Source organism: Zunongwangia pacifica (genome assembly GCF_023499215.1).
In the GTDB taxonomy this organism is placed as follows: Bacteria; Bacteroidota; Bacteroidia; order Flavobacteriales; family Flavobacteriaceae; genus Zunongwangia; species Zunongwangia pacifica.
Genome location: NZ_JAKHSK010000003.1, coordinates 115,344 through 230,686 on the forward strand (window position 1 = coordinate 115,344; position 115,343 = coordinate 230,686).

A 115,343-nucleotide genomic window follows, 5' to 3' on the forward strand; every position below is an offset into this window, starting at 1 on the left:
AAATCTTGTGGAGCCATCAATTCTCATCGTTGCAGTAAATAAGTATTTTCCTGCCAGTTCATAGTTCAATCTGGTGAAAAAAGATTGTAGTTCATCTTTAGTATTAAATGTTCCTTCAGCCACACTTTTTATTGGTAATTCAGCCTGAAAATCTACAAAATGTTCTGTTAGAGGGAACAATCGCTGAACATATAAACCATTAGTATCATACATGTAATTTTGATATGAGCCTAAAACATTACTGCTTAATAAGTTTCTGGCGTACTTAAGTGTTTCTATCATTCCGTCTAAATCGGTTGTTGGAAATCCAAATCCTGAAGTGTTATAGCCTTTTCTTTTAAAGTCTTGAAATGAATACCCTAGTAACGCTTCAAACTTTGAGTTTTCAAACTGTTTTTGGTAATTCAGGGTTAATTCTAATAATCTATTTGTAGTCTCTATTTGATTTAAACTACCCCGACCATTATTAGGAACACCAGATTGAATACCGGTTAATGCACCAGATACAGCGGCTTCTCTGTTGGATTCTGACGTATCGTAACCCAAGTTTAATTTTGCATTTAAACCTTCAAGAAGCTCATAATCAGCAGAGAAATTTAATAAAGCTCTATTTGTTTCTGATTCATCTGAAGTATACTTTAAAAGCGCCAATGGATTAATAATACTACCCTGCGGTTGAAAGTCTGGATCTGCCGGGAAAGTAGGGTTGGCCTGATAAGCAGAACCTAATAAATCTCCTTGAAAACCTGCGTTATTAGATATAGGAGCTCTGGTATCGTTTACTTGAGAAAAAGTAGACTGTAAGTTTAGTTTTAATTTGTCTTCAAATAAACGTTGTGTGATATTAAATCTCCCTGAAATTCTTTCTAAGGAAGAGTTCTCAATTATACCTTCCTGATCTGCATAACTTAAGGATGCTCTGTAATTACCAGTCTTATAAGAATCAGAATATGATAGATTGTGCACTTGCGAAAAAGCAGTCCGAGTGATTTCATCTTGAAAATCGGTATCAGCACCCTGATCTAATATTGCTAAGTCACCACCTAATGAAGTAACGGCATCTAAATATTCCTCTCTTCCTAAGAGATCATATTTATTTGCTGAATTTGCAATACTTAATGTAGAGCCATACTCTAGTTTACCATCGCTACCTCTACCAGATTTAGTAGTAATTATTACTACCCCGTTAGCACCCCTAGAACCATAAATGGCCGTTGCCGAAGCATCTTTTAAAACGCTCATGCTCTCGATATCTGAAGGGTTTAAGAAGTTAAGCGGGTTTTTAGCCGAACTTGACCCAAAACCAACATCACCTCCTCCGGCAGAAGTATCATTACCCGCAAGAGGTACACCATCAATAACGAATAATGGATTGTTACCACCTCTTACAGAAGAGGTACCACGAATTCTAATGTTTACACCTCCACCAGGTTCACCACTGGTCGTTGTAATTTGTAAACCGGCAGTTTTACCCTGAATTAATTCTTCAGGTGAAGATATAACCCCTTGATTAAAATCTTCTGCAGAAACAGTTGCTACAGCGCCTGTCGCATCTTTAACGGTGGTAGAACCATATCCAATAACAACAACTTCACTTAGCGCAGCTGCATCTTCAGACATAGTCACATTAATGGTAGATCTACCATTAACTTTAACTTCTTGCTGGGCAAAACCCACAAAACTAAAAACGAGCGTTGCATTACTCGCAACGTCATTTAAAGTAAAGTTACCATCAAAATCTGTTGTTGTACCATTAGAGGTACCTTTTACCAGAATGTTCACTCCTGGGATCGGCATAGAGCCATCTGTCACTGTTCCCGAAACCGTTTGAGCTTTTGCAAATGAAAAGCTTAATACAGCTATAAGGAACAAACTGATCCTTAATAATCCTTGTTTCATAAAAATAATTTTACAGTTTGATTAACTAAACCTTATAATTTCCAGTTGTAAATCTAATAAATTTTTACACTAAAAAATCAAGAATCATCAATCCGTAAAGCTTATCGTTTAAGGAAAAATTAAATATTAGCACCCTTTTTTTATAATATGATAATCGTGTATTTTTAACACTTATTTGGTGAATGCTAATAATAATGCGGTTTAAGCAGATTTTAACAGAAAATAAGCGTAATTGTAACGTTTATGATTAAAATTGTTGAAAACTCAGAAAAAAAAATATCAGTAACGTTATTTTACAGCTATTTTTAAGCTCTTTTTGGCAATTCTAACCTTAATCTTCTGAGTATTTTCGATAAATTCCCCATCAATTTGAAAGGCGATTGGCTTTTTACATTTAATTATTGCTTGATCTGTAGCAATAGTTTCGGCGAAATCTGGGTTAAATTTTACATCTTCTCTTAACGTGCCTAAAATTTCAGTAATATCTAGGTTTTTAAAGATTATAATTTCAAATTTTCCATCATCGTGTTGCCCTTCAGGATTAATTTTGGCACCTGTACCATATTTTGTGCAATTGGCGATGGCCAGCATTATACCTTTATGGTGATAAACTTTACCAGCAACTTCAACTTCATATTCGTATGGATATTTACTTTTAATCAATGTAGGAATCGATTGCATTAAATAACCAAACTTACCACGGATGGAGGCCGCTTCATAATTTTTAATCAACTCGGCATTTAAACCAATATCACTTAAATGAAGGCATAATTCATCATTAATTTGTAAAACATCTAAACTGGTAAAATGATCGCCCAGAGCAACTTCAATTTGTTGTTTTCTTTTTTCAGGAATACCAAGGTTTAAAGCCAGTCCATTTGCAGATCCTCCAGGGAAAATAGCTATTGGCAGGTCTTTATGGAGTAAGGCTTCAGCAACAATTTTTACCGTACCATCACCGCCAACCACTAAAACGCGTTCTGGTTGAATTTGGTCGACTTCCTCTTTAATCTTTTTAATATCGTTTTTACCGGTAGTTTTAAAGAGATGAAACTCGCAGTTAATCTGTTCTACCGCAAGTTGCACTTCTGTAATAAGACCGTCTTTCTCTTCTCCTCCCGAAATTGGGTTTACGACCATTAAAATATTCCTAAAGTCTGCCATATCTGTATTATTGCGATTAAAATTAACTAATTTGAGCTAGTCTATTCTTTATAAAAAACTAAAAAATTTGAAACTTGACTTAAAACTTTATCGGGGCTATGCAAATGATCAGGAATTAGTGGTTTTTGGACATCTTTTTAAAAGCTGGGCACCCGATAAATATCGTTTAGATCGCAAGGGTATAAAACATACTTCGGCTATTATTCACAAGTTTAGGATTAAACCTTTATCTAATTACGAGATACATTTAGGCTTTAACGGAAAAGAATGGAAAACCAAAACCATGGAAGATGGTTATTTTAGATTTACAGTTCCGTTTGAAGAAAAATTAGAAAGCGGTTGGCATCCATACGAGGTGTTTGCAAAAATGGAAGGTAAATTTGGGATTATCGAAAAAGGAGAGCTATTAAAACCATACGATAGTCAGCTTGGTATTATTTCAGATATCGACGATACTTTTTTAATCTCTCACAGTAACAGCTTTTTTAAAAAGCTATATGTCATGCTATCCAAAAATGTTAATCGAAGAAAGGTCTTCGAAGATGTGGTAGATCATTACAAAGCATTAAGCAAGGCAGGACAGGATAGTGAGCACGCTTCAAATTCTTTTTTTTATGTTTCAAGTAGCGAATGGAATTTATATGACTTTATTGTAGAATTCGCCGATATGCACGATTTACCCAAAGCGGTAATTAAGCTGAAGAAAATAAAAACCGGAATTTCAGATTTTGTAAAAACGGGTAGGGGAAATCATGATCATAAATTCCAAAAGGTAAAAGATATCATTTCATTTTATCCAAATTTAGAATATGTTTTATTAGGGGACGATTCGCAGCAGGATGTGCACATTTATGAGCGTATTTGTAAAACCTATCCTGCCAATGTAAAATCGATTTATATTCGGCAAACCGGAAAAAAACAGAAAGAAGAAGTGCACCAGGTTTTAAGTAATATCGAAAGTTTAAATGTAAGTACCTGTTATTTTAAAGATAGCCAGCAGGCCATTACACATTCTAAAAAGCTGGAAATTATTTAAGCCGAAATAAGGAATTTCGATACACATTTTTTAAAGTGGAATCTTATCTTCGCATTCCGCTAAAATTTTTATTGTGAATTTAGATCAGTTTGTCATTAAAAAGCTTGGCCTTTCGGCTAAAAACGTTCAAAATACTATCAAATTACTTCAGGAAGATGCTACCGTGCCCTTTATTGCGCGTTATCGAAAGGAGCAAACCGGTAATTTAGATGAAACTCAAATTCAGCAAATTTTAGAAGAGCTTCAATATTTTAAAAATCTTGAAAAACGGAAGCAATCGATTCTGGAAGCTATAGAAAGTCAGGATGCGCTTACCAATCAATTAAAATCGAAGATCGAAAATGCTGAAAATCTTACTATTCTCGAAGATTTATACCTGCCATTTAAGAAAAAACGTAAAACCAAGGCCGATACCGCCAGAGAAAATGGATTAGAACCACTGGCCAAAATGATCATGGCGCAAAACTCGCCAGATATTTATGCTGCAGCATCAAAATTCGTTAAAAATGAGATCAATTCTGAAGCTGAAGCGCTGGAAGGGGCCAAGCATATTATTGCGGAATGGATTAACGAAAATCAGTTTGTGCGGAATCGTATTCGGCAGTTATATTCCAGAAAAGCTGAAATATCTTCAAAAGTGATAAAAGCAAAATCGACTGAAGAAGAAGCGCAAAAATTTCAGCAATATTTTGATTGGCAAGAATTTTTAAAGAGAATTCCGTCACATCGATTTTTAGCGATTTATAGAGGTGATAAAGAAGGAATTTTGAAGTTGAAGATTGAAGTCGATAAAGCCGAAGCACTAAAAATAATTACCGATTCAATTATCAAAAATCGACATTCAGCATCCGCCACTTTAATCGAAGAAGCTGCAACCGATGCCTTTTCGCGCTTATTAAAACCATCATTCTTCACCGAATTTTTAAATGAAACCAAGCTAAAAGCCGATGAAGAAGCGATAAAAGTTTTCTCACTGAATTTAGAACAGTTACTCATGGCACCACCTTTGGGTGAAAAACGAATTTTGGCGATTGATCCGGGATTTAAATCGGGTTGTAAAGTGGTGTGCCTGGATGAAAATGGGAAGTTAGAGCATAACGAAAATATTTATCCGCATCCACCACAAAAAGAGCATAGTCTTGCGGCTAAAAAAATCAAGTCATTAGTAAATGCTCATAAAATTGAAGCGATTTCCATCGGTAATGGAACCGCAAGCCGGGAAACCGACCAGTTTATAAAAGCAATTCCTTTTGATCGTGATGTCGAAGTGTATGTGGTGAACGAAGCCGGAGCTTCGGTATATTCCGCTTCAAAAGTGGCTCGGGAAGAATTTCCTAATTACGATATTACGGTTCGTGGCGCAGTTTCTATTGGTCGAAGGTTAAGTGATCCATTGGCAGAATTGGTGAAAATCGATCCAAAATCTATAGGAGTAGGGCAGTACCAACACGAAGTAGATCAAAATTTATTAAAACAACGCCTGGATACCACGGTGATGAGCACTGTTAATAAAATAGGCATCAACCTGAATACAGCGAGTAAAGAATTATTGTCTTATGTGAGTGGTTTAGGACCATCTTTAGCTGAAAATATTATAAAAACCAGAACTGAAAAAGGTGCTTTTCAATCTAGAAAAGAGTTATTGAAAGTTCCGCGTTTGGGGGCTAAGGCTTTTGAGCAGTCGGCCGGATTTTTAAGAATTAAGAATGCTAAAAATCCTTTGGATAATTCAGCCGTACATCCTGAAAGTTATACGATTGTCGAAAAAATGGCGAAAGATCTATCAGTAGAAATTTCAGATTTGATAGGTAATAAAAAAAGACTTCAGCAAATAAAATTAGAGCACTATATTACTGAAAATACAGGATTACCAACGTTAAAAGATATTTTAGCAGAATTGGAAAAACCTGGGGTAGATCCAAGAGAGAAAATTAGCATATTCTCTTTCGAAGAAAGCATACGCGAAATAACCGATTTGAAACCGGGAATGAAATTACCGGGATTAGTGAATAATATTACCAATTTTGGTTGTTTTGTGAATATTGGTTTAAAACAAAGCGGATTGGTACATATCTCGAAATTATCCAATACGTATGTTAGTGATGTCACTCAGATTGTCCGATTGAATCAGGAAGTTGAGGTTACTGTTTTAGAAGTTGATCTGGCTAGAAAAAGGATTCAGCTTTCGATGGTAGATTAAAACCAAAAAGACACTGCGATATGTTGGGTCTTTTTGGTTTGGATTTTTTTAATATCGTTTTATAGATTTAAATTATTCCTGATTTATCGAAATGTTCCCGATGGAAAGACCACAACGCTTTCGTGACCATTTTTTCCAACTGCAGAGACACCAAAGAAAAAATTATCTATTACGATTCCGTCCAAAGTAAATTCTGTAAGGTTCTTATCTATAAATCTAGAATGCTGCCATTGTGGAGCAGTGGTATCGCGCCAGTAGATCTTATAACCAGCAGCATCTTTTACTGCTTCCCATCTTAGTTTAGTATTAGCTTCTACAATTCCCCCAATTTCTACTTTTTTAGGAGCTGGTGGCGCCCAGGCAAGACTTGCCAGATTAATAGCATTTACGGCAGTCAGTTTTTTGGCATAATCAAAATTAACACCTTCGATCACGTCTCCATATTCGATTCCATTTTCAGTTCTTATATCCTGGTGTTGGCGATTATAATTTTCGTGAGCTTCCATAATACGTACACCGGCAAAACCAAGATCGTTGAAGGGGCGATGATGCCCGCCACGACCAAATCGGTCTAGACGATAAATCATCATAGGGTTCATTTCAGGCATATAAATTTGAGTGGTTTTATGAATATACCGTGCCAATTGCCGGGAAATACCATCTACCTCACCACCATAAAACCGTCGCATATTTCTTTCGTTTTCTGTTTCAATTGGAGGTACGGGTTCAGAAAAAATCCTGAAATCTCGATTACTAATTACACCGTCTACGCCTTCTATATTACCAATCATGTCATTGTTTAAAATGCCAATAATATCCCAGTTATTCTTTTTGGCATATTCAGCTAAACCTTTACCACCAAAAAGTCCCTGTTCTTCACCACTTAAACCTACATAAACAATGCTGTTTTCAAATTCATATTGCGAAAGGACCCGGGCAGCTTCCATAGTGCCTGCCATACCACTCGCATTATCATTGGCGCCGGGAGCATCAATTTTAAAGTCCATTGTATTACTGGCTCTGGAATCGATATCGCCACTCATTATAATATAGCGGTTTGGATATTTTGTTCCCTTCTGAATGGCAACTACATTAACGACCCAGGCATCTTTGGGAATTCTACTACCATCTTCCTTTGTTACAAAATCCTTTTGATAAAAAACGTCCATACAGTTGCAATCTGAAGCGATATTATCGAATTCAGATTTTATCCAGCGCCTGGCAGCACCAATTCCGCGTGTATCCGAAAGAGTATCGCTAAAAGTATTTCGAGTGCCAAAGCTTATTAGTTTTCTAATATCAGCTTCGATACTATCGGCTGATATTTTTGAAATGATATCATATATTTTGGCATCTGTTTCCTGTGCTACAATAGTTTTTCCAGAAAATGATAGTGCAGCAAACATTAATAAGCTAAGAGGTAATTTTTTCAACATAAATAAGATGGTTTTTGGATAGGTAATTTACATAAACTTTAAGTGTTTTTGCAAGTAGGTTAATAAGAACAGAAAAGCCCCGGTATAAACCGAGGCTTTTCGTATGCAATGAATCCTTTGTTTAGCTAGCTTTCATCTCGTGAATTTCAGCCTTAGCTTCATTTATTTTTTCTTCAGTTTTTGAATTAGAAAAACTTGCTTTGGTTTTAGCTTTTAGAGCATCGATTTTATGACCTACAGAATCTGAAAAATCTGTAACTCTACCTTTTGCTCCTTTATAATAGTTATCGCTGGTATCTGCAATTGCTTTTCTGGTATCTTTTCCTTTTTTAGGTGCAAATAATAATCCTGCAACAACACCTGCAGCAGCTCCTGATACTAGTCCTATTAAAATTTTTCCTCCTGATCTCATAGTTTAGTTTTTATAGTTCGTAAATTATTGTATCGTAAAATTACTTATATACAGGTTTATAGCCTTATTTATCGAGTTAATCTTGATATAAACTTTGTTGAGATTTCTCAATATTTTTAACAATTATAGCTTTTACAAACTCATTTACCTTATTAAAACCTTATTAAACTTTAATCTAAAAATGATCTAAGTATTTCTCGCACTCGTTTGGTGTCGTTAACATAGTAATTGGCGCTGGTTTTCTTTATACCTACTTTAACGGTGTAGGATTTGCTAGGTAATTCTTCAAACATATATTCATCTGTCCAATCGTCGCCAATAGCAAATATGAAATCATAGTTTTGACCTACCAGTTTTTTAGAGGAGGCTTTACCTTTATTTACACCACTACTTTTTATCTCTAAAACTTTATTTCCTGCTAAAACACTTAAACCACGATTAGAGACCAATCCTTTTAAGGTGTTAGAAAGTTCATTAGCTCTAATTTCTCCAAGTTCCGGGTCGGCTTTACGATAGTGCCAGGCCAGAGAATAATTTTTTTCTTCTAAAAATGTACCCGGGGTGCGATCTACAAAACTTTCGATTACCGGTCTTACGGCATCCATCCATTCATTTTTTACATTTTCAGATAATTCCCATTCGCAATTTTTTTGTCGCATCCATGCACCATGTTCAGAAATTAACTCGATAGAGGTTCCTTTCCACCATTCTCCAAGGGTTTCTTTATCACGACCACTAATAATTACCACATCTGTATTCTCCTGATTGTTAAGTTTTGTCACTAAATCAATAAGTTCTGGATCTGGTTTGGCATCCTCGGGTTTATCTACAAAATCGACCAACGTACCGTCATAGTCAAGAAATAGCACTCGTTTTTCAGAACTTTTATAATCTTCCACTAATTGCTCTGCTACTTTTGGAGATATTCTGATAGATTCAAATGCACGTCGATTGTCTTCTGTATTAATTAGCGCACTCATAAAATCTTTAGCCCATTTTTCAACATCATAGCGTTTTAAACGCTTCTGAAGAATTTTATTTCTTTCAATCTGCTCTTCCTTTGGCATATTGATGGCTTCTTTTAAAGTCAGTGCGATTTGCTCAAAATTATTCGGGTTAATAATTAGTGCTTCGTTCATTTCGTGAGCAGCCCCGGCCATTTCACTTAAAATTAATACTCCGGTATGATCTGTTCTTGTTGCGATGTATTCTTTAGCCACAAGATTCATCCCATCTCTAATAGGAGTAAGTAAGGCAATATCACAAGAAGTATAAAGGTCAATAAGATTATCAAAAGGCATAGAACGATAAAAGTACCAGATTGGCGTCCAGCTTACGGTAGAAAATTTACCATTAATGCGGCCTACTAATTCGTCGATCTCTCGTTTTAAACGTTGATATTGTGGTACATTAGATCGTGAGGGTACTGCCAGCATTACCAGGCGAACCTTTTCGATGAATTCCGGGAATTTTTCCAGAAAATATTCAAAGGCTCTAATTCTATTGGCAATACCTTTAGTATAGTCTAATCGATCAATACTAAGGATTAATTTAGCATCTGGTGTGGCCTCTAAGTGAAGGTCTAATCTTCGTTGTAATTCTGATTGTTCGTCTTCGCTTCCGCGGAAATGATTTAACGCAGCCTCTTCAAATTTTTTGTAATCGATTCCCATTGGGAATGAATCTACCTTCACGATTCTTTCAGGTAGGGTAATTTCATTGAAATCTACCTGATGTCTTAAAATACGACTCACCGAACTTAAAAAGTGACGTTCGTAATCGTAGGTGTGAAATCCAATAAGATCTGCGCCTAACATTCCTTCTAAAACAGATTCGCGCCATGGTAGTGTTCTAAAAACTTCGTAAGAAGGAAAAGGAATATGATTAAAAAAGCCAATAATAGCTTCTGGTTCTTCGTCCCTAATTAATTTAGGTACTAGTAATAACTGGTAATCATGCACCCAAACCCGATCTCCTTCTTCATAATATTTCAGGACTTCTTTTGCGTATTTTATATTTACCTGTTTATAGGTTTCCCAAAAATTATATTCAGCTTCAGTATATTCCATAAAATAATGGAATAAAGGCCAAATAGTACGATTACTAAAGCCATAATAAAAGCCGTCAACTTCTTCTTCAGTTAAATTAACGGCTACACAATCTTCAGCTTTCGCTTTTTCTTTTACTTCATCCTCAAGATGATCTGGAATTTCTTCTTCGGTTAAACCACTCCACCCAATCCAAATACTGTCTCCATCCTTATGGAAAGATTTGAGTCCTGTGGCCAATCCACCAACACTTGGGGTGACTCGAAGTTTATCGTCTTCTAGAGCTATTTTAAGGGGTAGACGGTTAGAAATAATGATAGTTTTACTCATAATTATATGCTAATGCTGTTGTTGCCAATTTGAATTTTACTAAATTTCGGGAATTCATTTTAGAATACCATTCTTTTAAAAGAAATTTAAGATATATGGACAATTTAGATTACGGAATAATCGGGAATTGTAGGAGTTGTGCGCTTGTATCCAAAACAGGATCTTTAGATTGGTGCTGTTTACCAGCATTTGATTCGGCTGCTGTATTCGCAAAAATTCTGGACGAGGAACAAGGCGGTAGCTTTGAGTTTAAAGTTAGTGATGATTACAATATTTCGCAAGAATACCTTTGGGAAACCAATATATTATCTACGGTTTTCGATAATGGTGAAGATGCATTTCAGCTTATCGATTTTATGCCCAGATACCCAAGAGACGACGGTTCTTATTACTCACCACCAGATATTATTCGGTTTTTAAGACTTTTAAAGGGGAAACCTAAATTTAAGGTAATTTATAACCCAAGACTAGACTTTGCAAGGGAAGAAACACATAACGAGAATAAAGGGAATTATATTAAAAGTTATACAATAGAAGGTAAATACGATTCGCTTTTTTTCTATTCTAATCTCGATCTGGATGATATTCTTCAGCAAAGAGAAATTACGCTTACCGGTAACGCATATTGTTTGGTAGGCTATCATGAAAAATTGATCACACAGTCTTTAGACCGTTCTTATTTAAAATTCCAGAGAACAAAAACCTATTGGATGAACTGGAGCGAGAAAACTACACGATATTCTCATTACAGTAATGAGATTATGCGTAGTGCCCTGGTTTTAAAACTGCTTAGTTATAAAAAATCTGGGGCCGTACTTGCTGCGGCCACAACCTCTTTGCCAGAAACTATAGGTGAGGAGCGAAACTGGGATTATCGTTTCTGCTGGATTCGTGATGCCTCAATGGTAATAAAAGTAATGGCAGGTCTTGGTCATGTAAAATCTGCCCGCGAATTTTTACAGTTCATTATCGATATTATTCCAGATAAGGATGAGAAAATTCAAATTATGTATGGTATTGATGGGCAAAAGGAGCTTACCGAACATATTTTAGATCATTTAAGTGGCTATAAAGGATCTTACCCGGTTAGAACAGGAAATGCTGCTTATATCCAAAAACAAAATGATATCTACGGAATTTTGATGGAAGTAATTTATCAGCAATTCCTTCAATTTGAAACTTCACTGGAAAATAGTGAAGAACTCTGGACGGTGGTTCGTGGTATCGTTATGATTGTTGAAGAAAACTGGCAAAAACCAGATAAAGGTATTTGGGAATTAAGAACTGAAGACCGCCATTTTGTATTTTCTAAATTATTATGTTGGGTAGCGGTAGATCGTGCTATAAAAATAGGTGAGGTGCTAAGAATGGGAATTAATGATACCCACTGGAAAACTCTTAGAGCCGAAATCTATGATGATATTTATAACAATGGCTGGAACGAGGAGAAACAAGCTTATACGCAGTCTTATGGTTCGCCAGATCTTGATGCCAGTACTTTGTTAATGGAATCTTATGGATTTATAGATGCTAAAGATCCACGTTTTGTAAGTACGGTGAAAGCGACCGAGGAAGAATTATGTAACGACGGATTAATGTATCGTTATAAGAATAAAGATGATTTTGGATTACCTTCTTCTTCCTTTACCATCTGTACATTTTGGTTAATTAACAGTCTTTATAAAATTGGGGAAGAAGAAAAATCTAAAGCCCTTTTTGAACAATTATTGTCTTACAGTAATCACCTGGGATTATTTAGTGAAGATATCGATTTTAAAACCAAACGATTATTAGGGAATTTTCCACAGGCTTATTCGCATTTAGCCTTGATAGAAACGGCTGCAAACTTTAGTAAAGGACATGCTTCTGAAGAAAATGCTTTTAGTGGTTTTTAAATAGAATTATTTATTAAACAGAAAATCCCTAGGCCAAGCTTAGGGATTTTTTGTTTCTTTTTTTCTGATATTTTTTATTCAGTTTATTTATTTTTTGTTGATGGATCTTTTTCAGGTGAAATTGTTTCTGAAGGATTTTGATCTTGTTGTGGTAATACAAGTCTGGTTTTAGGTAAACTTTGCGGATAATTTTCCCGAATAAAATCAATAATTTTTTCCCGAATATACACCCGAAGATCCCAGGCAGTAGGAGAATCTTTAGCACTTACCAAAATTCTTATTTGTACAGATTTTTCAGTCGCATCGGTCACCTGAAGCACATTTACCTGCTTATCCCAAAGAGGAGAACCTTCTAAAAGCCGAGTTAATTCTGCTCTAATTGCATCAAAAGAAACCTCATAATCGGTATACAAAAAAACAGTTCCCATAATGTCAGCCGATTTTCTCGTCCAGTTCTGAAAGGTATTTTCAATAAAATAAGTAGAAGGAACAACCAATCGTCGTTTATCCCATATTTTTACCACTACGTAGGTTAAGGTAATTTCTTCAATCCAACCCCATTCGCCTTCAACAATGACGGCGTCCTGTAAACGGATGGGTTGTGTGATCGCAATCTGTATACCTGCCAAAAGCGTTCCTATAGCTTTTTGTGCCGCTAAACCAACGATAATTCCCGCAATTCCGGCTGAGGTAAGTAAGCTTAAGCCAATTTGCCGAATACTTTCAAAGCTCATTAAGCAAATTCCTATGGCTAAGAGAATTAAAATAAAGATGATAATATTTTCCAGAATGGTGAATTGTGTATAAACTTTTCTGGCTTTAAGGTTATTATCCGTATTTACGTCATATTTCTTCAAAAGCCGTTCTTTAAATACCTTTAGAAATACGATTAAAAACCAGGTGAAACTTATAATAATTCCAATGGTACTGGAATGCTTTACCAAATTGATTAATTCTTGATTAGAAAACACTTTTTGAAAAAGACAAACCTTAAGAAATAATGAAACCAGGAATATTAGTAAAGGAATTCGTAGTCGGCCTGCAAGATTAACCGGAAGGATATTTTTAGGATCTTTTCCTATTTTTTTGATAATAAAAAAAGCTATTGCAAATACAATTACGACGGCTAGAATTCCTATAATTAAATATGAAGTGTTTAATGCCTCATCTGTTAGTACGCTTTGGGCCATTTTGTTTGGTTTTGTTCTTAATTTATATAAAGTGAATGAAACCAGGCTTCTAGTTAATTTTATTTTAACTGAAAAGGTTTTCGTACTATACAGGTGATTTTATTGTTTATTAGGAGCGGCCATTAGAGGGAAACTCTTGAACTCTCACTCTTGAAGTGGCTAAATAAAGTCCATCCTCCAAATTACTAATGTAACTTACCATTTCTTCGCGAAGTTCACAGTGCAGATCCCAGGTAGTCGAAGCATCTGTAGAACTGCAAAGAAACCTAATTTCAATAGCTTTTTCTGTACTTTCTACAACTTGTACTACAGGAGGTTTATTTTTGTCCCAGCTTTCTTTAGTTTCTAAAATTTCTTCGAATTTTTTTCTAAGCTTTTTTACATCAATCCTATAATCGGCGTAGATACTAATTGGCCGTATTTGATGTGCAGAGGTCATCGACCAGTTTTCAAAAGTATTCGAGATAACATACTTAAGTGGCACAACCAGACGGCGCCAATCCCAGGTTCTTACCACCATATAAGTAAAGCGAATATCTTCTACATATCCCCAGTCATCATCAATGATTACAGTGTCTCCAATTCTTGCTGGTTTGGTAATTGCAATTTGTATTCCCGCTATGATATTTCCTAAGGTGCTTTGAGCGGCAATCCCTAATATTACCGTTGCTACTCCGGCAGAAGCTAACAAAGAAATTCCTAGTTTTTCTAAAGATCGAAATTGAGATAAAATTACCGACGCACCAATAATAATCACTAAAAAAGTTACAATTCTTCTAGCAACAGAAACGTAGGTAAGCATTTTTCGAGCTTCAGAATTTTCTTCAGCACTGGTATCACCTATTTTATTCTCTGCAACATAGAGCATAAAATAATCTACCATCCTCATAAAAAACCAGGTAATCGATCCTATAACAACTATTAACAAAATAGCATATAATGTAGTCGCAAATGGTCCCGCAAAAGAAATTAAATTATTGAGTAGAAGATAAAAAGATAAAACACCAATAGTAACACCGGCCGGAGTGGTTAATTTTCCAGCTATGTTTTTGATCCATCTTTTTTCAGACTTCATTAAAAATTTTCTAAGGTAGAAAGAAAAAAGTTTTCCGATATAATAACAAAGCAATATAAGAAGGAGCGCACCTGCAAACTTCCAGACTGGCATACTCCAAAGTTTTATCCTTGCCCAATCGGGCATCATTCGATCTAATTTTCTTGGGCCATAAACTTTGTATAGTTCATCTATATTTTCAACCGTATTTGGAGATATTAGCCAAAATGCGCCGTAATCTTTATATTTCACCCGTTGTAGTCTAAACACATAATCTATACCATCTAGATCCACTTCACCAAAAACTATACTTCTACGCGGATTTCCAGCTACAGCCTGATTGGTATTGGTCTGAATGTCAATTTGTCCATCGGGTCTATCAGGAAGATCATCCCAGTTTAATTTAACCCGTTGATTAATTACGAAATAGAGTTTTTCAGCTAATAACGCAGCATCTTCATGAGATAAATTAGATGGTAAAAGGTTTAAATTTAAAGCGTATGCAGCACTTTTGTAATCATTTTGCCGTGCGTTTAGTATAAAGTGTTCTAGAGTGGCCTGTGGCGTTTGAAAATTAACGTTATTTGGAGGTAAACCTATACTTTCATTTAACCTATTGATGATATAATAAGCTTCGTTATATTCTTCGATAGCATTAGGCCTAAACTTACCTTTATTCTTTATAATAGCTTCTTTAGAAGGAAGTTTTCTGTTTTGTTCATTACCAGAACTATCTGCTACAGGACTCTGTGCTAAAGAAATATTCCACGAAAGCACACAAATAATAAAAAGGGAAAAATATTTATATGACATAAAGCCAATGTACCCTAATTAGTATTAGAAAAATACTAGTGATTAGTTAATGTGATGAAAATAAATGTGAATTTTTAAATAGATTTCGTTAAATTTTTAAAATATACCTATATTTCAACTTATTACATACAAATGAAACACCTTCTTTGCCTTCAATTTTTTCTTATACTTTCTAGTTTTGCTAATTCACAGCAGCATTCACCCGTAAGGGAAGGAGCAACACCTCTATTAATTTCAGATCAATTTGAATTTACCGAAGGCCCGGCTTCAGACAAACAGGGAAATGTTTATTTTACAGATCAGCCTAATAACCGAATCTTAAAATGGAATGCATCCACAGATTCCATTAGCGTATTTATGGAAAATTCGGGGCGTGCTAACGGATTGTTTTTTGATAATGATGAAAATCTCTGGGCCTGTGCCGATGAAAATTTTCAGCTATGGAAGATAAGTCCAGATAAAGAAGTTAGCGTTGTCTTAGACGGTTACGAAAACAAGGCATTTAATGGTCCTAATGATTTATGGATGGATGAAAAGGGCGGTTTTTACTTTACAGATCCTTACTATCAAAGAGAATACTGGGAAAGGAAATCTCCTGAGATGGAGAAAAGAAAAGTGTATTACCTGAGTCCTGATCATAAAGCCGTAACCCCCGTGGCAGAAGGTTTTGTACTTCCAAATGGAATTATAGGTTCTTCTAAAGATCAGGTTTTATATGTTTCAGATGTTTCAAAAGAAAAAGTGTATAAGTATCAAATACAGGATAACGGTACCCTAACCGATAAAGAGCTTTTTGCTGATATGGGATCTGATGGAATGACCTTAGATAATGAAGGGAATGTCTACCTCACCGGAGACGGCGTAACGATATTTGATAAAAACGGGAATAAAATCGATCATATTCAAATTGATAAAGATTGGACCGCTAATGTTACTTTTGGTGGAGCCAATGAAGATATTTTGTTTATTACCGCTTCCGATGCGGTTTATAAGCTTCCAATGAGAACACACGGGATTCGATGGAATCATTAAATAAAAGAGGCTGTCTAAAAACGTCATTCTGAATCTGCCTATCGGCAGACAGGTTCATTTCAGAATCTCATCATATTGATATTCAATCTTTATGAGAACCTGAAACAATTCCGATAGCTATCGGAACAGGTTGACGAAAATTTACTTTTAGACATTTAATCTCGATTATCAATAAAAAAAGAGGCTACCTTGCTTAACGGTAGCCTCCAACTTCACTTAAACCAGAAAATACTCAAAAACAATACTTATTTTCAGCGATTAACTTATCGGCAATTTCAGTTCTTAATTTTACTACATTCGGGAAGTTATCGTATTTGGTGAAACGCTTTAATCCCATTAACATCATTCGTAGCTCGTCTCCTTCAGCGAAAGAAATAATTCCTTCTTTGGCTTTGGCGTTGATTTTTTCAACGGCATTATAAAGGTAAAGCTGAGACATTGCTATTTGTTCTTTTTGGGTATCTTCCCCAAAACGTTTCGCGTTTTTTTCGGTTCTTAAAATAGCCGATTCTGCCATATATACTTCAATTAGAATATCTGAAGCAGCCAATAATAATTGCTGATGTTCTTCTAGCTGTGGTCCAAATTTCTGAACAGCACTACCGGCAACCATTAAGAATACTTTTTTCAGCTTTTTGATCATTTCTTTTTCTTCTGCGAATAATTCAGAATAATCGGGTTTGTCAAAAGACGGAATTCCCATTAATTCTTCTCCTACCGCTTGTGCAGGCCCTAAAAGATCTACGTGACCTTTCATCGCTTTTTTTACGAGCATACCTACCGAAAGCATTCGGTTAATTTCGTTGGTTCCTTCATAAATTCTGGAAATACGAGCGTCTCTCCAAGCAGCTTCCATCGGCGTATCGGCAGAGAAGCCCATTCCACCAAAAACCTGAATTCCTTCGTCAGAGCAATTCTGAATATCTTCTGAACAAGCAACTTTCAAAATTGAACATTCTATCGCATATTCTTCCACACCTTTTAATTCGGCTTCAGAATGCGAGTTTCCACTTTCCAGACGAATATTGATTCGGTCTTCAATATTTTTAGCCGCACGGTACGAAGCAGATTCACCCACATAAGCAGAAGTGGCCATTTCGGCTAACTTTTGCTTAATTGCTCCAAATTGTGCGATTGGCGTTTTAAACTGCACTCTTTCGTTGGCATACTTTACCGCATTTTCAGTCACACGACGTTGTGCGTCTAAACAGGCTGCAGCCAGTTTAATTCGCCCAATATTTAACGCGTTCATTGCAATTTTAAAACCTTCGCCACGACCAGCCAACATATTTTCTACCGGAACTTTGGTTTCGTTAAAGAATACCTGACGGGTAGAGGAGGAGTGGATCCCTAATTTCTTTTCTTCTTCCCCAAAAGAGATTCCGTTTTCTTTATCGTTTTCTACGATAAACCCGGTGATGTTTTTATCATCTTCTACACGAGCAAAAACGATAAATACATTCGCAAAACCAGCGTTTGAGATCCACATTTTCTGTCCGCTAATGCTGTAGTATTTTCCGTCTTCAGAAAGTACGGCTTTGGTTTTTCCTGAATTGGCATCACTACCTGCGCCCGGTTCAGTTAAACAATACGCGCCAAACCATTCGCCGGTGGCTAATTTAGGCACGTATTTTTTCTTTTGCTCTTCGGTTCCGTAAAGCGTGATGGGCATTGTTCCAATCCCGGTATGCGCTCCAAAAGCGGTAGCGATAGATCCGGTAGCTCCAGAAATGTAGTCACAAACTAGCATTGTAGAAACAAATCCCATCCCAAGTCCGTCATACTCTTCGGGTATGGCAACGCCAAGAAAACCAAGTTCCCCGGCTTTTTGCATAATTTCTTCGGTAAGTGCGTAATCTTTTTTCTCGAATCGTTCTTTGTGCGGAACGATCTCACGATCTACAAATTCTTTTACAGAATCACGCATCATCTTTTGCTCCTCGTTAAAATCTTCAGGAGTAAAAACGTCGTCGCAGCTGGTTTCTTTTACTAAGAATTGACCACCTCTTAATATTTCTTTATCTGTTTTAGCTTCCATTTTTATTATTTTGAATTTTGAATTATAAATTTTGAATGCTTATAATTCAATAGTGTTAGACATTGTTTTTTGCTGTAATTATGATTTTTGTAATGATATTGATAATATGATTTACTTCCTTTATCTCATCTAAAACATTGAGAGTTGTTAGCTCAGAATTATTCAGTAATCGTAACCAATATTTAGTTTCTCTAGCTTCTTTTGAAGCGATAGACATTTTATTTATAAAATCTCTTTTGGATTGAGCAGCCGTGGCTTCTTCAACATTGGTTCCAATACTTGTTCCTGATTTTACAAGCTGTTTTGAAATAATGAACTCTTTATCTTCCTGAAGTTTTTTGAATAGGGAAATAATACTTAGAGAGAAATTGAAAGTTTTATCGATAATTATATTTTCTGTTTTCAAATTTCTCCCAATTCTAATTCAACATTTAGCATTCAAAATTCATAATCAAAATACCTCATAAACCCCTGCGGCACCTTGTCCCGTTCCTACGCACATTGTTACCATCGCGTATTTGTTGTTCAGGTTTCGTTTGCGCATTTCATCAAATATCTGAACGGATAGTTTGGCTCCGGTACAACCCAGCGGGTGACCCATTGAAATCGCACCACCGTTTACATTCACGATATCTTTGTTTAATCCTAATTCACGAATCACGGCTAAAGACTGAGAAGCAAAGGCTTCATTCAATTCGATTAATGAAATATCGTCTTGTTTTAATCCGGCTTGTTTTATTGCTTTTGGAATGGCTTTTACCGGTCCAATTCCCATAATTCTTGGTTCTACACCAACAGCGGTGTAACTTACCATTCGGGCAATGGGTTCAAGGTTGAGTTCTTTTACCATTTCTTCGCTCATCACCATTACAAAAGCAGCACCGTCACTCATTTGCGAAGAGTTTCCGGCAGTGACACTTCCGCCTTCGGCAAAAACAGGTCGGAGTTTGTTCAAAACGGCTTCCGAAGTATCTTTTCGTGGTCCCTCATCTTTATTAACCGTATAGCTTTTGGTTTTCTTTTTTCCGTCTGCATCTACATAAGTCTCATCTATCGTGATCGGAACGATCTGATCCTGAAAACGATCTTCCGCCTGAGCTTTAATGGCTTTTTGATGCGAATTGTAAGCAAATTCATCCTGATCTTCCCGAGAAACTTTATACTGATTGGCCACCGCTTCGGCAGTTAATCCCATTCCCCAGTAATAATCTTCGTGACCTTCTTTCGCGAGTTTATAATCGGGAACCGGTTTGTAACCACCCATCGGGATGTAGCTCATACTTTCCGCGCCACCAGCGATAATACAGTCGGCCATTCCACTCTGAATTTTAGCGGAAGCAATGGCAATGGTTTCCAATCCGGAAGCGCAATAGCGGTTTACCGTCATTCCCGGTACGTCTTCGGTTTTTAATCCCATTAAAGAAATTAACCGACCTACGTTTAAACCTTGCTCAGCTTCGGGCATTGCATTCCCAACGATCACATCGTCGATACGATTTTTATCAAAATCCGGAAGTTTATCCATCATATATTCGATGGTTTCGGCTGCCAGTTCATCTGGTCTTTTAAATCTGAACACGCCTCGGGGTGCTTTCCCCACCGCGGTTCTATATGCTTTTACTATGTATGCTGTTTTCATTTTTTCTAGTATTTAGTATTTAGATGTGAGATTTGAGACGTGAGATTATTTAGATGAAAATTTTTGGATGAGTGTATAATTCATTTTTTGTATTTCCATCAAATCATCAATTATTGGCTGAATTTTAAACTCTGTTATTAGATCTAATTCGTAGGCAAGGATTAATTGCGTACAAAGCTCATTAGAAGAGCCATTAGCGATACCTAGAAAATTTCTAAACTCTCCATTTGTATTTCGTCCCGCTCCTTCGGCAATATTAGAAGCGATTGAAATAGCGCTGCGACGAATCTGACTTGTAAGTCCGAATTTTTCTTCAGAAGGAAATTCTGAAGAAATTAGATATACTTTTTTAGCAATTCTCATTGCTTTTTGCCAAATCTTCAAATTTTGAAAGTTATGCATAGCGAATTCTTAAATCTAATATCTCAATTCTCAAATCTAATTACGTAGAGGTTTCCCCTTCTGTAACATATGCTGAAGGCGTTCTAATGTTTTTCGTTCTCCGCAAAGGCTTAAGAAAGCTTCACGTTCCAGGTCTAATAAGTATTGTTCACTTACATACGATGCTTCAGAAAGGTCTCCACCGGCCATTACGTAAGCCAGTTTGTTAGCGATTTTCTTATCGTGGTCGCTAATATATTTTCCGGCGTTCATCTGGTCGGTTCCTACATAAAAAGCTCCTAAAGCCTGTTTTCCCAACACTTTGATGTCGTTACGTTTAATAGGTTGTGTATATCCATTATCTGCCATTAACATCGCGTGTTTTTTCGCGATGGCTAATTGGTTGTCACGGTTCACCACCACAATATCTTTTCCTTTTTGTAGAATATTGGTATCGTAAGCTTCGTATGCCGAAGTGGATACTTTCGCCATCCCGATGGTGAGGAAATTTTCGCGTAATCGGTTTAACTCAACATCATCTTTTTGGTAAGTGTCAGCCGCTCTCAGTGTCATTTCTTTAGAACCGCCACCGCCGGGAATTACCCCAACACCAAATTCTACTAAACCAATATATGTTTCGGCGTGTGCTACCACTTTATCGGCGTGTAAGGAAAGTTCGCAACCGCCACCCAAGGTCATATTATGCGGAGCAGATACGGTTGGAATAGCCGAGTAGCGCATACGCATCATCGTATCCTGGAAGTATTTAATGGCCATATTCAACTCATCATATTCCTGCTCGACCGCCATCATAAAGATCATTCCGATATTGGCGCCTACTGAGAAGTTTTTTCCGTCGTTGGAAACTACCAATCCACGGTATTCCTTTTCAGCTAAATCAATCGCTTTATTGATTCCGTCTAAAACATCACCACCGATGGAATTCATTTTACTGCGGAATTCTAAATTGAGGATGCCGTCGCCTAAATCTTCAACGACAACTCCACTGTTTTGGAATACAGCCTTAGATTCACGAATATTATCTAAAATGATATGGGAATCTTTTCCAGGAACTTTTACGTGTTTCTTCTCAGAAATTTCATAATAATAGGTGTTTCCTTCTTTTACTGAATAGAAGGAAGTCACCCCGGCGTCAACCATTTCTGAAACCCAGGCTGCAGGCTCGTAACCTTCAGCTTTCATCATCTCAATTCCCTTTTCTACACCAATGGCATCCCAAACCTGAAATGGCCCGTGTTCCCATCCAAAACCGGCCTGCATTGCATCATCGATTTTGTAAAGTTCATCGGTAATTTCTGGAATTCTGTTTGACGCGTAAGCGAAAAGTGCCGAGAAGTTTTTGCGGTAAAATTTACCTGCTTTTCCTTCATCTTTAATTAAAACTTTATAACGATCGCTAAGTTTATCGATAGTTTTTGTTTGGTCTAAAACTCCGAATTTTGCGCTTTTACGATCCCGAAATTCCATTTTATCAAGATCCAGAGATTTAATTTCGCTGGAACCGTCGTCTTTTTTTACTTTTTTATAAAATCCGGTATTATCAGTTTTGCTTCCCAGCCATTTGTTATCCATCATTGTCTGGATAAAATCGGGCAGTTTAAAAAGCTCGTGTGCTTCATCTTCGGGAACGTTTTCGTACAATCCGTTAGCAACGTGCACCAACGTATCTAAACCCACCACATCTACGGTACGAAAGGTAGCCGATTTTTGGCGGCCAATTACCGGACCGGTTAACTTGTCGACCTCTTCAATGGTCATATCCATATCTTTTACCATATGGAATAAACTCATAATGCTGAAAATCCCTACGCGGTTTCCGATAAATGCCGGAGTGTCTTTGGCGATTACCGATTTTTTCCCGAGGAATTTTTTTCCGTAGTCATTCAAGAAATTCAATACCTCTTCTGAAGTATCGGGTCCCGGAATAATTTCGAATAAACGTAAATATCTTGGTGGATTGAAAAAGTGCGTTCCGCAGAAATGTTTCTGGAAATCTTCACTTCTACCTTCGTTCATAAATTTAATGGGAATTCCGGAAGTGTTGGAAGTAATTAAAGTTCCCGGTTTTCTATGTTTTTCAAGTTTTTCAAAAACCTGTTTTTTAATGTCTAATCGTTCTACAACCACTTCGATAATCCAATCTACTTCAGAAACTTTAGCGATATCATCTTCTAAATTTCCGGTGGTTATGCGATTGGCAAAATCTTTATGGTAAATAGGGGAGGGCTTGGATTTTAAAGAATTTTGAAGGGAATCGTTAACGATACGATTACGCACTTCTTTGTCTTCTAAAGTAAGTCCCTTTTTTTGTTCTTTTTCATTGAGTTCTCGCGGAACGATGTCGAGCAGTAACACCTCGACGCCAATATTGGCGAAGTGGCAGGCGATACCGCTACCCATAATTCCTGATCCAATGACAGCAACTTTATTGATTATTCGCTTCATAATTATTTCGCTGAGGTTTCAGGTTTATAAATTTTTTTATTGTTGATTAATTCCATTATCGTATTGGCTACTTCGATAAATGTTTTAAGATCTTCTTCACTAACATTTTCTTTTACCGCTTCATCAAATCTTAATACTACCCCTTTAGAGAAATTACGCATTTCCAAACCAAATTTTGTAAGATTTATAAGAACGCTACGGCCATCTTCTGGATTTCTTTTACGAACTATTAAGCCTTTATCTTCCATGGTTCTTAGAATGCGACTAAGGCTGGTGGCTTCCATCCCCATTTTTGGACCTAAAGAGGTGGACGGAGTTCCTTTTTCGGGATCTATGCTAAGTAAAGCAAATCCAGTTGCCATGGTACTGCCAGCTTTACCGGCTTCTTCATTATACAATTTAGAAACGGCCATCCAGGTAGCTCTTAAAACATAATCTATCGTTTTTTCTTTCATATTCTTCCCTTTCACAGGGGGTTAGTCGGTTAGGATGATAATTTTTTGGGGAGCTCCTTTTTAAGGAGCCTCCCAAATGTAATAAAAATATACTATGCGTGCATAATAAATAAATGTAAATTTTGTTAATATTATATTATTTATGCTGTAATTTTTAGACTAAACAAAAAAATCCCCTGGTTTGGGGACTTTTATGCAATAAATTAAATGTTATTTTGAATTATTGATGATCATATATAAGGTTGTAAAGATCAATATATTTTTCTTTTACATTCTTTCTTTTCACCTTCATGGTAGGGGTAAGGTGACCATCTTCAACAGTCCATATATCTGGTGTTAATTTGAATGTTTTTACTTTTTCCCACTTACCAAAACTTTTGTTGTAAAAGTCTATATCCTGTTGAATACGATCGATCACTAATTGATTGTTCGCAATTTCTTTTTCGCTTTTATCTCCAAGATCAATGTTTTTACGTGAAGCCCATTCCCTCACAAAATCAAAGTTGGGTTGAATTAAAGCAGCAGGCATTTTTTCTCCTTCTCCCACGACCATTATCTGTTCAATAAATTGTGATTGCTTCATTGTATTTTCCAGGATTTGTGGTGCTACATATTTACCTCCTGAAGTTTTGAACATTTCTTTTTTTCTATCGGTAATTTTTAAGAAACCATCGGCATCAATTTCCCCAATATCTCCGGTATGAAAATAATGATCTTCGGTAAGGGCTAATTTCGTTTTTTCTTCGTCCTTATAATAGCCCATCATTACACTTGGCCCCTTGGCTAAAATTTCACCATCTTCTGCGATCTTGACCTCACAATTTTTAATAGGTTTTCCAACCGTTCCAATCTTAAAATTATGATCCCTTTCATCATTCACGGCAATTACGGGAGATGTTTCGGTAAGTCCGTATCCTTCCATAACAGGAATTCCCGCTGCCGCAAAAACTCTTGCCAGTCGTGGTTGTAACGCAGCACTACCAGAAACAATTAGTTCTATATTACCACCTAGACCTTCTTTCCACTTCGAAAATACAATTTTACGAGCTAAACTTAATTTAAATTCATACCATGACCCGTTAGCTCCATAAGGTTCATATTGATGTCCTAAACTTAAGGCCCAATTAAATAAAGCCGTTTTTATCCCACCGGCAGAAGTTCCTTTAGCTATAATTTTGTCATATACCTTTTCCAGTAGTCTGGGAACTGCCGTAATCACATTTGGTTTTACCTCTTTTAGATTTTCACTAAGCATATCTATCGATTCTGCAAAGTAGATCGAAACCGCATAATATTGATATAGATAGAGGATCATCCGTTCAAAAACATGGCATATCGGTAAGAAACTTAATGCCGTATATGTCCCGAAATCGAAAGGAACACGAGGAGCACTTCCTATAACATTGCTAACAATATTTTCGTGAGAAAGCATTACCCCTTTAGGTCTTCCTGTGGTTCCCGAGGTATAAATTAAGGTTGCAAGATCCTTACTCGTTACGGCATCCATACGTTGTTGAACCTCGCCCTGATTGCTAAGATCTTCACCAATGTCAAGCACTTCTTTCCAGTTTTTACAACCTTCAATTTCATCAAAACTGTACACTTCTTTAAGATGTGTATTTGCTTTTATGGCATTTACTTTATCCAATACTTCTTTATCTGAGACAAAGCAATAGATCGATTCGCTATGATTTATAACGTATTCGTATTCCTGTTCAGAAATTGTGGGATAAACGGGTACGTTTTGGGCTCCAACCTGTAATATGCCAATATCCAGAATATTCCATTCATTCCTATTATTAGAAGAAATTACGGCGATTTTGTCATTAGGTTTTATCCCAAGTCTTAAAAGTCCTCTACTAATTTTATTTGCCTGATCTAAATATTCGTTGGTAGATAATTTAACCCAATTGCCATTTACTTTTGTAGCAAGTGAAGTTTCTAGCGGAAAGTTTTTCTGCTGATAATATGGAAAATCAAAAAGACGTTTTATCTCGTTCATCTATGTATACATTAGAGTACCTTGCAAAATAGCAAAATAGTGGAGTATTTCAAATGAAATTAATAAAAAAGAAACTAAAAATTAGAATCAATTTATGAGTTTTTTAATTTTGTTGGAAATATGAAGATATTAATTCATAATATGTACTAATTATTTAAACTATTAGTTAAAATAGAATTAAATGTATAAGTATTTTTCTTTCCCTCTTTGCAGTTCATTAGATTGCTTATAAAAACTATGAAAACCAACCAATTTTTAGGATTTATCATTTGTAGCTTATTATTTATTTCTTGCGGGAGTCAGGTAAAAACCACTAATCCCAAAGGAAAAGATCTGGATAATTATAAAACTTATGCTTATTTGCCTAATACTGGCTTTAATACAGCTAAGATGGAAAGTGATCAGGATATTAATAAAATAGTGCTGGAAACAGTTAATATGAATATGAAGAATGCAGGATATTCTTTAGATACTGACAATCCAGACTTACTTGTTCTTATTAATTCGACCACAAATATTGAAGAAAATCAAGAAACGGAAGCAGAATATGCCTCTTATCCCTACGATCTAGGTGTAACAGCCGTAAGTCCGTTATACAGTAATTATTTTTATTCTGGTTTTGCCAATTTTGGACCAATCACGGGATATGATGTAAATACGTACCAATATCATGAAGGAGCGGTAGATATTCATCTGGTAGATAGCAAAACAAAAGAATTAGTATGGAGCGGTAAAACTTCAGGAGCAATAGTAAATGCGGCGAATCTTGAAGCGCAGGAAGAATTAATAAATCAGATTTTTAGCAAGTTTCCTGCATTTCAGGATAAGTCAAAAAAATAAGGTCTAATATTGCATAAAAAAGGAGCTGATTTTTTCCGCTCCTTTTTTAATAATTAACAATGCTAAGATTATTTATTTTCTAACCATTTTCTCGCATTTTCAAATGCGCTAAGCCATGGTGTTACTTTATCATCTTTACGATCTTTTGGATAGTATGCCCAGTTCCAGGAAAATGTAGAACGCTCTAAGTGTGGCATCATTACCAGGTGACGACCAGTATCATCGGTTAACATCGCCGTATTAAAGTCAGATCCATTAGGATTGGCAGGATAGCCTTCAAATCCGTATTTCCCTACAATATTATATTGATCTTCAGCATAAGGGAAGCTAAACTTACCTTCCCCGTGTGCGGCCCAAATTCCTAATTTGCTACCCGCCAGATTGCCGAGCATTACTGAATTATTTTCAGCGATTTCTACGGAAGTAAAATTACATTCGAACTTATGCGAGTCGTTATGAAGCATTTTAGGTTTTTCCTCGTGTGTAGGGTTTATTAAGCCTAATTCGATAAATAACTGGCAACCATTACAAACACCAAGCGATAAAGTATCTTCTCTTTTGAAGAAATTATCTAAGGCAGCTTTTGCCTTCTCATTATAAAGGAAAGCTCCGGCCCAACCTTTTGCACTTCCCAAAACGTCTGAATTAGAGAACCCGCCAACGGCTGCAATAAACTGAATATCTTCTAAAGTTTCACGACCGCTAATTAAATCGGTCATATGTACATCTTTTACCTCAAAACCGGCAAGGTGCATTGCACGGGCCATTTCACGTTCTGAATTTGATCCTTTTTCACGAATAATCGCTGCCTTGATTCCTCCCCTGGCCCCTCCTAAGGAGGGTAGCTCTCCCGTAAATCCAATCGGGAACTTATAAGAAAGAGGCTGATTTTTATAGTTTTCGTAACGCTCGGCTGCTTTTTCTTTTCCGCTTTGCTTCTGGTCTAATAAAAAGGAAGATTTATACCAGATGTCACGTAATTCGGCAATATCGAAATTCAGCGTTTCTTCAGCATTTTTTATAGTTAGCGTAGCAGTTTCAGAAACTTCACCAATTTTAAAAAATTCAATGCCGTTATCTACTAAAACTTTTTCAGCATTATCATCGGTCGCCTGGAAAACAACCGAACTATTTTCGTTGAATAATAATTTTACAAGATCGCTTTCTCCCAATGCTGAAAGATCGATGTTCGCACCAAGATTTTGATCGCCAAAACACATTTCTAACAATGTAGTGATCAATCCACCGGAAGCCACATCATGACCAGCAGTGATCATATCATTTTTAATTAATCCCTGAAGATTATAAAAAGCGTCTGCGAATTTTTTATCGTCTTTAATTGTAGGTACTTCATCACCAATCTTATTAAGGATTTGCGCGAAAGAAGAACCACCTAATTTTAACGAATCCTGCGATAGGTTAATATAATAAATTGCACCGGCATTTTTTTGTAAAACCGGCTCTACAATTTTAGAAATATCATCACAATGCCCGGCTGCCGAGATAATCACCGTTCCCGGAGAAAGTACGTCGCCATCTTTATATTTTTGTTTCATCGAAAGCGAATCTTTACCAGTAGGAACGTTAATCCCCAGGCTAATCGCAAAATCTGAAACGCCCTTTACCGCTTCGTAAAGTCTGGCATCTTCACCTTCATTATTACAAGGCCACATCCAGTTTGCTGATAAAGAAACCGATTTTAAGCCTTTTTCAAGCGGAGCCCAAACAATATTGGTAAGTGCTTCAGCAATAGAATTTTTAGAACCCGCAACGGGATCTACTAAGGCCGAGATAGGGGAGTGGCCAATTGAAGTGGCTACACCATCTTTACCTTTGTAATCTAAAGCCATAACCCCAACATTGTTTAATGGTAATTGTAACGGCCCGGCAGTTTGTTGTTTTGCCACACGACCAGAAACGCAACGATCTACCTTATTGGTTAACCAGTCTTTACAGGCAACGGCTTCTAATTGTAAAACCTGCTTTAAATATTCCTGAATATGAGTAGAAGAGTATACCAGTTTATCATAGTTTCTGGCAACCGTTTTGTCGTTCATAATGGTTTTTGGAGAGCTTCCAAACATATCTGAAAGATCCAAGTCCATTGGTTTTTTACCACTTTTTTTACCTTCAAAAGTAAAACGATGAGAACCAGTAACATTACCTACATCGTACATTGGAGAACGTTCTCTATCGGCAACACGTCTAAGTGTCTCGATATCTTTTTCACCAATGACCAATCCCATACGTTCCTGGGATTCGTTACCTATCACTTCTTTTGCAGAAAGAGTAGGATCACCTACAGGAAGTTTATCAAGATCGATGTTTCCACCGGTATCTTCTACTAATTCACTTAAACAGTTTAAGTGTCCGCCCGCTCCATGATCGTGAATAGATACAATTGGATTTTCTTCTGCTTCAACCATGCCACGTACCGCATTGGCCGCACGCTTTTGCATTTCAGGGTTGGAACGTTGAATCGCATTTAGTTCGATACCGCTACTAAATTCTCCGGTATCGGCAGAAGAGACGGCAGCACCGCCCATCCCGATTCTATAATTTTCACCTCCCAGAATAACGATTTTGTCGCCCTTCTGCGGAATATCTTTTTTTGCCTGATTAGCCTTGCCATAACCAACACCACCGGCCTGCATAATCACTTTATCATACCCTAATTTTCGACCATGCTCTTCATGCTCAAACGTAAGTACCGATCCTACGATTAATGGCTGGCCAAACTTATTTCCAAAATCTGATGCTCCATTTGAAGCTTTTATCAGAATATCCATCGGGGTTTGGTATAACCAGTCACGTTCGTTCATGGCTTTTTCCCAGGGGCGGTCTTCTGCTAAACGACTATAAGAAGTCATATATACCGCTGTTCCCGCTAAAGGTAAAGAACCTTTACCACCGGCAAGACGATCTCTAATTTCACCACCACTACCTGTGGCAGCTCCGTTAAAAGGCTCAACCGTTGTTGGGAAATTGTGCGTTTCTGCTTTTAAAGAGATTACCGAATCGAATGCTGTATTTTGATAATAATCTGGTTTATCGGCAGATTTTGGTGCAAATTGCTCCAATTTTGGACCCTTTATAAAGGCAACATTATCTTTATAAGCTGAAACAATTTCATTAGGATTTTCTTCGGAAGTTTTTCGTATCATTTTAAAAAGGGAAGAAGGTTTTTCTTCACCATCAATAACAAAAGTTCCGTTGAAAATTTTATGTCTACAATGTTCAGAATTTACCTGAGAGAAACCAAAAACTTCAGAATCGGTTAATTTTCGACCTATTTTTTCGGCTAAGCCTTGTAAATACGCAACTTCCTCAGTATTTAAAGCTAAACCTTCCTGTTGGTTGTACGCTTCAATATCCTCAATTTCTTTAATCGCTTCAGGCTCGATATTGATCGTAAAAATATCCTGATTTAGTTCGGTATATTTTTGAGAAAGCATAGGATCAAAATCGGTAAAATGCTCATCGATTTTGTAGAATTCTTCAATTCTAATAATACCTTCGATGCCCATGTTTTGGGTAATTTCTACCGCATTGGTACTCCAAGGAGTAATCATTGCAGCACGTGGCCCAACAAAAAAATCTGCCAAAGCAGATTCGTTATATTTTTGTGCACCCCCAAAAAGCCAGTTTAATTTAGAAATATCTTCAGCCAAAAGCTGTGTGTGCGTTTGCACGGCATAAACCTTATTGGTTTGAGTTCCGAAGAATAGGATCATCCTAAGAAGTTTTGTGTTGTTGTTGAAAGCGCAAATTTACTTTTTTAAACCGAATATTGAAAGTTATTGATATCGTCAAAATTAATAATACCCCAGGCTGGTCTCGAAATAGTAAATATTTTTAAGGTTACTATCTGTTTTTTTTTGATTGTATAGTGTTTATTACTAATTATTTACAGAATAATTTTAGAGGATAATTTAGGTTTGTATCCTGTTGATCTTTTAGCTTTAAGTAATATGTTTAACGAAAAAACGCGCCATTTTAGGCGCGTTTTTAGTCTGTGGGAAACTAAACTTAATAAGTTCCTATATTATCTACCGTATTTTTATCAAACGATTCCCATTCGTCACTATTATAAGTTGCTGAAGGAGCGGTAACCGAAGATTTTCTTCGTAGTGTTATATCTTTTGCAAAGTCGTCACCACCGGCTGTTCCAATCATGTCGATAAGCGTTCCGTCTTTAAATAAACCTACCGGATCGTTTCCATTATAGTCGATTGGAGCACCACTCTGACTAATATCTGCTTCATCGAGTAGTTTTTGTAAATCGGATTGTGAGTTGATAATAACTAAAACTTCACCGGCAGCTAAGGTTCCAGATAGTGAAAGTTCATTACTCCATTCTCCATTGCCATTTACTTGTTTTTGAATGCTATATCCTGAAAGATCTGCCGTTTCTTCAGAAATGTTTACTATTTCGAGCGCTTTATTGTTTCCGCTACCTTCAACATATTCAGAAAACATTAAAACAGCATTTTCACTTCCTCCATTTTCTCCGCCGTTGTTGTCCTCTTCACCTTCACCGTCATTTCCATTATCTTCTGTCGGGTTTTCAGTATATTCTTCTGAAATTGGACCGCTATAATCGGTGGTCCATGTATTTACAGCTTCATCATCGCCACCCCAAAGCACTGTTGCCAAATATGGGTTATCTATAAATGGGTTACGATTTCCCTGAGCTTCAGCAACGACATTGTTTTTTTGTACTTCTAAAACAGATACAGGATCTGCTGCATTCCATTCTAAAAATAAATCCAGGTTTCCTACTGTTTCGAAGCTTTGGTCATAGCGAATGCTCATATACATTACAATTCTGGCTACATCACCTCGCCAATCGTCACCGGGATACCAACCGCTACCTGTAGAGGTAAATGATCCTTCTCCCGCAACGAATGGATCGTTGCCTCTGTTAGAGTTGATAGTGATATCTGCAGGATAAAAATTGTGAAGATCTGCTTTACCAACTTCAACTTTAATTTTAGATTTTGGATAAATATGCTCGGTATTAAATGTTTGGTTTGGATTTGTATTATCTGCCGATTGATATTGATTTTTTGGTCTGCTTTCTCCGGAATATACTAATATAACGTTCTCAGGATTGTTAGGATCTTCAGTAGCATCATATAAATAATCGTGACGTTGCCAGTATTCTAATAAAGTGGTGTGCTTTTCTGACGTAAGGCTTACTAATTCTTTCTTTAATTCTTCTACGGTTACATCAAAAGAAACTTCACTGTAATAACCGGCAATTTCTTCTGGAATGATAAAATTAAGATCTAAGACGTCACTTTGTTCTTCATTAGTTTCCTCGGGATTTTCTGTATCCCCGCTACTTTGCTCTGGACTTTCTGTGTTCTCTGTATCTTCCTCGGGGTTTAATGTAAGAGTATCGTCGTCGTTACTACATGAGGTTACAGAAATCAAAAGAAAACAAAATAAGAATGTACTGAATTTAAACTTCATTTTTATATCAATTTTTGGTTTATATAGAATTTAAATGTTTTGAAAATGGGGTACGAATGTAGTTTTTTAAGTTTGATGTTCACTTTAAGATATCATTATCTTTAAAAACATTGATCGGTAATATTTAATCTTAAATAGATATTAAGATTCATAATTATTCTTATAGTATTATAAAATTGAATTGGCTAATTACGAAGCGTAAACCTATCTTTTTGTGATTCTGGGAATTGGTATGATTAACAGTATAAATATTTCTATTTATTTAACGCAACCTTTTTATGATCGAATGATCTTATGAATAAGCAATTAAATTTTAAGTATTATGAAGAGAATTAACTTTTTTGTGATATTTGTTTTAATTTTTGTATCCTGTTCTGACGATGATAAACCTATAGTGGAATATTTGGATATTACAGTAAACCATTATCTGGTAACCGAATATATTCCTGCTGAGCATTTAGAATATCTAATAAAAATAGGGGATGAGGAAAATTTTAACCGGCAGATTTCTGAAATTGAAAACTTCGATTTTGAAGATGGTTATGTTTATGAGCTAAGCGTTTTGAAAGAGTATCCAGATCCAGAATTGGTTGGTTCAAAGCCTGGTTATAGCCTTTTAGAAGAAAAAAGCAAATCTAAGGTCGCCGAGGATACACAATTTAAAATAACATTGAAAAATAGCGAAGGTGCTAGTTTTGTAAAAGGCAATGTCACTACCGGATTTACAATTTTAGATTTAATTACTGTTACTTGCGAAACCGAGGATGTTTGTACTAAACTTCAGGAAAGTTTAGAAAATGATAATAAAGTTATAGGAACCTTTACGCATGCCGAAAACGGAGCTTATAATTTAATAGGAATTGATGTAGACTAGGCTTATTCAGCTTTTTCCAATGATGCCATATAGAATCCGTCATAACCAGTTTCTGAAGAAAGAATCTTACGATCTTCTATTAAAGTGAAACTTTTTCCTTCTTCTGAAGCTAAAAAATCTTTCACCTGCATTTGGTTTTCTGAAGGTAACACAGAACAGGTAGCATACACCATTTTACCACCTTTTTTTACGATTTTGGAATACTGTCGTATAATTTCCTGTTGTGTTTTTCGAATTCGGTCTAAAAATTCGGGTTCCAGTTTCCATTTCGCATCTGGATTTCGGCTTAAAACCCCAAGTCCGCTACAAGGCGCATCGATTAAAACTTTATCTGCTTTACCATAAAGTTTTTTGATTACCTTATTATTATCGATGGCACGGGTTTCGATATTATGCGCACCGGCACGTTTAGCGCGACGTTTTAATTCTTTTAATTTATTAGCGTAGATATCTAGAGCGATAACCTGCCCTTTATTTTCCATTAAAGCGGCAAGGTGTAAAGATTTCCCTCCGGCACCTGCACAGGTATCCACTACGCGATCACCGGGTTGAACGCCAAGAAAATTGGCTACCAGCTGCGAAGATGCGTCCTGAACTTCAAATAAACCATTCTGAAAACTTTGTGTCTTAAAAATATTAGCACGTTCTACTAATTGTAATGCGTCTGGATAATCTTTAAGGTTGATGGTTTCAAAACCTTCGTCTGCCAGTTTTTGTTTTAGCGAGCTAACATCTGTTTTTAATCTATTCGCACGAATAATTACAGGAGCTTGTTTATTAAGTGCACCAATTTCTTTTTCCCAGGTTTCCTCACCAAGTTCAGCCACGCCAAGTTCATCTAACCAGTCTGGAACAGATTCTCTAAACTTTCTAATTTTACTAAGCGCATCAAAACGCCCCTTAATACGTCGAGTAGGAGTATCTTCAATTTGTTTCCAATCGGGTAAGGTAATCCCTCGTAAGGTCGCCCAAACTGCGAATAATCTAAAGGCATTTTCCCTGGAAAAAGGTTCTTTAACTTCAGCAATTTCAGCATAAAGACGTTTCCATCTTACAATATCATACGTAGTTTCGGCAATAAAACTACGATCGCGAGCTCCCCAACGCTTATCACGTTTTAAGGTTTTTTCGATCACTTTATCGGCATATTGTCCTTCATTGAAAATCTCTAAAAGGGCATCAACTGTTGCAAAAACTAAATTTCTATGTAAACGCATTGTTAAAATTTAAGGGCACAAAGGTAATCTTTTTTATTGCTGAAACATTTATATTTGAAGGAAATCCACCAAAAACGAATGAAATGAAAAAAGTCTGGATCATAGCCTTGCTGGCTTTTGCGGCCTGCAAAAATGATACAAAATCTACAGATAAGTCTGCTACAGAGGAAACGAAGCTTACTGCACATCGAACTTTTGAAAAAGTAGACATCGAACCCATTCTGGAAAACGATTCTTTAAGTATACGAGCGATTGAAGTTATTGGGAATAATCTGGCTTTTGCAGCAAATCGCGGTACTTATGGCTTATATAATTCAGCTAACAATAAATGGAAATTATCACAGCAAAAATTTGATAGTTTGAGTCCTGAATTTAGAGCGGTAGGAAGTACAGCTAATGATTTTTTTATGCTAAGCGTAGGGAATCCTGCCTTATTGTATAAAACAGGAGACGATGGTAAAATGAAACTGGTCTATAAAGAGGAAAACGGCAAGGTTTTTTATGATGCCATTGCTTTTTGGAATGATAAGGAAGGAATTGCCATGGGTGATCCTACAGCAGACTGCCTATCCATAATTATTACGAGAGATGGTGGGAATAGCTGGGAAAAAATAGACTGTTCAAAATTACCAAAAGCGGCAGAAGGTGAAGCCGCTTTTGCCGCGAGTAACTCTAATATCGCGATTGAAGATGATCATGTTTGGATCTTAAGTGGCGGAATGAAATCGAGAGTATTCCATTCTGCCGACAAAGGGGGGACCTGGGAAGTAGTAGAGACGCCATTAAAGCAGGGAAAGCCAACATTGGGCGGTTATAGTATGGATTTTTATGATGAACAAAACGGAATTATAATAGGGGGGAACTACGAAGATCCTGAAGGTAATACTGGGAATAAAGCCATTACAACAGATGGTGGTAAAACATGGAAGTTGATAGCCGATGGCCAGGAACCGAATTATAAAAGTAGTGTACGATACGTTCCTAACGGAAATGGTGAGGAAATTGTGGCTGTAGGATTTACCGGAATTTCTTATACTAAAGATGCGGGTAAAACCTGGGAGAAACTGAGTGACGAAGGATTTTTTACGCTAAGGTTTTTAAATGATTCTACTGCTTATGCCGCAGGTTCTAAAAGAATTGCAAAGCTTCGTTTTAAATGATTTAGTTTCATTTAAAATTATAGTTATAAAAAAGAATTCCGGAGGACAAATTAATGCCAACCGGAATTCTTACTACTAACTAACCAAAAAACTAAACGTTATTTACTCGATAATCGAGATTAAATGTTTCAGGATCCGATAACCATCGGAATTACTCGAAATAAAAAATAATTTCTAATAAATGCCTAATTGGCTTTCCCTTATTTAAATATTATTCTTCTTTTTCATTATTTCTTTCGCGCTCTTTGTGTTGTCTAGCACGGTATTCTCTAATCAATTTTCTATGGAAATCTTCTTCCAGTTTATGAAGTTTTATAATTTCCTGGGCTGAAAAAATGGTTTTTAAATCGGTAAAATATTTCTTTTTAAGTTCGTAATCTTCTTTTTCGATTTCTACAAATTCTAGTAAAAGATCATTGGCCTTACTTTCAGAAATACATTCTACATCGTTAATTTCTCTGTGCTCCCTACGATAAAGTTCCCGGCGTTTTTCTTCGTATTTATCGTAAATAGGCCAAAATTTTTGTGCTACTTTATTACTAAGCTTAAGTTCCTGAGTAATAAAAGCTGTTTTTAGTGATTTTATACGCTCTCTTTCTTTATCGTCCTGCGCACGCGCTGTTGAAAATCCTAAAATTAACACTAATAGTATTACAATCTTTTTCATAGCAATTATTCTAAAATAAAAGAGGGATCTTCAACATTCTCGTCTAGATACTCAAAAACCGCATCACTATTCATTGTAGCAAAATCTGATTCTTCTACAATGTAACCGTCTTCAATGATCATACTAGAAAATTCTGTATCTGAAAGATCAATATAACCGTCGTCGATATACTGTTCTATAGCAGAAAGTTCTACATCATCCCAACTAGCAGATTGTTCGTTACCCAAGGTAAAAACAGTGGTATATAATCCCACAAAAATAGCGGCCACTGCGGCTGCGTAATAAAAAGTTTTTCTGAAATCTATTTTTATTGATCTTGGTTGTTTATGCTCTATTTTTGCAACCAGTGCATCTTCAAGATCGTCAAAATAATGTCCAGGAACTTTAAATCCAGCCTTTTTAGGGAGTGCTATTTTCTCTAACTGCTTTTCTTCATTACAAACCTTATCACATAAGTTATCCTCCAGATTTTCGAAATATCCGGAAGGCACTTTAAAGCCAGAGGCGCCATGATATGGTATTTTCTCTTCCTTCATTTGAATATTTGACTTGTATAATTTAGAAAGGTTTAATTTGTTTTTAAAAATTCCTCAATTTTTTTTACAGCAATGTGATAAGAGGCTTTTAAAGCACCTTCACTGGTTTCTAAAATATCTGCAATTTCCCGATATTTTAATTCCTCAAAATATTTCATATTAAAAACCTGTTGTTGCTTTTTAGGCAAACTGGCAATGGCCTTTTGTAGTTTAAGCTGAATTTCGGAGCCTTCAAAATAAACATCACTTTCAAGATTATTGATAATGGCACTCTGAAGATCATTTGAGGAAATTTGTAAACGTTTCGATTTTTTATTTAGGAAAGTGATCGACTCATTGGTTGCGATTCTATACATCCAGGAAAATAATTTGCTATCTCCTTTGAACTGATCGATATTTCTAAAAATTTTCATGAACGTATTTTGTAAAACATCATGCGCATCGTCATGATTTTTTACAATATTTCGGATATGCCAATACAAACGTTCCTTGTATAAGGATACAAGTTCTCTAAAGGCTTTCTGTGAAGTTTTACTATCCTTTAATTGTTGTACAAGTAAATTTTCGGTTTTTTCCAAGGGAAAAAATTTAGATTAACTATCCCTTTAAGATGGTTCGGCTAAAATATAGAAAACTTTAAAGCTGAGTAATGTTGTGCTATAAATTTATTAGAATAATAATCCTTACGGCTAAAATATAATTTAGCCTAAAAGCTTAAAAAGCTGTTAAATAGGTACTTCAATTAGCTGTTTATTATTTATCTTTTCGTTTTAAGATTCTTAAATAGTGAAAGTCTTTTTTGCCCAAAATCAAACGTGAGAAAAATGAATACCTAATTAGTATTCATTTTTTTATGCGAAAGATTGCATTTCAACTAACTTTTGATATGTGCCTTTTTTGGCGAGTAACTCGTCGTGTTTTCCCTGTTCTACAATCTCACCGCGTTGCATCACGATAATATTGTCGGCATTTTGAATAGTACTTAAACGATGCGCTATTACTATTGAAGTTCTATTACGCATCATATTTTCTAAGGCTTTTTGCACCAGTTTTTCACTTTCGGTATCTAAAGCTGAGGTAGCTTCATCTAAAATCATGATCGGCGGATTTTTGAGTACAGCCCTGGCAATCGAAAGTCGTTGTTTTTGCCCTCCACTTAATTTGTTTCCAGAATCACCAATATTGGTGTCCAGACCTAGTGGCATCTGCGAAATGAATTCCCAGGCATTGGCAATTTTTAATGCTTCGATAATTTCCTCTTCAGTAGCATTATCTTTTCCTAAAGCAACATTATTCCTAATCGTGTCATTAAACAAAATAGAATCCTGGGTTACCAGCCCCATTAGATTTCGTAAAGATTGCTTCGAAATTTCACGAATATCGATACCATCGATTTTTATGTCTCCTTTAGATACGTCGTAAAAACGGGTAATAAGGTTTGCGATGGTCGATTTTCCGCTTCCAGATTGCCCTACAAGTGCAATGGTACGACCTTTAGGAACATCCATGCTAAAATTCTTTAAAACCAGCTCTTTTTCGTATTTAAAATCGATATTTTTGACTTCAATTTTTGTATCGAAACTTTCTTTGTTGATGGCGTTAGGGGCGTCTTTCAGAGTAGTTTCAGTTTCTATGATTTCTAAAATACGCTCGGCACTGGCATTTCCTTTTTGAACGCTATAGGTCGCTTTTGAAATTGCTTTTGCCGGCGTAAGAATATTATAAGTTAAGACCAAAAAACCTATAAAGGTAGCAGCATCCATGGTTTGATCTATTAAAACCATATTTCCGCCAAACCAAAGGACGATCGTGATCACCAAAACTCCTAAAAATTCACTCATGGGAGAAGCAAGGTTTTGGCGATGTAATAAGGTATTCAACGTAGTATTTAATCTACTTGTACTTGCCTGAAATTTATTTCTGAATTTTCCTTCAGCATTAAAACCCTTAATGATCTTTAAACTGGAAAGCGTTTCTTCCACCACTGATAAAAAATAGGCATTTTCCTGCTGAGCAATGGTCGATTTTGCTTTCAATTTTTTTCCGATAGAAGAAATGATTAATCCTGAAATTGGTAAAAAAATGAGGACAAATATCGTGAGTTTCCAGCTTAGGGCTACCATTCCCACTAAAGTAAATAGTAGTGTTAATGGCTCTTTTACAAACATTTCTAACATACTAAGAAATGAAGATTGAATTTCCTGTACATCGCTGGTAATCCTTGAAATGATATCCCCTTTTCTTTTTTCAGAAAAATAAGAAACAGGAAGTTCTGTGATCTTTTCGTATATTTTATCGCGTATGTCTTTAAGCATGCCGTTTCTTAAAGTTGCAATAAAATACATTGCCATATAATTAAACATGTTTTTGATAAAAAACAAGATAATGATCACGATGCAGATAGTAATAAGGGCAGAGATCTGCCCATATTCTTCTATCCGTTGGTTTAAAAAAAAGTTTGCATATTCCTCAGCAAAATCTTTAAAATGTTTCCAATTACCGTCCCAGATGGGTTCTGTGGTAATAGGTTTATTTACCTGAAATAGCACTTGTAGCATTGGTATAAATGCCAAAAATGATAAGGTGCTAAATAAGGCGTAAAAAACATTGCTAATAATATTCAATATTGCATAGCGCTTGTATGGCTTCGCAAATTGAAGAACTTTTTTTAAGTAACTCATATAAAACTAAGGACTTAACCTAATTGCAATTCAGCTTTAATTCGGCTGATTTTCTCTTTTAATTCTTTATTCTTGTCTTCAAAATCACTCACACTTTCTAAAGAAGTATTTACGCTGAAATAGAATTTGATCTTCGGCTCGGTTCCACTTGGTCGTGCTGCGATCTTGGTTCCGTCTTCAGTATAATAAATAAGTACGTTAGATTTTGGTATAGTGATCTGGGTTTCGGTATGGTCATTTTGGTTTTTAGCGATAGAAGATTGATAATCTTCTACTAAAACTACTTTTTCACCATCGATAGTTTCCCATGGTTTTTCCCTAAGGTCGATAAGCATTTGTTTGATTTCCTGTTCCCCTTCAATTCCTTTTTTAACCAAAGAAATTAATTCTTCTTTATATAAGCCGTAAGTAGTATAAAGTTCCAATAGTTTTTTATAGAACGAGCTTCCCTGAGCTTTTAAGAATGCTGAAATTTCACAGGCTAATAGGGTAGAGGTCACGGCATCTTTATCGCGAACAAAATCGCCAACCATATAACCAAAACTTTCTTCACCACCACCAATAAAATCAAGTTCTGGGTGATCTTTTATTAATTTGGCGATCCATTTAAAACCGGTTAACACCTCTTTATATTCTACTCCGTAGGCTTCAGAAAGGTTTTTAAGCATTGGTGTAGAAACGATGGTAGAGGCAATAAATTCGTTGCCATCCATCTTATCAGCTTTTTTCCATTGCTCTAACAGGAACCAGGTCATAACGATCATGGTTTGGTTTCCGTTCAAGAGTTCAAGTTTATTGTCACTGTTTCTAACGGCAATTCCTAGTCGGTCACAATCAGGATCTGTACCTATTACGATATCTGCACCTTTTTCTTCAGCAATATCCAGGGCCATTTTTAAGGCTTCTGGCTCTTCTGGATTTGGTGATTTTACGGTTGGAAAATTACCGTCTGGTTCACGTTGCTCTTCCACAATGGTTACATTGGTAAATCCAGCTTTTTCTAATACCGGCGGAACCATGGTGATTGAAGTTCCGTGTAAAGAAGTAAAAACAATCCCTAAATTTGCCTTTGCTTCTGCTGAAGTATCAAAGCTTCCATTTTTTACCGATTCATCGATAAATTTTTCATCAACATCTTTATCTATTTTGTGAATTAAATCGGTATTCGCATCAAAATTAATTGCTTCGTATGCTAATCCGTTAATTTCTTCAACCAAAGCTTTGTCCTGTGGCGGTACCAATTGGCCACCATCCTGCCAGTACACTTTGTACCCGTTGTATTCTGGTGGATTATGGCTGGCGGTCAAAACAATTCCGCAGTGACAATCAAGATCTTTTACCGCAAAAGAAAGCTCTGGAGTAGGCCTAAGATCTGAAAATAAAAATACTTCGATGTCATTTGCTGAAAAAACATTCGCCACTACCTGTGCCAGTTCTTTACTATTATTTCTACAATCGTAAGCGATGGCAACCTTTAAAGATGCTCCTGAAAATTCTCTTTTTAAGAAGTTAGAAAGTCCCTGAGTATTTTTACCTAAGGTATATTTGTTGATTCGGTTGGTACCAACACCCATCACTCCGCGCATTCCACCCGTACCAAATTCTGCATTTTTATAAAAGCTATCCTCTAATTCTTTAGGGTTATTTTCTATAAGATTATTGATTTCCTTTTTAGTTTCTTCATCAAAAACATCGGTAAGCCAGGTTTTGGCTTTCGCTAAAATTTCAGGTTTAGGTTGTGACATAATTTTGGTTTTAGTTTTAGTAGTGAACACAAAATAGAGTTCAAAAATAATATTTTCTATATTGAAACTTAATAATTCTCTGTAGTTTTAGTAATAAGATAACGTTCTTTATCCCTTTTACTTCGCAATATCAGTTCTCCAACAAATCCTGCAAGAAACAATTGGGAACCTATAATCATCACGGTAAGTGCAATGTAGAACCAAGGATTTAGCGCTACTAAAATATTAGGTTCGTTATGATACATTTTATAAAGCTTGGAAAATCCTACAAATCCGGCCGTAAAAAATCCGATGATAAACATTAAAACACCCAAAGATCCAAATAAATGCATGGGGCGGCGACCAAATTTAGATAAAAACCAGATAGTTAATAAATCCAGAAAGCCAAAAATAAAACGTTCAGCCCCAAATTTAGTTTTTCCATATTTTCTGGCCTGGTGTTGTACTTCTTTTTCTGTAATTCTATAAAATCCTGCATTTTTTGCTAAAACAGGGATGTAGCGATGCATTTCACCATACACATCGATATTTTTTACCACCGCTTTGTTGTAGGCCTTTAAACCACAGTTAAAATCGTGTAATTTTAATCCAGAAGTCTTTCTTGCCGCGGCATTAAATAGTTTTGAAGGTAAATTTTTGGCTAAAACAGAATCATATCGCTTTTTTTTCCATCCAGAAACTAATTGATATTGTTCTTCAGCAATCATTTTATAAAGTTCCGGGATCTCATCAGGATTGTCCTGAAGGTCGGCATCCATGGTAATCACTACATCGCCTTCTGCTTTTAAAAAGCCAGCATGTAACGCCTGAGATTTACCATAATTACGATTAAATTTTATGCCTTTAACCGCTTTATCTTTATCGGCAATAGCAGCGATTGTTTTCCAGGAACCATCGGTGCTGCCATCATCAATAAAAATGATCTCGTAAGAAAAGGAATTGGATCGCATAACTTTGGCGATCCAATTGTATAATTCTGCTAAAGATTGCTCTTCATTAAGAAGAGGTATAATTACGGAAATCTGCATTAAATTTTATTTTCTAATAAGCTTGCGGATCTTTTTTTCTGAAAATTAACGCCAGAATAAGTCCAATTACAGCCCAAAATGCCAATTGGTATACATATGATTTAAGTTGATTTAATAACGAAAATTGATTGTTTTCCATTATTTCCTGAACAGCTTTATTAATATCTGCTTCTGGAACACCAAAATTGTCCATCATATTTCTGGTCATTTCAGCCGTATATTCCATTACGGTTTGTGCTGCTTCTGAATCTACAAAATTAAAAATAATTATAGTTGTAATAGTACTAATAAGTAATCCAATTGCAATTGGAATAAAAGCAGCAATAAATGCATTTTTAAAGGAGAAAGCAGGATTCGCTAAAACTTTTCTTGTTTTTATCTCGGCCGCAACTAAGAATGCGATAATGATAAGGAAATTAAGAACACCTAACCACCATTTTGTAAATAGTTCTAAATTGAAAGCATAAGCAAGTACAGTGACTAAACTTAGAAATATACCAATGTAAATTCCAAAAGGAGCTGCAACCGATTTAACTGAAGTAGAGTTTTCCATTTTTTTGATTAATTTTGTTATTTATCGGTTAGTAAGCAAATATAGTAAAACGTTACATAGGGGATAAATAAAAAAATATTTTTAATTGGTATTGTATTAATGAATAAAATGTTTAAATTTGCACCCTGAAAATTAAAAGATCAAAGCGATGAAGCAAGGAATCCATCCGGAAAATTATAGATTGGTAGCATTTAAAGATATGTCTAACGACGATGTATTCATTACAAAATCTACCGCAAAGACAAAAGAAACTATTGAAGTAGAAGGTACTGAATATCCATTAATCAAATTAGAGATTTCCAGAACTTCTCATCCATACTATACCGGGCAGACTAAGCTTGTGGATAGTGCTGGTAGAATTGACAAATTCAAGAATAAATACGCTAAATTCAAGAAGAATAAGTAATTTTTCTGGATTAAAGAATATATAGTAAGGCTGCTTTTTGCAGCCTTTTTTTGTTTTTATGCCTATTTTTTACATTGATTTTAACTTGATTTTCTTTAAACTTACCTAATTCGCTTTAACTTTATAAAAATTTTGTGCGGAAATGAATTATATACTTTTTGATGGTTCGGTAAGAAACCAGTTACTCCCTTTTACCTTTACCCGCCCGGTAGCCGATATTAGATTCGGTATATTAACCATGCGCGAGCGCTGGGAATATATTCTTGGTAGTACTACATCAACGATTACCGAAGATTACCTGAGCGAAAAGTGGCCATTAGTTGAATTTGAGGAAAATGTGATGATTAATGCCGCTTATTTTCCTTCTTCAGCATTTATCGATCAGGTGAAGAATCTGCAAAAAAACGAAGCAATTTTTGATGGAGAAGAAATCGTTGCTTTTTATGCCGAAGAAGATCAGGAGGTCGATTTTACAGCATTTAAACAATTGGAAATTGCAGGAGAGGTTCTTAAATTAGCCTATACCTGGGATATATTTTCAAAAAATGGGATTGCGATTCAATTCGATTTTAAATTAATTACTGAAGATCGTGAATCTCAGCCTATAGATTCCTCGAATTACGTAAAAAATCCGGAAAATATTTTTATTGAAGAAGGTGCTGTTGTTGAAAATTGCTCATTAAACGCCAGTAATGGTCCAATTTATATTGGGAAAGATTCTTTGGTGATGGAAGGTTGCTTTTTTCGTGGCCCTATTGCGATTGGTGAAGAAGCTATCGTGAAAATGGGTGCTAAAATATACGGAGCCACAACGATAGGTCCCGGGAGTAGGGCAGGAGGAGAGATTAATAATTCGGTATTATTCCAAAACTCCAATAAAGGTCATGAGGGATATTTAGGAAATTCGGTATTGGGTGAATGGTGTAATTTAGGTGCCGATACCAATAACTCTAATCTTAAAAACAATTACGCTGAAGTCCGTCTTTGGGATTATGAAACAGAAGGTTTTGCAAAAACCGGACTCCAATTTTGTGGTTTAATGATGGGCGATCATAGTAAATGCGGAATCAATTCGATGTTTAATACCGGCACAGTGGTTGGCGTGAGTTGTAATATCTTTGGAACGGGATATCCACGAAATTTTATACCCAGTTTTAGCTGGGGTGGAAGCTCGGGAATGACCACCTACCAAACCAAAAAAGTTTTTGAAGTCGCCAGGCTTGTTTTAGAACGTCGTAAAATGGAATTTACCGAGCAGGATGAAGCGATTTTAGAACATGTATTTGAAGAAACATCTAAGTATCGTAGATATTAAAATTAGATGTTAGATCCCTTCGCTTTTAGATATTAGAAGCTAGATATTTTAAATATGAAAGAAATCTTCTCTAAAACATTAAATACCAGAAGATAGAAAGAACAATAATCATAATTACAGCGGTAAAGGCGATAACTCTTTGCCGCTTTTTGTTATTTTCAGCTTTGATTTTTTGACCTAACTTGCTGAGTTCTTCTTTAGAAAGCTTGTCGTAATCACTAAGTTTCCCAAGTTTAGACCCTGTTTTTTCGGCATAGCGTTCTAGCTGAGAAGTCCTTTTTCTCCTATTGTTACGCTGACTAACAATTGCCGCTATGGCGCTTCCAAAACTCATATTATAAATTTAGAAAAAAGAATATAGATCTTAGAAATTAGACTCATAATTTTTGATCGTTAAAATTATCAGACATCTTAAGTCTCTTGTCTCTTGTCTCTTGTCTCTTGTCTCTTGTCTCTTGTCTCTTGTCTCTTGTCTCTTGTCTCTTGTCTCTTGTCTCTTGTCTCAATTCTACAAAACCAATTCCTCAAAAAGGCAATCTAAAGTTTTCTCCAGATCCTTGCTAAATCCGGGGTGGGTCTGGGAGGTTTGTATTACTGAACTACGGGTTGCAGTTAGCCATCGAAACCTAGAAGCGGCGTCCATTTGCCCAATGGGTCCGGAATCTTTTTCGCCTATACAAATTCGTTTAAAAGATTCTAAATTCTTTTGGATTTCTTCAGGATCACAATCGGGGCAAATCGTTTTTAGTTTTTTGTTATCCAAATGATAGCGCATGTTGATATAGCGGGTGCTTTTGGAAAAAATCCCAACGCCCACATTTATAAATTCTTCTCGTTCTACTTTAGGGACGATTCTTATGACGGCGTACTCATATAAGTGATTCTCTTGCATCTTGCGCTTGTTTTGTGAAAATTTCAGAATGAGTTAATCGTACTGTTAAGAAATTCAGGTAAACTTCTCGAATTTCAGCAGGCGTTTCATCGGCGCCTTCCCAAAGTAACCAATCTTCAGGAATTAAATTCACGATATTTTGTAAAACTTCCGGAGTCAATTGCTGCTTAAACTCGTGGTCAGCCTCTTTAATTTTACTGGCTTGTGGTAGTAACACATGATCTTTGATAAAAGCAAAAGGTGTTTTCGCGGTTTTTTCCCAATTGGTCCACGAATGATGAAAATACAACGAAGCACCATGATCGATAAGCCAGAGTTCTTTATGCCAGCTTAGCATATTGGTATTTTTAAATGTACGATCGATATTGGTTAAATAGGCATCCAGCCAGACAATTTTCGAGGCGGTTTCGGGATCAATTTCAGTAACTACGGGATCATAATTAATGGCTCCAGATAAAAAATGAAGTCCCAAATTTAAACCCTGACTTCCTTTTAAAAGATCCTGAATTTCTTCGTCTCCTTCGGTTCTTCCAAACGCTTCATCCAGATGAGCAAAAACAATTTCAGGAACATTAAAACCTAAAAAGCGTGCAATTTCACCCCCAATCAAGTCGGCAATTAAAGCTTTACTGCCATGCCCGGCACCTCGAAATTTTATGACATATTTAAAATCATCGTCGGCATCGGCAAGCGCGGGTAAAGAACCACCTTCTCGTAATGGTGTGATGTAACGCATCACATTCACCGTTCGTAATTCAAAAGCCTTATTGCTCATCCCTTTTAATTTTCAGCAAATATAAATTTTTCTGAATGCTCTTAAACCTATGATTGTGGAAAATAGCAGTAGTTTTTATATTTCAGTTTTAGAAATATCTATACTGAAATTGGAGATTTTAGCGTCTGCTTTCTTCGGAAATATCTAATTTTTAAACCCTCTCAATTATGATATTATTATAAATATAATGGAATCCTTATATTTATAATAATAATGATTTTTGTCATTCCGTTCCGATAGCTATCGGAATTGATCCGGAATCTAATACAGATTTAAAAAAAACAAGATTTTGAGTATGGGACCCTGAATCAAGTCCGCCTGCCGGACGGGCAGGTTCAGGGTGACAGTATTGTCAAAATTCATTACATCTATTTAAAAAATATATAAATGTTTTAAACGATTGATTTACAAACTTTAAAACAATCCTTCCAATTTTAGTAAACCAATTTTAGATAGTATATTTGCAGCCCGAATAAGGTAAAACGTGTTTTTGCTAAAAAGAGCAGGAAAATGATAGATAAAAAAGTTGCTTTTTATACACTAGGTTGCAAATTAAATTTCTCTGAAACTTCAACAATTGCAAGGTCTTTCCAGGAGGAAGGATTTCAGAAGGTCGAATTTAACGAGTATGCAGATATTTATGTAATCAATACATGTTCTGTGACCGAGAATGCCGATAAGCGTTTTAAAACCATCGTAAAACAGGCTCAAAAAACTAATGAAGATGCTTTTATCGTTGGGGTGGGGTGTTATGCCCAGTTGAAGCCCGAAGAGCTTGCTGCGGTAGATGGTGTGGATCTTGTTTTGGGAGCTACCGAGAAATTTAAAATCACCGATTATCTTAATGACCTTTCTAAAAACGATTTTGGAGAAGTACATAGTTGCGAAATTCAGGAAGCCGATTTTTACGTGGGGTCATACTCTATAGGGGATCGTACCAGGGCTTTTCTAAAGGTTCAGGATGGTTGTGATTATAAATGTACGTATTGTACCATTCCTTTAGCACGCGGAATTTCACGAAGTGATAAACTAGAAAATGTTTTACAAAATGCGGCCGAAATTTCTGAACAGGGCATTAAAGAAATCGTGCTTACCGGGGTGAATATTGGGGATTACGGGAAAGGCGAGTTTGGAAATAAAAAGCATGAGCATACTTTTTTAGATTTGGTAAAAGCTTTAGATGAAGTTGATGGGATCGAAAGACTTCGAATTTCTTCTATCGAACCGAATTTGCTGAAGAATGAAACCATCGATTTTGTATCCCAAAGCAATACGTTTGTGCCACACTTTCATATTCCATTGCAAAGTGGTAGCAATGATATCCTTAAATTGATGCGTCGTCGTTATTTACGTGAATTATATGTAGATCGTGTTGCGCAAATTAAAAAAGTGATGCCCAACGCCTGTATTGGGGTAGATGTAATTGTTGGTTTCCCAGGGGAGACCGATGAGCATTTTCTGGAAACCTATACCTTTTTAACCGAACTTGATATTTCTTATTTACACGTTTTTACTTATTCTGAACGTGATAACACTCCTGCTGCTGAAATGAGCGGAGTAGTTTCCACCAAGGTCCGTAAAAAACGGAGCAAAATGTTGCGTGGTCTTTCAGCTAAAAAACGTAGAGCATTTTACGAAAGTCAGTTAGGAACCACTCATATTGTTCTTTTTGAAGGCGAAAACAAAGAAGGGTATATACATGGGTTTACCGAGAATTATGTAAAAGTGAAAGCCCCGTGGAATCCGGAGCTTGTAAATACACTTCATCAAATTCAGCTTACTGAAATCGACGAAGATGGTCTTGTACGGTTTGAATACGTAAAGGAAGCGGTAAGCGCTTAAATATTAATTCCTACCGGTAAAAGATCCTTATACTTTCTGCGGTTACGCCGCATAAATTTGGCGATATCGGGATGCGTTGGCATCACCCGAAAATTGGTATTCTCTTTAATTTCAGCTAAAACAGCCTCGATGAATTTGTTGGTGGTTTCCTCATCATCAAAACCCTTAGGCATTTTAAGTTTGGTGAGGAAAATTTTACGTTCCTGGTCGGCATACTCGATAATGGCCAACTCGCCATTTAAAGTAGTTTCGAATTGTCTTAAAAATTCATTGTTGGTAATTTTAAAATCCTCTTCATTCATCATATAATTGTTTAACTCTGAATTCGGTATATTCATTTTTACCGAATTCAGAAAGTTTTTACTATTTCATTGGGACTTCAATAAGCAGTATTTTACTATCCTTACTGAAAGATACTTCGAAATTTTCGGTTTCAGAAATTCCCATAGCATCTCTTTTATTCAGCTTTTCACCGTCGATGCTGGCTTCTCCTTCAATCAAAAATACATAAACACCACTATTTTTCCCTTTTATAGTATAAGCAAAATCTGTGCCTTGTTCAAAATTCCCAAGTGACAGGTAAGCTTGCTGATGGATCCAAAGGGCATTTTCAAAATCATTTCCTTTAGGTCCTACCACGGTTACCAGTTTATTTGGACTCAATAATCCAGAAAAGTTTTTCTGGTCGTATCTAGGTTCTACATTTTCTTTTTCAGGAAATATCCAGATTTGTAAAAGGTTTAATGTTTCTGAAGAATTTGGGTTAAACTCACTATGTTCTACACCGGTGCCGGCACTCATTACCTGTACCTCTCCTGCATTAATAGTCGATGCATTTCCCATAGAATCTTTATGGGCAATAGCGCCCTGTAAAGGTATGCTTATTATTTCCATATTTTGGTGAGGATGCGTTCCAAAACCCATTCCGCCTTTTACTAAATCATCATTTAACACCCGTAAAAGTCCGAAATGAACATTATTAGGATTAAAATAATTAGCGAAGCTGAAAGAGTAGCGGGCATTAAGCCATCCAAAATCTGCTTTTCCTCTTAAATCTGCTGGATAAATTGTCTTTTTCATTTTTCTTTTTCTTTTATGTAAGCCAATAATTAAGTCTTATTTTTGAAAGTAAAATTTCTCTGGGCAATCCAGGGAGACGTTTACCAAAAAAATCATTTCGAGATATCTTGATCCCGTTCCGGTAGCCATTTGGATTGGAATGGGGCCGAAAAATTTAACCTCGATTATTGAGTAAAATTACAATTTTTAAGCCTGTAATGGCGGTTTACTAACATGAGTGATAGCGCTAACAACCTGATTCACGTATACTTTATGCCAGGGATGGCAGCCAATCCATCCATTTTTGAATTTATCGAGTTACCCGAAGATCAATTTAAAATTCACTGGTTAACATGGCTTATTCCGGCTAAAAACGAGAGTATGCAAGATTATGCCAAACGATTGATTGAAAATATTCATCATGAAAATATAGTGTTGATTGGCGTGTCTTTTGGCGGAGTTATTGTACAGGAAATAGCAAAATACATTAAAGTTAGGCGATTAATAATTATTTCGAGTGTGAAGTGTAGAGATGAGCTGCCTAAAAAGATGAAGTTTGCCAGCAAAACCGGTGTGTATAAAATACTCCCTATTGGTTTGTTGGACTATATAGACCACTTAGAAAAGATTGCTGTAAACGATTATCTTAAAAAAAGAGCAAAATTATACCGTCAGTACTTGTCGATTCGCGATAAATATTATCTTTCGTGGGCAATTCAGAATATGGTAAACTGGGATTGTAGTACCATAAACCCAGAGATTATTCATATACATGGAGATAAAGATATCGTCTTTCCTATTAAATACATTAATGATGCCATCGTGGTAAAAGGAGGGACGCATGTGATGATAATTAACCGGTTCAGGTGGTTTAATACCCACCTGCCCGAATTGATTCTGAAAGGAAAAGAAGCAGTAGAGAATAATCCGAAAATTGTTAAAATATAACATGAAAATATTAAAAACAGGGCTAATAGTTGTTGGAGCCGCAACCGTCTTTTTTGCAATAACAGAGGCTGTACAGCGTCCCGATATTCAGGAAGAACACAAAGAAGTTTATCAGGAAACTTTCGACAAGAATGTTGCTAAGGTGTATACGATTAAAGCATTAAGTGTTCCAGAAAATATCAATTTCGCAGGAGAATCGGTGCCCTTAACAGATCCAGATGTTTATGAACGCTTAGATCGTGAGTTGCTGGTAAATACCTATTGGCAGTCTAACGCATTACTTTTAATGAAACGTGCCAATAAATACTTTCCTGTTATTGAACCTATTTTAAAAGAAGAAGGAGTCCCCAATGATTTTAAATATTTAGCGGTTATAGAAAGCGGATTAACGCAGGCCGTAAGTCCGGCAAATGCCGTTGGTTTTTGGCAGTTGTTAAAGGGAACAGGGCGTGATTTAGGGCTGGAAATTAATAGCAATGTAGATGAACGTTATCATATTGAAAAAGCAACCAGAGCGGCATGCCAGTATTTAAAGGAGTCTAAAAGAGATTTTGGAAGCTGGACGTTGGCAGCAGCGGCTTATAATGCCGGTAGGGCAGGAATAGCCAGACAACAGGAACGACAAAAAGTAACAGATTATTACGATTTGTTGTTAGGGGAGGAGACTGGTCGTTATATGTTCAGGATTTTAGCTTTAAAAGAAATTATGTCTAATCCTTACGAATATGGATTTAAATTTGAAGAATCAGATCTTTACAAACATATTCCTACCAAAAAGGTAAAAGTAGATACCGCTGTAAATGATTTTCCAGATTTTGCTGCCAAATACGGAATTAACTATAAGATTTTAAAAATCCATAATCCTTGGTTGCGCGAAGCACATTTAAATAATACTTCAGGGAAAGCGTATTACATAGATATACCCGAAGAAGGTTATTACAAATAGTCCACCGATTTATCATTCTAACTATTATGATTTCAAAAATAAATTCCTCAATTGTGCTTGTTTTTCTATTTATTATAACTCCGGTTGGTTCTATTTTTTCTCAAGAAGAAATTACGAAACAGGAATTGGAAGAGCATATTCAGTTTTTAGCAAATGATTCATTAAAAGGCAGATTTCCTGGAACTGTAGAAAATAAAATGGTAGTAGATTATATAAAAAAGGATTTTACTTCTAATGGAATTTTTTCCCAATTTCAGGAATTTACGGCACGCTTAAAAGCTGATAATTCTGAAGTGAAAACCTGCAATGTTATAGGATTTATTGAAGGTAATGATCCTATATTGAAAAATGAAATTATTATTTTAGGAGCTCATTATGATCATTTAGGAGTACGTGAAGGATCAATTTACAATGGAGCAGATGATAATGCTAGCGGTACTGCTGCTTTATTAGAAATAGCAGAAAAGGTTAAAGCCAACCAAAAATTATTAAAAAGGAGCATCTTATTTATCGCTTTTGGAGCTGAAGAACAGGGGTTACTTGGTAGTTCCTATTTTGTAAATCATCCAACCGTAGCTTTGGATAGTGTTAAGTTGATGATAAATATGGATATGGTTGGACATTTAAATGAGCAAAATCATGTTTACATGGGGGGTGCCGGTACTTTTCCCGGTGGTATGCAATTAATGGATAGTTTAGGTATGCCCAATCATGTTAAGCCAATAGTTCATGCAGGATCTGTGGCAGGATCAGATCATGTTTCCTTCTATGATAAAGGCATATCTGTATTGGGAATACATACCGGTGGGCATGATCATTATCATAAACCTACAGACGATATTGAAAATTTAAATCTGGCTGGAGAAGTAAAAGTAGCGAATTATATTTATAATGCTTTAATGGCAATTGCGAACTCTAAGCGAGAAATGAAATTTATACCTCAAGATGATTAAAACGGGTATTATTAAGGCTCGTTTTTAGTTTATAATACGATCCTATTTTAGGACAATTTTTTCAGGATATTATTCCTTTTTATCTTTTCTGGAAGCTAGTCGTGATTTCATTAATTCAGTATCCTCATAATTTATAAGGTAACTGGTGATCCCTTCATCAATCTGGTTGAAGTTTTTCTTCAAAGCATTTTCGATAGGGGTTCCATAAGCTACAGCTGTATATCTGGTAATATCTTCTATTCTTTTATCTTTATTGATAAGAAAACAAGTAGGAAGCCCAAGTGAATGCTTTAATTGTTTCACGACATAAGGCGATTTGTTCTGTGTTTCGTCTACGTAAACAATTTTGACATCACCATTAAATTCTTTCGAGACCTTTTTTACTTTATCCCGTGTATCCCAAAATAAAACAACAATCTGAATTTGATCTTTGTATTTTTTTGCAATCTCGTTTATGGCAGGAATAGCACCTTTGCCAGGAATACACCAGGAAGCATAAGTAATCAAATAAATTGATTTATCGAAATCGTAAAGATGAACTTCTTTACCTTTTAAGGTGTTAAACTTAAAATTGTTAATGTAAGATCCTGCTAGATGGTTTACCGTTACAGAATCAAATAAACGTTGCGCTTCCTTAAAATCTCTCTTTCTGTAAGCAAAGTTAGCTTTATCGTTATAATCGGCTAAATGTAATGCTAAAGCCTCGCTAAAAAACACTTTGTCTTTATCTTTAATACTGTCGGTTTTCGTTTCCTGAGCAGAAAGGAAATAGGTATTAAATAACAGAGAAATCAATATGGCACATAGTGATTGCTTCATTGGTGGTTAAGACGAATAGTTAGGTCTTTTCAAAAATAAGCAATACTTACTGCAATATGAAATATTATCGACCAAGAGCAAAATTATTGGCCGATAAGTAATACTGGAAATTTAATAAGAATTTATATTTTTTTCATTTGTTGCTTCATCATCCTTATCTGGTCGGTAAGCATACCATGTTTATCTAGCTTTTTAGCTTCAGCCAATAGGTTGGTGGCTTCACGCTTTCTTCTTTTGGTCATCGCTATACCAGCAAGGTTTAGTTTGGCCATAGCAAGATCGTGATCCATTGATAATCCCAATTTTATAGCTTTTTTGAAGTGTTTTTCGGCCTGGGTGATGTTGGTTTGAGAAACCATTAACCCGTGTAAATACCAATAATAGCCCTGTTGCTTTTTAGTAAGTGCAGCTTCTGGATTTTTAATTTTATCTAACCATTTCTTAGCACCGGGGAAGTCTTGCTTCCGAAGTCTTAAAAATGCTAAAAGGATGATCTCATTTTTAAAATATAAAAATATAAAGATACCTGCTAATAGAATAAGCATAATCCCATTCCCAATATATCCTTCGATAAATTGCCAAACGGCTGCAGCTAAAACTAATCCTGCTAATACTAACTTTATATTTTTATTGAACATAATGCATTGATTTTTGAGCCGCCAAAGGTAATAAAAAGATTTAAAAATAATTTAATTTTCTATTTGGAAGAGTTAAAAAGCTTTGTATATTTGCACGCAGTTTTAAAAAGAGCAATAAAAAGATTTCACAGAAGATTAAAGATACAGTAAAATGAAAAGAACGTTTCAACCATCTAAGAGAAAAAGAAAAAATAAGCACGGATTTAGAGAGCGTATGGCTAGTGTGAACGGTAGAAAAGTCCTTGCTAGAAGAAGAGCAAAAGGTAGAAAGAAATTATCTGTATCTTCTGAAAACAGACATAAACACTAATGATAGTTAGTGATTTAAAATATTAAAGGTGTTACTTTTTTAGTAACGCCTTTTTTTATATCTAATAGCTTCTTACATTTATACCACCACAACACAATTTAAAATGCCCAAAAACAACAATCTTAAAAGTATTTTGATTATTGGTTCTGGACCGATTGTGATCGGACAGGCCTGTGAATTTGATTATTCAGGAACACAGTCACTTAGATCTTTGCGTGAAGACGGTATAGAGACGATTCTAATCAACTCTAACCCGGCTACGATTATGACAGATCCTTCTATGGCAGATCATGTGTATCTTAAGCCGCTTACCACCAAATCTATTATAGAAATTCTAGAGGCGCATCCTAATATTGATGCTGTACTGCCAACAATGGGAGGGCAAACCGCATTAAACCTATGTATTGAAGCTGATGATAAAGGAATCTGGAAGGATTACAATGTAAAACTTATTGGTGTAGATATCGACGCCATTAATATTACGGAAGATAGGGAAAAGTTTAAACAATTAATGGAGCGTATAAATATTCCTGTAGCTCCTGCAAAAACAGTAACTTCTTATCTTCAGGGCAAAGAGGTTGCCCAGGAATTTGGTTTTCCGTTAGTGATTAGAGCTTCCTTTACGTTGGGAGGTAGTGGAGCAGGTTTTGTTCATAAAGCCGAAGATTTCGACGAAATGCTTACTCGTGGTCTGGAGGCTTCTCCAATTCACGAGGTTCTTATCGATAAAGCCCTTCTTGGTTGGAAAGAATACGAATTAGAATTACTTCGCGATAAAAACGATAATGTGGTAATTATCTGTACTATCGAGAATATGGATCCTATGGGAATTCATACGGGAGACTCTATCACTGTGGCTCCTGCTATGACACTTAGCGATAGTGCTTTCCAGAGAATGCGTGATCTTGCTATAAAAATGATGCGTAGTATTGGTGACTTTGCCGGTGGATGTAACGTACAGTTTGCGGTAAGCCCAGATGAGAAAGAAGAAATTTATGCCATCGAAATTAACCCTCGTGTATCCAGATCTTCGGCATTGGCATCTAAAGCAACAGGATATCCAATTGCAAAAATTGCAACCAAGTTAGCACTAGGTTATACTTTAGACGAATTGGATAACCAGATTACACAATCTACTTCAGCTTTATTTGAGCCGTCTTTAGATTATGTGATCGTAAAAATTCCTCGCTGGAATTTTGATAAGTTTGAAGGTTCAGACAGAACTTTAGGACTGCAAATGAAAGCAGTAGGAGAAGTTATGGGGATTGGCCGTTCTTTCCAGGAAGCGTTGCATAAAGCAACACAATCTCTGGAGATTAAGAGAAATGGTCTTGGAGCCGATGGTAAAGGATATACCAAATACGATGAGATTATCGAGAAGCTTACGCATGCCAGCTGGGATCGTGTATTTGTAATTTATGACGCCATCCAGGCAGGAATTCCTTTAAGCCGAATCCATGAAATTACCAAAATCGATATGTGGTTCCTTAAGCAATATGAGGAACTTTATATGCTGGAAAAAGAAATAAGTACCTACGATATCAATTCACTTCCAAAAGATTTAATGTTAGAAGCAAAACAAAAAGGTTTTGCAGACCGGCAAATTGCTTATATGGTTAAATGCCTGGAAAGTGAAGTTTATAATAAACGTAGTGAATTAAATATTAACCGTGTTTATAAGCTGGTAGATACCTGTGCGGCAGAATTTAAGGCAGAAACACCTTATTATTACTCTACTTTTGAAGCAGATATTGAAACTACCGATGGTAAGCGGTACACTGCTAACGAAAGTGTAGTTACCGATCGTAAAAAGATTGTGGTATTAGGATCTGGACCCAATAGAATTGGACAGGGAATCGAATTTGATTACAGTTGTGTACACGGAGTTTTAGCCGCAGCAGAATGTGGTTACGAAACCATTATGATTAACTGTAACCCAGAAACGGTTTCTACAGATTTTGATGTAGCAGATAAATTATATTTTGAGCCGGTATTCTGGGAACATATTTACGATATCATCAGGCATGAAAAGCCAGAAGGCGTAATTGTGCAGCTTGGTGGGCAAACCGCTTTAAAACTTGCTGAAAAATTAGAGCGCTACGGAATTAAGATTATAGGAACCAGCTATGAAGCACTGGATCTTGCCGAAGACCGTGGTAGTTTCTCTACCTTACTTCAGAGAAATGATATTCCTTATCCTGAATTTGGAACCGCAGAGAATGCTGAAGAAGCTCTTAAATTAGCAGATCAGTTAGATTTCCCTATTTTGGTTCGTCCTTCTTATGTGCTTGGAGGACAAGGAATGAAAATCGTAATCAATAAGCAGGAATTAGAAGAAACCGTAGTCGATCTTCTTCGTAAAATTCCAAATAACAAATTATTGCTGGATCATTATTTAGACGGAGCGATTGAGGCTGAGGCCGATGCGATTTGCGATGGTGAAGATGTGTACATTATTGGTATTATGGAGCATATCGAGCCTTGTGGAATCCATTCAGGAGATTCAAATGCGCTATTGCCTCCTTTTACACTTGGCGATTTGGTGATTCAGCAAATAAAAGATCATACTAAGAAAATTGCACTGGCATTAAATACCGTTGGCTTAATCAATATTCAGTTTGCGATAAAAGAAGATAAAGTTTACATTATCGAAGCAAATCCAAGGGCTTCCAGAACAGTACCATTTATTGCCAAAGCCTATAAAGAGCCTTACGTAAATTACGCGACTAAGGTAATGTTAGGGGATAAGAAGGTTAAAGATTTTAATTTTAACCCTAAACTAGATGGCTACGCGATTAAACAACCGGTGTTCTCTTTTGAAAAGTTCCATAAAGTGAATAAGCAATTGGGGCCAGAGATGAAGAGTACTGGAGAAAGCATTCTGTTTATCAAAGATCTAAAAGACGATGATTTCTACAATCTTTATACGCGCCGAAAAATGTATCTGAGCAAATAATATAGTTTAGTTCATAGTTTTAATTATCCTCTGTAATTTTAAGTTTTATTTAAACTGAATTTTACAGAGGATTTTTTATTTTGAAGAATATTTAATACTGAATTTATCCTGAAATTCGATAAAAACGGAATCAATTTTATAAAGAATGAAAGAGCTTTTTTTAATAATTGGAGGAGTGTATGGAACTTTAGCAGTGATCTTTGGCGCTTTTGGAGCCCACGCCTTAAAAAAGAAATTATCTGAAGAGCAACAAAAAAGTTTTGAGACTGGCGTAAGATACCAAATGTATCACGCTTTGATCCTTATTGTGACAGCTATTGCATTTCCGTTTAGGGAAGTGTCCCAGCAAATTACAGGCTGGTGCTTCGTCATTGGGGTGTTATTATTTTCTTTTAGTATTTATGGGCTGGTGTTAAGTGATGCTAACGGCAAAAAAATGCGAATTCTAGGTCCCATAACTCCTTTGGGCGGACTTTTCCTGATAATCGGATGGATATTATTTACAATCAATATTGCTGAAATTGCTACCTATTTAAATCCGGCGCAATAAGAGCCGTGTCTCAGCTTAATTTACGCCACAATTGGTTCTGGTAAGTGCAAAGTCTTCATTAAATGTATAGGCTGAGGTATCTTCTGAAGTGAAACCTTCAATGAATTGATTATCTCTTTTTAGAAACATTACGGGTCTAACCGAATTTTCACCTTCACTCATATACTCGTAATCAGCAAAAAGAGTATCACCTTTCATTGTTCCTGAAATTTCACCCCTATTTATATCTTTTTCATGTAGCATGTAAACAAGACTTCCAGAAATATCCTCCTCTAATTTTTCGATATTAAGACTAATGGTATCATTTTCTGAAGCATATAAATAACACATTTTCACCGGAATTTCTTCTTTATCTTCGGGTTGTTGCGACTCTACAACCGATTGATTTTTTGTTGTATCTTCCTCTTTATTGTTTTTACAGGAAACAATTAAAATTCCACTTAAGCCAAGGATAAGTAGTCTGGTTTTCATGTCTTAATTTTTTATAAAGGTAAAGGGTCTTTCCATAAACGCCAATGGCTTAACAAAATTTTATTGGCACCGCCAAAAGGTTTTATACCCCGTCCCGATAGCAATCAGGATGCCTCCGGAATTGAAATTTTTTTTCTATCTAATTCCTCGTGGGCTTACATCTAGGTAGTTATTCAGTTTTATAATTCGTCAATTTGCATCTCTATTTCTATATTTTTCAGCAAAATAGGCGATTAAAATAAGCTGTGAAGAGTGAAAAAGCATAATTGGCAGCAATAATAAGCCGGTATTGGCGGCATTTCCGAAGATAACTTTTACCATAACCGAACCGTGAACCAATGATTTTTTGGTGCCGCAAAATTGAGCGGTGATTTTATCTTCTGTAGATAAATTTAAAAGTTTACTCACAAATGCAGTTAGATAATAAACAGCAAAAAACAACACCAAAACCCCCAATATTAATAGTAGGAATCCCATTAAATCTATGGTTTCAAATAAGTTAGAAGTAAAGGAGTGGCTAAAACTGCTATACACGATAATTAAGATAATCCCTTTGTCAAAAAGGGCAAGTTTTTTACTGTTTTTCCTGGCCCAATCACCAAAGAAACGTTGCAAAAGCAAGCCCAAAATTAATGGTGCCAATATTTGCCAGCCTAATTTAACCAGGACATCAATAAACTGGAAATCGGCGCTTTTGCCTAAAATAAGGCTCAGCCAGATAGGGGTAGCAAAAATGCCAATAATTCCAGATAAACTGGCATTAAATATGGCGGTAGGTAAATTCCCTTTGGCTAAAGCAACCATTACAATCGAGGAACTTACGGTAGACGGTAACGTGGCTAAAAAGAAAATAGCCGTCCATAATTCAGAATCTTTGCCCTGTTCAAATAAAGGTAAATAAGCGATGGCTAGTAGCGGAAAAACTACAAAAGTGGTAAGTTGTACAATAATGTGTACTTTGTAGTTTAAAAGGCCTAATTTGAGCTCTTGTGGAGCTAATTTTAATCCGTAGAAAAAAAATATTAAACCAATACCAATATCTGTGATGGTTTTTAATGGTAATAAATCATTTCCCTGCGGAAGTAAATAAGCCAGTAAGATAACGCCAAAAAGCGAAACTATAAATCCGTTTATTTTCATAATTATCGCTCAATAATCACCTTATAATCTTCTAATAAATGCAGATAATTTTCTGAAACAAAATCGGTTTCATCAAACTGACTGGTGCGTTTTTTCTTGTAGTTTATCCTTTTGATGCTCTTTGTAAATCTACGAATGTCGTGATCGTTATCTAAAATTAAGCCAGGAACTTCTACCGATTTACCGCTGTCGTCTTTTGCGACCATGGTGAAATAAGACGAATTACAGTGCTTTTTTTCTCCGGTTTGGATATTCTCGGTTTCCACCCGAATTCCTATCACCATAGAACTTCTGCCAACATAATTTACAGATGCCTTCATGGTAAGTAATTCACCAATTTCTATAGGGGCCAAAAAATCTACCGTATCTACACTTGCAGTCACACAATAGGCGGCTGAATGTTTAGAAGCACATGCAAAAGCGATTTGGTCTAAAAGTGACAAGATATAGCCACCGTGTATTTTGCCATTAAAGTTGGATCGGTTAGGTAACATTAATTCAGATATGGTTACCTGGGATTCTTCTACTCGTTTAAATTTTTTTTGTTCTGTCATCTATCTCTAAAATGTGGGGATTTTGCTTCTTCTACTTTGGTGACAAAATATTTACTGTCACCCCAAAAAAGGAAGGTGGCATAACGTTCTACGTAATAAAGTTTTACATAGTTACCTTCGTTTTCCTGTAAGGCTGTTACAACGTCTTTATCTTCTTTTAATACTGAAAAACTAAAAATTTGGGCACCGCTAATTCCCTGGCTAATTTCACCTTCCCAGGTTTTAAAAACGACGCCTTTTTTACTGAATTTAATAAGTTCACCCGTTCGGGTTCCTTCACTGTAGGTTGCAAAATAAGCAAAGGCATAATACAGTAAAAATAAAACAAAAATTCCGCCAAGGATATAAAAAAGTATCTTCTTCATTCAAAAAAAATAAACGCTGTTTAGCAATAAAAAGTGTTGTCTGTAATCAAAATTACTCGATAATCGAGATTAAATGCTCCGAGGCTTGCCCAGAGGTAGTTTACTTAAAGTGTGAATTTAGCTAAATTATGCCGTATCGCCAGATTTATCAAAATTATTAGTGTTTTCTTCAATCATAATTTGCGATTTTTTAACAAGATCGGCATCAACCTGTTTGCTAGCTTTAGCACCTAATCTTTTTAGTTTCTCTACTTTAGCGATCAAATTCCCTTTGCCGGTAAGTTTCTTCATCGCGCCATCATAACTATTTTGTACCGTACCTAATTGTTTTCCCACTTTTAATAGTTCATCGGTTAGATTGGTAAACTGGTCATATAATTTTCCGGCTTGTGTAGCAATTTCAATAGCATTTTGTTTTTGCTTTTCGTTTTGCCACATACTATCAATCGTTCTAAGTACCGCTAAAAGCGTTGTGGGGGTCACTAAAATGATATTCTTATCAAAAGCGTCGCTGTACAAATTAGGGTAATTGTTTGAAGCTACCGCAAAAGCAGCCTCAATCGGGATAAAGAGCAGTACAAAATCAGGGCTTCCTACATCATATAATTGATGGTAGTTTTTATGGCTGAGTTCATTGATTCGATTTCGAAGGGCGATAAGGTGATTTTTAAGATGCACCGGTTTTTCATTTTCTTCGGTTTCGTTCACATAGCGTTCGTAAGCGTTTAGAGAAACTTTAGAATCAATGATCATTTTTTTATCGCCAGGAAGGTGAATAATCACATCGGGTAAAACACGTTTTCCATCTTCAGTAGTAAAAGATTGTTGTATGCTATATTCACGGTCTTTTTGCAAACCGCTTTTTTCCAAAACCCGTTCTAAAACCATCTCTCCCCAGTTTCCTTGCATTTTTGTATCTCCCTTTAAAGCTTTGGTAAGATTACTAGCTTCTTTGCTCATTTGTAAGTTCAGGTCTTTTAAGCCTATAATTTGTTCCCGAAGCATCGCATGCCGGTCGATACTTTCTTTTTGACCTTCCTCTATTTTCTTTTCGAAAAGCTGGATTTTTTCCTGAAGGGGTGAGAGGATATTCTGAATATTTTCTTTGTTTAAATTGGTGAATTTTTCGGACTTATTTTCGAGAATTTTATTGGCTAGATTTTCAAACTGAATGCTGAATTTTTCCTGTAAGTTTTCAAGCTCTTTTTTCTGCTCATTTTGGCGTTCTAAAAGGTGTTCATAATCGGCATTTTTTCGGGTAAGTTCGTTTTTAAAGAACTCTTTTTCCTTTCGAAGCTCTTCACGTTCGTTTTTTACCTCTGCTAATTTTATTAGCAGGTCGTTTTTAATGTTTTCTGTGGTTGCTTTGTATTCATTTAAATTTCTGTTTTCCAGATTTTTAAGTTTTTCTATTTCAAGTAATAGTTGATTTTTTTTCTCTTCCTGAATCGTCAGTTCATTCTTCGATTTTAATCCTGAAATAAGGCTGCCAAGAAAGAATCCTAAGGCTAAAGCGATGATAAAAACAACTAAAAACGGCAAAATTTGATCCATGTACTAAGTGGGTTTGTTTCAAATATAATCATAAGTTTTTTAAACCCTGAAAACGTTAAGAAACAGAGCTGATTTTTGCTGACATCATATTGCTATTTTATGGGTATTTTTAATCCAGAATTAATGCAAATTTATATTGAAATTTTACCACAAAAAGACGTTAATCTAAACCTGCCCGTCCGGGAGGCGAGCTTGATTCAGGGTCTCATCAAGGTAGTTTAAAATATGAGATTCCGGATCAAGTCCGGAATGACGTAATCATTTATAACCATAAAAATAAGCTCCTTTTTTTACCGGATTTTATTCCTTGTTTTTGATACGAAAAGCTCCTGAAATTTCATCAAAATGGATTAGATCTTTTGGGAATAAATCCTGAAAAGCACCAGTAGAAATTAGATGATTTGGTGTATTAATTTGCGTTTCTTCAGGATGCATCAAAATGATTTTGTCGCAAATCTGGATTGCTAAATTAACCTCGTGAGAAGCAAAAATAATTGTTTTTCCAGTCTGCTTTGCGAGTTTCTGGAGTAGTTTTACCACATAAGCTTTGTGGTACATATCCAGATGTGTGGTAGGCTCATCCAAGATGATTATAGGCGTATCCTGGGCGATTGCTCTGGCAATTAAAACACGTTGCAACTGTCCGTCGCTAAGTTCATAACATTTGCGGTCTTTTAGCGGTTGAATGGAAGTCAGTGCAATAGCATTTTCAATTTTTTCAATATCAATTTTAGAGAGTTTTCCCAGCCAATTGGTATAAGGCTGGCGACCAAGTGCGATTAATTCAAAAACGCTAAGGTTCTTGGAGATTGGCTGATTGGTAAGCACTAGGCTAATTTGCGAGGCTCGTTGCAAATCATTCATTTCGCGCAGGTTTTGACCTTCAATTTCAATAGTTCCTGAAATGGGCTGCTGAATACCCGAAATGCTGCGTAATAAAGTTGATTTTCCGATGCCATTTACACCAATCACCGCTATTAATTCTGAAGTATGGGCTTCAATATTAATATTTTTAGCAATCGATTTTATACCTCTTTTATCCTGATAACCAATCTCAAGATTCGATGTTTTTAGGTTGATATTTTGAAAATTTGGCTTCATTTTAAAACAGAAATTTTTGTTTTCTAATCAATAACCAAATCACCACGGGAGCACCGATTATCGATGTTATTGCATTTATGGGTAAGGTAAATTCCATTCCCGGTAATTGCGATACAATATCACAGATAAGCATTAAAATCGCTCCGCCTAAAATGACTGCCGGTAATAAAATAAGATGATTGTTTACCGGTAAAACCTGCCGAATTAAATGTGGTACTGCCAAACCTATAAAAGCGATAGGCCCGCAAAAAGCGGTAATACTTCCTGCCAGTAAGCTGGTAGCAAGGATAATGAGCATTCGGTTTCTGCCAATATTAACCCCCAAACTACGTGCATATTCTTCGCCAAGCAATAAGCTGTTTAAATTTTTTATGCTAAAAACCGCCAAACTGATTCCTAAAAACCAAAAAATACCAAGAATACCAACTTCTGTCCACGAAAGGTCACCAAGACTTCCAAACGACCAGAAGATATATTGTTGTAGCTGTGCTGCCGGGCTAAAATAGCTTAGTATGCTTACCACTGCTCCGGTTAAACTGGCAAACATTAACCCCACAATTAAAATAGCCATGGTATCGCGTAAACGTACCGAGGCCAAAACCACCGCAAAAAGCACTATTAAACTGCCTAAACTCGATGCAATCACCAACGTCCATTTAGATAGTGCCAAAGCAACAAAAGGGCCACCAATTAAAGTAGCACCCATAATTACGATAGCAACCCCCAAACTCGCCCCGCTGCTTAAGCCCAGAACATAAGGCCCGGCAAGTGGATTTCTAAACATGGTTTGCATTAATAAACCGCTAATGGCCAGTCCAGATCCGGCTATTATTGCGGTAAATGCCTTGGGAAGTCGGTAATCTAAAATGATGTAGCTATAGGTTTCTTTGGAAACTTCAGCGTTAAAAAGGGAGGAAAAAATATCCTTGAAAGGAATATGTACAGATCCCAGACTAATATTAAGTAATGTTAGGGCGAGTAATACCAGACCCAAAATCACCAATATCGAGGCATATTTTCCTGTTTGCTGCATTAATCGTTTAAGGCTTTAAAAAATGTAGGGTTATAGTTTTCTAAAAGCTGTGGATGAAATATCGAAATAAGATCTTTAAGAATAAGATCGGGACGATTTGGGCCCAATTCGTAAAAAATCACGCCCCCTGTTGCTCCTTTGCTCATACTTACCGAATATACTTTTTTATCCTGTACGGCTTTAAATTGTGAATAATGCTGTGATTGTTCTAAGATTCCTGAATACGAGGTGAACTGCCCGGTACTGATCCAAAAATCGGCATTTTGGGCTTTATCCAAAACCGATTCGAATGAGAGGGAAAGACTCCCGGAACCTTTGGTATCTGCCCAAAGATATGCTGCATTAGCATCCTGGATCATTTGCGCCTGCCAGCTATTTCCGTAAGGCACATACCACTGGTCGTTAAACATAGAACCACTAAGCACGGTCGGCTTATTTTCGACAGTTTGCGCCAGTTTTTTAGCCGAATTATAATTGCTTTCAATATCATTAAAAATCGAATCTGCAGTTTTGGATTTGTCGTAAAGTGCGCCGAAAAATTTGATCCATTCGGCTTTTCCAAGTGCTGAAGATTCGGTCCATTCGCCATTATAAATTACCGGGATTCCGGTTTTTTGAATGGTGCTAAAACTTTTATTATCAGCATTAATAGCAAATCCTATTACAACATCTGGTTGAAGGTCGATTAAAACTTCAGTATTTAAGTTTTCGTTTTTTCCAACTTCTTTTATGGCTCCGGAATCGATTAAATTTCGGGTTTTTACTGAAGAGATATAATCTAAACCCGGGAAACCTTTTAAAGTCCTGGTTTCATTTAAAGCTTCTAAAGCCGGAATATGGGTTGTGGACGTCACCACAATTTTTTGAACCGGAATGGTCACTTTTTGATCGAAAGCTAAATTTTTAGGAATTTGAGCCTCTTTTTTAGCCAGCAGATAGGTAAAGATTTTTTCGGCTTCTGGCCAGGGAGAATTGACTTCGATGATGCTGTAATCCTTAAATTTGGTTATGGAAAAACCATGCGCATATTCGATAGTAATTTCTTTTCCTGCTGGATTTTTGGCTGAAGTTTTGGACTCTTCAGCACGTTTACAAGACAGACTTAAAAGAAAAATATAAAGAATTCCGATTTTTTTCACAAGTGTTTAATTTGACTTCAAAAGTAATATTATTTAGAAATTAAGCTGCTTTCCTATAAGAAATGATTATTTTCGCATCGAAATTTTGGTTCGGTAATACCGATTAAAAGGGAATCAGGAAAAGTTAGAAGATTAGAAGTTAGCACTACAAAATAGGTGTAGTTTATTTAAATCTTCTTTTCATTAAACCTGAGCTGTTCCCGCAACTGTAAGCTTTGTTCCCAATTGGGAATGCTTGTAAAAAACTTCAAAAACCACTGTCTTTATATAGATGGGAAGGTAATTTACAGGACGCTAGCCAGGAGACCTGCCAGAGATAATTAAAAACGGATTGACTTTCGGGATAAAAGTCGCTGGCAAATGAACAAACAACTACTTTTTTTACTAGTAGCCTTAGGGCTTTTTGGGTCTAAACTATATTCTCAATCGGGAAAAATTACGGTTTTAGATACCGTGATGCTAAGTGACGAAAAACTGGAAAAGTTTTCGACCGGGCAGCATGTTACGCAACTTTCAGATTCTCTGCTTACCTTTAATAATCCTTTACTTACCGAGGTTTTAAATTTTAATACCCCAATTTATTTTAAGGAAAACGGACTTGGGATGGTTTCTTCTCCTTCGTTCAGAGGAACATCAGCTTCACAAACCGCGGTGATTTGGAACGGGATTAACATCAATTCCCAATTTAATGGGCAAATTGACTTTAACACGGTAAATAGTGGTGCGTACGATCAAATTTCGGTTCGTGGCGGGGGCGGAAGTGTGGTTTATGGTACCGGAGCCATTGGTGGAAGCATTCATCTTAATAATACCTTATCATTCAAAAAACAACAGGATCATCATCTTTTACTGCGCTATGGGAGTTTTAATACACTCGATGCACGTTACAACTTTAAAACTGCCCAAAATAACTGGAGCCTAAATTTAGCAATTTCCAGAAATAGCAGTGATAATGATTACGATTATCCCAATGATCTTGGTAAAAACCTAAATGGAGCTTTTTATAATAATTCAGCAAATGTGACGCTGGGGTATCGCTTTAATGCTAAAAATACGCTTAAACTTATTAGTGAGCTCTATGATGGAGAGCGTCATTTTTCACTAATTCGGGCTTCAGAAAATCGTACCAAATACATCGATCGGTCTTATCGCAATTTGGTAGAATGGAATAGTGAATTTTCCAATTTTACCCAAATAACCAGATTTGCATTTATACAAGAAGAATATCAATATTACGGAAATATCGAAAGTGATAATTTTACCCTCGGAAATGCCCATAGTTACATTGGGAAATACGATTTGGCCTATAAAGCTTCAAAGGATATCCTGCTAAATGCGGTGATCCAAAATACGTATACAGAAGGAGAGGGGAGTAGCATTGCTGAAAATGATCGAAATATATTTTCAGCAGCAATTTTAATAAAACATGCGCTTAATGATAAATTTCAATATGAAATGGGTTTGCGTAAGGAAGCTACCGATAACTATGATAGTCCGCTTTTATATTCTTTTGGCGCCAATTATGAGTTTAGTGATCTTTACACCTTAAAATTTAATGCTTCCAGAAATTTTAGGGTTCCAACCTATAACGATTTGTACTGGGCCTCATCGGGGAATCCAGATTTAAACCCGGAAACTTCAGATCAGACAGAAATCGGAAGTATTTTCAATATTGCAAATTTCGAATTAGGACTTACATTTTTTTACAATCAGGTAGAAGATATGATTCGCTGGTTACCGGGAGCAGATGGTGTTTGGCGACCAGGTAACGAAGATAAAGTGGAGATCTATGGCATCGAATCTTACATCAACTGGCAAAAAAAGCTGACTGAAGATCAAATTTTAAGTGCCAATTTTAACTATGCCTATAACGTTTCAGAAAACGATAAAACTAACCGACAATTAATTTATGTTCCGTTCCATAAACTGAATGGAAATATTACGTATCAAATTAATCGTTTTACACCATCCCTTCAGTTTTTATATACCGGAAAGGTGTTTACAAGAACCGATCATAGTGATGAACTTTCGAGTTATTTTTTAACCAATCTGGGACTTTCCTATGCTATGGATAAGCAAAGGAACTGGCAGTTGGGCGTGAAAGTAAACAACCTATTTAATACCGAATATCAAAATGTAGAAAACCGGTGGATGCCGGGAGTTAATTTTAATATATATCTGAATTTTAAATTTTAATACTCAACCAATGAAAATGAACAAATTTTTAGCCTTGGGAGTCGTTGCGACTTCTTTATTTTTTGGCTCGTGTAGCAGTGATGATGATTTTATTGTCGACAGTAGTAATGATAATGAAGAACCTACGGAAGAACCAGAAAATCAGCCTTATGAAGACGGTGTATTTGTTTTAAATGAAGGGAACATGGCTGCAGGATCTGTTTCGTTCTTAAATGAAGATTTAAGTGCTGTAGAAAATAGTATTTTTAAAACAGTAAACCCTGATTTGGAACTAGGTGGTTATTTACAGTCTATTTTTTTTGATGGAGATTTAGCCTATATTATCTCTAATGCTTCCAATATAATTACTGTAGTGGATCGCGAGACTTTCGAATATAAGGGAGTTGTGGATAGCGGTTTAAATGTTCCTTATTACGGAGTGGCATATAACGGAAAAGCTTATGTTTCTAACCTTGCAGATTTTAATACTGGAGAGGATGACTTTATTGCGGTAATCGACCTGGAAACGTTAGAAGTAGAGAAAACTATCGTTGCAGGTACTTATCTTGACGATGTTGATGAAGAAGATGGTCTTATTTATGTACAGGGATCTTCTTTTGGTAATGGAAATTCAATTCATGTTTTTGATCCGGCCACTAATTCTATAAGCTATACATTTACTACTAATGCCGGTTTAAATTCTTTTGAAATTGAAGATGATCATCTTTATGTTTTATCTAAAACTCAGCTTCAGGTATTCGATTTAAATACGAATGAAGAAATTAACACTATAAATTTCCCAGAAGAAATTACAAGTGCTAAAAATCTGGTAATCGAAGATAATATGATTTATTTTACTGTAGAATCAGCAGTTTATACAATGGCTGAGAATGCTACTGAATTTCCTGATGCCAGTTTATTTAGTCTGGATGAAGTAACAACACTTTATGCGTTTGATGTTGAAGGTGATATGATTTGGACAGGAGATGCTAAAGATTATGTTTCAGGAGGTGCAGTAAGAGTATACTCTTTATCTGGAGATGTGATGCATGAATTTATCGTTGGGTTAATACCCAACAGTTTCTATTTTAACGACTAGCCTTTTTTGTACCCAATCTTTAGAAAACTTTAATATTCCAAAGGAAATTAGATAAAAAAGTTTTCGTTTTAAAATAGTATCGATATTTAGCGAAAGCTAATAAGATACGATCACCTATGAAAAAGCCCCGGATTTCCGGGGCTTTTAATTTTTAAAAAAGAAGGTATTTTTAATTTCTTAAGTTTAAGCTAGGTAATTCATCGATATACATTCTTTTATAATTAGGTTTTAAAGCATTACGCTCTTTAAATTCCTTATAATTTATTTGCATTCTTTTAGATGCAAAAGATTGTTTTTGTGCTTTTCCTGTGATGGCACTAATGGCAGCAGCTAAAAGTGGTTCAGACGGGTCACCCAGAGTTCCAAAACTATCTAACTCTTCTTCAATTTTAATATCAGGCACAATTCCCTCATAGGGCACCACAATATCATTGGCATTTACAGATTCATATACCAAAGGCTGTATCGCATATTTATGATTAGGATTTGCATTTTTTCTAGCAAAATTTTCCCCATCATACAAGGTTACCGAAGCTTGAGATTTACCGGTTGTTCTGGTACCAATGGTCGTTACGTTTATATAGGGTTTTAAGCCGTTAATCACTAATTCACTGGCCGATGCCGTACTGGAAGTGCCTATAACGTATAAATTATTTAGGTTTAATTTATTGATGGCCACATTATTATCAATATGATCTGTAAAATAATCGAATAAACCATCTGGATCGGTTGCTAAAAAGTAATTTTGATAGCTTTCATTCCATCGTTGTTTGGCAAAAATTTCACCGGTATTTGATCCTGTAATCATACTGGCTAAACGCGTAGCTGAACTTACACGGCCACCGCCATTGTACCTTAGGTCTAAAACGAGATTATCAATATTTTCAGCTTTAAAATAACCAAAAGCATCATTTAGCTCCCCATCAAAATCGGCAACAAAACTATTGTACATTAAATACCCAATTTTTTTACCGTCTATTTCGATCACTTTTTGAATTAGAATTGGGTTTTCGGTAATCTCTGTATTAGCTATGGTAACTTCTTCTCCGGTTTCCTCAACAGTGTTGCCATTTAATTGCGCTAAAGAAAACGTCACCGATGGGCTGGATAGCAACGAAGCATAATTACTTGTATTTAGAGACTCTCCGTTAATTCTGGTAAATAAATCACCTCTTTCAATAGCAGTGCCTTCAGCGTTACTACCTGGAATTATATAACGTACAACTCCAAAAATATCGTTTGAACCCGAAAAAAGATATAATCTATAATCGACACCTGTAGATTTTGAAATTCCGTTAAAACTATTTTCTAATTCTATGTAATCGTCTGTTATAAAGCTAAATCGGTCCAAAGCCACCGTTAAATCATCAAATAGATCTTCAGGGCTATCCATACTGGCCAGATAGTCTTTGTAAGCATCTTCATCTGAAAAATAATTATCCGCTAATTGGGGTACGTCAGCTTTATAAAGATAGATCTCATTCATACCTCTATAAATGAAATCGGCGATTTCCATATAGCTGGCATCTCTTACTTCATCATCCATATCATCGGCACAGGACATCAATAAACCACCACAAAGGAATGTGAATAGTAGTAATCTTTTCATTTTCATGCGTTTCATTTAAAGTTATTGTTAAAAAAAGCTAAAGTAGGGACAAAACAAATAAATTAAAAAAGTTTTGTAACAAAATAAATTGTCGTCCGTCGTAAAGATGAAAGGGTAGTAAAAAACCAACCATCAATTAAATGAAAGAACAAAAATTCTTAAATATCATCAACCCTTTTAAGGATAAGATTTATCGTTTGGCCCTAAGATTGCTCACCTCTAAAGAAGCGGCGCAAGATGCTACTCAGGATGTGATCATAAAGCTTTGGAACCAACAAGAAAAAATCAATGATTATGCCAACGTGGAAGCGTTTGCTATGACGGTTACCAAGAATTATTGTTACGATCAGTTAAAGCTTAAGCAAAACAATAATCTTAGGATTGTACATACAAATTATGATAATAACGAAATCTCTGGACAACGACAACTTGAACTGAAAGATGAAATGCAGTGGATTACCGAAATTTTAAAAACATTACCCGAACAACAGCAGGCTATTTTTCAGTTAAGAGATGTAGAGCAATACGAATTCGAAGAGATTTGTAAGATCATGAATATGAAAAATACGGCGGTAAGAGTAGCGCTTTCCCGTGCAAGAAAAAAAATTAAAGAAAGTCTTATAAAACAACATAGCTATGGAATTGGATAGAATAGACATGCTTTTAAAAAAGTATGATGCTGCTAAAACAAGCCTTGCTGAAGAACAGGAGCTACAGGAGTATTTTGATAGTGGCCAGGTTGCACAGCGACATAAAGCTTATCAATTAATGTTTGGTTTTTCAGCTTTTAACAGAAAGGAAACTTTAGAAGTTATCCCTCAGTTAAAAACAAAAAAGAAAAAAACAAAGCTAAAACCACAATCCTGGATGTACGCGGCAGCGATGATCGCTTTGATCTTCAGTATATTTTTCTTTAAAAATCAGGATGCTGGTTTAAATTCAGAAAACTTAGGTCAGTTAACCGAAGAAGAAATGGCGTATCAACAAACAAAGCAAACCCTTCAGATGATTTCAAAATTAATGAATGAAGGAAAAGAAGATTTAAAGTATTTAAAAGAGTTTAGTAACCCTACACAGAAAATAATCAACAACAAATAACAAAGAAAAATGAAACGAATAGTAATAATTATAGTCCTTTTTATGGCTCCGTTTTTGGCGCAATCACAGGATTTTGCCAAGTATGAAAATATGAAAGACGTCGATGCAATGGTCATGACCAGCAAGATGTTTAAAATGTTATCTAAGGTAGATCTTAGCGAAGGAGATCCTGAAGCTAAAAAATACATGGATATGATCGAAAATCTTAGCGAGATACGATTGTACAAAACAAACGCATCTTCTATTAGAAGCCAGATGTCTAAAGATTTTGAAGCCTATTTAAATAAAGGCTCTTTAGACGAGTTAATGCGAATTAAAGACTCTGGGAAAAACATCAAATTTTACTCAAAGTCAGACGGGAAAAACGATGATATCGTAAAAGAGTTGTTAATGTTTATGGATGGTGACGAAGGAGGTGAGCCAATCTCTGTAATTTTAAGAATTACCGGGCAAATTGATCTTACACAGTTATCAAAATTAACTTCAGATCTTAATGTTCCGGGAGCAGATCAATTAAAAAACGCAAAATCTAAAAACTAAGAATTATGAAAATCATCAAAACCATCGGTTTTATAGGAATAAGTCTTTTAATGTTAGCGTGTAGTAAGGAAAAGACCCTACAAAAGTATTATGTAGAAAATCAGGATGACAGTAAATTTATTTCTTTAGATATTCCTACCAGTCTTTTTGCTAATACAGATCATTTAGAGCCAGAGCAGCGTAAAACATTAGAAAGTGTTCGTAAAATAAATGTACTTGCTTATCCTTTAAAGGCAGAAAATGAATCTTTTGATGCTGAAAAAGCTGAATTAGAAGAAATCCTTAGTAATGATAAATATCAGTTGCTAATGAAATACGGAAGCAATGATAGAAAGGGAGCGCTTTATTTTACTGGAGAAGAAGATGCGATAGACGAAATTGTCGCTTTTGGATATGATACCGAACGCGGAATGGGAGTAGCCAGGATTTTAGGAAAGGATATGAATCCTCAAAAAATTATGGAACTTGTAAAATCCTTGGACGCTGAAGATATTAATGCAGAAGGCCTAAAAGGCTTTGCCGAAATGATTGGTGGAGACTCCAGCCATGTCAAAATCACCAAAGATTCTACAGAGGTGAAATCTGGTATCTCTATCGATGTAAAAGTAGATACCGTATCTAAAGGAAATTAGTTTGTTGTAATTTAATTAAGTTGAAGAGAAAGGGAATGCCGCGGCATTCCCTTTTTTATTCGATAATCGAGATTACATCCCTTATAACCTGAGTTCGATTTATGAAAATTCCGGAAGCTGAGTGAAATTTTTCTGAAAATTTTATATCGAAACTTCTATTTTGGTAACATTTCGATACAAATTTCAATGAAGATTCACTCAATGGCCCAAAACGCCAATAACAATCGAACTTATGGATATAGTTTTCCCAAAGAGAGTTTATCTAATAATATTGATTTTTATAAAAGATCGTAATTTTTGTTTGGAGTGAATCCTAAAGGTGTTACTTAACACAAGAAATGCATTTAATACAATAATGCTGCCCAAAATATAATTGTTGCTATATGGTGTATGGAAACTTTCAATATTACTCTGAAAGAGTCGGTTTATTAATGGTAATATATGGGGAGTGAAAACCATATAAATAAATGTGGTCAGTGCAAAAGCGAAAATACCCCAGGTAAGCTTTGTATTTATAATGGTCTTGGAAATTGTATCTATTCCTTCGATCTGGTCTTTTTTCCAAACCCACATGATCGCCGGAACAAAACAACTTAAAATAAGAATTATTGGATTTGTACTTCCCCACCAAAAAGCAAAAATTAGTGTAGATAGTGCAGAGAGGTTTAGGGCTTTAAGGTACTGTAAATCGTAAATAGCCCTGGTGTTTTTAGATAATTCTTCAATAGAAATTCCAAAAGCCACTGATACTTTTTTAAGAGAATCGGCATTTGGCATACTATCACTGTTTTCCATACGCTGTATAGTGCGAACACTTAATCCCGAATGTTCTGCCAGTGTTTCCTGAGAAAAGCCTTTTTGGATTCTAAAATTTTTAATGCGGTTTAATAAATTTTGATTTTCCATAAATTGTTCGATTTTTGATTAATAACATTTTAACTAGAATATCTGTGTACAAATGTACCAGTCAAAATCACGAAACCGCCGGTCATTTTAACGACATTTTACTGCCATATTTATGTGATGTTCACGACAAATTTTTCATTTCTGGTAATTTAGCTATAAGCTTTTTGTTTTTTTTACATCTACTCTCACGGTAGATCAATAAAATCTAATTGATCATTTCTATAACAAAAGTCTCCAGTAGTTTTTAATTATTCTAAAATCAAATTTCTGTTTTTCGCATATTTCGCAGCATATTTTAAATTGAGTTTTATTTCCTGAGTGGGATCAAGGCTAAAATTCCATTGCACCTCACCATTTTCTTTAGTCAATTTTCCGTTAGAAATATTTTCGATTTCCAGAGAAATATCTTCGGAAGTGGCCACTGGCACCTGATCCAGTATAATCATATTTATAGGCTCATTTTTATTGTTTTTTACTGAAATTTCCCATTCTCTAATTTCCACTTTTTTATTCCCTATAAATTGCTTTTCGGTAAAGTCTTGGATTTTTTGGCGATTTACCGATACTTTCTTATCGATACCTAAAGAAATTTCCAGCGTATCGGTAATATATCTTACATCCATTAAAGATTTACCAATGTAGGTACCTTCAAAGAAGATATTGGCTTCACCCTCCAAAAGATTATATTGTTCCCAGTTATTAATATTAGCGATTAAAAAGGCGTCTTTTTGAATTTTAGGAACCGCATAATACTGGTATTGTGCCGGCAACTCGTAAGTTGTCATTTCAACCACATAATTTTTGTTGTCTGAATTAATGGTATAAGGCATTTCAATTTCAAAATCTATCGTGGTTTGATTCTCTTTTTGAACACTGGGAACAGGAATACTTTCGTTTTTCTTTTTAGCACCTACAGAAAGCCCGGCAACTTTTCCTGCCAGTGCCCGGCTTATATTTTTATCACTTTTTCCGTATCCTACTACAACCACTTCATCCAGCGCGCTCACATCTTCATTTAACATGACATTTATGGTACCTCCATTAGCTTGTATGTCCTGAGTTTCGAAACCTACAAATGAAAAACTTAATCTGCTTTCCTCATTAGGTATAGTGATAGAGTAATACCCATCAAAGTCGGTTACGGTACCAATAGTAGTTCCTTTAACCATCACACTTGTCCCTGGTAAAGGATTTCCATCTCTATCTACAACTTTACCACTAACCGCATTATTTGCCAGGTTATAAGATGGCGGTAAAGTGTTATAACCTAAATAATAGGTTTTTAATTTGGGAGCCATTCCCGAAGTATTAGGATTTGCTGAAGAAAATTTAAGTTTTACATTTTTCCAATCAACTTTAGTATCCTGTTTTACATTGGCTTTATACACCAGATTAATAGGTTCATTAATGTTTTTAGCCCTAATATCGTAAGAAGGGAACCAACCTGCATTTGCCACAAGATAACTAAGTTCAATAGGGAAAGAGGTTTTTTGTTTAGCATCGATTTTTACTAAGATTTCACCGTTGGGATATTCCTTTTTACTACTAATGGTATTTATCTGGTTTTCGATTTTGGTCTTTTCTTCAACTAATTTTTCAATAGTTCTCACGCGTTCCACTTCACTCAATTTAAGCTCGGTTAATTTTTTTCCGTAGAATTCAGCTGCCTGTTGCAAATTAGAAACATTAACCTGCTGGTTTTTTCCGCCAATATCACGGTTTTCCTGTAGAAAAGCGATTTGTTCCCGAATAATAGACAAATAGGTATTTTCTGTTTCTAGTTTTCGGTTTATTTCACTCATTTTGTTTTCAAAGCTTTCTAATTCTGAAGACTTCTGTAATTCATTTAAAAAGTTTTGTTGATGATTTACTGAAAGTACCGTGATATTTCCTTCAGCCTTAACCTGAACGCTTTTAGCATCGATAAAGGGAGAGAGGTTGGTGAATTTTAAGATAGAAATTCCATGGTCAACAGTAACATTCTTTTTCCTGGAAACCTGGGCTCCTTCCAGAAAAACAGTTACGTCGTTGACGTTGGTAGTGATTTCTTTTTCATTATTATTTTGTGCAGTAAGCGGAATAGCTAGAAAAGCCAGAAGTAAGAGATTGATGATTTTCATAATATGATAAGTGTATAGACTTATCTAAAGATAATAAAATAAGCAAAGGCTAACTGTTCTGGCTAAAACATTTTTACCTATAAGTTAGGTTTTGCTTAAAAAAAGGCCGGAAAAGTTCCGGCCGATTTTGGGTCATTTTAAAACCTATTATTCTATGGCTTTTTTTAAAGCTGCTTCACCACCAACAACAGGAATATTGATAGACGTTTCATCCAAATCTATGGTGAGTTCAGTTCCGGGTTCTGGGTGTAAGGTAAAGTTTTTATCACTAGAGAAAATCATTAATCCAATTTGCTGTCCTTTTGGAATAATTTGATCGTCTGGGATCAGATCAAAACTCAGTTCATAAAATTTACCTGGTTTTAAGGGTTCACTCTCTGTAATAGACTTGTAATTTTGAGGATCTGCCCAACCTCGGGTAATAATATTATCTGTTATTTTTGTATTTCGACCTTCTGTCCACGGTAAAGCGACCATCCAAACAGAAAGGTTCGCCGCAGGTTTACTGCTCGCTAATTTTATTTTTATGGTTGAAATTCCTGAAAGATGCACCTCTTCTTTTAAAGGCGGGGTTACAAAAAGTAAACGATGATCTGTATATTCAGCTTGCGCCAGGGTTTCACCACTAAATGAATAATTATCGACTAAGGTTTCTTTACCCTGATTATTTTGCTTTTCGATGTTAAGACCTCCGGTTTTTGGAGCCCCTTTGCTTAAGTACAAGGTAACCTCTTTTGCTTCCGGATTTGGGTAATTAGGGTAAGGCGTTGGTTCTTGAGGATTGTCATTTTCTCTAACAATCCATGCTTTGGGATCCTCTTCTACGCCATTGTCAATTCCGAATAAATAATGTGTAAACCAACGATTCATCATTCGTAAAGGTGGTGGCCCGCCGTGCCCGTTCTGGTGATAATAGATCTGGGTTGGTAATCCCATTTCTTCAGCTTTTTTATAAATGCGGTAGCTATGCTCTGGCATTACATTCCAATCATTAAAGCCGTGAGACATAAGTAAAGCCGCTTTCATAGGCTTCATATCATTTAGATAATCACGACCAGCCCAAAAATCGTTATAATCACCGGTAATTCGATCCAGGTTATTTCTCATTTCAGTATCACGAACGGTTTTGTTAGCATAGGCTCTTTTCGATTCGTCGCCACTATGTATAAAGTCATACAGCACATCAATATCTTCACCTAGATAACCACCAGGCGATCTTACCAGTCCGTTAGACCGATAATAATGATAGTATGAGGTATTTGGCGCTACCGGAATTATAGCTTCCAGTCCATCAACTCCGGTGGTGGCTGCAGCAAGTGGAATGGTTCCGTTATAGGAAGTTCCGGTCATTCCAACTTTCCCGGTAGACCAGTAGGCTTTTACTTCTTCATCACCTGTACGCTCGGTATATCCTTTTGCACGGCCATTTAACCAGTCGATTACCGCTTTTGGAGCAAGAGATTCATTATCGCCGCCAACGGTAGGCGAACCATCAGATAATCCTGTCCCGGGAGAAGAAGAGTGGACTACGATATAACCGCGAGGTACCCATGTTCCGACTTGGGAATTCGAAATAACTGGTCGTTCACCTCGTCTCACTACTTCAGGATGAACACGCTCTTTAGGGGTTTCTCCAAGCTCCTGATTTACATTCCAAAAAATACCTTCGCCCAAACCGGCAGTACCGGCATAATAAGGACTTGATTCATAAATAATTGGAAGTTTTAATCCCTGGGTTTCGGTTTGTTCCGGCCGGGTAACGTCTACATGCATACGATCTGGCTTGCCGTCGCCATCGGTATCAAATTCGGTTTCCACCCAAAGGTCATGTCTTATCCATTTTGAGGGATCCTCAAATTCAGGTACAATCTGTGCTTCTCCGTTTTCAAAAATAGGTTTTACTTTTTCTTGGGCCAGTGTAATGCTTGTGATAAAGCAGGCTATCCAGAAAATTGCGTTTGTTTTTTTTATCATTCTTTAAATTGATTAAGTGAGATTTGTGATAAATATAAACATTTAGGTTTATTGGTACCGCATAAGGGAATACCCGTCCCGATAACAATCTGGATATTTTGAAATAAAAAGCAAGTTTTCGATATATGCTTATTGGGCTTGACCTTAGGGAGTTTATTTGGGTTGGCTAGAGTTTGCTTATTCGTTGCGAATTAAGAACCACACAGATTAGCAGGCTGGCAAGCAATAAAAGAATTTGGGAAACCGTAAAATTATGATCAATTAAAAAGCCCACTATTAAAGGTCCCAAAGCAGTACTTACGACCATAAACATGGTGAATATACTTCTAATTGCTCCCAGGTTTTTAGTACCGTACATTTCAGCAATGATAGCCGTTTTTACCGTACCCGAAATTCCTGTTGTTATTCCTGCCAGGATCAAAAAAGCCAATGCCCCCATAATACTATCCATAAAAGCAAAAGGTAAAAGACCAATATTAAGAGGAATCAGATAAAACCGGAACAGCTTTTTAGCGGTGTATTTATCTACCCAAACGCCACCAAACAGCGAAAATACGAGTCTGGTGATCGCGTAAGCAGTAAAAAATGAAGCATAGAGGGTGGCAGACCACTGTTTTTCTTCCACAAAAATATATTGATAGAAAAATACGGCAGTATTAATAAAACTTACCGCGAAAACAGCCGGCATCAAAATTCCGAATTTTCGGTTGAAGATGATTTCTTTATAATTACGAGCAATTTTTTTTGCTGATTTTCCCTTTATTTTAATGAGCTGTTCATCAAAATGCTTCAAATTCGTGAATTTCAGCTTTATTAAATAGAAAAGCAGTAAAATCCCGCTACATATCGCTGCAATCCTCCAGTTGTAAAAGCTTATGATCGTTGTGATTAAGATGGGTAATATTGCTTCGCCAATAGAAAAGCCTAATGATGAAAAACTCAATGCCTTTCCCCGGTTTTTATCGAAAATTTTTGAGATCAACGTCATGCTTATATGGCTAAGCAAACCCTGCCCAAAAAGGCGGAGCATAATAATGGCAAGGATTAAAACGACAAAATGATAACTACATCCAAGCAGAATGCTGGCAACAGCAAGTCCGCTAATACTAAAAGCGGTAACGGTTTTAGCAGGTTTATGATCTACGGTATGGCCAAGACTTAGCATAAGGATAGAAGCTGTAACCGTACAACCCGCGTAAATAGCACCAAAAGTACCTTCTGAAATTGAAAAAGCTTTTATAATTTCAGGAACGTATAGCGAAATAAGAAAGGTTTGTCCAAAGCTGGAAAGGAAAGTTAAAATCCATCCAAAACTTAATTTTTTAAAATTGGAAATTATAAACCGATAGAAATCTTTCAAATTTGTGGTTTTTACAAATATAGAATTTAGAACTTCGAAGTTAAAACAGCGAGGATTTTCTTTTCTGCTTAAAAAAGATAGAGTAGTTTAGCACATAACCCAACAAATCCCATAGGATAAACTGAAAGCATTAATATATTCGCCCGACTATTGCAATCGTAATTCATATTTTTGGAATAAATAGTAACACACAAATGAATCTGGATACCGTAATTAAAGAGATAAAAAAGCATAAAAAATTACCGAATCTTAAATTTGAGATTAAAGAAAGAACCGAAGCTTTTACCAGGCATTTGTTTTATACCCTATTTGATGAAGATACTGAAGTAGAAGAGAATCTGAAGAAGTTAGGAAAGGAGTTTGAAACACTGGCCGATCTTGTTTGCTGGAAACCTAATACTCCCTGCCGAAATATTTGGGAAGAATACATAGAAAAACTTCCCGAAATTCTTCAAAAATTAAATGCAGATGCACAGGCCATTGCCGATAATGATCCTGCAGCAAATTCTGTAGAAGAAGTTTGTCTCTCATACCCCGGTTTTTTTGCCATCGCTATCTATAGATTAAGTCACGAATTTTACAAATTTGGATTACCACTGGTACCCAGATTAATGACCGAATGTGCGCATAACATAACAGGTACCGATATTAATCCCGGAGCAAAAATCGGAGTTCCGTTTTTTATAGATCACGCCACAGGAGTGGTCATTGGAGAAACCGCGATTATTAAAGACAATGTAAAAATATATCAGGGAGTTACGCTTGGTGCCTTATACGTAGATCGAAATTTGCGAAAATTAAAACGTCATCCGACTATAGAAGATAATGTGACGATATATGCCAATGCCACCATACTTGGCGGCGAAACAGTAATTGGGGCGAATAGTGTGATAGGTGGGAATGTTTGGTTAACCAAATCTGTTCCTGCCAATTCCATGGTTTCTCATACCCCACAAATCAACATTAAAAATACAGCTCAACATGAGTAAATCGATATTCAGATTAATAGGAAATACACCATTAGTAGAAGCCAGAACACTGGTTAAAAACCCGAAAGTAAAATTATATTTTAAGCTCGAAGGGCAAAATCCCGGTGGCAGTGTAAAAGATCGTGCCGCATATAACATGATTAAAAGTGCTTTGGATCGTGGTGAAATCAATGAAGATACCAGGCTTATTGAGGCAACCAGCGGAAATACAGGAATTGCTTTAGCGATGATTGCGGCTATGTTTAAGTTGAACATAGAATTGGTAATGCCAGAAAATGCTACCAAAGAACGTGTACAAACCATGCGAGCTTACGGAGCAAAAGTAACTTTGACCAAGGCGGAAGATGGAATTGAAGGAAGTAGGGATTATGCTGAAGCTAAAGTTGAAAACGAGGGTTACTTTATGTTTAACCAGTTTAGTAATGATGATAACTGGAAAGCACATTATAAAACCACGGGACCCGAAATTTGGGAAGATACGGAGCATAAGGTAACACATTTTGTTTCGAGTATGGGAACTACCGGTACCATTATGGGAACTTCAACCTATTTAAAAGAACAAAATAAAAATATTCAGATTGTAGGGGTACAGCCCACTGATGATAGCAGTATTCCCGGTATTAGAAAATGGCCAAAAGCTTACCTTCCCAGGATATTCGATGAAAGTAAAGTAGATCAGGTAATCGAAGTTAGCGAAGCTGAAGCCCGGGAAATGACTAAACGCCTGGCAAAAGAAGAAGGAATTTTTGCAGGAATGAGTAGTGGTGGGGCGACCGCGGCTGCCATAAAATTATGCGATTCTTTAGAAGAAGGAGTAGTGGTGAGCATAATTTGCGACCGTGGTGATCGTTATTTATCTTCAGATTTGTTTGAAAATTAAAGTTTTATACTTCAAATATCGATTTCTGGGCATATAATTTCTATAAACCTGAAAAATGCGCTATTTTTGCAAAATTGCAGATTAAAACAGGGTATATGGAAGTTTCAGATTTAGGAATTAGCGAGAAGAAGGTAGATAAGCAACTTTATGGCTACCAGCAGAATGATATTGATAAGATTTTTAGTGTTATAGATGAACATCCAGAACATTATAATCTTTTATATCAGTTGCCTACTGGTGGAGGAAAAACGGTAATCTTTTCTGAAATCGTAAGGGAATATATTCAGCGTACCGAAAAGAAAGTGCTTATCCTTACCCACCGTATCGAGCTTTGTAAGCAAACCAATAAAATGCTTACCGATTTTGGGGTTAAGAATAAAATTATTAATAGTAAAGTAAAGGAGCTACCAGATCAGCACGACTACATGTGCTTTGTGGCGATGGTAGAAACTCTAAATAACCGTCTACATGATGATAAACTTGATCTTGAAGACATTGGGATGGTTATTATTGATGAGGCGCATTATAACAGTTTTAGAAAACTTTTTAAGTTTTTCGAAAAATGCTTTATCCTGGGAGTAACTGCAACTCCGCTTAGCTCGAACATAAAATTACCAATGAAGGATAATTACCGCGAATTGATCGTTGGTGATTCTATTTCATCTTTAATTGAAAAAGGTTTCCTTGCCCGTGCCAATATCTATAGCTACAACGTAGGCTTATCGGCATTAAAGGTAGGGATGAACGGGGATTATACCGTAAAATCTTCAGAAGAGCTTTATACGAACATGTCGATGCAGGAGAAGCTTTTAAATGCCTATTTAGAGCGATCTAAGGGGAAGAAGACCCTTATTTTCAATAATGGTATTAATACGTCTGTAGAGGTTTACTATACTTTTAAACAGGCGGGCTATAATATAAGACATTTAGATAATACCACGAGCAAGCAGGATCGTAAGGAAATTTTAAAGTGGTTTAAGCATACGCCAGATGCGATTGTAACATCGGTAAGTATCTTAACTACCGGGTTTGATGAGCCTACAGTAGATACTATTATTCTTAATCGTGCGACAAAATCTTTAACCCTGTATTTCCAGATGATCGGTCGTGGATCTCGTGTGTTACCGGGTAAAAAGGAATTTAACGTGATCGATCTTGGTAATAATATGGCACGTTTTGGGCATTGGAGCGCTCCTGTAGATTGGAAACAAATTTTCCGTTCGCCAGATTTCTATTTTGAAAATCTATTAAGCGACGAAGAAATAGAGCGTGAATTTAAATATGAAATGCCCCCCGAATTACGTCAGCAATTCGCAAATTCTGATAAAGTAGATTTTGATGTTGAAGCGGCCTATGATGATGTAATTAAACGCGGACTTAAATCGAAAGCGGTTTTAGAATGGTCTATGGAACAACATGTAAAAATGTGTGTAGAAAATAGCGAAGATGTATTTGATGCGCGTATTTTAGCAAAAGAATTAAAGGATGATATTTCTTCCAGAATTAAGCAATACTCTTATTGTATTTCTAAAAGTACCAAGAATTACCGCGATTGGTTAGAAGAAGATTATTCCAGAAAATTAAGAATGGCTATTAATAAAGAATTTTAGTCAGTTTTAAATAAAATCAATAAAAACCCTTCGATTTTCGAGGGGTTTTGCTTTTTAATATTTGAGGTTTTTTGGTTTTATTTTACTGGTTAGAAATTACTTCTTCCCGGTATTCTCTGGCAGATTCCTGTAATTTTTCAATGAAGTCTAAGGTGTGGTTTTCTTCCAATAGTGCTGAGGTATACTCTTTGGTTTCCAGAAAATTAAAGAACATAGTATGGTATTCTTGCGGAATTTTAAGTTCATTCGTTAAGAATTCTACATTGAAAAGCTCGTCGTTTTTAAAAATGGCTTCAAACTGTTCAAATCTTAATGGATAGGTTGCTTTGGTGTTTACTTGCTCTTTCTTTTTCTTCGGGAATAAGAGTCGGGCGAAATAACGGGGTATTTCAAGTAAGTTGCCATTGCCTGGCCTGTAGGACATCGGGTTTCTAGCAATATCATTTTGTATACCTTTAAATAATTGATCATCCAATTGCGCTACCGGGGTCTTAAAAATTTTACCGCCGGTAAGTTTTACTTCTTCCAGACTATTCGTTTTTAATTCGACTACTATGGTTTCTTCAAAATGCTTTTGTTCTACTACAAAACTATAGGTGTCGTAAGCGATAGAGGAAAAACGGATGCTGTCGCCTCTAGCAGCAGAAATTGAAAACTTACCATCCTGGTTTGTTTCCACAAAAAAGCCTTTCGATTTATTTTCTACTTTAAAATTAGGAACGATTCCCTCGCTCTCATAAACGTATCCAGTAACTTTTTGCGCATTTGCAGAAACGCTAATAAAGATCAATAGCCAAAAAACATACTTCATTTTAATCTTTTTATAGTTTTTCTTGAAAATTCTATATCTGGATTCGATACTTTCAAAATCTCTGTAGCTATAAATCTTAAGAAGCTTTGTATACTTTGGTATAATAATCATGGAAGGGATGATGGATGAATTTCTATAACGTTGTGGTTTGTAAGATTATTGGATTAAACCTAAAATTTGAGTAATTAAAATGATTCAACGACGAATATTTTCCAAGACTAACTAATTATTAAATTTTATTACTACATTTGTAGTGTAAAAACTACTAATGTGGTAATAAAACAATTCTCTAAATCTGAATTACAAATCATGAAATACCTTTGGGCTATTGAGAAGGGATTTCTTAAAGATATTGTAGATCAATTTCCAGATCCGGCACCAGCTTACACTACGATTTCAACATTGATCTCGAGGATGGTTAAGAAAGGATATATAGGTTTTGAAAAATATGGGCGTGATAAAGAATATTATCCCAAAATCACCAAAACCGAATACTTTAAAAATCATTTTAAAGAGATTGTTTCTGGATTTTTCAATAATTCGAGTTCTCAATTCGCTTCGTTTTTTACAAAGAATTCAGATTTAAGCTTAGAAGAACTTAGAGAGTTAGAAAGTATTCTTCAGAAAAAAATAAAAGATAAAAAGCAGCAGTAAATGATCGCATATTCAATAATAAGTATTCTTAGTTTAAGCTTGTGCTACTTCATTTATCTAGCTTTTGTTAAAACTAAAAATCATCAATTTAGCAGATTCTTTTTACTGCTTATTTTGGTAGGAGGCTTAAGCGCTCCTTTACTGCCTATCTCAAACTTATTTGAAAGTAATCTACCACCCATAAATTTTGATTTTAATGCTGAAGAAATATTCGCAGAACATTCAGGAGAATTGAAAAGTGCATCATCAAATGATTTAGGTAGCGAAAAAACTTTAATTCCTTCCGAAGAAAATAAACCGAATTCATTAAACATCTTACCGATCTTTTTCTGGCTAATAACGGCTGTTTTCATCTTACGCTTTGCCTGGAATTTATCGCTTGTCTATAGAAAAATAAAGGCTTCAAATTTCGAAAAACAAGGGAAATATCAGCTTAGTTTTTCGATCAACAACGACGAATCTTTTAGCTTTTTCAACTATATTTTTATTGAGGATGAAAAAAATGAAACAACCCTAGAATATATTTTAACCCACGAGAAAGCCCATGCAGATCAATTTCATTCCGTAGATCTATTATTTGTTGAAGTTTTGCTATGCTTCTTCTGGTTTAATCCTGCATTATGGTTTTTAAAAAAAGAAATTATTCAAAATCATGAATTTCTAGCAGATGAAGCAGTTTTAAAACAAGGCTTTGAAAGAAACGATTATGCATCAACGATATTTAATTTTTGCCGGGCGAAACAAACCAGCCTGGCCAGTTCATTTAGTTTTATCAATACCAAAAAACGAATTACCATGATTTACAAACATCATCCATCAAAACCGAAATTATTATTAAATCTATTTTCAGCATTAATTTTATTTGCTTCAGTATTAGTTTTCAGCTCTTTTGCCGCAGAAAAGAGTGATCCTAAATTTGTGGTGCTTTTAGACGCCGGGCATGGCGGGATAGACCCGGGAAATCTTCGGCACGGAATTCTAGAAAAAGATATCAATTTAAAATTAGCTTTGGCATTAGAAAAATTAAGTGATCGCAAGGTAGAAATTCGACTACTTAGAGATAAAGATGAATTTATAGATCTAAACCAGCGCTTAGAAATCGCGAAGACCAGTGATGCAGACCTTTTGCTAAGTTTGCACCTGAGTGCCAGAGACAGACATGGAGTTCAGGGATTTTATAATCCAGAGAGCAGTAGTGCTGCAGAATCTAAAGAAATTGCTGCAGATTTGGTTGCCATTTTTCAGAATAAGGCTTCAAAAATTAATGAAGCAAAATTTATAATCTTACAAGGTACAAAACCTTCCATATTGTTAGAAGTGGGGGATCTTGCGAATAACGAAAATTTAAATTATTTAAATTCTAAAGTAGGTCAGGAAGAAATCGCAAGAAATCTTTTTAAAAGCTTGAAAACCATTGCTGTAAATCGATAACATTAGGTACGAATTTATATTTAAATATTAAAAAGGCGAAACCATATGGTTCCGCCTTTTTTAAACAATTTAAACTTTTTATTTATGGAATTCAATAAAAGCCTTTTGCAATTTGTCAGATTATATTTCTCCTTCAGAATCTAACATTGCGAAGAATTTATCAAGATTTGGGATAACTACAATTCTTGTTCTTCTGTTTTTAGCCATATTTTCCTTAGATGTATTTTCGACTAATGGTGAATAGCTACTTCTTCCGGCAGCGATAAGTTTAGCGCCGTCTACATCATATTTATCCTGTAATTGTCTAACAACCGCTGTTGCTCTTCGTACACTAAGATCCCAGTTATCTTCTAACCAGGAATCTTCAACCATTGTTCGGTTATCGGTGTGACCTTCAACCATAACTTCCATAGCAGGTTCACTATTAATTACTTCTGCAAGCTTTTTAAGTAGTGGTTGGGCTTCATTGGATAATCTATAGCTACCACTTCTAAATAATAACTTGTCTGAAACATTGATCATCACTACTGTTTTATCTACAGTAATATCTACGTCGTCGCCATCTTTACCTTCGGTAATCTCTTTTTTAAGATTGTAAGAAATTGCAGCGTTAATAGAATCTTCCAGTGTTTCTACACCTTCAAGTTCAGATGCATCCATTTTAGCAATGGTTTTTCTCATGCGCTCTTTTGTCTTATTAGACATCGCAGTTACATCGTTCATTTCTAATTTCTCATCGTTAGAGGATCTTAGTGAATTGATTTTAGCATTGTAATCTGCGACCCTGGCTTCTATAGCAGCGTATTTTTCTTCAATTTCTTCTTTTTCTACTCTGGTTTTTTGAAGGTTACTTCTGGTATCGTCCAGCTCACCCTCTAATGCTACATATTTCTTTTTTGAAACACATGAGGCCAATAGGGCCGTTGTAAAAACTGTTACCGCTAAACTTCTTCTCATTTTTCTCATTATTTAAGTAGTTAATAGTTTAATAAAACGCCCAACGTTTCCGTCAAACGATGGGCTAAAACAACGCAGAATTTTAATAGATCATTCGTTTTTTAGCATATTTAACGCCCTATTAAACTTTTTTCACATTTAGCTATTTAGGGTTTCAAAAACTTGCCCAAATTTTATTGGGGTATACTTTAGTTACTTTGTAAGTAGTTTGTTAATTAGGGATTTACCTTCATTTATAGCTATTAATTAATTTTTTGAATTGGTGATCTCTAAAAAATAAAGTGATGAAAATTTCTAAACTAGTGTGGAATTTGTTCCACAGATGGGGACATTTCAATTTTAACAGAAGATTATAAGAATATCGTGTAAAATATGCCTTCTTAGTAGTTAATTGCAGTGGCATTTTCCATCACTAACCAAGATATACCATAATTTGAGTAAGAAGCATCCAAAACTCAGAAAAGCCTTAAGAATTACGCTAAAGATCTTAGCAGGGATTCTTATTTTCTTAGTACTACTTATACTTTTTATCAGAAGTCCGTGGGGACAAAATATTATCGTAAATAAAGTAGTCTCTTCGATCAAAAAGAAAACGAATACCGAAGTTGAAATAGATCGTTTATTTATCACCTTTGGTGGCGCGATAAGTTTAGAGGGACTTTATTTAGAAGATGAAAAAGGCGATACGCTGGTGTATGCCCATAATCTGGAAGCAAACATCCCCATCTGGCCTATTATAAAAGGTAGCGGATTTGGGATTAATGATCTTGATCTAAAAGGGCTTAAAGCCAATATCTACCGTAAAGATTCTGTTTCTGGCTATAATTTTCAGTTTTTAATGGATGCTTTTGCGGCTTCAGACTCTACGAGCACTCAGCAAACTCAAGCTCAGGATACTACTTCAATGGATATTAGTATCGGGGATGTGAACCTTCAGAATATTATTCTGAATTATGAAGACGAGGTGACCGGGATGGAAGCCGAAATTAAATTGGGGGAGCTGGATGTCGCTATGCGGAAAACAGACCTTAAAAATATGCAATTTGAGGTTGCAGATGCTTCCCTGAGCAATACTATGTTGGTTTACCGCCAACATAAATCCTTACCACCAGGCGAAGATACAGAAACTCCTATGCCGTTAATTGTGGTAGATCAGCTAAAATTGAATAATGTAAACGCCAAATATCAATCTGAGCCCGACGGGATGCTGGTTGATGCACATATTCCAGAATTTCTTGGGGAAATGCCCAAAATGGATCTGGGCAATTACGAAATTCAGTTGAATAACATCAAACTAAAGAAATCGAATGCATTGTTAAGAATGCAAACCAAAACTGCACAGTCTCAGCCTCAGGATGCTGTTGCCAATGATACTAAGAGCTTTGAGTGGCCGGTCTGGAAAATCAACGTCCAAAATATCGATTTACAACAAAATAACATAGCTTATATTGTAGACAGTGCTAAGATCGAGCAGCGTAAGTTTAATCCAAATGCGTTAAAGTTTAGAAATCTTAATCTTAAAACGGGGAATATAAACTTAGCAGATTATAAGCTGGATGCCGATATTAATCTGATTAGTTTTCAGGAAGCCTCGGGATTAGATCTTCGGGAGTTCTCTACAGAAATCACTTTGGATAATTCAGCATTGAATGTAAAAAACCTTTTGCTGGCTTTAAATAACAATCAGCTTCAGGGAACTTTAAAATTGAATTATGATTCTGTAGAAGATTTTATTGATAAGCCTGAGAATGCGAATTTAGAGGCCAGTCTTTCTGAAATTCAATTAGATATTAATGAAGTTTTCAGATTTCAGCCTTCACTTCAGCAAAATCAATACTTAAAGGCGTTAAGCCGCAAGTTAGTTACGGGAAGTTTAAGCGCTAAAGGTAAATTGTCGAATATAAGGATTCCTTCAGCAAATATTTCCTGGGGAAGTCAAACCAATATAACTCTTAACGGTCAAATTCGAAATGCGACCGACCCAGATAATATTTACTTCAATATTCCACGTTTTAGGGTACGTTCTACAAAAAACGATCTTAACTATTTTGTAGATGAAAAGCAGTTAGGAGTTCATTTACCTAACACCCTTGCGTTATCTGGAAATCTTTCGGGAACACCGAGTGATATTAAAGCAGATGCCACCTTAAAATCTAGTCTGGGAGATATCATTGCCAAAGGGAATTTTCAAAATTCCGAAGAAATAGCATTTCAGGCAGATGTAAAAGTGGATAGTTTAGGGCTGGGTGAATTGTTACAAAATCCTGCTTTAGGAAAATTAAGCCTTAACTTAAAAGCGAAGGGAAGTGGTAGTACCGTGAATACACTCGATGCGCAATTGGAAACTAATATTAGCCATTTTAGCTATAACAATTATCCTATAAAAGATTTAAAAATTACCGGTGATATTACCAATGGTCGCGGTGATGTAAAAACCAATTATAAGGACGATAATCTTAATGCAGATTTACTTGCTAATGTGGTTTTAGATTCGGTTTCGCCAGAGTTTAACGTAAATCTCAATGTTCCCGGAGCAGATTTGGCAGCTTTGGGTATTGTAAATCGAAATATCCGAACCGGATTTAAACTAACCGGAAATTTTAAAGGAAATGGGGAAACGTATAAAGCTTCTGCTGAAGTTAAGGAAGGCGTTGCGGTGTATGATAACCATACTTATTTGTTAGGAAATCTTAATGTATCGGCTTATGTGACTCCAGATACCACTTCGGTAAAAGTGAAGAATAAAATGCTGGATTTAAACCTGCAATCTAATGCAAGCCCGGTACAATTTAGTCAGGCACTGCAACGTCATTATCAAAATTATCTTACTGAAGATGATTTAACCGATACCGTAGAAAATCCGGTAAACTTGTATTTAAAAGGAACGATAAGTCAGGCACCCATTCTTAACGAAGTGCTATTAGTAAATTTAGAAGAATTGGATACCGTAAAATTAGATGTCGATTTTAACGAAAAGCAGCATAAATTAAATGCAGATGTTAAAGTACCATTTGCACAGTATTATGGGGCGGCAATCGATAGCCTTGGGATTTCGGTGAAGTCAGACCGTAAAGATCTGGATTTCAGCTTTGGGTTTAATGCGATTAGCGCCGGCCCGCTGGAATTAAAGAAAACACAGTTAAAAGCTAACCTCGCCAGCCGGGTACTTCATCTAAATTTCAATTCGGTTTACAACAAAGATACGCTGGTAAATGTATCTTCAAAATTGTCAAAAAACGATGATACTTTTAGATACGAAATTAGTGACAAAAAATTAATTCTGAATAAAAATCCGTGGCAGGTAAGCCAAAATAATGCTCTTTTATATGACGGCAAATCTATAGAATTCGAGAATTTCAGGATTACACGAGAAAGTCAGTCTTTAGAACTGGTAAATAAAGAAAATGAGCGAAATTTAGATAATGTCACTTTGCTTTTCGATAATTTTAAATTAGCTTCATTTTTAAATTTCCTTAATCCTGAAGTGAAATTAGCCGAAGGAAATATGAATGGTCGTTTTGCGTTGGTGGAACCTTTTGGGAAAACAGGGATTCTGGCCGATTTAAATATTGACCAATTGCAATCGATGGATGTAGATCTTGGAAAGTTATCCTTACGAGGAATTGCAAAAGGAGCCGAAAAATACCGTTTCGAAATGGCAATGAAAGAAGGGGCGGTAGATATGGATTTAACCGGGAATTATAAAGCGGCAGATTCTACTGCTAACCTTGATATGAACCTTGATCTTAATAAAGTAGAAATGGCAGCGGTAACCGGTTTTTCATTTGGTGCATTACAAGAGGGTAAAGGTTCTTTTAATGGAAATATAAAACTGAATGGTACGGTTGCAAATCCTGAATATTCCGGGAAGCTGAATTTTAATGATGCACAGTTTACGGTTTCGATGCTCAATGCCCCTTTTATTTTTAAAGATGAAACGCTCGATTTAGATAATAATGGCGTTTATTTTAATAATTTCAAGATTGGCGATACCAAAGGAAATTCTTTTGTAGTCGACGGTGAGTTAGGGACAGAGAGTCTGATTAATCCTACTTTCGATCTTAGTTTTGAAGCCAATGATTTTAATGTCCTTAATTCTACTGAAGAGGATAACGACCTTTTCTACGGTACGGCTAGTTTTGATGCACAGGCCACTTTAAAAGGTGATCTTACCTTACCAAAACTAAAATTGAAGCTTGAAGTTGGTGAAAATACCGATGTGACTTATGTGGTTCCCGAAACTGAGCTGCAAATGCAGGAAAGAGAAGGGATCGTAGCTTTTGTAAATAAGGAGAATCCAGATGATATTCTTACCCAAACCGAAGAAAAATCGTATGTGTTTAGTGGGTACGACATAAGCGCACAATTGCAAATTAGCGAAGAAGCTATTATAAACGTCATCCTAAACGAACAAACAAACGATAATCTTCAAATTCAGGGAAATGGTGATTTGCGTTTTGGTATTTCCCCAAATGGACGAACCACACTTAGCGGAAAATATACCATTACCGATGGACATTATGAAATGAGCCTTTACAATCTGGTAAGTCGTAGGTTCGAAATTGCAGATGGTAGCTCGGTAAGTTGGAGTGGAGATCCTTTTGATGCCAATTTAGATGTTAGGGCAATTTACAAAGTAGAAACCTCGGCTTACGCACTTATGGCTGCCGGTGTTTCCGCTGGCAGTAGCAGTGATAAGGACAGGTTCAGGCAGGAGTTGCCATTTATGGTGTACTTAAACGTCGATGGTGAATTAATGCAACCTAAATTAACTTTTGGCTTAGATATGCCAAGAGATTCACAAGGCGCTATTGGCGGCAAGGTATATGGTAGGGTACAGCAATTAAACAGTCAGGAAAATCAATTAAACAAACAGGTTTTTAGTTTGCTGGTTTTAAACAGGTTTTATCCAGATGCGGGCACAGATGGTAGTAATGGCGGTACGATGGCGATTGCACGAGAAAATATTAGTCAGGCACTATCAGATCAGTTAAATATGTTTTCTGAAAAACTACTCGGCGATACTGGGGTCTCCCTTAATTTTGGAGTCGATAGTTATACCGATTATCAGGGCGATAATGGCCCTCAACAGCGAACAGATCTTAATGTAAGCGCCCAAAAGAAACTTTTTGACGATCGTTTGATTGTAAGTGTAGGAAGTCAGGTAAATATCGAAGGTAGCAATAGCGGAAGACAGGAAACCAATCCGTTGATTGGGAATGTGAGTTTAGAATACCTGCTTACCGAAGATGGAAGATTTAGAGTGAGAGGTTTCCGAAGAAATCAATTTGAAAATGTAATTGACGGCCAGCTTATCGTTAGCGGTATCGCCCTTATATTTACGCGAGAATTTAACGAATATCGAGAGTTGTGGAAGAACTTTTTGAAGTCTGAAGAGCAAGAAGATCAACCAGCCAAAAAAGAAGAAGAGGAAGAATGAAAATAAGGAAGTACAGCATCATATTTTTAAGTGCTTTAGGTTTGATGAATGCCTGTAGCGTAGATAAATATATTCCTGAAGACGAATATCTTTACCGGGGAGCCGATATTACGCTAATACCCGACACCACGTCTATAGAAGATTTGGATAAAGTAAAATTAGAACTTCAGAATGTGCTTGTTCCTAAACCTAATACTAAGTTTTTGGGTGGTTATCCCGGTTTATATTTTTATTACAAAGCACAACGTGAAAAACCAGGTTTTATCAATAAATTTTTAAATAAAAAAATAGGTGAAGAGCCGGTTTATTTAAGTGACGTGGAGGTAGGCAATACAGAAGATTTAATTATAAATCGATTAGAAAATCGAGGTTTTTTTTATAGCCGGGTGAGCGCAGATGTAAACACTAACGATAAAAAAAAGACAGCGACTGCCGCTTACGATGTAGGGGTTACCACACCTTATAAAATGGAAACGTACCAGTTGGTAGAAGACAGCCTACCCATTTATAACGATATGAAACCAATGGTAGCAGAAAGTCAGTTTTTTAAAGATATGCGCTTTGATCTTACTAATATGAAGAAGGAACGGGAGCGTTTAGATAAAGCTCTTAAAGAAGAGGGATATTATAATTTTAATTCAGGATTTTTGCTTTTTCAGGCAGATACTAATCAATACGATAATAAGCGCTTTGATCTTTATTTAAAAGTCAAAAAAGATGTCCCGGAGAAAGCTTTAATCCCCTATAAAATTTCAAAAGTTAATATTTATCCCAATAGTGCTATAGAGCGGGATTCTTTAGAGAAAGGTAAAGTTCGGTTTAATAACAAAACCTTTGTTCAGGATCAGGATAGTGTCTTTTTTCTGCCAAAGCGGTTAGATCCGTTTGTTTTAATTGAAGAAGGGGATTATTATAGCCCAGATAATTCTAGATCGACCAGTAGACGTTTAGGATCTATTGGTGCGTATAAATTTATCAATATCGATTATCAGGAAATAGATACGTTAGCCAATGATAGTATAGGTGCGCTAGAAGCCAATATTTATTTATCTCCATTAAACAAGCGAGCGATCAGGGCCGAATTACAGGGGGTAACCAAATCTAATAATTTTGCAGGGCCAAGTCTTGCGGTTTCGTTAACCAATAGGAATTTATTTAAAGGCGGTGAAATTTTAAATATTCAGGCTCGTGTAGGGTACGAAGTTCAGGTAGCTAGCGGTAATAATACCGGTTTAAACAGTATTCAATTAGGTTTGGGAAGTGATCTTATTTTTCCAAGGTTATTATTTCCGTGGCAATTTAACGAAGACTTTTTTGAATATGACATCCCTAAAACCAAGATTAGTTTAAATGCCGATTATTTAAGACGTAGTCAGCTTTTCGCTTTAGGATCGGCTTCTGCAACTTTTGGGTATATCTGGAACGCCAATCGCTATGTGACCCATACCTTCGATCCGGTTGCTGTAACTTATGTAGATTTGATCAACACGACTACCGAGTTTAATGAGGTACTAAAACAGAATCCCTATTTGCAAAGTAGCTTCGATCAGCAGTTTATTGCAGGATCACTATACAGTTTTACCTACAACGGAATGGTGGATCAAAACGATACCCATCAGTTTTTTGTAAATTCTACATTAGATATTGCGGGAAATTTATTAGATCTTATTAGCGGGCATTCTGAAGAAGATCCGCAAACCGTTTTTAATTTAGAATATGCGCAATACGCTAAAGCTGATGTTGATTTTAGATATCATCTAAATTTTGGCGGAGGTAAAAAAGTGGCTACCCGACTTTTTGCGGGCTATGGAATGCCTTATGGAAATTCTGATATTATGCCTTTTACCAAGCAATATTTTTCAGGAGGGCCATATAGTGTACGGGCATTTAGGATTAGGCAATTAGGACCGGGAGTTTATAATCCTGAAGCTAATACCAATCAAAATACCGATGAAGAAAATGTTATTAATACCGATTATTTTGATCGCGCCGGGAACATTCGGTTAGAAGCCAATATAGAATATCGTTTTCCGCTTTTTCCACCTTATGTAAATGGTGCTGTCTTTGCCGATGCCGGTAATGTATGGACTTCCAAAAACGAAGATAGTCTGCCTGGAGGGCAGTTCAGTTCTAATTTTTTAAATGAATTAGGAATTGGCACGGGAGTAGGCGTACGCGTAGATATTCAAGGATTTGTGATTCGTTTTGATCTAGCGGCACCTATGCACGATCCTTCTCTACCAGAAGGGGAACGCTGGACGTATGATTTTGGCAGTCCTATTTTTAATTTCGCAATTGGATATCCATTTTAGATAAAATTAATGTTGTTTTTTTGATCCGAAGCAAAGGTCACTGGCATCACCAAGTCCGGGTACAATATAACCTCTGTCATCTAACTTTGGGTCTATGGCGGCAATCCATAAATGCGTATTCTGCGGAAATTCGTCATCAAGAAGTTTTAAACCTTCTTCAGCACCAATTACTGCCACTAAATGGATCTCTTTTGGAGTTCCCATTTGTTTTAAAGCCTGCATTACATTTACAAATGAACGCCCTGTAGCCAGCATGGGATCGGCAAGGATTAATGTTTTTCCGTTTAGAGAAGGAGAAGCCAGATATTCTACTTTAATTTCAAATTCTTCACCATCGTTAGGATGATGCCTATAGGCTGAAATAAATGAGTTTTCAGCATCGTCAAAATAATTTAAAATTCCGTTATGTAATGGAACACCGGCACGAAGGATGGAACAGATTACAATATCATTAGCCGGGATATCAATTTTAGAAGTGCCCAGCGGAGTAGAAATGTCTTTAGTGGTGTATTGTAATTTACTGCTTAGTTCGTAACTGAGTATTTCTCCCAAACGTTCTATATTTCTGCGGAAGCGCATACGATCCTGCTGAACGTTAACGTCACGAAGTTGGGCAATAAATTTGTTGGCAATCGAGTTATTATTTAATAAATGATGAACGTGCATCGATTATAAATTTTGGTGTTAGATGCATTAAATATACAAACTATCATAAAGGATTCCATTCTGAAGGGCTTTAGAATTTTTTCAGAAATAGGTATTGATTGGTGAAAAAGCTGAAATTCGATATAAAATAGATTATTTTTGGCTATATTTTTGATTATTATTCTGAAGTTAATTCCGCAGAAAAAATGAAAAACATAAGTTTGAGTTTAGTTTTATTGCTCTTTGCCCTTAATTTTATTCAGGCTCAGGAAATCCCGAGTACCAATAATACCGGCGGATCCATAAAGCCGGCTACCAGCGGTAGCAATTCTATCTTTCTTCCACGGGTGGATAACGAGGTGGAAGATATTTTTATGAAAAAGGAAGAGCCTAAGATTAATATGCGCCAGGATAAAAACGGACTCTTAACCGAAGGGGATCGTGTTGCGGCAGAGTGGAAAGCCGATAAAAAGGCCAAAAGTGAATATGCCAAAGATCAATATCTTGGAGATGTAAAAACTAGCGGTAAATTTGTGGAATTATACTGTAGGGATCACGAATTTGTAGATGGAGACCGGGTGAAAATCACCGTTAATGGCGAAGTGATTTTTAATAATTTAGCATTAACAGGTTCTTATAGACCAATATTGGTAACTTTGCAAAGTGGTTTTAATACTATAGAATTTGAAGCTTTAAATCAGGGATTATCTGGGCCTAATACAGCAATGTTAAAAGTTTTTGGTGAAGATGGCCAAGAGTTAGTCTCAAAAGAATGGAATCTTCTTACCGGGGCAAAAGCCAGCTTAATGGTGGTAAAACAATAGTATAGGATATATTTGTTCTTTTTTAGAATTATATTTTTATAAAAGTACGGCTCGTTTTAAAGCGAGCCGTCTTGTTTTAAGTCAATTTCGCAATCGCTATCAATTTGTGGCTTAGTTGTTATTTAGTTTTGCTAATGCTATTTAGATAAGAATAGCCAATAAAACCTGCTAAAATTGATGCGGTAAGAATACCTATTTTCGCTTGAGTCAGCATTGTGGGATCATCGTAAGCAAGTTCGGTCACAAATAACGACATTGTAAAACCAATACCACCTAAGCAACCTACGCCATAAATATGTTTCCAATTTACACCTTTTGGTAATTTACAAAGTTTTATGGCAACCAGTAAACGGGTAAAGAGAACAATCCCACAAAACTTACCAATAATTAAACCGATGATGATCCCTAAAGTAATGGGGCTTAAGAAAAAATTAAAAGAATTGGTGTTTATCGTAACTCCTGCATTGGCAAATGCAAAAATAGGAAGTACAAAGAAATTTATAAACCTATATAAACCATATTCCAAGCGTTGCAATGGAGAGATCGCCTCTTTGGTAAGTAGTGAAATTTTTTGAATGATAACTTCCGTTTCTTCGCTATGCTTACTTAATTTTTTAGGATTTTCATTTTTGGTAATCTGAAAAGACAGGGATTTTATTTTTCGTAAAAAAAGCGGCGTTTTTATAGTAGAGGTGTTTGGTATGGCAAATGCAGCCAATACTGCCGCAATTGTAGCGTGAATCCCTGAAAGTGAAACAGCTAGCCATAATCCCCCAAAGCCTACAAGCATATAGAAAAGGATATTTTTAATACCTATATAGTTAGCGAGAATCAAAATACCTAGAAATATAGCGGCAATACCCAAATTATAAAATGAAATTTCTGAGGTATAAAATAAGGCAATGACTAAAACGGAACCCAAATCGTCAATGACTGCAATGGCGGTAAGGAAAACTTTTAGAGATAATGGTACTTTGTCACCAAGAAGATATAATAGTCCCAGGGCAAAAGCAATATCGGTGGCCATTGGGATTCCCCAACCTCCAATTGCCGGGGTACCATTATTAAATAGGCTAAAAATAATGGCAGGTATAATCATACCACCAATGCCTGCTATTAGCGGCAAAAGAGCTCCTCTAAAAGAAGATAGTTCACCATGTAACACTTCCTTTTTAATTTCAAGACCAATAGAGAAAAAGAACATTGACATTAATCCATCATTGATCCAGTGTAAAACACTCTTGTTAATTACAAAGTCATTTATACCAATATAAATGTGTTGCTCCCATAAGCTATGATAAATTTCAGATAGGGGAGAATTGGCAATAATCATGGCCAATACCGCAGCACAAATTAAAAGAATACCAACAGATGTTTGTTTTTCAATAAAATTCTTAACCGGTAAAACCAGGTACTGGTCTAAAGGTGATTTCTTCATGACGGCTATTTTTATGGACAAAAAATGTAGTGTGGTTATCCAAACTTAGCGAAATAGCTTTTTTAGGATTATGACAAATATCAGTGGAGATTTAATTTCACTTTATTAAAAAGAAGAAGATGTATGGAGAAATATAATGAAATACTTTCTTTAAAGTACTAGAAGTTTAAGGTATGTGTAAGATAAAACTTATTTGTAAACTACCTGAATACAAGCATTGGAGCATTTAATCTCGATTATCGCGTACATCATGAAACCTCTTCTACTTCCCTGAAATTATAACATGAATTTAGCATACAAAATGTTAAATGCTAAGTAGCTTTATAGCGAATTTGATATTAAAGCTAAAAAATTATTAAACATGAGAGAAGCCATACGCTTTACTCTAATTATATCCATAATTGTTGGATTAATTATTTTCACCAATATTTGGCCTGTTTGGGGATTTTCTATCTTCGGAATTATACTTTTTAGTATAGGCATTTATGATATTTTTCAAAAAGAGCATAGCATTTTACGTAATTTTCCGCTGCTGGGACATATGCGATATATGCTAGAGCTTATAAGTCCTGAAATTCATCAATATTTTATTGAAAGTGATACCGATGGCAAACCCATAGATCGTAACCATCGATCTTATATTTACCAACGTGCTAAACTCGAGAAAGAGACGCATCCTTTTGGGACACAATTAAATGTGGAAGCCGAGAACTTTAAATGGATGCAACATAGTATCTATCCTGCAAAAGTTAAAAAGGAATATCCACGGGTTACTGTAGGTGGCCCAGATTGTAAACAACCCTATTCGTCTTCATTATTCAATATTTCAGCAATGAGTTTTGGGGCACTTAGTAAAAATGCGATTGAGTCATTAAATAAAGGGGCAAAAGCAGGAAACTTTTTTCACGATACCGGTGAAGGAGGAATTTCAGACTATCATCGCTGTGGGGGTGACCTGGTTTGGGAAATAGGTACAGGATATTTTGGTTGTCGAACGGAAGAAGGCAATTTTGATCCTGAAAAATTTGAAGAGAAAGCCAACTGGCCTGAAGTGAAAATGATAGAAATTAAAATTTCTCAAGGTGCAAAACCTGGTCATGGCGGAGTTTTACCGGCTTCAAAAAACAATGATGAAATTGCTACTATAAGAGGGGTAAAACCACATACCGATGTTCTTTCTCCTCCTGGACATAGCGCATTTAGCGATGCCGAAGGTTTATTAGCCTTTGTACAACAGCTAAGAACACTATCCAACGGAAAACCGGTGGGATTTAAACTAAGTATAGGCTCAAAGGATGAATTTCTTGAGATTTGCGAAAAAATGGTTGAAACGGGGATTAAACCAGATTTTATTGTAGTAGATGGAGCTGAAGGAGGTACTGGCGCTGCCCCAATAGATTTTTCGAACTATGTAGGGATGCCCTGGGAGAATGCCCTAATTTTTGTGGTAGATGCCTTAAATGGTTTCGGTTTAAAAAAAGATATTAAAATTTTTACCGCTACAAAAATATTTACGGCATTTGATATTTTTAAGGCCTTGTGTATTGGGGCTGATATTTGTAGCTCTGCTCGTGGAATGATGCTTGCTTTGGGCTGTATACAAGCTTTACGTTGCGATACGAACAAATGTCCTACTGGTGTAGCCACAAATAACAGAAGGCTTATGAATGGATTGGTGGTAGAGGACAAGTGGAAGAGGGTTAAAAATTACCAACAACAAACCTTAGACGATTTCTTAGAACTTTTTGCAGCGGCGGGATGCAATGAATTGTCAGAATTAAACCGAACTATGATCAATAAAAAAATAAACGATACCATCCAATCTTACTCGGTATTTTACCCTGCGGTGGCTAGCGGGGCCTATTTAAAAGAAGAGCAAATAGCTCCTTAACCAAATATCAAAAAATTAGATTATGAAAAAAGTCTTAATTGCCATCGATTATCATCCAAATTCAGAGGTGGTGGCTACTGCCGGTTACGAGCTGGCTAAAAGTATGAATGCAGAGGTTTGTTTACTTCATGTATTGGCTGAGGTTTCTCATTATGGTGTGAATTATTCCGAATTTCTTGGTTACCCGGGATATCAAAATATGGGGTTTGATTTGGGGGTAACGGCACAATTGCAGGAAATGGCTCAGGAATACCTGAAGACGGCTAAAAAACAATTTAATGATGATAAAATTTCTACCGCTTTAGAAATAGGAGATACTCATCGTGGTGTACTTAAATATGCGAAAGAATGGGGCGCAGATTTAATTGTTATGGGCACACATAGCCACTCTACTTTAGAGAAGGTACTTGTTGGCACAGTGGCCTCGAAAGTTTTAGAAAAAACCGAAGTACCGGTTTATATGGTTCCTATTAAAAAGTAAACAACCTAGGGGCAAGCCCATGAGGCATTCGATAGAGGCAAAATTTCAATTCCGAGGCATCCCGCTTGCTATCGGGACGGGGTATTAAACCCTTTGGCGGTGCCAATAAAAGATCTGGAGACTAATAGGTCTCCAGATCTTTTAAAGAAGATACAATTGTTATCGTATGTTTAATTTCGTCTAATTGTCCTTCTAAAACCCTTAGTATATCATCACTAAAATGATATTTGGCCATTGCTATTTCATACTCTGCAGCACTTTCTTGCTCTCCCTCTAAGCATTCTTCCAAGATTACTTCATCTCTATTATCGCTAAAAATAGTTTTTAGATCCATCCAGGTACGTTGTAAAGTACCCTTAAAGGTACCGGTGTTATGGGGCACCTGATCGATCTGATAAATTTCCCTTTCCAGTTCTTTAGCAAATCTGGCACGTTGTTCAGCCTGTGTGAGTAGGAAATTCTTTAAAAGATCACTTTCCGTATCTTCCAATCCGCTTTTAAACACTTCTCCGGCATCGTGGTTTTTCTCCAAAAGCTCCTGCAATGCCTGGGCAATTTCTATAGGGTCTTCAATCTTTTTCATAGGAATATGATAAATACTTTGCCAAAATTAGTTCATGTATTATGGTTAAGCTCTTAATTATTTATAAATTCACCTGGATTTAGCTTTTGGTGTTAATTAATCTAAATTTTATGCGAACCTACATTGCCATTTTAAAAGGAATAAATGTTGGAGGCCACAAAAAAATAATGATGGCAGATCTTAGGGAAATACTTAGCGAAATAGCATGTTTTGGAGAAATTAAAACGTATATCCAAAGCGGAAATATAGTTTTTAGTGCTTCAGAAGAAAATACTGATATTCTGGAAAATCTTATTCAGGAAAAAATCGCAAATCATTATGGTTTTCAGGTAAGTACCATCGTTCTTTCTAAAGAACGTTTAACCTGTGTAATCGATAATAATCCTTATGCCAAAGAAGATATAAAGCGTTTACATTGCTGCTTTCTTAAGACTGAACCTATTTTAGAACATCGCCAGAAATTAGAAAATTTTGATGCTTCTCCCGATGCGTTTAAAGTAGAAAAGAACCGTATGTATATTTGTTGTGCAACCGAGCGTTATAGTAAATCGAATATAAATAACAACGTTGCAGAAAAACTACTGAAGATTGACTGTACCACCCGAAATTGGAAAACCTGCATTAAACTTTTAGAAATGGTTAAAAGCTTATAACGGTTGTAAGTGTAGTTCAAATTCGATAATTCCGGCATCAATTTTTGCGGTTTGTAAGATCCCGTTTTTGTAATAATAAATGCTTTCTCTTCCTTTTTCGTTTTCTTTAGCGTAAGAGTGGCTGCCTATTTTTCTTAAGGTTTGAAATTCGCCGGTTTCTTCGCTATACGCTTTCTTAAAACCGATAGGTTCTTCAAACATTAACTGGATACAGGTATAGGAAATAGGCGAGTTTATAGTTTTTTCAAGCTTACCAGAGTCATAAAATTTATAAGTTCCGCCGTTCGTACTAATGGTTTTAGTACTGGTACGGTTTTTTCCGTTTAAGAAAATTTCGGCTTCGGTATTTTTAAGATGATGCCCATTAAACACCACCTGAAAATTATAATTAACCTCAATTTTGGCTAAAATTCGGGTTTCAATATTGGTTTCTGTTTGATATTCGGTAATATCACCACTAATTTTTTTAATCGCTTCTAATGTACCTATCTTATTTTCTTTGTGGATCACCTCAAAACTAAACGATTTATCTTGTGCTACAGCATTGTATTGCATTACTAAAAAAGCAATAAAAACAATAGAAAATTTCATGGATTTGGGATTTGGTCTAATTTAATTGTTTTTTGGTAAATGCTTTAAAATTTTTCCTTTAGTTTCATAAATTCCTGTTCCAGGAAATTCAATTTTTGCTCAATTTCATTATTGTTATTTTCGGGGAGACGCCTAAAAAAGGTGTAGCAAACATGCCACATTTCCTTAATTTCATCAGATTCAACTTCAATGTCCTCAATATTAGTATTGGTTGCTCTAAGTATGATTTTTGAAGCCGAATAGTAAAATTTCCTAAAAAGAACTTTGCCGTGTACCAGTGCAATAACTAAAGTACTGTTATCAATCTTAGTAAAATCATTAGGTTCAATTTTCTCTCCTATAATTACATCTTTTGGGCAGTAGGTTTTGTCGTTATTCGTCATTTCCAGATTAGAAATGAGATACGCTCTATATTTTTTATCAGGATGTACGGGCAAATGGAGTTTAGGGAGATCTTCTATAAAATGAGGTTTATCATAATATAGGGCATAATCGGCTTCGGTTTTAGGAGTAATACAGGGGATGGCCGTAAATTTTTCTTTATGAAAGCTTCCCTGCAGGGCCAGATCATCTTTAAATTTCAAAAGTTTGTTTACCGTAAGTTCTTTGGTTAGCAAATCATCAATTGTTATGCTAAAATGATTAGCGATTTTAATGATGGTCTCGATACGTGGTTCACTTCTTTCTTCCTCATAAGCGCCCAGTGTGCCCCGCTTTAGCTCGAATAATTCGGCAAATGCCTGCTGACTTAATTTCTTTACATTCCTTATTTTCCTAATATTTTTACCGAAATATGACATATTTTGCTAAAATTATTTGCAATATTGAAATTTAGTTGTATCTTTATCTAACAATATTAGCTAATATATTTGATAATTACTAATTTATTTGGTTATTTCTCGATTTGATACGTCGGGTTAAGACTTTGCTAAATGAATTAGCGCAACGGAAAAAATGAATTTTAATCTAAACAACCAATGATAACAGCAATAATTACCACAGTGATCGTGTTAATAATACCTTAAAACAAAATAGATTTTGTAATATTATACCGTAATTTTTTAACACCAATCAAAAAAATATCGTCTTGATGAAAAACCACTATCAGATCACCAAAAATTTTCTTTTAGAGCTTAACTTCAATATTGATTTCGAAAATGAAGTTGAAGGAATTTTAATGATCCGTAAGGAAAATTTTGGGATTAAAAACCTGATCCTGGGAGTAGCACCGCCTATTTTAATTATGGAGCAGTTCTTATTTAGGATCAATAACCAGTCAGAAAAAATATATAGAAGTCTGCTGCAAAAAAACCGGGATATTATCCATGGCGCTTTTGTACTGGACGATTCTGGCGAGAAAGTGATCTTTAGGGACACCCTTCAGATAGAGAACCTGGATCTTAATGAATTAGAAGGATCTTTAAACTCACTCAGTTTATTAATGAGTGAGTATTCAGATAAAATTATAGAATTTTCAAAATATTAAACCTTAGCGTTATGAACATTTTTAAACGATTATTTAAGATAGGAGAAGCTGAAGCAAATTCGGCAATAGATAAAATGGAAGATCCCATTAAATTAACCGAACAGGGGATTAGGGACCTAAAATTAGATTTAGAGAAAAACCTGGAAGCTTTAGCGCAGGTAAAAGCCTTAGCGATTAGGGCGAAGAACGACCAGGAAGAATACCTGGACAAAAAAGAAGATTATCATAATAAAGCGATTTTGATCCTTAAAAAAGGACAAAGTGGCGATATGGATAAAACCGAATCAGATCGTCTGGCTCGTGAGGCTTTGGTAAAAAAAGAAGAAGCCCAAAAACATGTAGAACGATCTGAAGAAGAAGCGAAAAAGTTTAATGAAAATGTGGCGCAGTTAGAACGCAATATTCAAACCATCAAATCGAATATTAGTAACTGGGAAAATGAACTTAGAACGCTTAAAGCACGTGTAAAAGTAAGTAATGCCACAAAGAGCCTTAACAAGCAAATGGCTGAAATTGATAGTAGCAGTACCGTTTCTATGTTAGAACGTATGAAAGAAAAAGTAGCGCAGGAAGAAGCTTTGGCCGAAGCCTACGGCGATATTGCGGGCGCATCAAAATCTATTGATGATGACCTTGAAAAAGCCGCCAGTACGACCGAGGCAAAAGCCGAAGATGACCTTAGCAAGCTTAAAGAACAGTTAGGTTTAAATGATGACAAAAAATAACGAAATTGACCAGTTTAACAGACATATTATTCTCTGAGGTAAACATTACCTTAAGCATTCTTTGTATTTTATTGATCGTTTATTGGTTGCTTACCATGATTAGCGGTATCGACTTTGAATACGACATGGATATTGATATCGATGCCGATGTAGATGTCGATGCCGATCTGGCAACCGATGGTGCAAATATGGAATTTCAGGATGTTTCTAATGCCGAGCTGAATAAAGAGGATGTGGTAGGTAGAAGAATTCAGCCACTAAAATGGTGGCAGATTCTTTTGATTTACTTCAACTTTGTTGGCCTGCCGTTTATGTTCACCTTTACCTGTTTTGTGTTTATCTGGTGGTTTACCACGGCACTAACAACAGCATTAACCTATACTTATGATCACTTTTTAGGTTTCGCGATTATGATTGCCGGTTTTTTTACCTCTTTATTTATAAACAAGATTTTTACCACACCGTTTAAAGGCTTCTTTAAAAACCTGAATAAAGACGGCGATAAAGCCATCGATTATATTGGCCGGCAGGGAGTGTTGCTTTCTACCATTTCAGGAGATAAAATGGGAAATGCCGAGATCTATGCTAATGGCGATTCACATTCGATCTATGTAAAATCCCTGGATGGACATCAACTCAATTATCAGGACAAAATTTTAATTATCAAGCAATCTGCTGATAAAAATTACTTCTTAGTACAATCATATAACGACTAATTTAACTAATTAAAAAATGAACTATATTTTAACAATTATTGGAATTGGATTAGGTGGGGTAGCTTTCCTAATCGTGGTCTACTTCGCAGTAATCGCGATGTTTTACAAAAAAGTTCCACAAGGCCGAGCCATTGTTCGTACCGGTTTTCGCGGAACCAAAGTAGCCACAGATAAAGGAATGTATGTGGTACCTGTTTTGCATAAAATGGAGATAATGGATATTTCTGTAAAGAAAATCCAGATAGAGCGTTTGGCTCACGAAGGCCTTATTTGTAAAGACAATATGCGGGCAGATATTAAAGTAGCATTCTTTGTGAGGGTGAATAACGATATCTCGTTTATTAAAAGAGTAGCGCAAACTATTGGGGTAGATCGTGCATCAAGAATCGAAACTTTAGAGGATCTTTTTGAAGCGAAATTCTCTGAAGCCCTAAAAACCGTAGGGAAAAAGTTCGATTTTATCGAATTATACGAAGCACGTCGCGAATTTAGGGACGAGATCGTGAATATCATCGGGACAGATCTTAATGGTTATACCCTGGAAGATTGTGCGATCGACTTTTTAGAGCAAACACCAATTTCACATTTAAAAGCTGATAATATTCTGGATGCGGAAGGGATTAAAAAGATAACCGAGCTTACCGCCGTTCAGAACATGAAAGCGAACCTTATTAAGCGTGACGAAGAAAAAACCATCAGAAAACAAGACGTAGAAGCTCGCGAAGCTATCCTGGAATTAGATAAGCAGTTAGCCGAAAAAGAAGAAGCGCAAAAACGGGAGATCGCAAACATTAAAGCACGTGAAAATGCTGAAGTGAGTAAAGTTGCTGAAGAAGAACGCCTAAAATCTGAAACAGCAAGAATTGCCACCGAAGAAAAAGTAAAAGTAGCCGAAGAAAACATGAACCGTCAGATCATCGTGGCGGCGAAAAACAAAGAACGAACAGAAGCCGTAGAAAGCGAAAGAGTAGAAAAAGATCGTATGTTAGAGGCTACCGAAAGAGAACGTATCGTAACACTGGCGCAGATCGAGAAAGAGAAAGTTCTTGAGGTAGAGAAGAAAAACATTCAGGATGTTATTCGAGATCGTGTGATGTTAGAAAAAGGAGTGGTAGAAGAGCAGGAGAACATGAAAGATATCCAGGCCTTTAAGACTGCCGATCGTGAGAAGCAGGTGAAAGTAACCATTGCCGAAGCAAATGCTCAGGAACAATTAATTAAAACCATTAAAGCCGCGGAAGCACAAAAAGAAGCTGCCAAGCAAAAAGCCGAAGAAATTAATATTGAAGCACAGGCGCATAAAGAAGCCAGTGAAAAAGAAGCAGAAGCAAGAAAAACTATTGCTGAAGCCAAAGCGAAAGAGGAAGCAACCATTGGTTTATCGGAAGCTGAAGTAATGCATGCTAAAGCAGATGCCAGCGAGAGACAAGGACTTATGGAAGCGCTTATTATCGAGAAAAAAGCCAAAGCTGAGGCTGCCGGAATGGAAGCCAAAGCTGAAGCCAGCAGAAAAGAAGGACAGGCAGCGGCCGATGTGATTAGAGAAAAAGCCCTTGCCGATGCTGCCGGTATCGAAGAAAAAGCAGCCGCAATGAAGAAACTTGACGGTGTAGGTAAAGAACACGAAGAATTCAAGTTAAAATTAGATAAAGAATTACAGGTAGATCTGGCACATATCAATATTCAAAAAGATATCGCCGATGCTCAGGCTCATGTAATTAGTGATGCGCTAAAAGCTGCTAAGATCGATATTGTTGGTGGTGAAACCATGTTCTTCGATCAGATCATTGGTCAGATTACCAGAGGTAAAGGATTCGATAGACTGGTACAAAACAGTTCCAATATTCAGGATTTAAAAGATTCGATTTTAGGCAGTGATGATATCAAAGGAAATTTACTAACTAAAGTGCGTGAGTTTTCAGAAAAATACGGAATCTCTTCCGAAGATATCAAAAACCTGACGATCGCAAACCTGATCATGGAATTAAAAGGTCGCTCTAATGACCAAAATGAGCAAACCATGTTAGGCAATTTATTCAACCTGGCTAAAGGTTTAGGATTGTCTGATAAGCGAGTGTCAACTTTAAAGGTGTAATCTATAACTTATTATGAAATAGGAATGTCACCCTGAACCTGTCCGTCCGTCAGGCGGGCTTGGTTCAGGGTCTCATCCTGTTTTTTAGCAATGAAATTTAGAGCGATGTCATCCCGCGCGTGTCCCGGGATCTCATCCTCTTTGTCTCTCTTGGTTTCAAAAATTATAGCAATTCAACCCTAACCCTTACCACAAAACCTAATGAATACTAACGAAGAAAAGCCGGTACAAAAAGATGCTCTGGATGGTGGGACCTACGAGATTATCCGTAAACGTCTTAACACTCATAAATCTGATTTACAGGAACGTCTTAATACTTTAAATGAAGCCCGAAAAACGGTTTTTGGTTCGCTCGAAACGCAATTAATTGCCAATAACCGCATTAGTACCGAAAATAATTGTGTGGCCAGGGATATCATTTCGCTGGGAAATACCTGCATTTTTGGTTATAACGTGCATTTTGGATTACGTACAGAAATTACACTTTCTGATGTTTTTAGCGTTTATGAATTTAAAGACCATCACTTTGAAGCAGTTTCTTTAGCGCTGTTTGAAGATGAAACTTTTAAAACCGATTTTGCAAATCTCTATAAATACTATCGAAATACGATCTTTAGTAAATTTGCCATCATTGGGAATTACCTGCACATGGTTTTTCAGCTGAGTGAAAGTGTGACCGATATTAAGACCTTTAAATGGCTTATAAAGGATAATTCGCTTACCTATATCGATAATCGTAGCGAGCATGAATTTAAGTATCCCAAGCAGCATCAATTTAACTGGAGGGAAGCCACCCGCGATATGCAACGCTACGGGGAACATTCGCATGTGGCGATTTTAGATAAAGTTTTTGTAGAAACCATTGGTGGTGATCTTACCATTAAAATAGAAGATAATACAGAAGACGGAATGGGAATCTATTCTGAACCTGTAGATTATAAAGATCAGACCCTGGACGATGGCCAGATTCGCTTTGCCGATTTGGGAAATTTAATTATTCTAGAAATAAAACCTTTCCAGGAAGAAGCGCGCTATTTTGTGTACAATCACAAAATGCAGGAAGTTCAGAAAATCGATTCCATCAAAGAAACGGCAGTTTTATTACCAGACGATCAAGGCATTATTTTCCCGAACGGCTACTATTTACAAACCGGGGAATTTCATCTTTTTTCCAACGAAGTACAGTCATTAAAATATCAGGGGACTTTAAATTCTCCAAATGGAGAGGATTTTTTGTATATTTTCTATTCCCCTTCTAAAGGAACCTATCTGCTCATGGATTATAATATGATCGAGCAGGAAATTAAAACTCCTATTGTTTGTGGGGGATTCACCATTTTACCCGATGGCGAGCTTTGTTATTTTAAAGCCGACGAGGAGCAGACTAAACATCACATGATCCAGATTTGGCAAACGCCTTATTTAGAGAGCGATATTATGCCTTCTGAACATCAGGATTCGATGTTGTATAAAATTGGGAATAAAGACATTGTAAAAGCAATGGCCGAGGCGAATGAGCTGATCACATTGCTGAGTAAAGAAGATAATTATGATGGATTGTATGCCGATATTGCAAAATCTTCAAAGAATATTTTAGATGCGTACTACTGGCTAAACGATAAGGAAACCGCTGTTTTAAGCGAGCCTTTAAAAGAAATCAATATTGCCGCCAATGCAGCGATCGATGAATTTCAGAAAGTTATTCAGCTTAAGAAAAATGCTGAAAAACAAACCAAAGAAATTCAGCAGAAAGCACAGGAGCTTTTTAGTAAAATTAAGAGCACTTCTTTTAAAAACATCAACGAATTTGTCGAATTACTCTCGCAGTTAAGAGCATTGCGTGGCGAGGTGATTGGTCTATACGAAATTCGATATGTAAACGAAGAGTTTATTAAATCGCTGGAAGCTGAAATTGCCGAGCAAACCACTACAATTTCCAGACGCTGTGTAGAATTTTTACTGAATGATAAAGCCTTGCAGCCGTATCACGATAAAGTACAAGAAAAACAACAGCAACTCGATAAGATCAGTAAAGTAGTTGAAGCCAAAAAGCTGGAAGAAGAAGTCAATCAGATCGCGATAGATTTGGAAATGCTTATTGATATTGTTTCGAATCTGGACATCGAAGATACGTCACATTCCACCAAGATTATCGATAATATCTCATTGATTTTTGCAACGATAAATCAGCTTAAAGCAGCGATAAGGAATAAGAAAAAATCACTGGGAAGCAAAGAAGCCCAAGCTGATTTTGCCGCGCAGTTAAAACTGATCGATCAAAGTATCATCAACTATCTTGATATTGCTTCAACACCAGAAAAATGTGATGAATTTCAAACTAAAGTCAGTATTCAACTTGAAGAATTAGAAGGGAAATTTGCCGATTTTGAAGAATTTATTACTGAAATTATCGAAAAGCGGGAAGAAGTTTATAACGCTTTTGAAAGTAAGAAAAGTGCGATTAACGAAAAGCGAAATAAAAAAGCAATTGCACTGCAAACCGCTTCAGATCGTATTTTAAAAAGCATAGGCAAGAAGGCAGAAAGTCTAAAGTCGGTTTCAGAAATTAACGGCTATTACGCTTCAGATTTAATGGTGAATAAGCTTCGCGATATCGTGGAGCAGTTACGAGAACTGGACGATAGCGGTAATGCCGAAGAAATTGAAACTTCGCTAAAAACGAGCAGGGAAGATGCATTGCGAAAACTAAAAGACAAGCAGGATCTTTATGAAGATGGCGAAAATATCATCAAACTTGGCAATCACAAATTCGGAGTTAACCGCCAGGAATTGGATCTAAGTATTGTTTTTAAAGACGATAAGTTATTTTACCATTTAAGCGGCACCGATTTTTACCAGGAACTGGAAAATGAAATTTTAAATAATAGTCGGGAATATTGGAATCAGGAATTTATTTCTGAGAACGATTTGGTGTATCGTTCTTCATTTTTAGCCTTCAAAATTTATAAAGATCAAGATCCAGAAATGCTTTCGGGATTAAATGAAGACGAGTTACTGAAGGTGATTCAGGAAGAAAGCAGCAGTAATTATTCTGAAGGTTATATCAAAGGCGTTCATGATCTTGATGCTGCTAAGATTCTGCAAATTTTGGTGCAAAAACATCAGGATTTGGGCATTTTAAGATGGCGATCTGAGATTAGAGCTTTTGCGAGGTATTTTTGGAATCAGTTAGAAAACGATGCTAAAAAAGGTTATAATAATTCGATAAAAGCCTCGGGGCAGGTTCTAAAATACTTCCCAAATACCCGTGAATATGATTTTCTGATTCAGGAATTAGAGCAGGTCATTAGCGATTTTGGGCAAAATATGGGCTTATTTTCTGCGGAAGTAAGTTTAGAAACAGCACAATATCTTTTTGAAGAATTGCAAAGTGACGATCAATTTGTGGTAAGCGGTTTAGCTAAAAAGTTAGCAGATGATTTTCAGCAAATGCTAAAGAAAGAGAAAGCCGAATCCCAGTTTAGAAATAGTGTGGAAAGTTTACATTCGTATTCCGCAAAAATCAGGTTGGTAAAGCAATGGCTTCAGGCCTTTGCTAAGGCGAAATTGCTAGAAAATCAGGTAAATTATATCGACGAAGCGGCGTGTTGTATTTTGTTCCCTCAGCAAAGTCCGGAAGTGAATCATATCGATCCTTCCGCAGTGATCTCAGGATTAAAAGGAGATCATAGGCAAATCAAAAATGGACAATTTCAGTTCAATTTTCATGAGTTTACACAAAAACTTCAGTGGTATTTTAATTATAGCGTTCCTGCATTTCAGGCCTTCAGAAAAGCAAGACATCAGGTCACCGAAGATTTAAAAGAGCAGCTCAAATTGGACGAATTTAAGCCCAGAGTGCTGACTTCTTTTGTTCGGAATAAATTGATCGATCAGGTTTATTTTCCACTTTTCGGCGAAAACCTGGCGAAACAATTGGGAAGTGTAGGGGAGAACCGACGTACTGACCGAATGGGGATGCTGCTGTTAATTTCGCCGCCGGGTTACGGGAAAACCACGTTGATGGAATACATCGCTAATCGATTGGGATTGGTGTTTATGAAGATTAACGGCCCGGCGATTGGTCACGATATTACATCTGTAGATCCTGAAGCGGCGACAAATTCGGCTTCCAGAGAAGAACTTAAAAAACTGAATTTGGCTTTTGAAATGGGAAATAATGTGATGCTGTATTTGGACGATATTCAGCACTGTAACCCAGAATTTTTACAGAAGTTTATTTCTCTAGCCGATGGTACCCGAAAAATTGAAGGAATCTTTAACAGAAAACCGAAAACCTACGATCTACGAGGTAAGAAATTTTGTGTGATCATGGCCGGGAATCCGTACACCGAAAGTGGCGAGAAATTTAGAATCCCGGATATGCTTTCTAACCGTGCCGATATTTATAATTTGGGGGATATTATTGGAGATACCGAGAGTTTGTTTAAATTAAGTCTGCTGGAAAATTCGTTGACTTCCAATCCGGTGCTGCATCAATTAAGCTCCAGGAATTTTGATGATGTGTACACGTTAATCGATCGCGTAGAGAATAATTCGGATGCCGGGGAACTTAAAGGAAATCATACCCAGCAGGAAATTCAGGATTATAAGTCGGTGTTGGAAAAGGTGCTTAGTATTCGAAATACCGTTTTAAAAGTCAATGCAACGTATATAAAATCGGCCGGGACAGAAGATGAATATCGAACAGAGCCTGCTTTTAAATTGCAGGGGTCGTATAGGGATATGAATAAGCTGGTTTCGAAAATAGTACCGATAATGAATAACAAAGAGCTTAATAGTTTATTGTTGTCCCATTACGAAAACGAATCGCAAACGCTTACTGCTGCTGCGGAAGCCAATTTGTTGAAGTTTAAAGAATTAAGGGGAAGCATTTCTGAAGACGAAAAAGCTCGTTGGAATGCCATAAAAGAAACCTTTTTAAAGAATAATAAACTGAAGGGCTTTGGTGATAAAAATGAAATGGCACAGGTCTTATCGCAAATGATGGCTTTTTCAGAAAATCTTGAAGGAATTAAACAGGTTTTACAAAGAGGCCTGGAAAAATAATATTCATTTTACAGTGCCCAAACATTATGAGCATCTACAAAAGTTATGTTTGGGCAATTTTAAACTGAGGCAAAATTAAAAGCTGTTTTAAGATTGATTAAAACAGCTTTTAATTTTTACTAAATTTCAATAGTTTTTTCTTCTTTCTTTTGAATAAGCTAGGGTGATCGTTAAAAAAGTAAGTGTTTTCCTAGATTATGTGTAAGAAAATGTAGGATTTGAGAGGTTGTTAAATAGGATTATACGTTTTTAAACGATTATTTAGGTGAGTAATCGTTTTATTTTTTTTAAGAAAACTTTAAGTATTAATATTGTTCAGTTTTTGGATTATAACTTAGCCATTTACTCATTATCAATTCTTAATATAAGGTTTTTGATGAAGAAAAATTATCCTCTTGAAAACAACTTAGCCCTAACAGTTTTTTCTATACTTTTTGTATATTTTTTATGTATTAATAATATATCTGCACAGGTAGGAATAGGAACAACAAGTCCAGATCCATCAGCGATTTTACACATTCAAAGTACCAATAAAGGGGTTTTGTTACCTAAAGTTGATTTACAAAACCTAACAGATCAATATACCGTTAACAATCCTACTGAGGGTTTATTAGTCTATAATGAAAGGGATGATGACGGAAATAATTTGAGAAAAGGTTTCTATATCTGGGACAATGAAAAATGGGATAAAGTAGAAAATCAATCTGATGTGGATAAAATCATGGAGGATATTGATGAGCGCTTTAAAGAATTAGAAGACGGTTCAGGATGGGCGTTAAACGGTAATAGTCTTTCTGGAGACGAATTTTTGGGTTCAACGAATGAACAACCTATTGTGTTTAAAGTAAATAATGTACAACAAGCGCAATTTGGAATTAAAGATAGAATGGCTATAGGTCGTAATGCTGCTGTAAGTGGTGAAAGGGGATTTGCTATAGGCTATTCTGCTGCTGTAAGTACTAATGATGGTTATGCTTATGGTAGGGGTGCTACAGCATCTGGTAACGATGTGTACGCTTATGGGTACAATAGTAGTGCCAGTGGTAGTGAAAGCTATAGTTTTGGACGTGAAGCTGCAAGTTCAGGAACGCGCGCTTATGCTTTGGGGTACCAATCTAGAAGTAGTGGTACCGATAGTTATTCGATTGGTAGAGAAGCTGAAGCTTCCGGGACCCATTCTTATGCCATTGGTTATCAGGCTAAAACTTCGCAAAGCAAAGTAATTACACTTGGTGGTTCAGATACCAGAACAGGGGTTGGAACAGGTTCACCAAATAGTTCGGCCATGCTTGATGTTGTGAGTACTAATAAAGGTGTATTGGTACCTAGAATTCAATTGGATAAAACAGATCAACAAAACCCTGTTAGTAATCCAGCAAATGGCTTACTGGTATTTAACACGGCTACACAGAATGATGTAACTCCCGGATTTTATTATTGGTACAATAATAAATGGAATCAAATGATGAGCGAAGACGGAATAGGAGACTATTTTGTATATGCTGAAGTTTATAAATCGGGGGCGGCAACTCATTTAAATAATGCAGGAAATGGTAATAATTCTAATGCCGTTTGGAAAGAAGTAGATTTTGGGACTGACGTTGTAATTAGTAATAACGTAGAAACCACGGCATCTTCTATTACCGTACCGGTAAAAGGTATTTATCGAGTAAGTTACAGCGTGATGATGGATAATACATCTGGTGGTGGCGGAAAAGATATTTATTTAAAACTGCAAAAAAATAACAATGATGTTTCTGGGAGTCTATCAATTGCAAATGTTAAGAACGGAGATATTAAAACAGTTTCTAAGACCAAGCTTCTGGAATTAAATAAAAATGATACCTTAAAAATCATAGCCGGAGGACCAGAATCAGATGATAGTATAATTGTTATGTCTGATGGTACCAACTTTAATATCGAGTTAGTAAGGCGACTGTAAAATAAATTGGTAAAAATTATAAAGGCCCATTTCTATTATGATTTGGGCTTTTTTCATTTTTCGGATTTAATAAGTGGGCTTTGTTTATAAAGTGCTATGCACTCAAACAGTCTTGTCCTTTAAATTTTTGCGAGTATATTCGCAATAATATAAATTACTTTCAAAAAAGTATGCGGAACATTCTAGTAACCGGTGGAGCAGGTTTTATAGGATCAAATTTTATCATTTATTATCTTGATCATAATCCAGATGCGTTTATTATCAATTTAGATGCGCTTACCTATGCCGGAAATCCCGATAATTTAAATGAAATTGCTAATCATCCCAGATATCAGTTTATCCAGGGTAATATCTGTGATCGGGGACTAATAGAGCATCTTTTTTCTAAATATGATATTAAGGATATTATTCATTTGGCAGCAGAGTCTCATGTAGATAACAGCATTGCCCATCCCGATGCTTTTATGCAAACCAATATCATGGGAACCTTTAATTTACTGGATGTTGCAAAGAATTACTGGATGGATTCTACGGGGATTTATAGAGCCCAATATCAAAACTCTAGATTTCATCATGTTTCTACAGATGAAGTTTATGGCACACTTGGAGAAACAGGACTTTTTAAAGAAACAACCGCCTATGCCCCCAATAGTCCTTATAGTGCTTCTAAGGCATCTTCAGACTTTATTGTGAGGAGTTATCATCATACTTACGGAATGAATGTAGTGACTACTAATTGCTCTAATAACTATGGTCCAAAACAACATGATGAAAAGTTAATCCCCGTAATTATAAGAAAGGCCTTAGCCGGTGAAAACATTCCAATTTACGGGAATGGGAAAAATATAAGAGACTGGCTTTATGTTTTAGATCACTGTAAAGGAATTGAACTGGCTTTTCAAAAAGGGGGGTCCGGTAGCACTTATAATATTGGCGGTAAAAATGAACGAACTAATATCTATATCGCTAAAAAAATATGTGAATTGCTGGATAAAAAAGTTCCACTGAAGTCAGGAGAAACTTATGCAAGTCAGATTTCGTATGTTACCGATAGAGCAGGGCACGACTTTAGGTATGCTATTGATGCAAGTAAGATTGAAGAAGAGCTAGGCTGGAAAGCCTGTGAAAATTTTGAAAGTGGTATAGAAATCACCGTAGACTGGTATTTAAAGAAATATAAAAGCGAGATTATATAATTTCCGTTCTCGTTTTTACCTAATCAGATAAATGTAATATATGAAGGGAATAATTTTAGCAGGAGGATCAGGAACTCGTTTACACCCCTGTACCATATCGGTAAGTAAGCAGCTAATGCCTGTTTACGATAAGCCTATGATTTATTATCCTTTATCGACTTTAATGGAATCTGGGATAAGAGAGATTTTGATTATTAGCACGCCGCATGATATGTCTTTGTTTAAAAAGTTATTAGGTGATGGTAAAAAATATGGTTGCCGTTTTGAATATGCTGTACAACCAAAGCCAGAAGGTTTGGCACAGGCCTTTGTTATAGCAGAAGACTTTATAGGGCAAGATAAAGTGGCATTAATACTAGGGGATAATATTTTTTATGGTTCAGGACTGGCAAAATTATTACAGGCCAATAATGATCCCGATGGCGGTATTATTTATGCCTATCATGTAAACGATCCCCAGCGATACGGTGTGGTTGAATTTGATGATAATCAAAAAGCAATATCTATTGAAGAAAAGCCAAAAAATCCAAAATCAAGTTTTGCAGTTCCCGGGATATATTTTTACGATAATGAAGTGATTAAAATTGCTAAAAGTATTCAACCCAGTGATCGTGGAGAACTTGAAATTACAGATATCAATAAAGCATACCTTAATAAAGGAAAATTAAGCGTAAGTATTTTAGATTCTGGTACGGCGTGGTTAGATACCGGTACTTTTAATTCTTTAATGCAGGCCTCACAATTTGTACAGGTTATTGAAGAGCGACAAGGGTTGAAAATAGGGGCAATAGAAGCTTCAGCCTATAAAATGGGATATATTACTAAAGATGAATTTTTAGATTTGATAGCGCCTTATCATAAAAGCGGCTACAGTCAAAATTTGCTGAAAAGTATTTAAATGGAAGTACTTAAAACCAATATAAATGGTTGTTTTGAGATCAACCCCAAATTGATTTATGATCGTCGTGGTTATTTCTATGAAAGTTTTAATAAACGCAGATTTCAGGAGCAAACAGGAATACATGTTCAGTTCGTTCAGGATAATCAGTCTTTTTCAGAAAGAGGGGTTTTAAGAGGGCTCCACCTGCAGAAAGGAATTTATGCCCAGGCTAAATTGGTATCTGTTTTAAAAGGTAAAGTGTTAGATGTTGCCTTAGATCTTAGGAAAGAGAGCAAAACCTTTGGAGAAGTTTATAGCACCATCCTTTCCGAAGAAAATAAAAAGCAACTTTTTGTTCCTAGAGGTTGTGCGCACGGATTTGTAGTTTTAAGCGAGACAGCCCTGTTTTTTTATAAATGTGATAATTTTTATAATAAGGATTCTGAAGCAGGAGTTATCTACAATGATAAAGACCTCGCGATAGATTGGCAGATAGCAGAAAGTGAATTGATTATTTCTGATAAAGATATGGTTTTGCCGAGTTTTAAAGAGTATGTTTCTCAACACCTAGAAGTGAAATAATATGCCAAAAATTTTAGTAACAGGAGGAAAAGGGCAGTTAGCAAAATGCATTGAGAAGCAAGGAAATGCTTATGAATTGGATTTTTCTTTTAAAAGTTCTTCGGAGCTAGATATTACGAAGTTTGAAGAATTAAAGGAAGCATTTATTGGGCATAACTACGATTATTGTATCAATTGCGCGGCATATACTCAGGTTGATAAAGCAGAATCACAGAAAGAAGCAGCCAATCTGATTAATCATTTGGCTGTTGAGAATTTGGCTAAGCTATGTGAGGCATATAAGGTTACACTTATCCACATCTCTACAGATTTTGTTTTTTCTGGAGAGCATTCGTTACCCTATCTGGAGGACGATAAAACTAATCCCCTTGGAGTTTACGGTAAAACAAAGCTTGATGGAGAGTCCAGGATTCAACAAAATATAAAGCAATTTTTTATTATCAGAACTTCCTGGCTGTATTCTGAATTTGGTAATAATTTCTTGAAATCCATGCTGAACTATGGTCGTAAAAAACAACAGTTATCGGTGGTTTATGATCAGGTAGGAACACCAACCTATGCTATGGATCTAGCCGATTTGATTTTAAAGATCATTCATTCAGGATCTAAGAACTACGGTATTTATCATTTTAGTAATGAAGGTGTTGCCAGCTGGTATGATTTTGCGTTTTGTATTTTTAAATTAGCAGGTATCAATTGCGACTTAATTCCCATACGATCCAGTGAATATCTGACGGCAGCAAAGCGCCCTTCTTTTAGTGTTTTGGATAAATCGAAAGTTAAAAATACTTTTCAGCTTAAAATTGCCCATTGGCAGCAATCATTGTCCAGGGCTATAAAAAATATAGATTAAGAATCAATAATCTTGGGGCAAGACTACGAGATATAAGCTTGAAAAACCTTTAAGAGTTTC

At 36.0% G+C, this 115,343-nt stretch carries 94 protein-coding genes and 1 riboswitch (1 of these 95 only partly in view); of the genes, 43 read left to right on the top strand and 51 right to left on the bottom strand.

All coding sequences use genetic code 11. From position 1 onward, the window contains the following. Both L1967_RS03200 and L1967_RS03205 read right to left on the bottom strand, forming a co-directional pair. A protein-coding gene (locus L1967_RS03200; protein WP_249600277.1) for a SusC/RagA family TonB-linked outer membrane protein crosses the window boundary here: on the bottom strand, nucleotides 1-1,899 show its 5' portion. It extends 1,185 nt beyond the left edge of the window; only the first 1,899 of its 3,084 coding nucleotides appear in the window; its start codon is at nucleotides 1,897-1,899; its stop codon lies off the left edge, out of view. Between the two features lie 288 nt (nucleotides 1,900-2,187). Then, nucleotides 2,188-3,063, bottom strand: coding sequence for a diacylglycerol/lipid kinase family protein (locus tag L1967_RS03205; protein ID WP_249600278.1), 876 nt, complete (start codon nucleotides 3,061-3,063; stop codon nucleotides 2,188-2,190). Nucleotides 3,064-3,130: 67 nt separating this feature from the next. Here L1967_RS03205 and L1967_RS03210 point away from each other — a divergent pair, with 67 nt between their 5' ends. Then, nucleotides 3,131-4,099, top strand: a complete 969-nt coding sequence (locus L1967_RS03210; protein ID WP_249600279.1) for an App1 family protein — start codon at nucleotides 3,131-3,133, stop codon at nucleotides 4,097-4,099. Nucleotides 4,100-4,172: 73 nt separating this feature from the next. Next, a complete protein-coding gene (locus L1967_RS03215) occupies nucleotides 4,173-6,299 on the top strand; it encodes a Tex family protein (protein WP_249600280.1) in 2,127 nt (708 codons plus the stop codon). A gap of 83 nt (nucleotides 6,300-6,382) precedes the next feature. On the opposite strand, the gene L1967_RS03220 is transcribed toward L1967_RS03215, so the two are convergent. The 3 genes from L1967_RS03220 to L1967_RS03230 form a co-directional block, all read right to left on the bottom strand. Further along, entirely contained in the window at nucleotides 6,383-7,735 is a 1,353-nt protein-coding gene (locus tag L1967_RS03220; protein ID WP_249600281.1) for a M28 family metallopeptidase, read from the bottom strand. Nucleotides 7,736-7,856: 121 nt separating this feature from the next. Further along, complete coding sequence (locus L1967_RS03225) at nucleotides 7,857-8,147, bottom strand: YtxH domain-containing protein (protein WP_249600282.1); 291 nt, start codon at nucleotides 8,145-8,147, stop codon at nucleotides 7,857-7,859. A 170-nt stretch (nucleotides 8,148-8,317) separates the two neighbouring features. Further along, nucleotides 8,318-10,525, bottom strand: a complete 2,208-nt coding sequence (locus tag L1967_RS03230) for a bifunctional alpha,alpha-trehalose-phosphate synthase (UDP-forming)/trehalose-phosphatase (RefSeq protein ID WP_249600283.1) — start codon at nucleotides 10,523-10,525, stop codon at nucleotides 8,318-8,320. Between the two features lie 95 nt (nucleotides 10,526-10,620). On the opposite strand from L1967_RS03230, the gene L1967_RS03235 reads away from it, so the two are divergent. Next, the gene (locus L1967_RS03235; protein WP_249600284.1) at nucleotides 10,621-12,420 is read left to right on the top strand and encodes a glycoside hydrolase family 15 protein; all 1,800 of its coding nucleotides are present in this window, start codon (nucleotides 10,621-10,623) and stop codon (nucleotides 12,418-12,420) included. Nucleotides 12,421-12,503: 83 nt separating this feature from the next. Here the strand turns inward: L1967_RS03235 and L1967_RS03240 are convergent, their stop codons facing one another. Continuing rightward, nucleotides 12,504-13,610, bottom strand: coding sequence for a mechanosensitive ion channel family protein (locus L1967_RS03240; protein WP_249600285.1), 1,107 nt, complete (start codon nucleotides 13,608-13,610; stop codon nucleotides 12,504-12,506). A gap of 109 nt (nucleotides 13,611-13,719) precedes the next feature. Next, on the bottom strand, nucleotides 13,720-15,477 hold the full coding sequence (locus L1967_RS03245; protein ID WP_249600286.1) for a mechanosensitive ion channel family protein: 1,758 nt from the start codon (nucleotides 15,475-15,477) through the stop codon (nucleotides 13,720-13,722). A 132-nt stretch (nucleotides 15,478-15,609) separates the two neighbouring features. On the opposite strand from L1967_RS03245, the gene L1967_RS03250 reads away from it, so the two are divergent. Then, nucleotides 15,610-16,509, top strand: coding sequence for an SMP-30/gluconolactonase/LRE family protein (locus L1967_RS03250; protein ID WP_249600287.1), 900 nt, complete (start codon nucleotides 15,610-15,612; stop codon nucleotides 16,507-16,509). A gap of 232 nt (nucleotides 16,510-16,741) precedes the next feature. Here L1967_RS03250 and L1967_RS03255 read toward each other — a convergent pair whose 3' ends face one another. From L1967_RS03255 to L1967_RS03285, 7 genes are all read right to left on the bottom strand, one after another. After that, nucleotides 16,742-18,547, bottom strand: coding sequence for an acyl-CoA dehydrogenase family protein (locus L1967_RS03255; RefSeq protein ID WP_249600288.1), 1,806 nt, complete (start codon nucleotides 18,545-18,547; stop codon nucleotides 16,742-16,744). Nucleotides 18,548-18,602: 55 nt separating this feature from the next. After that, nucleotides 18,603-18,953 (bottom strand): four helix bundle protein, encoded by a 351-nt coding sequence (locus tag L1967_RS03260; RefSeq protein WP_249600289.1) that lies wholly within the window; start codon nucleotides 18,951-18,953, stop codon nucleotides 18,603-18,605. A gap of 45 nt (nucleotides 18,954-18,998) precedes the next feature. Then, nucleotides 18,999-20,186 (bottom strand): acetyl-CoA C-acyltransferase, encoded by a 1,188-nt coding sequence (locus L1967_RS03265; RefSeq protein ID WP_249600290.1) that lies wholly within the window; start codon nucleotides 20,184-20,186, stop codon nucleotides 18,999-19,001. A gap of 45 nt (nucleotides 20,187-20,231) precedes the next feature. After that, entirely contained in the window at nucleotides 20,232-20,588 is a 357-nt protein-coding gene (locus tag L1967_RS03270) for a four helix bundle protein (protein WP_249600291.1), read from the bottom strand. 36 nt (nucleotides 20,589-20,624) lie between these two features. Beyond that, nucleotides 20,625-23,033: a 3-hydroxyacyl-CoA dehydrogenase/enoyl-CoA hydratase family protein gene (locus L1967_RS03275; RefSeq protein ID WP_249600292.1), complete on the bottom strand. Its 2,409-nt coding sequence runs from the start codon at nucleotides 23,031-23,033 to the stop codon at nucleotides 20,625-20,627. A gap of 2 nt (nucleotides 23,034-23,035) precedes the next feature. Next, on the bottom strand, nucleotides 23,036-23,488 hold the full coding sequence (locus L1967_RS03280; protein ID WP_249600293.1) for a MarR family winged helix-turn-helix transcriptional regulator: 453 nt from the start codon (nucleotides 23,486-23,488) through the stop codon (nucleotides 23,036-23,038). Between the two features lie 220 nt (nucleotides 23,489-23,708). Next, nucleotides 23,709-25,490 (bottom strand): AMP-dependent synthetase/ligase, encoded by a 1,782-nt coding sequence (locus L1967_RS03285; protein ID WP_249600294.1) that lies wholly within the window; start codon nucleotides 25,488-25,490, stop codon nucleotides 23,709-23,711. 237 nt (nucleotides 25,491-25,727) lie between these two features. Between L1967_RS03285 and L1967_RS03290 the strand changes: the two genes are divergently transcribed. After that, nucleotides 25,728-26,330 carry a DUF4136 domain-containing protein gene (locus tag L1967_RS03290; protein WP_249600295.1) on the top strand — a complete coding sequence of 201 codons (603 nt, stop codon included), beginning with the start codon at nucleotides 25,728-25,730 and terminating at the stop codon, nucleotides 26,328-26,330. Nucleotides 26,331-26,398: 68 nt separating this feature from the next. Here the strand turns inward: L1967_RS03290 and purL are convergent, their stop codons facing one another. Beyond that, nucleotides 26,399-30,064 (bottom strand): phosphoribosylformylglycinamidine synthase, encoded by a 3,666-nt coding sequence (purL, locus tag L1967_RS03295; protein ID WP_249600296.1) that lies wholly within the window; start codon nucleotides 30,062-30,064, stop codon nucleotides 26,399-26,401. A 295-nt stretch (nucleotides 30,065-30,359) separates the two neighbouring features. Next, nucleotides 30,360-31,808, bottom strand: coding sequence for an endonuclease (locus L1967_RS03300; RefSeq protein ID WP_249600297.1), 1,449 nt, complete (start codon nucleotides 31,806-31,808; stop codon nucleotides 30,360-30,362). A 322-nt stretch (nucleotides 31,809-32,130) separates the two neighbouring features. Here L1967_RS03300 and L1967_RS03305 point away from each other — a divergent pair, with 322 nt between their 5' ends. Next, nucleotides 32,131-32,682 carry a DUF4377 domain-containing protein gene (locus L1967_RS03305; RefSeq protein ID WP_249600298.1) on the top strand — a complete coding sequence of 184 codons (552 nt, stop codon included), beginning with the start codon at nucleotides 32,131-32,133 and terminating at the stop codon, nucleotides 32,680-32,682. A 2-nt stretch (nucleotides 32,683-32,684) separates the two neighbouring features. Here L1967_RS03305 and L1967_RS03310 read toward each other — a convergent pair whose 3' ends face one another. After that, nucleotides 32,685-33,899, bottom strand: a complete 1,215-nt coding sequence (locus L1967_RS03310; protein WP_249600299.1) for an RsmB/NOP family class I SAM-dependent RNA methyltransferase — start codon at nucleotides 33,897-33,899, stop codon at nucleotides 32,685-32,687. 83 nt (nucleotides 33,900-33,982) lie between these two features. On the opposite strand from L1967_RS03310, the gene L1967_RS03315 reads away from it, so the two are divergent. Then, entirely contained in the window at nucleotides 33,983-35,059 is a 1,077-nt protein-coding gene (locus L1967_RS03315) for a WD40/YVTN/BNR-like repeat-containing protein (protein WP_249600300.1), read from the top strand. Between the two features lie 211 nt (nucleotides 35,060-35,270). Here L1967_RS03315 and L1967_RS03320 read toward each other — a convergent pair whose 3' ends face one another. From L1967_RS03320 to L1967_RS03350, 7 genes are all read right to left on the bottom strand, one after another. Further along, nucleotides 35,271-35,726, bottom strand: a complete 456-nt coding sequence (locus tag L1967_RS03320) for a hypothetical protein (protein ID WP_249600301.1) — start codon at nucleotides 35,724-35,726, stop codon at nucleotides 35,271-35,273. A 5-nt stretch (nucleotides 35,727-35,731) separates the two neighbouring features. Then, nucleotides 35,732-36,262, bottom strand: coding sequence for a hypothetical protein (locus L1967_RS03325; RefSeq protein WP_249600302.1), 531 nt, complete (start codon nucleotides 36,260-36,262; stop codon nucleotides 35,732-35,734). Nucleotides 36,263-36,294: 32 nt separating this feature from the next. Next, nucleotides 36,295-36,840 (bottom strand): RNA polymerase sigma factor, encoded by a 546-nt coding sequence (locus tag L1967_RS03330; protein WP_249600303.1) that lies wholly within the window; start codon nucleotides 36,838-36,840, stop codon nucleotides 36,295-36,297. 273 nt (nucleotides 36,841-37,113) lie between these two features. Next, nucleotides 37,114-38,943, bottom strand: coding sequence for an ABC transporter ATP-binding protein (locus L1967_RS03335; protein ID WP_249600304.1), 1,830 nt, complete (start codon nucleotides 38,941-38,943; stop codon nucleotides 37,114-37,116). A 14-nt stretch (nucleotides 38,944-38,957) separates the two neighbouring features. Further along, nucleotides 38,958-40,688, bottom strand: coding sequence for a phospho-sugar mutase (locus tag L1967_RS03340; protein WP_249600305.1), 1,731 nt, complete (start codon nucleotides 40,686-40,688; stop codon nucleotides 38,958-38,960). 68 nt (nucleotides 40,689-40,756) lie between these two features. Further along, the gene (locus L1967_RS03345; protein WP_249600306.1) at nucleotides 40,757-41,716 is read right to left on the bottom strand and encodes a glycosyltransferase family 2 protein; all 960 of its coding nucleotides are present in this window, start codon (nucleotides 41,714-41,716) and stop codon (nucleotides 40,757-40,759) included. A 13-nt stretch (nucleotides 41,717-41,729) separates the two neighbouring features. Further along, nucleotides 41,730-42,269 (bottom strand): DUF4199 domain-containing protein, encoded by a 540-nt coding sequence (locus L1967_RS03350; protein ID WP_249600307.1) that lies wholly within the window; start codon nucleotides 42,267-42,269, stop codon nucleotides 41,730-41,732. Between the two features lie 148 nt (nucleotides 42,270-42,417). Between L1967_RS03350 and L1967_RS03355 the strand changes: the two genes are divergently transcribed. Next, nucleotides 42,418-42,675, top strand: a complete 258-nt coding sequence (locus tag L1967_RS03355) for a type B 50S ribosomal protein L31 (protein WP_249600308.1) — start codon at nucleotides 42,418-42,420, stop codon at nucleotides 42,673-42,675. Between the two features lie 142 nt (nucleotides 42,676-42,817). Then, nucleotides 42,818-43,990, top strand: a complete 1,173-nt coding sequence (locus L1967_RS03360; protein ID WP_249600309.1) for a GlmU family protein — start codon at nucleotides 42,818-42,820, stop codon at nucleotides 43,988-43,990. Nucleotides 43,991-44,060: 70 nt separating this feature from the next. Here L1967_RS03360 and L1967_RS03365 read toward each other — a convergent pair whose 3' ends face one another. The 3 genes from L1967_RS03365 to L1967_RS03375 form a co-directional block, all read right to left on the bottom strand. After that, on the bottom strand, nucleotides 44,061-44,324 hold the full coding sequence (locus L1967_RS03365; RefSeq protein ID WP_249600310.1) for a hypothetical protein: 264 nt from the start codon (nucleotides 44,322-44,324) through the stop codon (nucleotides 44,061-44,063). A 174-nt stretch (nucleotides 44,325-44,498) separates the two neighbouring features. Further along, entirely contained in the window at nucleotides 44,499-44,882 is a 384-nt protein-coding gene (locus L1967_RS03370; protein WP_249600311.1) for a DUF3037 domain-containing protein, read from the bottom strand. Next, on the bottom strand, nucleotides 44,860-45,657 hold the full coding sequence (locus L1967_RS03375; RefSeq protein ID WP_249600312.1) for a HipA family kinase: 798 nt from the start codon (nucleotides 45,655-45,657) through the stop codon (nucleotides 44,860-44,862). Before L1967_RS03375 ends, L1967_RS03370 begins: the two co-directional genes overlap by 23 nt. Nucleotides 45,658-46,167: 510 nt before the next feature. On the opposite strand from L1967_RS03375, the gene mtaB reads away from it, so the two are divergent. Continuing rightward, entirely contained in the window at nucleotides 46,168-47,499 is a 1,332-nt protein-coding gene (gene mtaB / locus L1967_RS03380; RefSeq protein WP_249600313.1) for a tRNA (N(6)-L-threonylcarbamoyladenosine(37)-C(2))-methylthiotransferase MtaB, read from the top strand. On the opposite strand, the gene L1967_RS03385 is transcribed toward mtaB, so the two are convergent. Then, nucleotides 47,496-47,837, bottom strand: coding sequence for an N-acetyltransferase (locus L1967_RS03385; RefSeq protein ID WP_249600314.1), 342 nt, complete (start codon nucleotides 47,835-47,837; stop codon nucleotides 47,496-47,498). The genes mtaB and L1967_RS03385 overlap by 4 nt on opposite strands. A 25-nt stretch (nucleotides 47,838-47,862) precedes the next feature. Beyond that, the gene (locus L1967_RS03390; RefSeq protein ID WP_249600315.1) at nucleotides 47,863-48,579 is read right to left on the bottom strand and encodes a pirin family protein; all 717 of its coding nucleotides are present in this window, start codon (nucleotides 48,577-48,579) and stop codon (nucleotides 47,863-47,865) included. A 213-nt stretch (nucleotides 48,580-48,792) separates the two neighbouring features. Here L1967_RS03390 and L1967_RS03395 point away from each other — a divergent pair, with 213 nt between their 5' ends. From L1967_RS03395 to L1967_RS03405, 3 genes are read left to right on the top strand one after another with little or no spacing between them, the layout of a single operon-like run. Continuing rightward, a complete protein-coding gene (locus tag L1967_RS03395; RefSeq protein WP_249600316.1) occupies nucleotides 48,793-49,506 on the top strand; it encodes an alpha/beta fold hydrolase in 714 nt (237 codons plus the stop codon). A gap of 1 nt (nucleotide 49,507) precedes the next feature. Then, nucleotides 49,508-50,452, top strand: a complete 945-nt coding sequence (locus L1967_RS03400; protein WP_249600317.1) for a lytic transglycosylase domain-containing protein — start codon at nucleotides 49,508-49,510, stop codon at nucleotides 50,450-50,452. A 26-nt stretch (nucleotides 50,453-50,478) separates the two neighbouring features. Further along, nucleotides 50,479-51,405, top strand: a complete 927-nt coding sequence (locus L1967_RS03405; protein ID WP_249600318.1) for a M28 family metallopeptidase — start codon at nucleotides 50,479-50,481, stop codon at nucleotides 51,403-51,405. A gap of 69 nt (nucleotides 51,406-51,474) precedes the next feature. On the opposite strand, the gene L1967_RS03410 is transcribed toward L1967_RS03405, so the two are convergent. Together L1967_RS03410 and L1967_RS03415 are read right to left on the bottom strand one after the other, a co-directional pair. Beyond that, entirely contained in the window at nucleotides 51,475-52,224 is a 750-nt protein-coding gene (locus L1967_RS03410; RefSeq protein WP_249600319.1) for a TlpA family protein disulfide reductase, read from the bottom strand. A 122-nt stretch (nucleotides 52,225-52,346) separates the two neighbouring features. Further along, nucleotides 52,347-52,862: a DUF2892 domain-containing protein gene (locus L1967_RS03415; protein ID WP_249600320.1), complete on the bottom strand. Its 516-nt coding sequence runs from the start codon at nucleotides 52,860-52,862 to the stop codon at nucleotides 52,347-52,349. 151 nt (nucleotides 52,863-53,013) lie between these two features. On the opposite strand from L1967_RS03415, the gene rpmH reads away from it, so the two are divergent. From rpmH to L1967_RS03430, 3 genes are all read left to right on the top strand, one after another. Then, the gene (gene rpmH / locus L1967_RS03420) at nucleotides 53,014-53,172 is read left to right on the top strand and encodes a 50S ribosomal protein L34 (protein WP_013071475.1); all 159 of its coding nucleotides are present in this window, start codon (nucleotides 53,014-53,016) and stop codon (nucleotides 53,170-53,172) included. 103 nt (nucleotides 53,173-53,275) lie between these two features. Then, nucleotides 53,276-56,128, top strand: a complete 2,853-nt coding sequence (carB, locus tag L1967_RS03425; RefSeq protein ID WP_249600321.1) for a carbamoyl-phosphate synthase large subunit — start codon at nucleotides 53,276-53,278, stop codon at nucleotides 56,126-56,128. Nucleotides 56,129-56,273: 145 nt separating this feature from the next. Continuing rightward, complete coding sequence (locus L1967_RS03430) at nucleotides 56,274-56,678, top strand: DUF423 domain-containing protein (protein ID WP_249600322.1); 405 nt, start codon at nucleotides 56,274-56,276, stop codon at nucleotides 56,676-56,678. 15 nt (nucleotides 56,679-56,693) lie between these two features. Here L1967_RS03430 and L1967_RS03435 read toward each other — a convergent pair whose 3' ends face one another. The 8 genes from L1967_RS03435 to L1967_RS03470 form a co-directional block, all read right to left on the bottom strand. Then, nucleotides 56,694-57,149, bottom strand: coding sequence for a hypothetical protein (locus tag L1967_RS03435; protein ID WP_249600323.1), 456 nt, complete (start codon nucleotides 57,147-57,149; stop codon nucleotides 56,694-56,696). 189 nt (nucleotides 57,150-57,338) lie between these two features. Beyond that, a complete protein-coding gene (locus tag L1967_RS03440) occupies nucleotides 57,339-58,289 on the bottom strand; it encodes a bile acid:sodium symporter family protein (RefSeq protein WP_249600324.1) in 951 nt (316 codons plus the stop codon). Nucleotides 58,290-58,291: 2 nt separating this feature from the next. Further along, complete coding sequence (locus L1967_RS03445) at nucleotides 58,292-58,843, bottom strand: acyl-CoA thioesterase (RefSeq protein WP_249600325.1); 552 nt, start codon at nucleotides 58,841-58,843, stop codon at nucleotides 58,292-58,294. Then, nucleotides 58,840-59,208: a 6-phosphogluconate dehydrogenase gene (locus L1967_RS03450; protein ID WP_249600326.1), complete on the bottom strand. Its 369-nt coding sequence runs from the start codon at nucleotides 59,206-59,208 to the stop codon at nucleotides 58,840-58,842. The genes L1967_RS03445 and L1967_RS03450 overlap by 4 nt, the downstream gene beginning before the upstream one ends. Nucleotides 59,209-59,334: 126 nt before the next feature. Then, nucleotides 59,335-60,762 (bottom strand): DNA recombination protein RmuC, encoded by a 1,428-nt coding sequence (locus tag L1967_RS03455; protein WP_249600327.1) that lies wholly within the window; start codon nucleotides 60,760-60,762, stop codon nucleotides 59,335-59,337. 300 nt (nucleotides 60,763-61,062) lie between these two features. After that, complete coding sequence (locus L1967_RS03460) at nucleotides 61,063-61,863, bottom strand: ABC transporter ATP-binding protein (RefSeq protein WP_249600328.1); 801 nt, start codon at nucleotides 61,861-61,863, stop codon at nucleotides 61,063-61,065. A 1-nt stretch (nucleotide 61,864) separates the two neighbouring features. After that, nucleotides 61,865-62,896 (bottom strand): iron ABC transporter permease, encoded by a 1,032-nt coding sequence (locus tag L1967_RS03465; RefSeq protein ID WP_249600329.1) that lies wholly within the window; start codon nucleotides 62,894-62,896, stop codon nucleotides 61,865-61,867. Next, complete coding sequence (locus tag L1967_RS03470; protein ID WP_249600330.1) at nucleotides 62,896-64,035, bottom strand: ABC transporter substrate-binding protein; 1,140 nt, start codon at nucleotides 64,033-64,035, stop codon at nucleotides 62,896-62,898. The genes L1967_RS03465 and L1967_RS03470 overlap by 1 nt, the downstream gene beginning before the upstream one ends. A 69-nt stretch (nucleotides 64,036-64,104) precedes the next feature. Then, nucleotides 64,105-64,364: riboswitch (cobalamin riboswitch) on the top strand. A 31-nt stretch (nucleotides 64,365-64,395) separates the two neighbouring features. Between L1967_RS03470 and L1967_RS03475 the strand changes: the two genes are divergently transcribed. Together L1967_RS03475 and L1967_RS03480 are read left to right on the top strand one after the other, a co-directional pair. Further along, entirely contained in the window at nucleotides 64,396-66,231 is a 1,836-nt protein-coding gene (locus tag L1967_RS03475; protein ID WP_249600331.1) for a TonB-dependent receptor plug domain-containing protein, read from the top strand. Between the two features lie 16 nt (nucleotides 66,232-66,247). Continuing rightward, nucleotides 66,248-67,309 carry a YncE family protein gene (locus L1967_RS03480; protein WP_249600332.1) on the top strand — a complete coding sequence of 354 codons (1,062 nt, stop codon included), beginning with the start codon at nucleotides 66,248-66,250 and terminating at the stop codon, nucleotides 67,307-67,309. A gap of 169 nt (nucleotides 67,310-67,478) precedes the next feature. On the opposite strand, the gene L1967_RS03485 is transcribed toward L1967_RS03480, so the two are convergent. Then, nucleotides 67,479-68,918 carry a S41 family peptidase gene (locus tag L1967_RS03485; RefSeq protein WP_249600333.1) on the bottom strand — a complete coding sequence of 480 codons (1,440 nt, stop codon included), beginning with the start codon at nucleotides 68,916-68,918 and terminating at the stop codon, nucleotides 67,479-67,481. 140 nt (nucleotides 68,919-69,058) lie between these two features. Here L1967_RS03485 and L1967_RS03490 point away from each other — a divergent pair, with 140 nt between their 5' ends. From L1967_RS03490 to L1967_RS03505, 4 genes are read left to right on the top strand one after another with little or no spacing between them, the layout of a single operon-like run. Further along, on the top strand, nucleotides 69,059-69,568 hold the full coding sequence (locus L1967_RS03490; RefSeq protein WP_249600334.1) for an RNA polymerase sigma factor: 510 nt from the start codon (nucleotides 69,059-69,061) through the stop codon (nucleotides 69,566-69,568). Continuing rightward, a complete protein-coding gene (locus L1967_RS03495; RefSeq protein WP_249600335.1) occupies nucleotides 69,555-70,016 on the top strand; it encodes a hypothetical protein in 462 nt (153 codons plus the stop codon). Before L1967_RS03490 ends, L1967_RS03495 begins: the two co-directional genes overlap by 14 nt. A 9-nt stretch (nucleotides 70,017-70,025) precedes the next feature. Next, the gene (locus L1967_RS03500) at nucleotides 70,026-70,556 is read left to right on the top strand and encodes a DUF4252 domain-containing protein (RefSeq protein WP_249600336.1); all 531 of its coding nucleotides are present in this window, start codon (nucleotides 70,026-70,028) and stop codon (nucleotides 70,554-70,556) included. A 5-nt stretch (nucleotides 70,557-70,561) separates the two neighbouring features. Further along, nucleotides 70,562-71,188, top strand: coding sequence for a DUF4252 domain-containing protein (locus L1967_RS03505; protein WP_249600337.1), 627 nt, complete (start codon nucleotides 70,562-70,564; stop codon nucleotides 71,186-71,188). 258 nt (nucleotides 71,189-71,446) lie between these two features. On the opposite strand, the gene L1967_RS03510 is transcribed toward L1967_RS03505, so the two are convergent. The 4 genes from L1967_RS03510 to L1967_RS03525 form a co-directional block, all read right to left on the bottom strand. Further along, nucleotides 71,447-72,094 carry a helix-turn-helix domain-containing protein gene (locus tag L1967_RS03510; RefSeq protein ID WP_249600338.1) on the bottom strand — a complete coding sequence of 216 codons (648 nt, stop codon included), beginning with the start codon at nucleotides 72,092-72,094 and terminating at the stop codon, nucleotides 71,447-71,449. 248 nt (nucleotides 72,095-72,342) lie between these two features. Next, entirely contained in the window at nucleotides 72,343-74,214 is a 1,872-nt protein-coding gene (locus L1967_RS03515; protein WP_249600339.1) for a mucoidy inhibitor MuiA family protein, read from the bottom strand. Nucleotides 74,215-74,361: 147 nt separating this feature from the next. Further along, nucleotides 74,362-76,188, bottom strand: coding sequence for a Xaa-Pro dipeptidyl-peptidase (locus tag L1967_RS03520; protein WP_249600340.1), 1,827 nt, complete (start codon nucleotides 76,186-76,188; stop codon nucleotides 74,362-74,364). A 166-nt stretch (nucleotides 76,189-76,354) separates the two neighbouring features. Further along, nucleotides 76,355-77,548, bottom strand: a complete 1,194-nt coding sequence (locus L1967_RS03525) for an MFS transporter (protein WP_249600341.1) — start codon at nucleotides 77,546-77,548, stop codon at nucleotides 76,355-76,357. A gap of 194 nt (nucleotides 77,549-77,742) precedes the next feature. On the opposite strand from L1967_RS03525, the gene epsC reads away from it, so the two are divergent. The 3 genes from epsC to L1967_RS03540 all read left to right on the top strand — a co-directional run bounded on the left by epsC (nucleotide 77,743) and on the right by L1967_RS03540 (nucleotide 81,027). Next, complete coding sequence (gene epsC / locus L1967_RS03530) at nucleotides 77,743-78,537, top strand: serine O-acetyltransferase EpsC (RefSeq protein WP_249600342.1); 795 nt, start codon at nucleotides 77,743-77,745, stop codon at nucleotides 78,535-78,537. Then, on the top strand, nucleotides 78,530-79,417 hold the full coding sequence (cysM, locus tag L1967_RS03535; protein WP_249600343.1) for a cysteine synthase CysM: 888 nt from the start codon (nucleotides 78,530-78,532) through the stop codon (nucleotides 79,415-79,417). The genes epsC and cysM overlap by 8 nt, the downstream gene beginning before the upstream one ends. Before the next feature lie 95 nt (nucleotides 79,418-79,512). Next, nucleotides 79,513-81,027 (top strand): DEAD/DEAH box helicase, encoded by a 1,515-nt coding sequence (locus L1967_RS03540; protein ID WP_249600344.1) that lies wholly within the window; start codon nucleotides 79,513-79,515, stop codon nucleotides 81,025-81,027. An 82-nt stretch (nucleotides 81,028-81,109) separates the two neighbouring features. Here L1967_RS03540 and L1967_RS03545 read toward each other — a convergent pair whose 3' ends face one another. Further along, complete coding sequence (locus L1967_RS03545) at nucleotides 81,110-81,838, bottom strand: carboxypeptidase-like regulatory domain-containing protein (RefSeq protein WP_249600345.1); 729 nt, start codon at nucleotides 81,836-81,838, stop codon at nucleotides 81,110-81,112. Between the two features lie 270 nt (nucleotides 81,839-82,108). Between L1967_RS03545 and L1967_RS03550 the strand changes: the two genes are divergently transcribed. Continuing rightward, a complete protein-coding gene (locus L1967_RS03550) occupies nucleotides 82,109-82,492 on the top strand; it encodes a BlaI/MecI/CopY family transcriptional regulator (protein ID WP_338063510.1) in 384 nt (127 codons plus the stop codon). After that, nucleotides 82,493-83,923 carry an N-acetylmuramoyl-L-alanine amidase gene (locus L1967_RS03555; RefSeq protein ID WP_249600347.1) on the top strand — a complete coding sequence of 477 codons (1,431 nt, stop codon included), beginning with the start codon at nucleotides 82,493-82,495 and terminating at the stop codon, nucleotides 83,921-83,923. A gap of 120 nt (nucleotides 83,924-84,043) precedes the next feature. On the opposite strand, the gene L1967_RS03560 is transcribed toward L1967_RS03555, so the two are convergent. Then, nucleotides 84,044-84,880, bottom strand: coding sequence for an OmpA/MotB family protein (locus L1967_RS03560; RefSeq protein ID WP_249600348.1), 837 nt, complete (start codon nucleotides 84,878-84,880; stop codon nucleotides 84,044-84,046). Between the two features lie 433 nt (nucleotides 84,881-85,313). Here L1967_RS03560 and L1967_RS03565 point away from each other — a divergent pair, with 433 nt between their 5' ends. Then, nucleotides 85,314-90,320, top strand: a complete 5,007-nt coding sequence (locus L1967_RS03565) for a translocation/assembly module TamB domain-containing protein (protein ID WP_249600349.1) — start codon at nucleotides 85,314-85,316, stop codon at nucleotides 90,318-90,320. Then, nucleotides 90,317-92,632, top strand: coding sequence for a translocation and assembly module lipoprotein TamL (tamL, locus tag L1967_RS03570; RefSeq protein WP_249600350.1), 2,316 nt, complete (start codon nucleotides 90,317-90,319; stop codon nucleotides 92,630-92,632). Before L1967_RS03565 ends, tamL begins: the two co-directional genes overlap by 4 nt. A 6-nt stretch (nucleotides 92,633-92,638) precedes the next feature. On the opposite strand, the gene upp is transcribed toward tamL, so the two are convergent. Next, nucleotides 92,639-93,298, bottom strand: coding sequence for a uracil phosphoribosyltransferase (gene upp / locus L1967_RS03575; protein ID WP_249600351.1), 660 nt, complete (start codon nucleotides 93,296-93,298; stop codon nucleotides 92,639-92,641). A gap of 185 nt (nucleotides 93,299-93,483) precedes the next feature. Here upp and L1967_RS03580 point away from each other — a divergent pair, with 185 nt between their 5' ends. Then, nucleotides 93,484-94,101: a hypothetical protein gene (locus L1967_RS03580; RefSeq protein ID WP_249600352.1), complete on the top strand. Its 618-nt coding sequence runs from the start codon at nucleotides 93,484-93,486 to the stop codon at nucleotides 94,099-94,101. A 118-nt stretch (nucleotides 94,102-94,219) separates the two neighbouring features. Here L1967_RS03580 and nhaA read toward each other — a convergent pair whose 3' ends face one another. Next, nucleotides 94,220-95,539, bottom strand: coding sequence for a Na+/H+ antiporter NhaA (nhaA, locus tag L1967_RS03585; protein ID WP_249600353.1), 1,320 nt, complete (start codon nucleotides 95,537-95,539; stop codon nucleotides 94,220-94,222). A 361-nt stretch (nucleotides 95,540-95,900) separates the two neighbouring features. Between nhaA and L1967_RS03590 the strand changes: the two genes are divergently transcribed. Together L1967_RS03590 and L1967_RS03595 are read left to right on the top strand one after the other, a co-directional pair. Beyond that, a complete protein-coding gene (locus tag L1967_RS03590; protein WP_249600354.1) occupies nucleotides 95,901-97,430 on the top strand; it encodes an FMN-binding glutamate synthase family protein in 1,530 nt (509 codons plus the stop codon). 22 nt (nucleotides 97,431-97,452) lie between these two features. After that, a complete protein-coding gene (locus tag L1967_RS03595; RefSeq protein ID WP_249600355.1) occupies nucleotides 97,453-97,911 on the top strand; it encodes a universal stress protein in 459 nt (152 codons plus the stop codon). A gap of 121 nt (nucleotides 97,912-98,032) precedes the next feature. Here the strand turns inward: L1967_RS03595 and L1967_RS03600 are convergent, their stop codons facing one another. Then, nucleotides 98,033-98,494 carry a ferritin-like domain-containing protein gene (locus tag L1967_RS03600; protein ID WP_249600356.1) on the bottom strand — a complete coding sequence of 154 codons (462 nt, stop codon included), beginning with the start codon at nucleotides 98,492-98,494 and terminating at the stop codon, nucleotides 98,033-98,035. Between the two features lie 110 nt (nucleotides 98,495-98,604). Between L1967_RS03600 and L1967_RS03605 the strand changes: the two genes are divergently transcribed. Beyond that, a complete protein-coding gene (locus L1967_RS03605) occupies nucleotides 98,605-99,147 on the top strand; it encodes a DUF1697 domain-containing protein (protein ID WP_249600357.1) in 543 nt (180 codons plus the stop codon). Here the strand turns inward: L1967_RS03605 and L1967_RS03610 are convergent. Together L1967_RS03610 and L1967_RS03615 are read right to left on the bottom strand one after the other, a co-directional pair. Beyond that, complete coding sequence (locus tag L1967_RS03610) at nucleotides 99,142-99,738, bottom strand: DUF6134 family protein (protein WP_249600358.1); 597 nt, start codon at nucleotides 99,736-99,738, stop codon at nucleotides 99,142-99,144. The genes L1967_RS03605 and L1967_RS03610 overlap by 6 nt on opposite strands. Nucleotides 99,739-99,782: 44 nt before the next feature. After that, the gene (locus L1967_RS03615) at nucleotides 99,783-100,538 is read right to left on the bottom strand and encodes a helix-turn-helix domain-containing protein (protein ID WP_249600359.1); all 756 of its coding nucleotides are present in this window, start codon (nucleotides 100,536-100,538) and stop codon (nucleotides 99,783-99,785) included. Nucleotides 100,539-100,828: 290 nt separating this feature from the next. Between L1967_RS03615 and L1967_RS03620 the strand changes: the two genes are divergently transcribed. The 10 genes from L1967_RS03620 (at nucleotide 100,829) to rfbD (ending at nucleotide 115,283) form a co-directional block, all read left to right on the top strand. Next, complete coding sequence (locus L1967_RS03620; protein ID WP_249600360.1) at nucleotides 100,829-101,224, top strand: YbjN domain-containing protein; 396 nt, start codon at nucleotides 100,829-100,831, stop codon at nucleotides 101,222-101,224. A gap of 11 nt (nucleotides 101,225-101,235) precedes the next feature. Beyond that, a complete protein-coding gene (locus L1967_RS03625) occupies nucleotides 101,236-101,949 on the top strand; it encodes a PspA/IM30 family protein (RefSeq protein ID WP_249600361.1) in 714 nt (237 codons plus the stop codon). 5 nt (nucleotides 101,950-101,954) lie between these two features. Continuing rightward, a complete protein-coding gene (locus L1967_RS03630; protein WP_249600362.1) occupies nucleotides 101,955-102,665 on the top strand; it encodes a hypothetical protein in 711 nt (236 codons plus the stop codon). A gap of 16 nt (nucleotides 102,666-102,681) precedes the next feature. Continuing rightward, on the top strand, nucleotides 102,682-104,760 hold the full coding sequence (locus L1967_RS03635; protein WP_249600363.1) for an SPFH domain-containing protein: 2,079 nt from the start codon (nucleotides 102,682-102,684) through the stop codon (nucleotides 104,758-104,760). Nucleotides 104,761-104,961: 201 nt separating this feature from the next. Continuing rightward, on the top strand, nucleotides 104,962-109,830 hold the full coding sequence (locus L1967_RS03640; RefSeq protein WP_249600364.1) for a DNA repair ATPase: 4,869 nt from the start codon (nucleotides 104,962-104,964) through the stop codon (nucleotides 109,828-109,830). Nucleotides 109,831-110,206: 376 nt separating this feature from the next. Next, complete coding sequence (locus tag L1967_RS03645; RefSeq protein WP_249600365.1) at nucleotides 110,207-111,772, top strand: hypothetical protein; 1,566 nt, start codon at nucleotides 110,207-110,209, stop codon at nucleotides 111,770-111,772. A gap of 170 nt (nucleotides 111,773-111,942) precedes the next feature. Further along, entirely contained in the window at nucleotides 111,943-112,968 is a 1,026-nt protein-coding gene (rfbB, locus tag L1967_RS03650) for a dTDP-glucose 4,6-dehydratase (protein ID WP_249600366.1), read from the top strand. 40 nt (nucleotides 112,969-113,008) lie between these two features. Beyond that, entirely contained in the window at nucleotides 113,009-113,866 is an 858-nt protein-coding gene (rfbA, locus tag L1967_RS03655) for a glucose-1-phosphate thymidylyltransferase RfbA (protein ID WP_249600367.1), read from the top strand. Then, nucleotides 113,867-114,430: a dTDP-4-dehydrorhamnose 3,5-epimerase gene (gene rfbC, locus L1967_RS03660; RefSeq protein ID WP_249600368.1), complete on the top strand. Its 564-nt coding sequence runs from the start codon at nucleotides 113,867-113,869 to the stop codon at nucleotides 114,428-114,430. Nucleotide 114,431: 1 nt separating this feature from the next. Continuing rightward, the gene (rfbD, locus tag L1967_RS03665; protein ID WP_249600369.1) at nucleotides 114,432-115,283 is read left to right on the top strand and encodes a dTDP-4-dehydrorhamnose reductase; all 852 of its coding nucleotides are present in this window, start codon (nucleotides 114,432-114,434) and stop codon (nucleotides 115,281-115,283) included. Nucleotides 115,284-115,343 lie beyond the last annotated feature (60 nt).

Coding starts and splice junctions, on each gene's coding strand:
- L1967_RS03205 (WP_249600278.1), bottom strand. CDS start 3,063: ATGGCAGACTTTAGGAATATTTTAATGGTCGTAAACCCAATTTCGGGA.
- L1967_RS03220 (WP_249600281.1), bottom strand. CDS start 7,735: ATGTTGAAAAAATTACCTCTTAGCTTATTAATGTTTGCTGCACTATCA.
- L1967_RS03225 (WP_249600282.1), bottom strand. CDS start 8,147: ATGAGATCAGGAGGAAAAATTTTAATAGGACTAGTATCAGGAGCTGCT.
- L1967_RS03230 (WP_249600283.1), bottom strand. CDS start 10,525: ATGAGTAAAACTATCATTATTTCTAACCGTCTACCCCTTAAAATAGCT.
- L1967_RS03235 (WP_249600284.1), top strand. CDS start 10,621: ATGGACAATTTAGATTACGGAATAATCGGGAATTGTAGGAGTTGTGCG.
- L1967_RS03240 (WP_249600285.1), bottom strand. CDS start 13,610: ATGGCCCAAAGCGTACTAACAGATGAGGCATTAAACACTTCATATTTA.
- L1967_RS03245 (WP_249600286.1), bottom strand. CDS start 15,477: ATGTCATATAAATATTTTTCCCTTTTTATTATTTGTGTGCTTTCGTGG.
- L1967_RS03250 (WP_249600287.1), top strand. CDS start 15,610: ATGAAACACCTTCTTTGCCTTCAATTTTTTCTTATACTTTCTAGTTTT.
- L1967_RS03255 (WP_249600288.1), bottom strand. CDS start 18,547: ATGGAAGCTAAAACAGATAAAGAAATATTAAGAGGTGGTCAATTCTTA.
- L1967_RS03265 (WP_249600290.1), bottom strand. CDS start 20,186: ATGAAAACAGCATACATAGTAAAAGCATATAGAACCGCGGTGGGGAAA.
- L1967_RS03270 (WP_249600291.1), bottom strand. CDS start 20,588: ATGCATAACTTTCAAAATTTGAAGATTTGGCAAAAAGCAATGAGAATT.
- L1967_RS03275 (WP_249600292.1), bottom strand. CDS start 23,033: ATGAAGCGAATAATCAATAAAGTTGCTGTCATTGGATCAGGAATTATG.
- L1967_RS03280 (WP_249600293.1), bottom strand. CDS start 23,488: ATGAAAGAAAAAACGATAGATTATGTTTTAAGAGCTACCTGGATGGCC.
- L1967_RS03285 (WP_249600294.1), bottom strand. CDS start 25,490: ATGAACGAGATAAAACGTCTTTTTGATTTTCCATATTATCAGCAGAAA.
- L1967_RS03290 (WP_249600295.1), top strand. CDS start 25,728: ATGAAAACCAACCAATTTTTAGGATTTATCATTTGTAGCTTATTATTT.
- purL (WP_249600296.1), bottom strand. CDS start 30,064: ATGATCCTATTCTTCGGAACTCAAACCAATAAGGTTTATGCCGTGCAA.
- L1967_RS03300 (WP_249600297.1), bottom strand. CDS start 31,808: ATGAAGTTTAAATTCAGTACATTCTTATTTTGTTTTCTTTTGATTTCT.
- L1967_RS03305 (WP_249600298.1), top strand. CDS start 32,131: ATGAAGAGAATTAACTTTTTTGTGATATTTGTTTTAATTTTTGTATCC.
- L1967_RS03310 (WP_249600299.1), bottom strand. CDS start 33,899: ATGCGTTTACATAGAAATTTAGTTTTTGCAACAGTTGATGCCCTTTTA.
- L1967_RS03315 (WP_249600300.1), top strand. CDS start 33,983: ATGAAAAAAGTCTGGATCATAGCCTTGCTGGCTTTTGCGGCCTGCAAA.
- L1967_RS03320 (WP_249600301.1), bottom strand. CDS start 35,726: ATGAAAAAGATTGTAATACTATTAGTGTTAATTTTAGGATTTTCAACA.
- L1967_RS03325 (WP_249600302.1), bottom strand. CDS start 36,262: ATGAAGGAAGAGAAAATACCATATCATGGCGCCTCTGGCTTTAAAGTG.
- L1967_RS03335 (WP_249600304.1), bottom strand. CDS start 38,943: ATGAGTTACTTAAAAAAAGTTCTTCAATTTGCGAAGCCATACAAGCGC.
- L1967_RS03340 (WP_249600305.1), bottom strand. CDS start 40,688: ATGTCACAACCTAAACCTGAAATTTTAGCGAAAGCCAAAACCTGGCTT.
- L1967_RS03345 (WP_249600306.1), bottom strand. CDS start 41,716: ATGCAGATTTCCGTAATTATACCTCTTCTTAATGAAGAGCAATCTTTA.
- L1967_RS03350 (WP_249600307.1), bottom strand. CDS start 42,269: ATGGAAAACTCTACTTCAGTTAAATCGGTTGCAGCTCCTTTTGGAATT.
- L1967_RS03355 (WP_249600308.1), top strand. CDS start 42,418: ATGAAGCAAGGAATCCATCCGGAAAATTATAGATTGGTAGCATTTAAA.
- L1967_RS03360 (WP_249600309.1), top strand. CDS start 42,818: ATGAATTATATACTTTTTGATGGTTCGGTAAGAAACCAGTTACTCCCT.
- L1967_RS03365 (WP_249600310.1), bottom strand. CDS start 44,324: ATGAGTTTTGGAAGCGCCATAGCGGCAATTGTTAGTCAGCGTAACAAT.
- L1967_RS03370 (WP_249600311.1), bottom strand. CDS start 44,882: ATGCAAGAGAATCACTTATATGAGTACGCCGTCATAAGAATCGTCCCT.
- L1967_RS03375 (WP_249600312.1), bottom strand. CDS start 45,657: ATGAGCAATAAGGCTTTTGAATTACGAACGGTGAATGTGATGCGTTAC.
- mtaB (WP_249600313.1), top strand. CDS start 46,168: ATGATAGATAAAAAAGTTGCTTTTTATACACTAGGTTGCAAATTAAAT.
- L1967_RS03385 (WP_249600314.1), bottom strand. CDS start 47,837: ATGAATATACCGAATTCAGAGTTAAACAATTATATGATGAATGAAGAG.
- L1967_RS03390 (WP_249600315.1), bottom strand. CDS start 48,579: ATGAAAAAGACAATTTATCCAGCAGATTTAAGAGGAAAAGCAGATTTT.
- L1967_RS03395 (WP_249600316.1), top strand. CDS start 48,793: ATGAGTGATAGCGCTAACAACCTGATTCACGTATACTTTATGCCAGGG.
- L1967_RS03400 (WP_249600317.1), top strand. CDS start 49,508: ATGAAAATATTAAAAACAGGGCTAATAGTTGTTGGAGCCGCAACCGTC.
- L1967_RS03405 (WP_249600318.1), top strand. CDS start 50,479: ATGATTTCAAAAATAAATTCCTCAATTGTGCTTGTTTTTCTATTTATT.
- L1967_RS03410 (WP_249600319.1), bottom strand. CDS start 52,224: ATGAAGCAATCACTATGTGCCATATTGATTTCTCTGTTATTTAATACC.
- L1967_RS03415 (WP_249600320.1), bottom strand. CDS start 52,862: ATGTTCAATAAAAATATAAAGTTAGTATTAGCAGGATTAGTTTTAGCT.
- rpmH (WP_013071475.1), top strand. CDS start 53,014: ATGAAAAGAACGTTTCAACCATCTAAGAGAAAAAGAAAAAATAAGCAC.
- carB (WP_249600321.1), top strand. CDS start 53,276: ATGCCCAAAAACAACAATCTTAAAAGTATTTTGATTATTGGTTCTGGA.
- L1967_RS03430 (WP_249600322.1), top strand. CDS start 56,274: ATGAAAGAGCTTTTTTTAATAATTGGAGGAGTGTATGGAACTTTAGCA.
- L1967_RS03435 (WP_249600323.1), bottom strand. CDS start 57,149: ATGAAAACCAGACTACTTATCCTTGGCTTAAGTGGAATTTTAATTGTT.
- L1967_RS03440 (WP_249600324.1), bottom strand. CDS start 58,289: ATGAAAATAAACGGATTTATAGTTTCGCTTTTTGGCGTTATCTTACTG.
- L1967_RS03445 (WP_249600325.1), bottom strand. CDS start 58,843: ATGACAGAACAAAAAAAATTTAAACGAGTAGAAGAATCCCAGGTAACC.
- L1967_RS03450 (WP_249600326.1), bottom strand. CDS start 59,208: ATGAAGAAGATACTTTTTTATATCCTTGGCGGAATTTTTGTTTTATTT.
- L1967_RS03455 (WP_249600327.1), bottom strand. CDS start 60,762: ATGGATCAAATTTTGCCGTTTTTAGTTGTTTTTATCATCGCTTTAGCC.
- L1967_RS03460 (WP_249600328.1), bottom strand. CDS start 61,863: ATGAAGCCAAATTTTCAAAATATCAACCTAAAAACATCGAATCTTGAG.
- L1967_RS03465 (WP_249600329.1), bottom strand. CDS start 62,896: ATGCAGCAAACAGGAAAATATGCCTCGATATTGGTGATTTTGGGTCTG.
- L1967_RS03475 (WP_249600331.1), top strand. CDS start 64,396: ATGAACAAACAACTACTTTTTTTACTAGTAGCCTTAGGGCTTTTTGGG.
- L1967_RS03480 (WP_249600332.1), top strand. CDS start 66,248: ATGAACAAATTTTTAGCCTTGGGAGTCGTTGCGACTTCTTTATTTTTT.
- L1967_RS03485 (WP_249600333.1), bottom strand. CDS start 68,918: ATGAAAAGATTACTACTATTCACATTCCTTTGTGGTGGTTTATTGATG.
- L1967_RS03490 (WP_249600334.1), top strand. CDS start 69,059: ATGAAAGAACAAAAATTCTTAAATATCATCAACCCTTTTAAGGATAAG.
- L1967_RS03495 (WP_249600335.1), top strand. CDS start 69,555: ATGGAATTGGATAGAATAGACATGCTTTTAAAAAAGTATGATGCTGCT.
- L1967_RS03500 (WP_249600336.1), top strand. CDS start 70,026: ATGAAACGAATAGTAATAATTATAGTCCTTTTTATGGCTCCGTTTTTG.
- L1967_RS03505 (WP_249600337.1), top strand. CDS start 70,562: ATGAAAATCATCAAAACCATCGGTTTTATAGGAATAAGTCTTTTAATG.
- L1967_RS03510 (WP_249600338.1), bottom strand. CDS start 72,094: ATGGAAAATCAAAATTTATTAAACCGCATTAAAAATTTTAGAATCCAA.
- L1967_RS03515 (WP_249600339.1), bottom strand. CDS start 74,214: ATGAAAATCATCAATCTCTTACTTCTGGCTTTTCTAGCTATTCCGCTT.
- L1967_RS03520 (WP_249600340.1), bottom strand. CDS start 76,188: ATGATAAAAAAAACAAACGCAATTTTCTGGATAGCCTGCTTTATCACA.
- epsC (WP_249600342.1), top strand. CDS start 77,743: ATGAATCTGGATACCGTAATTAAAGAGATAAAAAAGCATAAAAAATTA.
- cysM (WP_249600343.1), top strand. CDS start 78,530: ATGAGTAAATCGATATTCAGATTAATAGGAAATACACCATTAGTAGAA.
- L1967_RS03540 (WP_249600344.1), top strand. CDS start 79,513: ATGGAAGTTTCAGATTTAGGAATTAGCGAGAAGAAGGTAGATAAGCAA.
- L1967_RS03545 (WP_249600345.1), bottom strand. CDS start 81,838: ATGAAGTATGTTTTTTGGCTATTGATCTTTATTAGCGTTTCTGCAAAT.
- L1967_RS03555 (WP_249600347.1), top strand. CDS start 82,493: ATGATCGCATATTCAATAATAAGTATTCTTAGTTTAAGCTTGTGCTAC.
- L1967_RS03560 (WP_249600348.1), bottom strand. CDS start 84,880: ATGAGAAGAAGTTTAGCGGTAACAGTTTTTACAACGGCCCTATTGGCC.
- tamL (WP_249600350.1), top strand. CDS start 90,317: ATGAAAATAAGGAAGTACAGCATCATATTTTTAAGTGCTTTAGGTTTG.
- upp (WP_249600351.1), bottom strand. CDS start 93,298: ATGCACGTTCATCATTTATTAAATAATAACTCGATTGCCAACAAATTT.
- L1967_RS03580 (WP_249600352.1), top strand. CDS start 93,484: ATGAAAAACATAAGTTTGAGTTTAGTTTTATTGCTCTTTGCCCTTAAT.
- nhaA (WP_249600353.1), bottom strand. CDS start 95,539: ATGAAGAAATCACCTTTAGACCAGTACCTGGTTTTACCGGTTAAGAAT.
- L1967_RS03590 (WP_249600354.1), top strand. CDS start 95,901: ATGAGAGAAGCCATACGCTTTACTCTAATTATATCCATAATTGTTGGA.
- L1967_RS03595 (WP_249600355.1), top strand. CDS start 97,453: ATGAAAAAAGTCTTAATTGCCATCGATTATCATCCAAATTCAGAGGTG.
- L1967_RS03600 (WP_249600356.1), bottom strand. CDS start 98,494: ATGAAAAAGATTGAAGACCCTATAGAAATTGCCCAGGCATTGCAGGAG.
- L1967_RS03605 (WP_249600357.1), top strand. CDS start 98,605: ATGCGAACCTACATTGCCATTTTAAAAGGAATAAATGTTGGAGGCCAC.
- L1967_RS03610 (WP_249600358.1), bottom strand. CDS start 99,738: ATGAAATTTTCTATTGTTTTTATTGCTTTTTTAGTAATGCAATACAAT.
- L1967_RS03615 (WP_249600359.1), bottom strand. CDS start 100,538: ATGTCATATTTCGGTAAAAATATTAGGAAAATAAGGAATGTAAAGAAA.
- L1967_RS03620 (WP_249600360.1), top strand. CDS start 100,829: ATGAAAAACCACTATCAGATCACCAAAAATTTTCTTTTAGAGCTTAAC.
- L1967_RS03625 (WP_249600361.1), top strand. CDS start 101,236: ATGAACATTTTTAAACGATTATTTAAGATAGGAGAAGCTGAAGCAAAT.
- L1967_RS03635 (WP_249600363.1), top strand. CDS start 102,682: ATGAACTATATTTTAACAATTATTGGAATTGGATTAGGTGGGGTAGCT.
- L1967_RS03640 (WP_249600364.1), top strand. CDS start 104,962: ATGAATACTAACGAAGAAAAGCCGGTACAAAAAGATGCTCTGGATGGT.
- L1967_RS03645 (WP_249600365.1), top strand. CDS start 110,207: ATGAAGAAAAATTATCCTCTTGAAAACAACTTAGCCCTAACAGTTTTT.
- rfbB (WP_249600366.1), top strand. CDS start 111,943: ATGCGGAACATTCTAGTAACCGGTGGAGCAGGTTTTATAGGATCAAAT.
- rfbA (WP_249600367.1), top strand. CDS start 113,009: ATGAAGGGAATAATTTTAGCAGGAGGATCAGGAACTCGTTTACACCCC.
- rfbC (WP_249600368.1), top strand. CDS start 113,867: ATGGAAGTACTTAAAACCAATATAAATGGTTGTTTTGAGATCAACCCC.
- rfbD (WP_249600369.1), top strand. CDS start 114,432: ATGCCAAAAATTTTAGTAACAGGAGGAAAAGGGCAGTTAGCAAAATGC.